Consider the following 109,344-nt stretch of genomic DNA (forward strand, 5'->3'; position numbering starts at 1 on the left):
CGACAGCCGGGCACTCACGCTGACCACAGCCGGGCAATCGACCTCAAGCCGAATCCCTCAACCGACCAGCTCAAGGTCGAGAAAGATCGAGGCTAAAGAGCTACGACGCCCCTCGCTCACCTACCCGAGCCTCCGGCCGAGGGAATCGGAACAACCCGTGCAACCTCCCCAAAGCCTCGAGATCCCCAAAAGCCCTCGCGGCTCCACTCTTGATCGCATCGCCAAGCGTCCCCTGCCCAGCCCCCATGTCCACCAGAACATCGTCATCCATCTCAATAACGACATCCGGCCGCTGAGCGGGCCCATGCATCGTTTCGATCGTCCCGTCGTCGACCCGAGCGTGAAAGACCTCATCGGAAACCCGGAACTCGTACACCGCCCGCAACCCCACCGCCGCCTCCGGCTCGAAGCCGACCCGCAACGCCAGCACCGCCCACCCAGCCTGGAACGCCTCCCCTTCCTTGCGCTCCCCCATCGCCCACTTCATGCCCCATCGCGCCAGAGCCAGCACCGCGGGCCCCAACTCCTCACCGGCTTCGGTCAGGGCATAAGCAGGGGTACGCGCCGGCGCAGGTAGCACGATCTTGCGTACCAGCCCCTCACGCTCGAGATGCTTCATCCGAGCCGCCAGCAGGCCGGTGCCCAGCCCGCGAAGGCTGTGCTGCAGATCTCCGAACCGCTTCGGCCCGGTCAGCAACTCGCGCACGAGCAGCAGCGTCCAGCGCTCGCCAACGATGTCCAAGGTCCGGGCAGTGGCACAGAACTGGTTGTACGATCGCTGATCCACTTCAACATTCTAAGCTTCGGGCTTCCTGTTTCTGAACTTCGTAGTCAGAGGGCTTCCGCCCAGTCTGACTCTGGGCTCTGGCATGCGGAGCCAGACTGCTTCTTCGGCCTGAGCGGCCGGTGCCGGACTGGCGCTTCGGGCTGAGCAGCGGCGGTCGGGAGACGACGAAGACGACCCCCGCCCCCTGCCGACCTGCTCCATACGAACTAGCGAAACACGTGGCCATGGCCATATCCGGCCGACTTTTCCCGAGCACTACGTCGACCCTGAATTGCCGAATACCGAAATTGCTGCGAGGCTCAGAGTGGGCCCGGTGCGAGCGCCGATCGTGTAAAGCTGGGAAGAATTACACTGGTGCGTTGAATCCCTGACATGAGCCCCTGACCTGCGAATTTGATTGTCCTAGTAGCTCTGGACAATGTCCGGACGACTTTACATGTCAGATCGCTTGCCGGAGCCGGGCAGTGGCGGTCAGGGTGATGCCGTTCCCAGTTCCGGGGTTCGTTATCGGCGCCATTGACAGGCGTGCGGATATTCCGCTGAATCGCTGTACGCGGTTGATCGGAGACTCCCGAGTCGGAAAGTGCAGAGGATTTCTTTGAAAGGAGATCCGATGATCGGACGAAAAGGGATTACAGGAGCGGCTCTCGTCGTCGGGCTGACTGCCGGGCTTATGGCGGGGTCGTCAGCGTCGGCGCAGGCGGGGCAGGGGGTCACCGGTGTCTCGGACAGCTCTGCCGTCCTGGCAGCACCAGGCTGGTCGGCCAAGTCGTACCTGGGGATCAGCTACCACGACCGTTGCAAGGGCTGGCAGCGGATAAAGACCCCGTACAGGAGCGGCGCTTACATCACGACCAGCAGGCAGGTCCACTGCGAGAAGGGCGAGTGGGGCCGCCGGGCCGTGGTCAAGACGAGCCTCCAGCAGTATCGCGGACTCGGTTTCTGGCGGACGAAGGCCACCTCGGAGGTGAAGAAGGGAAGGGACGCGTTCACCGTGACGACGACACCTTCGTGGAAGTGCTCCGGCGGTAGCCAGCTCTACCGGAACCAGACGAAGGTGCATCTCTACTCCCTCCTGCGTGGCAGCGAAGTGGCCACCCTGTACAAGCGGTCGCAGGAGCGTCGGATCCGGTGTTGATCCCGGGCTGGGACGGGGACGTAGCTCGGCCGGACTTCCGCCCTTGGCGCTCGCGAGAGCGCCAAGGGCGTCTTCTTCCGAAGGAGTGAGCAGCGGATGGGATCGCGTGAGAGACGGCATGTCCCGGCGTGGCGCGTGATCGTCGGCGGGGTCGTGCCGGCCGTCCTGGCATTCGTGCTGTGGGCGACGGTCTCGGTGGCGGAGGAGAAACCGTACGAGGACGTCAAAAGGCAGTACATCGCCGCCGTAGACGCGGTGTGTGAGGAAGCGTCCCGACAGTCGGATCTCCGCGAGGAGCCACCTGCGAACCTGCGCGAGGAGGTGGACGAACTGCGCCGCGCTTCGGAGTCGATGACCAGCACCATCGCCGCGATAGAAGCGATCACGCCGCCCGGCGGTGACGTCCCGCGGGTGCGGGCGAGGTTCTTCGTGCCCGCCAGGGCGCTGGCCGCGAGCCTGCGCGAACTCAGCGGAAGCGCGCAGACGGCGATGCGCGCGGGCAGGAAGGGCGAGGCGAAGAAGGCGGTGGAACAGTCCCTGGAACCGGACGAGAACGAGAAGGCGCTGCGATCCTTCGCGGCGGAGTACGGCTTCCGGGCATGCGCGGGTGAATGACCGCGGCGCCCCCGAGTAGACCGCAGAATTCCGGACTTATTCGGACAATTCAGGTAATCTCATTTGCTCTCAGGTGTCACAGGCCATGCCAGAGTCGTCGGCACGGCCGGATGACGGCGCCGGACAGGGCAGGTGAAGATGCCGGAATTACCAGGGACATCAGGCTCGCAGGGGGACGAGCCTGGCCCGCTGCGGACAGGCATGGGATCGCGACCTGGGCGAAAGCCGGTCCGGCTGGACCCGGCCGCGGGCCCGGTGGCGGCTCTCGCGTATCGGCTGTGGGAGCTCAAGGCGGAGGCGGGGGACCCGTCCTACGCGGAGATGTCGACCCGCATGGGCGCGGCGGCCTCGAAGTCCTCGCTGGCGGCCGCCGCCCGGGGGCAGGTGCTCCCGACCTGGGAGACGACGTGGGAGTTCGTCCGGGTCCTCGCGGTCGACCGGCTGAAGCAGGACGCCGCGGAGGCCAGGCGCGAGTGGCGAGCTCACTGGGAGCGGGCCGCGAGCGCCGCACTCAGCGAGATCACCGAGGACCGTACGGGTCACGACCAGACCTACGCTGGGCAGGCGGAGCACCTCGAACGCCGAGCCCGGCCTCTCCTTGCCAGAAGGCTGGCCATGATCGCAGCGGTCGCGACCGCCGGTGCCGCCCTCTTCACCTGGCTCGCCCCATTCTCCGGAAAGAACAAGCCCACCACGTCGGCCACCCCGGCTCAAGCTGCCTCCTCCTACGACGATTCCGCCTTCGAGCAGGACGTCACCCATCCGGATGGCACGGTGGTGAAGACGGGGGCGGAGTTCACGAAGATCTGGCGAATCAGGAACACCGGCACCATCCCGTGGCGGGGACGCTATCTCACCCGGCTGAACGACACCCCCTGCCGCGCCCCCAAACGGGTCGAGATCCGCGTGGTCCAGCCGGGCGAGCCCGTCGACATCGCGGTACGCGTCCGCGCATCGGACTCCCCCGGCAGATGCAAGATCTACTGGAAGATGACCGACGAGACCGGGACTCAGCTGCTGTCCGCCAAGAAGCCGATCTTCCTGGACGTGGTCGTCGGCTGATCAGCTCTCGAAGCACGTCTTGGCCGGGTCGAAGGCCCCCTGTCATGGCCTCGGCCGCACGCCACCGTGCGGGTGGGGTGGCTCAAATGCCCCACGGCTTTGCCCCTCCGGGTGATGAGGGTGCTCAAGGGCGAGCGGCGTGGTCGAGTACGTCGTGGGTCAGGGCGACGCTCACACCGGCACGAGCCCTCAGAAGTACGGCAGTGACAGCACCCGGATCGGTGAGCAGCACATCATGTGGCCCGTCCAGCGCGACGGTTCGATAGCCGACCGCCTCGGCGAACCTGTCGAAGGCGAAGGTCTGCGGCCGGCAGTAGACCCCTGTCCCAGGGATCCGCTCGACGGCCCCGGTCAGGCGAGTGCCTTCGGTGAAGGTACGCAGCGGCTGCGGACGCAACCGCTCCTGAAGCCACGCGGCGTCAGCCGGATCGGTGATGCCGAAGAGCGTCGGCGCGGGAGCGGGCACCTGCCAGCCATCGGCCGAAGCCTGAACGAACTTCACGAACCCTTCGGGAGCAAGGCTGAGCAGGCTGTCCCCGTCCGTCCCGGCCCAGCCCTCCACCATGATCACATGGTCAACGCGTTCGGGACGGAGGTCGGCTGCCTGCCGTACCACCAAGCCCCCGTAACTGTGCCCGACCAGCACAACACCGCCACCAGAGCAGACATCGACCACGTGACGGCCCTCGGCCCCGGCCCCAGCACCGCCCTCAGCCCCGGCCTCCGTCTCTGCCCTGGCTCCGGCCCCCTTGGTCTCGACACCCTTGGTCTCGACGCCGGTCTCGGCTTCGAGACCGTCGATCGCGGCGACAACCTGTGCCACATGATCATGAAGACCCACGTCACGGCCATACACGAGGTCAGGAACGACAGTGCGCGCTCCTACGCGTTCGAGCAAGGGAACGACGCGATCCCACGCCCAGGGACCATGCCAAGCACCGGAAACCAGAACAAAGGTGGTCATGGACGGATCTCCACGCGAAGCCGCTGCAACACCCGGCCGGCGAACTCCTCCAACGCCGCGCGATGGTCATCAACGGCGAACCGGATCACCACGTGCCGCACCCCAGCCGAGGTGTACGCGTTCAGCCAATCGACCGCATCGGCCGCAGATCCGGCGAACGTCGCCTGAATGGACTCGATGAACTCGAGCGGCGCGTTGTAGTAGCGCTCAATGCTGGTCCGCAGACGGCCTCGCGCCCGCTCAGGGTCATCATCGAGACAGACCGTCGCGTACAACGCAGGCGTAATCACGCGCGCTCCCTCGCCCGGCACAGAGCCACCCAGGAGCGACGCGTCCCCCGCCACGCGAGCGCCGAGAGTTGCCGCATCGCCATGCATAGGCGCAGAACCGCGCAACCGTGCAGCCTCGCCGGACGCAGGACCGGGCAGATGTGCCGCCTCCCCGGCCCCATGACCGCCCAGATGTGCCACCTCACCAGACCCACGACCGCCCAGACGAGCCACCTCCTGGACCACGCCCCATTCATGGGCGTACGTCTCACTTGTCGGCGGATACGGCAACCACCCATCGGCCAGTCGCCCCACGCGTCGCAGCCCTGACGCGCCACTGCCCGCCAGCCAGATCGGCGGCCCCCCGACCTGCGCGGGCTTGGGTTCCAGCACCACATCTTGGAAGTCGAAATGCGCGCCCTGGTACGACACCGCCCCGCCGCCGGCCCACAGTCGCCGCATCACGTCGATCGACTCTTCGGTACGGCTGACCCGGCGCTTGAACGCGATACCGAGCGCGTCGAACTGTGCCTCGGTGTTCGGATGCGGGAATCCGGCGCCCATCCCGGCAATGAGGCGCCCGTCGGCGATCCGGTCCAGCGTGGCGAGTTGGTGGGCCAGCAGGATCGGATGACGCAAGGCGGGCAGGAGCACGGCCGTGCCGAGCGTCACCCGTTCCGTCATAGCGGCCACCGCGGACAGGAGCATCAGCGGATCCGCGCGGTGACGGGTCACCGGACTGTCGCCCGCCCAGACGGAGTCGAAGCCTAGTTCCTCGGCCAGTCGCGCCTGCTCGACCAGCGCGGACGGCTCCCGATCCCCCAGCACGACCCAGTCACGTGTCGGCAGCAGATAGCCGACCTGAGGCCTCGTCATAGTTCCTCCAGCGAAGTGATCACGGTGGGATCTTAAAGCATTGACTTCCTGTTTTTGAAGTCTAAGATTCACTTTCGAGAAGGCGACGATAAGGACTCCGACATGACGAAACCGCTCTATACCGCGCAGGCACAGGTGACCGGTGGCCGGGCACACGGGCACGGGCGTTCCAGCGACGGGATGCTGGATGTGAACCTGCGCCAGCCGAAAGAACTGGGTGGCGATGGTGATGGGACAAACCCGGAGCAGCTGTTCGCGGTCGGCTATGCCGCCTGCTTCTCCGCCGTCCTGACGATGCTCGGGCAACGGCAGGGATTGGAGGCTGGAGACGCGGCGGTGGACTCCAAGGTCATGCTGATCCCGAACGCCAACGGCACGTTCAAGCTCGGGGTCGAGTTGGACGTGACGCTGCCCTCGATCGAGGACCCGGCGCAGGCCGCCGATCTGGTGCGCACCGCACACCAGGTGTGCCCGTACTCCAACGCCACACGCGGCAACATCGACGTCGCGCTGTCAGTGAACGGCTCCACACTGTGAAGTGAACACCCGCCACGAGTCCAACGTGCCAGCTCAACGCCAGGGTCGCCGAGCAACGAACTCTGGGCTGCCCTGGGTTGGTTGTAGGCTCTGGTGATTTTGCCGGCGAGTAGCAGCAGCGTTTGCTGGCAGTTTCGGACAGGTTGCGGGCTGGACGGGGCCGGGATGTCGGTGCGAAATAGCAGCACCACGGGGAGCGTGGGCTTCTGGACGCCCGCCCCGTCCTGGCCCCGTCGCTCCGGATCAATGCGACCAGACGCAATGCAACTCCGAGTGATCGAGAGCAGGCGTGAACAGCGGCGCCAGGTGACCGCCCGCACCTCCCAGCCACGCCAGGTCGCGTGCCAGGTGAACGTGACGCGCACCTGACAGGGTCGAGCACAGACAGCCGACCGGGCCGCACACCCCACCTCGCACGTCCAGAACCTGGCAATATCCGCAGGATGGAAGATCCCATCGCTCGGACCACCGCCACGTACGACCGCATCGCCCCCGTCTTCGCATCCCGCTCCGAGAACCCCGACGCCGCGTTCCGCGCCTTTCGAGCGCGCTTCGCCGCCGCGCTGCCCGCCGGAGGACGCGTCGCCGACCTGGGATGCGGCCCGGGAAGGGACGCGGCCTGGTTCCGAGAGCAGGGGCTCTCCCCGGTAGGAGTGGACCGCTCGGCCGCCATGGCCGCACTGGCCGCCGACCGCGGCGTTCCCGTGGCTCTGGGCGACCTGCGCCACCCACCGCTGACTCCCGGCTCGCTGGCCGGATTGTGGTCGGTCGCGGCTCTCCTGCACGTACCGGCCGCCGAGACCGTCTCCACGCTGCGCGCCTGGCATGCGGCCCTGCGCCCCGGGGGCGTGCTCGGGCTGAGCACCTCGACCGGCGACGGCGAGGTCTGGGAGCCGGTCCCGCACGACAAAGGGCTCCAGCGCTGGTTCGTACACCGCAAGCCGCGAACGCTGCTCGCGGTCCTCGCCGAGATCGGCTTCGAGGTACGCGAGCACGCCGAGAACGCCACCCACCGCACGTGGCTCAGCGTGCTCGCGATCCGCCGCGAGGTTCGGACCACCCGGGCCTGACAGGGTCTCGCCTGACGCACGGCTCGATCTTTCGGCGGCTGTCGATGTACCGTGTCGTCGACGCTGGGACGGGGTGAGCGGGATGCATGCGGAAGAACGTATCGAGCGGGCCAGGGTGTCATACGAACGCGCTGTCTACGCCGGTGAGACCGCTGGGCTGGCCGGAGCGGAGCGGGAGCTGGACAAGGTCGAGGCTGATCTTGCCTTGGCTCGGGGCCGGATCCTGCACGCGCGGTTTCTCGAAGACCGGCAGGAGGTCACGCATGAGTTGGCCTTGTTCGAGCGTGCGACGCAGCTGTATCGAATGCTCGGCGATCTTCCCGGCCTGGCCGAGTCGCTGTTCTGGGTGGGCTGTTTTCACCAGGTTGTACGGGGTGACACCCCTACGGCCATTCCGCTGTTCGAGCAGTCGTACGAATTGGCGACGCAGGCCGGAGATCGGTTCACCCAGTCCGAGGTGCTTCGGCATCTTGGGATCGCGGAGCATTCTGCCGGTCGGTTGGAGGCCGCGCGGGAGCGGCTGGAGGAATCGATACGGCTGCGCCGTGAGATAGGGCTGTTGGCTGGAGTCGCGGCCAATCAGGTCGGACTGATCTACATCGCTGCCGCGGAAAACCGCAATAGCGACGCGCTGGCGCTGGCGGACGAGGCGTACGCCACCGCGGCGGACTGCGGCGCCGAACGCATCATGCGCCAGGTCGAGGAAGCGCGCACGCAGATCACGATGCCAGCCGCCGATCAGGGCGAGACCCACGCCCAGAGTGGGTCCTGAGCCGCTCAACCTTCGATGGCACAAGATCACGGATCACCAAAGGCGGCGGTCACCGCAGCCGGCGGGCGACCAGCGTGCAGTCACTGCCGTCCGGTCACCACCGTCTGCGGGTCGGCCGCACAGCGGACGCGCCGAACGCCGTGTGATCGTGTGGACGTATCCCGGCGTTCTGGGACGTCCACAGCGGCTCGCGCGGCAGGGCCTAGTGGGACAGCTCCCAGCGAGCCCCGTGCGGCGTGTCCTCCACCGTGATGCCCGCCGCCGTCAACTGGTCCCTGATCGCGTCAGCCGCCTCATAGTCCCTGCGCGCCCGAGCAGCCTTACGCTGCTCCAGCGCCACGGCCACCAGCGCGTCGACCACCGGCTTGAGGTCGGACTTCGCCGAGCGCCACTGCGCCGAGCGCGGATCGAGGCCCAGCACGTCGAGCATGTTCTGGGTCTCGGCCAGCAGGCGTGCCACCGCTTCCTTGTCGCCCCTGGCCAGCGCCACGTTGCCCTCGCGGACCACCTCGTGCACGACGGCGAGGGCCTGTGGGGTGCCCAGGTCGTCGTCGAGCGCGTCGCTGAACGCCTGCGGCAGCGGAGCATCGGCGTCGACGTCGTGGATCACTTCGGCGGCCCGGGTCACGAAGCCCTCGATGCGCTGGTAGGCGGCCGCGGCCTCCCGCAGCGCCTCCTCCGAGTAGTCGATCGACGAGCGGTAGTGCGGTGCCGCGAGGTAGTAGCGCAGCTCCACCGGGCGTACTTTCTGCACCATCTCCGGGATCAGCAGCGAGTTGCCGAGCGACTTGCTCATCTTCTCGGCGCCGATCTTGACCAGGCCGTTGTGCATCCAGTAGTGGGAGAAGTCGTCCCCGGCCGCCTGGGACTGGGCGAGCTCGTTTTCGTGGTGCGGGAAGATCAGGTCGAGGCCGCCGCCGTGGATGTCGAACGCCGGCCCGAGATATTTGGTCGCCATCGCCGAGCACTCCAGGTGCCAGCCGGGGCGGCCGAGGCCCCAGGGGGTCGGCCAGGTCGGCTCGCCGGGCTTGGCGCCCTTCCAGAGGGCGAAGTCGCGCGGGTCGCGCTTGCACGACTCGTCGTCGGTGTCGGCCGCCGCACGCATGTTGGCCAGCTTCTGGTTGGACAGCTTGCCGTAGCGGTCCTCGTAGGAGACGACGTCGAAGTAGACGTCGCCGCCCGACGCGTAGGCGTGGCCGCGGTCGATGAGCCGCTGCATCAGGACGATCATCTCGGGCACGTGACCGGTCGCGCGGGGCTCGACGGTCGGGGGCAGGCAGCCGAGAGTGTCGTACGCCCAAGTGAAGGCGCGCTGGTTGCGCTCGGCGACCGTGAACCAGGGGACGCTCTCTTCGGCGGCCACCCGGATGATCTTGTCGTCGATGTCCGTGACGTTGCGGCAGAACGTCACGTCATAGCCGGAACGCATGAGCCAGCGGCGCAGCACGTCGAAGTTGACGCCCGAGCGGATGTGCCCGACGTGCGGGGGAGCCTGCACGGTCGCCCCACACAGGTAGATCGACGCCCGGCCGGCTTCGACCGGAACGAATTCGCGGATGGCACGTGCGCTGGTGTCGTAGATGTGCAGGCTCACGAATGAAAGGCTAACGCCTAAGCCAACGTCGCAGGTCCTTTAATCACGCACGCATGATGACCTTCTCTGGACTTATGCGGACAATTAGCCGCTCGACTCCTGGCTTGTCCTCCCAGGGCTTACCGGTGTACTTCAGCGAGAGCTCCTGGATGAGGTCGCCCGCGGGGTCCTCCTCCATGCTCACGCGACCACGGACCTCGGCGTAGCGGTAGGGGTTCGCCGGGTCGATGACGAGCAGGCTGGCCCGGGGGTCGCGCTCGAAGTTGCGCGGCTTGCGCCGCCCCTTGGCGGTGGAGAAGAGGACGTCGTCGCCGTCCGTACGCACCCACACGACCGTCGACTGAGGTCCGCCGTCGGGATTGATGCTGGTCACCGTCGCGTAATTGGGCCCGTCGAACAGCTCGCGCACGTCCCCTGAGAGCTCGGTCATGTATCTCCCTTGATCGGTCCTGCCCCCCATTCTTCTGTAGGCTCGAACCGCCATGGACGTGACTCCCCCTTCTACGCTCCGACGCCTGGGCATCGCCCTCGCCGGTCTCGCGGTGGCCGGCCTGACGGCAGTCGCCTGCGTGCTCTCCTTCGACGACCTGCGGGCGCTGGCCATCCGCGGCGAATCCCGACCCGACCTCGCCTTCCTCTATCCGGCCGGCTTCGACGCGCTTCTGGTCGTCGCGCTGATCGGCGTCCTCCTGCTGCGCTCGGCCCGCCTGCTGGTACGCGCCCAGGCGGCGCTCGTGCTGGTCCTGCTCATCGTGGCCGCCGCCGCGTCGAACGCCGCGACGGCGCTCCAGGTCCAGCTCGACGTACGGCCTCTCGCGGTGGGGGTGGCGGTCGCCCCATGGATCATGCTGGCGATCGCCCTCTGGCTGTGGTTGCTGCTCATCAAGCACGTCCAGGCCCGCAGGACGTCCACAGACGACGATGACGACGCTACGGCGGAGCAGGACATCGTGCCCTTCCACCGGAACCGCACCGCCGAGGACCCACCGCCGCTGACCAAGCCGCTGCACCACCCCGTGCTGGAGACCACCCCGGTCATCGGTCCCACGCCCGCCCCGGAAACCCCGCCCATCTCCGCCCGCGTGACCCACTGGCCCACCGCCCCCGCACAGGCTCCGGACGCCGGACCGACAGATCTGCCGCTACGCAGCCCGGAACCGACCACCGAGTGGCCCCGCCAGCCGGAGAGGGCTCAAGAGCCGGCCCCCAGACTCGAGTGGGCCCACCGGTCAGAGCGCGCCCCGGAGTCAGAGTCGGAGGCGGGCCGCCGCATCCACTCGGACGGACGGACGGAGCCAGACGGACGTGGTGAACCAGGCGGACACGCCGAGCTAGATGTACGCGATGAGCCCGGCGGACGCACCGAGCGAGGTACGGGCGCTGAGCCGGGCTTCCACACTGAGCCCGACGAAGGGCCCCAAAACACGGCACCGGCCCCGCCTGTCCTGGCACCCGAGCCGTCCCCAGAGCCCGAGCCAACCTCACCGCCTGAGCCAACCCCGGCTCCGAAGCCCGTGCCGACCTCCGAGCCCGAGCCAGCCTCTGAGTCGAGCGCCGAGCCACAGCCGGCCCCGGAGGCGAGCAACGAGCAGAAGCGTCCGGTGCGTTGGGGTGATCGGGTCAAGCCGACCGACGTCCTCGTCCACCCCCGCACCCCCACTGTCACCGACCGGGACACCGACACCCAACCGGTCCGGGTCTTCAGCGACATCCCAGCCGCACCGCCCCGCGCCAGAGCTGCCAAAGCCGCCGATGTCGCCGACCCCGCCGATGTCGCCGATGTCGCCGAACAGACCGAGGCCAGAGCCGGAGTCGCCGAACAGGCCGAAGCGGGGCACAACCCCGACCCCGACCACGGCCCGGAAGTCGCCGACCCCGCCGAGTCCGCCACCGCCCGTACCCGCACACTGCAGGACCGCGCCCTTGAGGACACCGCCCCTCACCCGGTCGTAGAAGACGACGCCCCCTCGGGCCGGCTCCGCAGCACCCCCCTTCCGCCCGAGGACTGAGCAGACCCACCAGAAGACCTGCCCAGCGCGGCAGAAGCGCAGCAAAAGACCCGCCCGGTGTAAGTACCGGGCGGGTCTTCGCGTACCGTTCCGCGCCGAAGGGGGTTCGGCACAGTCGCGGAACTGCCTAAGCCATCGTCTAGACGCTCTTGCCACTGCCCCGCCGCAGCCCTGCCACGAGCCCGACACCCACAATGGCCAGAACGACCTGCATGACGAGTTCGATCCAGTCGATGCCATTGGTGGTGGCGACGCCGAGCACCTGCGCGATGAGCGTGCCCACAAGGGCGGCGACGATACCGACGACGATGGTGAGGATCCACCCGATGGCCTGCCTGCCGGGAAGCAGCAGACGACCGAGGGCGCCGATCACGGCGCCGATCACGATGGCGCCAAGGATGGACTGGATTGTCATGACCAAACCTCCCAGTGAGAGTGAGCCGTTCACTCTCGAGGGAGATCAGTACCCGGCCACGCGCGAATATGCGTAGGTGCTGGGAAACGCCAGGTCAGATCGGCGTTCCTCCGGTACGACCGGTTTTTCCGGCGCTCACCCTGGCGACGATGAGGACCCCGATGACGGCCAGAGCGAGCTGGATGATGTGCTCCAGCCAGTCGATGCCCCGGGTGTCGGCCCAGCCGAACGCCTGAGCGATGAGCGTGCCGAGCAGAGCCGCCACGATGCCGACGATCAACGTCAGACCGATGGACATGTTCTGCTTACCGGGCACTATCAACCGGGCCAGTGCTCCGACAATGGCGCCGATGACGACTGCGGAAACAATCGCGCCGATCATGTGTAGCTCCCCCCGAAGACGTTCCACATGTCTTCAGAAGGACTTACCCGACATATCGGGAAAGTACCCTCGGGAAGGCGGCGATCCGTACCGCGCCAGTAACGGACCGCCGCCCCCGTTCGCTCGGCGGGCCGGAGGCAGCGCCCGCCGGGATACCCTCAACGGATCCCGTAAGAAGACGCCGCAGTGCCGGTAAAGGTTGACGAACCGCCTTAGACGACGACCAGAGCTAAAGCGACCAGAGCTAAAGCGACCAGAACTAAGCGACAACGAGCGCCGTCGCGATGGCCGCGACCCCTTCGCCCCGCCCGGTCAGCCCCAGCCCGTCCGTAGTGGTCGCGCTGAGGCTCACAGGCGCCCCCAGAGCGGCGCTGAGCGCCTTCTCGGCCTCTGTACGCCGAGGCGCGAGCTTGGGCCGGTTACCGATGATCTGGACCGCGACATTACCGATCTCGAAGCCCGCAGAACGTACCTGGCGCGCGGTCTCCTCCAGCAGCGTGACACCCGAGGCGCCCGCCCAGCGCGGGTCGGCGGTGCCGAACAGGCCACCGAGATCGCCGAGCCCGGCGGCGGACAGCAGCGCGTCGCAGGCCGCGTGCGCGGCGGCGTCGCCGTCGGAGTGGCCCGCGAGCCCGATCTCGCCCGGCCAGTGCAGGCCGGCGAGATGCAGGTCTCGCCCTGAAACGAACGGGTGGACGTCGACTCCGACGCCCACCCGTGGAAGCTTCGTGTTCAGGAGTTGAGAACCTCGTCGAGCAAGGCCTCCGCCTTGTCCTCATTGGTCTTCTCGGCGAGGGCCAGCTCACTCACCAAGATCTGACGGGCCTTGGCGAGCATACGCTTCTCACCGGCGGACAGGCCGCGCTCGCGGTCCCTCCGCCACAGGTCCCGGACCACCTCGGCGACCTTGTTGACATCGCCGGACGCGAGCTTCTCCAGATTGGCCTTATAGCGCCGGGACCAGTTGGTCGGTTCCTCGGTGTGCGGCATCCGAAGAACATCGAAAACCCGCTCTAGGCCTTCCTGGCCGACAACATCGCGCACGCCGACGAGTTCTGCGTTTTCTGCTGGCACCTGGACGGTAAGGTCGCCCTTGTCGACCTTGAGCACCAGGTAGGTCTTTTCCTCACCCTTGATGGATCGCTTCGTGATTGCTTCGATCCGAGCAGCCCCATGGTGGGGGTAGACGACAGTGTCGCCGACCTGGAAAGTCATGTGACAAGTACCCCTTCCGCTGTACTCCAGAGTACCACGCATCCACAGGCTCCCGGAACAGTGAAATCATCATAACTGCAGGTCAAAGCGGCATATTGGGGGTTGACAAGGCGTCAAGTCTATGAATCGCATATGCGCGCATAGCTAATGACCTGCAGGGGTGCGGATATGACCATGGATTCGGGTGGATATGGTGGGCGCTGCCCAACATGCATGTGCAAGACCCTAGGAGAACCCGCTCGTGACCCGCCGTCGCTGGATTGTCGCCGCTGCCGCGTTCCTGGCCGCCCCCGTGCTCGCCGGCTGTTCAGCTGGATTCGACGCAGACACCAACAAGCCGTACGCCCCCAATGAGGCCGGAGTCCTCTTCGATCAGGCCAAGAACTACGGCACGCATGGCATCCAGATCCCCCAGGCGTTCATCCTCGGCCCCGACTCCGGCGCACAGCTCGTCTACGGCGGCTCCGCCCCGGTCTACCTGAACATCCTCAACACCAACGGCGCCCCTGACACGCTCACGGCGGTCAACGCCGGCACCATGGCCACCGCGAAGGTGACCACGCCGATCCAGCTGCCGAGCAACCAGCTCGTCAACACCGGCAAGCCGAGCCCGCAGATCATGCTGGAGGGCATCTCCAAGGGCCTCAGGGGTGGCGAGAGCATCCGCCTGGACCTCCAGTTCGCCAACGCCGGGGTCGTGTCCATGAACGTCCCCGTGGTCACGCGCAGCCGCGAGTTCAAGGACTACCCGCCGGCGCCCAACGCGACCGCCGCGCCGACGCCTACGCCCTCGGCCACCGCCGCGGCCGAGGGGGAGCACTGACCCCATGAGAAAGCCCCGGTCCGGCACGAGAGATACGTGCCGAACCGGGGCTTGACTCTGTCAGCTCTCCAGCGCGTCGAAGTCAGCTCTCCAGCGCGTCGAACTTGTAGCCCAGCCCGCGCACGGTCAGAATGCAGCGCGGGTTGGACGGGTCTGATTCGATCTTGGCGCGCAGCCGCTTGACGTGAACGTCGAGCGTCTTGGTGTCTCCCACATAGTCGGCGCCCCACACCCGGTCGATGAGCTGCCCCCGGGTGAGCACCCGCCCGGCGTTGCGCAGCAGCACCTCCAGGAGCTCGAACTCCTTCAGCGGCAGCTGCACCTGGTCACCGCGTACGGCCACCACATGCCTGTCGACGTCCATGCGCACGGGACCCACCGCCAGCACCGCGGACTCCAGCTCCTCCACCGCGTCGCCCTGGCGGCGCAGTACGGCGCGGATGCGGGCGACGAGCTCGCGCGAGGAGAACGGCTTGGTGACGTAGTCGTCGGCGCCCAGCTCCAGGCCCACGACCTTGTCGATCTCGCTGTCCTTGGCGGTCAGCATGATGACCGGCACCTTGGAGCGCTGCCGCAGCGAGCGGCATACCTCGGTGCCCGGCAGTCCGGGCAGCATCAGGTCGAGCAGCACCAGGTCGGCGCCGCTCCGGTCGAACGTGTCGAGCGCCTCCGGCCCGGTCGCCGCGACGGAGACCTCGAAGCCTTCTTTGCGGAGCATGTACGACAAGGCATCGGAGAACGACTCTTCGTCCTCGACCACGAGAACTCGGGTCATTTTGCGGCCTCCAGGGTGTTCGGGGGTGGTACGACCACCGCGGTGCCGCCGAATGCGGGCAGCCGCAGCGTGAATGTGGAGCCGGAGCCTTCCTTGCTCCAGACGGAGACCTCGCCGGCGTGCGCCGCGGCGACGTGCTTGACGATCGCGAGGCCGAGGCCGGTGCCGCCGGTCGCCCGGGACCTGGCCGCGTCGACGCGGAAGAAGCGTTCGAAGATGCGCTCCAGCGACTCTTCCGGAATGCCGATGCCCTGGTCGCTGACGCTGATCTCGACGGAGTCGCCGGCCGGTCTGACGCTGACGACGACCCGGGTGTGTTCGGGGCTGTAGGCGACGGCGTTGTCGATGAGGTTGCGCAGGGCGGTGACGAGCAGTTCGTCGTCTCCCCAGATGCGCAGACCCTCCGTGCCGCCGGTGACGAGCGTGATGTCCTTGGCGATGGCTCTGGTGTTGCAGTGGTCTATGGCGTCGTGGACGGATTCGTCGATCGAGACCTGGCCGGGGGTGGGGATGGGCTCGGCGCCCTGGATCCGGCTCAACGTGATCAGGTCCTGCACGAGATAGTTGAGCCGGGCGGCCTCGTGCTGCATGCGCCCGGCGAACCTGGTGACGGCCTCGGGATCGTCCGCGGCGTCCTGGATGGTCTCGGCGAGCAGGCTCAGCGCGCCGACGGGGGTCTTGAGCTCGTGGCTGACGTTCGCCACGAAGTCGCGGCGGACGGCCTCGACCCTGCGCCGCTCGGTCTGGTCCTCGGCGAGCACCAGCACCTGGCCGTGCGAGCCGAGCGGGGCCACCCGGACCGCGAAGTTCGTGATCTCCTGGCCGAACTTGTGCCCGGCGACGTCGATCTCGCTCTCGCGGATCTCGCCGTCCCGGCGTACCTGCCTGGCCAGGGCGAGAAGCTCGGCGGCCATCAGCCGGTCGCCCTTGACCAGCCCGAACGCGCGGGCGGCCGAGCTGGCCCGCAGCACGCGATCGTGCGCGTCGAGCACGACGGCGGACGAGGGCAGCACGGCGAGCACCGAGGCGACACCCTGCGGCAAGGCGCCGGCCTCCTGGTCGCCGGCCGTCGCGGCCCTGTTCGAGGACTCGATCTGGTTGCGGTAGAACAGGACCGCCAGCGCTCCCACGACGAACCCCGCCAGGGCCGTCAAGCTCATGGCCATCTCACTCATGCTTTCGATGGTAGGTGGCCTTCTTCAAGCGACAGCCCTTCCACCTGCGGATGAACGGCTCTTTCCAGGAAAGTTCATCTCGCGGTAGGAGTTCGTTCATCAAGAGCGACGTACGGTGACGACATGCGCGACGCGTACCATGAAGAACTCGATTCCCTGACCGACAAGCTGGTCGAGATGACCAGACTGGTCCGCTCGGCCATTTCCAGAGCCACCACGGCCCTGCTCGACTCCGACCTCCAGCTCGCGGAGAGCGTGATCTCCAGAGACGCGGAGGTGAACGCGACGTTCGAGCAGCTCGAGGCGTCCATCTTCGAGCTGATGGCCAGGCAGCAGCCGGTGGCCGTGGACCTGCGGATGGTCATCACGGCCCTGCGGATGGGCACGGACCTGGAGCGCATGGGCGACCTGGCGGTGCACGTGGCCAAGATCGCGCGGCTGCGCCACCCCGAGACGGCCATCCCGGCGGAGGTACGGCCCACGATCGTGCAGATGGGTCAGATCGCCGAGACCCTGGTCACGAAGGCCGGCGGCTGCATCGCCTCGCACGACGTGGAGTCGGCGCTGGAGCTGGAGGCCGACGACGACGCCATGGACAAGCTGCACCGGCGGCTGTTCAGGAACATCCTGGCCAAGGACTGGCCCCACGGTGTGGAGCCGGCGATCGACATCACGCTGATCGGCCGTTACTACGAGCGTTACGCCGACCACGCGGTCAATGTGGCCGGTGACGTCGTCTACCTGGTGACGGGCTCCCGCCCGACGGCCACCTGACCCGAGCTGATGAGCCGATGGCGGCGGGGCGCGCGATGCGCCCCGCCGTCGGTGTTCAGCGGCCCTGGTTGGCGACCGCCTCGATCGCCGCCTTGGCGGCCTCCGGGTCGAGGTATTCGCCGCCGCGCTGGAGCGGCTTGAACTCGGCGTCCAGCTCGTAGCGCAGCGGGATGCCCGTGGGGATGTTGAGCCCGGCGATCTCCTCGTCGGGGATGCCGTCGAGGTGCTTGACCAGCGCCCGCAGCGAGTTGCCGTGCGCCGCCACCAGCACGGTGCGCCCGGCCGCGAGATCCGGGACGATCTCGTCGTACCAGTAGGGCAGCATGCGGTCGACGACGTCCTTGAGGCACTCGGTGCGCGGCATGAGCTCGGGCGGCAGCAGGGCGTAGCGCGGGTCGCCCGCCTGGGAGTATTCGTCGCCGTCGGCGATCGGGGGCGGCGGGACGTCGAAGGAGCGCCGCCAGAGCATGAACTGCTCGTCGCCGAACTCCTCGCGGGTCTGCGCCTTGTTCTTGCCCTGGAGGGCGCCGTAGTGGCGCTCGTTGAGCCGCCACGAGCGCTTGACGGGCAGCCAGAGCAGGTCGGCCTCGCCGAGGGCGAGCTGAGCCGTCTGGATGGCCCTGGTCATCAGGCTGGTGTGCACCACATCGGGCCGGACCCCGGCCTCCACCAGGAGCTTGCCGCCCCGGCGGGCCTCGTCCTCGCCCTTGGCCGAGAGGCTCACGTCCACCCACCCGGTGAACAGGCCTTTCGCGTTCCAGTCACTCTCGCCGTGCCGTAGCAGCACCAAAGTCGCCATGCGGGCAATCCTATGGCGAGCGTCAGTCGCCGGTCCGCGCCGGACCCGGGAAGCCCTCGGGCCCGCCGGACCCGGTCAGCTGTCGGTCCGCGCCGGATCCGCGAAGCGGGCGAACGCCTGGAGGTTGGCCAGCGACTCACCGCGTTTGGCGCGCCATGCCCACTCGCGCCTGATCGACGAGGCGAAGCCGAGCTCCAGGGCTCGGTCGAACCAGTCGTCGGAATAGGTCAGCACGCAGCCGAGCAACCGGTCGATCTCCTCTTCCGTGATCGCCGTGAGCGGCACCCGGCCGACGAGGTAGACGTCGCCGACGCTGTCGACGGAGAAGTGGACCCCATACATGCCGCCGTTCTTGGCGAGCAGCCATTTGTAGAACTCGGTGTGGTTCTCGTCGGGCTGGCGGCAGAAGAACGCCTCGACGTGCAGCGCTTGATCGCCGATGATCAACCACGTCATCGTGGCGAGTTTGTGCTGCCCGGGCAGCTTCACCAGGAACGCCCCCGGCCGCGGCTCGTCAAAGGAGACGTCCGCGGCCTTGAGCGCGGTTTCTACGACTTCGCGCATGTCGTACAGCCTACGGAACAGGCGGCCTATGAGATGACGGCGACCGGCAGCCGGTGCAGGTCGGCGACAGCGTCCGCGTAGACCTCCATCAGCCGCGACGACGTGGCCTGCCAGCCGAACGCCGCCGCGTGCTCACGGGCGCCGATCGACAGGCCGTCACGCCAGGCCGGCGCGGTGACGAAGCGGCGTAGCGCGCGTGCCCACTCGTGCGAGTCGTGGCCGTCCACGAGCACGCCCGACACGCCATCCTGTACGGCCGTGCGCAGCCCGCCCACGGCGGCCGCGGCGACGGGGGTTCCGCATGCCTGTGACTCCAGGGCGACCAGGCCGAACGACTCGCTGTAGGACGGCACGACGGTCACGTCGGCCGCGCGGTACCAGTCGGCCAGCTCGTGCTGCGGCGCGGGCGGCACGAGCCGGACGACGTCGGAGATGCCCAGCTCGGCGGCGAGCTCGGCGAGGAGGGACGGCCTGGCCAGGCCGTTGCCCGACGGTCCGCCTACGCACGCGACGACCAGGCGCTCGCGCAGCGAGGGGTCGTCGATGAGCATCCGCGAGGCGGCGCGCAGCAGCACGTCGGGCGCCTTCAGCGGCTGGATCCGGCCCACGAAGAGCAGGACGTGCGCGTTCTGCGGCAGGCCGAGGCGGCGCCGGGAGGCTCCTTGTGAAGCTGGCTGGAAGACCGTGAGGTTGACACCCGGGTTCACGACCGCGACGCGTTCCTCCTGCGCCCCGTACAGCTCCATGAGCTCGCCGGCCTCGTCGGCGGTGTTGGCCACCAGCCGGTCGGCGATCTCCACGACCTGCTGTTCGCCCACCACCCGGGCCTGCGGCTCGGGCTGGTCGTTCTGGGCCAGCAGCAGGTTCTTCACTTTGGCCATGGTGTGCATGGTGTGCACCAGGGGCACGCCCCAGCGCTCCTTGGCCAGCCAACCGACCTGGCCGGACAGCCAGTAGTGCGAGTGGATGACGTCATAGCGGCCGGGGTCGTACATCGCCTCGGTCCGCAGCACGCCGGACAGGAACGCGCAGAGCTGGCCGGGCAGGTCGGCCCTGGTCAGCTCCTCGTACGGTCCGGCGGTCAGGTGGCGGACCATGACACCGGGGGCGAGGTCGGCTACCGGTGGCAGGTCACGTCCAGTGGCCCGGGTGAAGATCTCCACCTCGACGCCGGACTCGGCCAGTCGCTTCGCCGATTCGACGATGTACACGTTCATCCCACCGGCGTCGCCCGTGCCGGGCTGTTCCAGGGGAGACGTGTGCATGCTGATGGTCGCGACCCGGTTGACCCGTCGTCGCCTCACCCGACACCACCTCCAAACGCAGTACAACTATGCAGAACATCCCGACATTCCCGACAAGCGGGGTGTCATGGGCAGTGCTGGCAAGATGTGTGGCATGAAGAAGACGGCTGTGGTGACGGGCGCGAGCAGCGGGATCGGTGAGGCGACGGCGCGGCGGCTGGCCGCCGAGGGCTACGACGTGGTGGCGGGCGCGCGACGTCAGGACCGGCTGGACAAGTTGGCCGCCGAGGTGCCCGGGATCCGCCCCGTGTCCCTGGACGTGACCTCTCAGGAGTCGGTGGACGCGCTGGCGGCCTCGCTCGACCGGTGCGACGTGCTGGTCAACAACGCCGGTGGCGCGCTCGGCATGGAGCCGGTGGCCGAGGGGCGGCTCGACGACTGGCAGCGGATGTACGACACCAACGTCCTCGGGTCACTGCGGATGACGCAGGCCCTGATGCCCATGCTCGTCGAGTCGGGCGACGGGGTGCTGGTGATGCTCACCTCGACCGCGGCGCTGGTGGCGTACGAGGGCGGGGGCGGCTACGTGGCCGCCAAGCAGGCCCAGCGGTCGATGGCCGAGACACTCAGACTGGAGCTGGTCGGGCAGCCCGTACGCGTCGTGGAGATCGCGCCGGGCATGGTCCAGAGCGAGGGCTTCGCGGTGACCCGCTTCCGCGGCGACGAGGCGGCGGCCGCCCGCGTCTACCAGGGCGTGCCGGATCCGCTGAGCTCCGACGACGTGGCCGACGCGATCGTGTGGTGCGTCACCAGGCCCGCGCACGTCAACATCGACCGCCTGGTCATGCGCCCGCGCGCCCAGGCCGCCCAGCACCGGGTGCACCGCGTCGGTGGCTAGGCCGGTCGGTTCGATCACCCGGGGCACGACCGGGCACAACCGGCTGCGGCGCGCCGACCGGTGGATCGCCGCCGCGCACGGCCGTCTGCTGCGCGGCGCCGTCCGGCCGCTGGCCGTGGACCTCGGTTACGGCGCCTCCCACACCACCACGCTGGAGCTGTTCACCCGCCTGCGGCGGATCAGCCCGGACATCGAGGTGGTGGGCATCGAGATCGACCCCGCGCGGGTCGCCCTGGCCAAGCCGTACGAGCGCGCCGGGCTGAGCTTCGCCCTGGGCGGCTTCGAGCTGCCGGTCTCGCGTCCCCCGCTGCTGATCCGGGCCTTCAACGTCCTCAGGCAGTACGGCGAGGCGGACGCCTGGCGCTACTGGGAGGCGCTGCGCGGCCGGTTGGCCCCCGGCGGCGTCCTGGTGGAGGGCACCTGCTCGGAGAGCGGCCATCGGGCGATCTGGGCCGGTCTGGATCGGGACGGCCCGCGCACGCTCACCCTCTCGGCCAGGTTCGACGCCTTCGACCGCCCTTCGGACCTGGCCGACCGCCTGCCCAAGACCCTCATCCACCGCAACGTCCCCGGTGAGCGCATCCATGCGTTCCTGAGCGACTTCGACCGTGCCTGGGCGAGAACCGCCCCGTACGGCGCCCATGGCCGCCGACAACGCTGGCTGGCCGCCGTGGACCTGCTGGCGAACTCCTGGCCCATCCACCGGCATCCGCCGCTCGGCGGCACGGCCAGATGGCGCCTCGGCGAACTGACCCTCCCCTGGGACTCCGTGGCGCCGCTCTGAAAGCCCTCCCGCCCTGAAAGCCCCCCGCTCTGAAAAGCCCTCCCAAAGAGGCGCGCGCTCTAAAGAGCCGCGGAGAACACCGCGTAAGCGACCGCGTCGAACAGGACGAACCGCACTTCGTCCACAGCTGTGGAAACCTCCCGCACAGTGCGCAGCGCGATGCTGGCGCCGTCGTCCAGCGGCCACCCATAGATGCCGGTCGAGATCGCGGGAAAGGCCACCGACCGGGCCCCCAGCGAGTCGGCCACCCGGAGCGACTCGCGGTAACACGAGGCCAGGACTTTGGAACGGTCATCGCTCCGCGAATAGACCGGCCCGACGGTGTGGATCACCCAGCGGGCGTCGAGCCGCCCGGCGGTCGTGGCCACGGCCTGCCCCGCCGACAGTCCCCTGCCGTAGTGGGACGCCCGCAGCGCCCGGCATTCGGCGAGAATCTCCGGCCCACCCCGCCGGTGGATCGCGCCGTCGACCCCGCCCCCGCCCATCAGCGACGAGTTGGCGGCGTTGACGATCGCGTCAACCATCTGTGCGGTGATGTCCCCCTGTACGAGCGTGACGTCCATCTCACCAGCATCCCGGATATCTGCTCGACGCTTTGTAGTACTACGCTGAAGAGTGTGAAGGGTCTTGGCGAGCTCGAACGCAGCATCATGGACATCATCTGGGCGGGAAGCAGTCCGCTGACGGCCCGTGAGGTCGGCAGGCTCATAGCCGACCGCGATCTGGCCCCGACCACCGTCATGACCGTCCTCGACCGTCTGACCCGCAAGGGGTTCCTCCAGCGGACCCGCGACGGCCGCGCCTGGCGCTACGAGCAGGCGGCGAGCCGCGACGCGTACATCGCTGAGCTTATGCTGGAAGCTCTGGACCTGACGGGCGACCGCTCGGCCGCCCTCACCCGCTTCGCCCAGGCCGTGTCCGGCTCGGAGGCGGAGATCCTGCGCAGGGCTCTCACGGAGCTGGAGCTGGAGGAAGAGTGACCACGGCAGCGACGCTGGCAGCGCTCGCCCTCGCGTGCGGGCTCGGCTCCTGGCGTCTCACGACTGCCCGCTGGACGTCTCGTGCCCCTCGGATCGCCATCATCCTCTGGCAGTCCCTGGGCGTGGCCTGGGGCCTGGCCACGACCGGCGCCATGCTGGCGTACGCCGTGCAGCCCTCGGGGTTGGGCATCCTGCCGGGCATGGCGGCCTTCCTGAGCGGCGAGCGCCCGCGCGGAACCTGGGATCCGCTGCACATGACGGCGATGATCGCCGGGCTGACCTCACTGACCGTTCTCATCGTGGTGCTGATCACCGCCGGCGTGCAGGCGCTGCAGGCGCGCAGGCGGCACCGCGTGCTGCTCGCCCTGATCGCTCGCGACGACCCGGGCGTGCCCGGCGTGCGGGTGCTCGACCATCCGAGCGCGGCGGCCTACTGCGTGCCGGGGCTGCGCTCGCAGGTGGTGGTCAGCGAGGGGGCGCTCAAGCTGCTGTCGCACGACGAGCTCACGGCCGTGCTCGCGCACGAGGCCGCGCACGTACGGGAGCGGCACGACCTGGTGCTGCTGCCGTTCGCCGCCCTGCGCCGGGCCCTGCCCTGGTCCAAGGTGGTCTGCGAGGCGCAGGCGCAGGTCGAGCTGCTCATCGAGATGGCCGCCGACGACCGCGCGCGCCGCTACTGCTCGCCGCGCAGGCTGGCCACCGCCCTGCTCAGGTTCGGTACGGCCGGCGCCATGCCGACCCCGCAGGGGATGCTCGGCGTACGCGCCCAGAACGTCATGGCCCGGGTGGATCGCCTGATCAAGCCGGGTCCCGCGCTGCCCACCACGATGCGCTTCAGCATCCTCGCCCTGTCCGTCACGTTGGTCACCGCCACCCCCTTCCTCTGGACCATCCAGTTTTAACGCTTGCTGGCGTTAGCTTTGCGTTTGCAATTGCAAGCACTCTGGGGCACACTAGAGGCATGGCACTACCGAAGGTCGGCTCGATCGGCGAATACATCCGCGAGCAGCGGCAGCAGGCGAAGATCTCGCTGCGCCAGCTCGCGGCGGCAGCAGGGGTGTCCAACCCCTACCTCAGCCAGATCGAGCGCGGTCTGCGTAAGCCGAGCGCGGAGATTCTCAACCAGATCGCCAAGGGTCTGCACATTTCATCGCAAGCGCTCTATGTGCAGGCGGGCCTGATCGAGGATCGCGAGCCGCCGAGTGATGTCATCACCGCGATTCGCGCCGACGCGAACCTGAGCGGGCGGCAACGCCAGGTGCTCATCGATATCTACGAGTCGTTTCGCAAGGAGAAGCGCGCCGAAGACGAGCAGACCTCCCAGAACGCTCATCTCCGGCACGACTCCGAATCGGACGACGAGCCGCTGCCTGAGGAATATCTCGCCGCGCTTGAGCCTTTCGCGGCGTCCACCGGCAATGGCACCGCCAACCAGGAAACCAAGGAAGGTTAACCCATGACGCTGGCCACTGAGGTCAAGAAGCTCACCGACTCCAAGCCTTTCTACGCCGTGGCGGGTGCGGGCGACTATGCCGTGGAGAAGCTGCGGGAGCTGCCCGAGCAGCTGCTGAAGCTGCAGTCCCGGCGCGCCGAGCTCGCCAAGGACCTGCCCGTGAAGGCCCGCACCTACGCCGACAAGGCCGAGGGCTTCGCCAGGGAGTTCCCCGAGAAGGCGCGCACCTACGCCGACCAGCTGACCGTGCTGGCCACCGAGGTCTACGAGGACTTCGCCACCCGCGGGCGCAAGGTCGTCAGCAAGACGACCGGCGAGGCCGCGCTGGAGCTGGAGGAGGTGTCGGAGGCCGCCGAGCCCGCCGTCGCCACTCCCGTCAAGAAGCCCCGCACCACCAAGGCCAGCACGCCCAAGGCCTGACACCACGCCGAAAGCCCGCCTCCGCACGGAGGTGGGCTTTCCGCTTCGGGGGTGCCCGTTTGTCGGGAGCGCCTACTAGGCTGGGGCCGTTTCATCGCGAGCGTTGGGCGGGACACACATGGAAATTGTCAACGGCGGCTTGAATCTTCTCTTCCTGCTGCTCGCGGTCGGCATCTTCGGCATGTCGATCTATGCGCTGGTGCACGCGGCGCGGGTGCCGGCCAACGCGTTCGTGTCGGCCGGCAAGCTGCAGAAAAACCTCTGGCTGATCATCCTGATCCTGGCCACGCTGTTCTCCGCCGCGGGCGCGTGGTCCTACTTCCAGGCCTTCATGTTCCTTGGGGGCAGCGAGTTCCTCGGGATCGGGCTGGGGTTCTTCTCGATCATCGCCGTCATCGCGGCGACGATCTACGTCGTCGACGTCAAGCCCGCCGTCAAGGGCATGGGCGGGCGCGGTGGCAACAACGGCCCCTACGGACCTTGGTGATCCTTCCCGGGTAGGCGGCCGATGGCGTCGGCCAGCCATTGGGCCAGGTGGAGGTGGCCCTCGGCGGTCGGATGGATGCCGTCGGGGAGCAGCTGGCCGGGCGGGGTGCCGGTGATCCGCTGCTCGGCGAGCGGGTCCAGGAAGGGGACAGCCTCCTGCTGGGCCAGGCCCGACAGCGCGTCACGCAGCCGATATGCCTTGCGTGGGGTGTCGTGCAGCCAGATGGGGCCGATCATGAGGATCCGGGTTCTCGGCCAGTGGGTCCGCGCCTCCGAGATGAGGCTGGCCGCCGCTCGCCGTACGTTCGTCGGCGACCAAGGGCTGTCGTTGTGGCCGCCTGAGATGATCAGCATGTCGGGCGCGGGGCGCCAGGCCAGCTCGGCCTCGAACGACTCCTGGAACGTACGCCCGACGCGGCCCTGGTTGAGATAGCCGGTGCCGCCCGCGCCCGCGATGACCGGCTGCCAGCCGAGCAGGCGGGCCGACTCGGTGGCGTACGTCCGCCAGAGCGGCACCGGGCCGGAACCGACCGTGAAGCTGTCGCCGACGAACATCACGACGGGTGCGGCCGGCCCGCTCCGCGGCAGAGGCGACTCAGAATGAAGCTGCGCCGGGCTCGGCCAAGGTTCACCAGCCCCACCGCCGCATCCCGATATTGCACAACAAATCCCCAATATCGCGACAGCCGGTGCGATCAGGGCTCGATCCAGCAGGCCGCGCATAACCACCTCGGGGATTAAGCTGCCGACATGACTCATGACCTCCACGGGCGGACAGAACGGCTCGAATTGTCGGATCAGGATCTGCGCGACTTCGAGGCCGTCGTCCTTGACTCCACACCCGACGGAATCGTGCTGAGCAAGTCGGCATTCTATCCGGGCGGAGGCGGCCAGCCGGCGGATCACGGAGTTCTGCTTTGGCTGGGGGTGGAAACTCGGATCGTCGGGGTGCGCAAAGGCGATGATCTGCACCTTATTCCGGCAGAGGGCGACCCGGTCCCGCCTGTCGGCACGGTCGTTCAGGGGGCGGTGGCCGACGCGCGGCGTTCCGCCCTGATGCGTACCCACTCGGGGCTGCACGTCCTGTGCGGCGTCGTCTTCCGCGACTACGGCTCGCTGGTGACGGGTGGCAACATGGACGAGCTGAGCGCGCGGATGGACTTCAACCTGCCGGAGCTGCCGCCGGGCTTCAAGGAGGCGGTCGAGGACGCGTGCAACGCCGAGATCGTCGCGGACCGGCGCATCGACGTACGGGTGCTGCCGCGCAAGGAGGCGTTCGACATCCCGGACATCATCCGGACGGCGACCAACCTGGTGCCGGCGCATGTGGAGGACGTCAGGATCGTCGACATCGTCGGACTGGACACCCAGGCCGACGGCGGCACGCATGTCGCCTCGACGAAGCAGATCGGGCGCATCAAGGTCGCCAAGATCGAGAGCAAGGGCCGCGGCTTCCGGCGCCTCCGCATCGCGATCTCGGACTGACGCCTCCGCGTCGCCATCTCCGACTGACGCCTCCGCGTCGCCATCTCCGACTGACGTCTCCGCGTCGCGGTCCCGGACCAGCGTCTCCGCGTCGCGGCCCCCGGCTGATCACCGCCTGGCTTGGCCCGCGGCCTCGATGATCCCGGCCAGGCCGTCGAGCAGCGATCGCAGACCGAACTCGAAGAGCCGGTCGAGGTCGAAGTCGAAGTCGCCCCCCATCCGCCGGATGACGTCGACGAACGTGGGATAGGCGCCCGAGGTGACGACGGCCGTCAGCCGCGCGTCCTGGGCCCGCATCCATTCGTCGTCGGTGAGGCCGGTCTCGGCCTGCGCCTGAGACTCCAGCTCGAAGTTGGCGGCGATCCCCTCGACGTAGCTGTACATCAGGATGTGCACGTGCATCATGCTCTCCGGATCGAGGCCGTGGCCATCGACCGCCGCCAGCGCCCATTCGGCGTGCTTGAGCAGACTGGGTGATGGCAGCGGCCGGCTCAGCGAGGTGATCCGGGTGAGCCACGGGTGCCGCCGGTAGGCCGCCCACTGCACGCGGGCCGCCACCTCCAGCCGGGCCCGCCAGCCGGGCGGCGGCTCGGCGGGGAGCGGGAATTCGCCGAACACCTGGTCGATCATCAGCTCGACCAGGTCATCCTTGCTGCCCACGTGGCGGTAGAGCGACATCGTGGCCACACCGAGCCGACCCGCGACGCCGCGCATGGACAGCGCGGGCAGGCCCTCGGCGTCGGCGATCTCGATGGCGGTCCGCACGACACGCTCCCGCGCCAGATCACGCGCGGAGTCACGGCCCAGGTCACGGCCCAGGTCACGTACCTGACCGCGGCCCAGATCGCGGCCCAGATCGCGGCCGGGGTCGTCGGAGGCGCCGTGCGGACGACGTGGTGACCGGGCCGACGGTCCGGCGACGACCGTGCCGACGCGCGACTCGGCCACGACCACGCCTTCCTGCGCGAGCCGGGCCAGCGCCTTGGCGGCCGTGGCCAGGGCCACATCCCAGTCCCTGGCCAGCTGCCTGGTGGAGGGCACCCGCTCCCCGACCCGCAACTCGCCGTCCGCTATGCGGCGCTTGATGTCGTCGACGATCCGCACGTACGGCGGCGCCGCTTCCGCGACCATCCGGCCTCCTTTGACACTGTACTAGTACAGAGATTAGCAGAACCCCTGTTGCGAACCCTGTCTGTACGCCGTACATTCACCTCGTACAGCGTCAACAACACACAGGGGAGATCAAATGAACGTCCTCATCTCCGGCGCCAGCATCGGCGGACCCGTCCTGGCCTACTGGCTGCGCGAGCACGGCTTCGCCGTGACCGTCGTCGAACGCGCCCCCGCCCCTCGCCGAGGCGGCCAGGCGATCGACATCCGGGGAGCCGCGCTGAAGGTGGCCGAGCGCATGGGCATCCTGGAGCAGGCACGAGCCATGAAGACCGACATGCTCGGCATGTCGATGGTCGACGGCGACGGCAACGAGCTGATGCGCACAACCGAGGAGACGATCAGCGGCGGCCGGCTGGACAGCCCCGACATCGAGATCATGCGCGACGACCTGACCGCGCTCGTCATCGCCGCCTCGGGCAGCGGCGTCGAATACCTCTATGGCGACTCGATCGCGGCGCTCCACCAGGACGGCCAGGGGGTCCAGGTGACGTTCGAGAGCGGCGGGCGGCGGCGCTTCGACTACGTGGTCGGCGCCGACGGTCTGCACTCGAACGTGCGCGGGCTGGTGTTCGGCGAGGAGTCGCAATTCATTCACCACCTGGGCATGTACGTGGCGATCTACAGCGCCGACAACTTCCTCGATCTGGACCGCTGGCAGGTGTGGCACCGCGAGGGCGACGCCGGGTTCGGCCTCTACACCGCCCCCGGCAACGCCTCGATCCGGGTCAACATCGGCTTCGGCGGCGAGGACGTCGCCTACGACTACCGCGACGTCGAGCAGCAGAAGCGGCTCATCGAGGAGCGCTGCTCCGGGCTGGGCTGGGAGACGCCCCGGCTGCTGAAGGCGATGTGGGCGGCCGACGACTTCTACTTCGACGCGATGGCGCAGATCCGGATGGAGCGCTGGTCCGAGGGCCGGGTGACGCTGCTCGGCGACGCCGGCTACTGCGCCTCGCCGCTGTCGGGCCAGGGCACCAGCCTGGCGATGGTGGGCGCGTACGTACTGGCCCAGGAGCTGTCCAGGGACCCGCAGGGCGCGTTCGATCGCTATGAGGCGCGGATGCGGCCGTTCGCCGAGGTCAACCAGGCCCTCGCCCTGGAGAACCCCGGCCAGGGCGCGGCTCCGGAGAACGTCCAGCGGGCCGCCAACGGCATCACGCTCGACTGATCCCGCCTGCCCGCACAAGGTACGAACCGCTACGATGTGCCGCCATGACGGGTATCAGGCGCACGCTGGCCATACTGGGGGCCGTCGCTCTGTCGCTGACCGCCGTCCCCGCCACGGCGGCGGCCGGGATCACCGACGAGGTGACCATGAGCCTCGCCAAGAACGGCACACTGCACGTGGTCGAGAAGATCAGCGGCGGCTCGGGGGAGCTCAAGCGGACGTTCCTCACCAGGACCCGCTTCGACGACGACAATGACCGGCTGTACCAGATCTCGAACGTCAAGGGCGGCACGCTCGCCGGCGACGTGCTGACCATGAAGGGGCCCGGGACCGTCGAGTACGACGTCAAGGGGGCCGTGACGCCCGCGGGCGCCATCGAGGAGCTGCGCTGGTTCGCGGTGAACGGCTGGAGCGAGCCGGTCACCAAGGCGACGGTCAAGGTGAGCGGCCCCGGCCAAGTGCAGAACCTGTCGTGCTTCGCCGGTGGGCTGACCTCGGCCATCGGCTGTACGTCCGCCTCCATGGACCACGGCGCCACCGAGGCCGCCTTCGAGCAGCAGAACGTGGGCCCCGGCCAGGCGCTGACCGTGGTCGTCGGCTACGCCAAGGGCTCCACGAGCGGCGCGCCGATCCTGGAGCGGCGCTTCTCGCTGGCCGGCGCGTTCACGCTGAACGGCGTCACCGGCGGCGCGCTCGCCGCCCTGCTGGTCCTCCTGCTCGGCGGCGTCGGCCTGCTCTACTGGACGCGGGGGCGCGACTCCAGGGCCGCCGGCCACGAGCGCAACTCGGTCGCCCCCGTGCAGAACGGGCACTTCTCCCCGCCAGATGGCGTCCGGCCCGGCCAGATCGGCACACTGGTGGACGAACAGGCCGACGTGGTCGACGTCACCGCGACGATCGTGGACCTCGCGGTCCGCGGCTACCTGCGCATCGACGAGCAGCCACGGCAGACCTACGACGCGCCCGACTGGACGCTGGTCAGGCTGCCGAACGCGCCGGTCAACACGCTGCTGCCGTACGAGCGGGCGCTGTACGACGCCATCTTCGACGGGCGCGACATGGTGCTTCTGTCTCAGATGTCCGGTTCGTTCGCCAGTCACCTGGGCAAGGTCCGCGACGCCCTCTACGCCGACGTGGTGACGCAGGGCTGGTTCGCCCGCCGTCCCGACACCGAGCGGACCCGCTGGACGGTCATCGGCGTGCTGCTCATCGGCGTGGGCCTGCTGGCCACGGTGGCGCTCGCCTGGTTCACCACGTACGGCCTGCTGGGCCTGGCGCTGATCATCGCCGGCGGCGCCCTGGCGGTCGGCGGCCAGTACATGCCCGCCAAGACCGCCAAGGGCTCGGCCGCGCTGGCGCACACGATGGGTTTCCGCGAGTACCTGTTCTCCGGTGACCTCGGCGAGGTGCCCGAACAGCACCGGGTGGAGCTGTTCTCCCGCTATCTCCCGTACGCGGTGATCTTCGATGGCGTGGAGCACTGGTCCCGGGTCGTCGCCTCGGTGACCGGCAACGGGCCCCAGTCCGACAACCTGTACTGGTATCACGGTCCGGCCGAGTGGGACCTGTCCAAGTTCGCCGGGTCGATGCGGACGTTCACCACGACGACCTCGGGCGCCATCTCGGCCAGCCGCCAGTTCCGCACTTTGTAGGGCCCCGGCGGCTCCCCGAACCCACCGTGGCGGGAAGCTGGCCGGCTTTCTTCGGGGCGTGCGGGCTGATCCTGCTGTTCTCGATGTCGATGGAGTGGCTGGCGGCTCTGGTGGGTCTGCTGGCGCGCAGCCCGGAGAGCGTCGTCGGCTGGGCTTCGTGATGATCATCCCGCTGACGTTCGGGAGCGACGTGTTCGTGCCGACGGCCAAGCCGCCCGAATGGCTACAGGTATGGGCGAAGGTCAGCCCGATCACCCGGCTCTCTGACGCCGCTCGGGCGCTCATGCTCGGCCAGCCCGTCGGGGACAGCCCCGAATAAACGGCTGGGGAAATGTCGGTGTCATTTGATACAACCGACCTTGCGGCGTCCTGGGCGGGGAGCGGCATGGCTCGGGGAGGCGCGGGTGACAGTCACAGGAGCGGTTCAACAGGCTGAGTTCTCGGTCGTTGGGGTGACCCACGACCGGCGTGGACCGGCTCGCTGGATCTGGTCCCATCTGCGCCGCCAGCCGCTCTATCTGGGCGTGTTCTTAGTCGGAGCCATCGCGATGGTGGTTCTGAACGCGGCGATACCCGGTCTGGTGGGTGCCGCGTTCGACGCGGTGGCCGGCCACGGTGAGCTGCTCCCCATCGTGGGCGCTCTGCTGGGGATCGTGCTGGCCCGCGGGTTGCTCGACATCGGCGCGCGCCTCAGCAGCGAACTGCTGGCCAGCCGGCTCAACCGGGATACCCGCGATGAGCTCTACGTGAGTCTGCTCGGCAAGAGCCAGACCTTCCACAACCGGCAGCGGGTCGGCGACCTGATGGCCCGAGCGGCCAACGACATCAAACAGCTGCGCATGCTGGTCTCACCCGGTCTCGACATGATCGTCGACTCCGGTTCGCAGGCCTTCATCCCCCTGGTCTTCATCGCGCTGATCGACCTGCGGCTGCTGCTGGTGCCGGCGAGCTTCCTGGTGGTGTTCGGGCTGGCGCTGTGGCAGTACATGCGGCAGCTCAACCCGGTCGCGACCGGGATGCGCGAGCAGTTCGGTTCGCTCAACGCCCACCTGAGCGAGGCCGTCCGGGGCATAGAGGTCATCAAGGTGACCGCGCAGGAACGCCAGGAGCGACTCCGGTTCCGCCGCAACGCGCGGCTCTACCGCGACCTGTCCGTACGCGAGGGCCTGGTCCGGGCCCGCTATCTGCCGACTTTGCTGCTCGCCTTGGCGATGGCCGCCGCCCTTTGGCACGGGATTGCCCTGCACACCGCCGGGGATCTCACACTCGGCCAGCTGATCGCCTTCATGGGTCTGATGACCCTGCTGCACTTCCCCACGAACGTATCGACCTTCACCTTCTCCCTGGTCCAGCTCGGACTGGTCTCCGCCCGCCGGATTCTCGAGATCATGAACGCGGACACCGAGCTCGACCAGCGGGCCGACGGCCATACCGCGGCCATGCGCGGTGAGCTCGTCTTCGACGGCGCGTCGTTCTCCTACGCGGGCTCGCCGGTGCTCAGCGGTGTCTCCTTCACCGTGCGGCAGGGCGAGACGGTGGCCATCGTCGGCGAGACCGGTTCCGGCAAGAGCACCCTGACCAAGCTGGTCCCGCGGATCTTCGACGTCGACTCCGGCCGGGTCCTGGTCGACGGCGTGGACGTACGCGACTGGAACCTCAACTCGCTCCGTTCGCAGATCTCCACCATCGAGCAGGACATCGTGCTGTTCTCCCGGTCGATCGCCGAGAACATCGCCTTCGGGCTGGGTCAGCGGGCCGACCGGGAAGCCGTCGTCCGCGCCGCCGAAGACGCGCAGGCGGCCGAGTTCATCGACGAGCTCGACAACGGCTACGACACCGTGATCGGCGAACGTGGCGTCACCCTCTCCGGCGGCCAGCGGCAGCGCCTGGCCATCGCCCGGGCGCTGCTCACCGACCCGGCCATCCTGATCCTCGACGACTCGACCAGCGCCATCGACTCCGCCACCGAGGACCGCATCCAGCAGGCGATCGAACGCGTCCAGTCCGGCCGGACCACAATGCTGATCACCCACCGGCTGTCCCAGATCCGCTGGGCCGACAAGGTGCTCCTGATCCGGCGGGGCGAGCTGGTCGACTTCGGCACCCACGACGAGTTGCTCGGCCGCAGCCCTCTGTATCGGCGGATCTTCTCGCACTACGACGAAGTGGAGGTGCCGGTCTGATGGGGTTCTTGATGGACGGCCTGGAGGCCGAGGACTACGACCGCACCTACACCGATCGTGAGCTGCTCCGCCGCGTCGTCGGCTACTTCTGGCCGAAACGCTGGACGATGCTCGGCGTCGCGTCGATGATCGTGCTCGGCTCGCTGACCCAGGCGGCGGTCCCGGTGATGATCAGCTGGGGCATCGACCGGATCGTGCACGGCGGCGGCATCTGGACACTGGCCGGGGGCATACTGCTCGCCGGTGGGCTCGGCTGGGTGTTCAACTTCGTCCGGCAGTGGCTCAACGCGAAAGCCACCGGCGACGTGGTCCTCACCCTGCGCGAGGACGCCTTCGACGCCGTTCTCGAACGGGACCTGTCCTTCTACGACGAGAACCCGTCCGGGCGGATCGTCAGCCGGGTCACCTCCGACACCGATGACTTCGCGAGCGTCGTCGGCCTCAGCATGGATCTGCTCAGCCAGGTGCTGGTCGTCGGGTTCGTCACCGCGCTGCTGTTCACCCGGAACGTCCCGCTGGCCCTGCTGACCCTGCTCATCGTGCCCATCGTGGTCGGCTGCGCGCTGCGGTTCCGGAAGATCGCCCGCTCCACCACCCGGCGGGCGCAGCGCTCGATGAGCCGGGTCAACGCCAATCTCACCGAAACCATGGGCGGGATCGCGGTCGCCAAGAACTTCCGCCAGGAGCAGCGGGTCTACGACGAGTTCCGCCCAATCAACGAGCAGAGCTACGCCGTACAACTGCGGCAGGGGTTCACCTTCGCGTCGATCTTCCCGCTGCTGTTCCTCGTCGCCGGGCTGGCCGAGGTCATGCTGGTCCTGGCGGGCGGCAACGCGGTCCGCGGCGGTGGCCTGTCGGCCGGTGACTGGTACCTGTTCTTGCAGGCGGTCGCGTTCTTCTGGTTCCCGTTGACGTCGATCGCCGCGTTCTGGTCGCAGTTCCAGCAGGGGCTGTCGGCGGCCGAGCGGGTCTTCGCACTGATCGACGCCACCCCCAGGGTGGTGCAGACCGATGCCTTGCCGGTCGAGCGGCTGGCTGGGCGGATCGAGTTCCGGGACGTCAACTTCGGCTACTCTACTGAGACCCCGGTCCTCGAGAACTTCAATCTCTCGATCGAGGCCGGGGAGACCGTGGCGCTGGTCGGCCACACCGGGGCGGGGAAGTCGACACTCAGCAAGCTCATCACCCGGTTCTACGAATTCTCCGGCGGCATCCTCCTGATCGACGACCGAGACATCCGGTCTCTGGATCTGGCCGCGTACCGCCGCCAGATCGGGGCGGTGCCGCAAGCGCCGTTCCTGTTCAGCGGCACGGTCGCGGACAACATCCGCTACCCGCGCCCCGAGGCGAGCGACGATGAGGTGCTGGAAGCGGCCATCGGTGTCGGCGGCGGCGACTGGATCGAGGCGCTGCCGGACGGCCTGGCCACCGACGTGGGCGAGCACGGCCGTTCCCTGTCCATGGGACAACGGCAACTCGTCGCCCTGGCCCGGCTGCTCGTCCAGGATCCGGCGGTCGTCGTCCTGGACGAGGCCACCGCCAGCGTCGACCCGCTGACCGAGGCCCAGATCCAGGAGGGGCTGGACGCGGTGCTGGCCGACCGTACCTCCATCGTGATCGCGCACCGGTTGTCCACGATCGAGCACGTGGACCGGATCGTCGTGCTGGACCACGGCCGGATCGTCGAGCAGGGCGACCACACCACCCTGCTCGCCCAGGGCGGCCGCTATTGCGAGGTGTACAACACCTACTTCCGCCACCAGTCACCCGACTATCGCCCCGGCACCGGCTTCGTGGCGGTCACCACGTGAACCCGCTCACTCGATCGAAGATCATCAGCCAGTCGTGATCGTCGACGAACTGGCGCTGATATGGACGCCGAGGACGATCGCCGCACTCAGCGCGAGACAGTGACCACGTGATGGGCAGCGTGACGGGCGATGACCCGCCCGAGCAGGCCATCCACGACGACGGCGAGGACGCTCTCGGCGCGGACATCGCCCAGTTCGCCACCTTGGAGCGCAAAGGCTGCTGGCTTATCTGGTCGCCAGACGGGTTGCTACGGGCCGCCGAGCACGCGCGGGCGGCAATCGACGGCATACGGGGGCAAGTTGCGCGGGCGGGTCACGGTCGGCACGATGCAGGGCGTCTGGGCCGGCCTGCACCGTGCGCTGGCCGGGTTGCGGAAGGAGCATCCCGGCGTGGTGGTCCGCCTGCGGCAGGCGGCGGTGGTCGACATCCGGCAGGCACTCCGGGACGGCGGCGTGGACGTCGCGGTCGTCGCGCTCGACCGCCAGCAGCAGCGAGGTCTGGAGACCCGGTTGTTGTCCCGGGAAGAGATGGTGCTGGTGACCTCGGCCGGGCGCGAGTTCCCTGGGCCGGTGACGCTTGCCAACGCGGCCCGACTGCCGCTGGTGGACTTCTCGCCCGGCTGGGCGATCCGGCACTCGGTCGATCAGGCGTTCCGCGCGGCCCAGGTCGAGCGGCCCACCACGTTCGAGGTGAACGACATCGTGGCGGCGTCCGAGCTCGTCCGCCACGACCTGGGCGTGTGCATCATGCCGGAGTCGATCGCGGCGAGATCCCCGGACCTGACCTCCCACCGCTTTGCCCAGCACGCGCCGAGGTGGAAGGTCATGGTCGTCCGACCCAAGGGGGAGGCGCCGCCGGCGGTCGCGGCGCTGCTCCGGCACATCGCCTGATCCCCCACCGCCGGGCTGTGTTTCAGTGCCGGCGTTCGGTTGCCCAGTAGAGCAGGGCGAGGACGGGAAGCGCGGCGGCCAGGACGGTCACGCCGGTCCAGCCGTAGGCGTGATAGATGATCGAGCCGGTTTGGGAGCCGATGGCCCCTCCGGCGAAGAACGTGGCGATGTAGACGCTGTTGAGCCGTGCCCGCGCACCCGCGTCCAGCCGGTAGATGGTGTGCTGGCCGAGAATGAGGGTGGTCTGCACCGCCATGTCGAGCAGGACGGCGGCGACGGCCAGCAGGATGATGCTGTGCCAGCCGAATCCGGCGAGCGCGGCCGCCAGTGCGGCGGCGGCGAACGCCGCACCGGTCATCGGGCGCACCAGCCCGCGGTCGGCCCAGTGTCCCGCGAACGGCGCCACCGCCGCTCCGGCCGCTCCGACCAGGGCGAACATGCCCACGCCGAAGCCGGAGTAGTGGAAAGCGGGGCCGGTTAGCTCGAACGACACCGTGGTCCAGAACGCGCTGAACGCGCCGAACATCACCGCCTGGTACAAGCCGCGCCGCACCAGCGCCGGGTGGGTGCGCACCAGCCGTGCGGTGGAACGCAGCAGCCGCCCGTACGACACGTTCGTACTGGGGGCGTGACGGGGCAGGGCCGAGCGCAGCGCCAACGCCAGCACGGCCATCAGGACGGCCGAGCCCAGGAAGACGACACGCCATCCGGACCAAGCTGCTCAGGGTGCGGGACAGCAGGATGCCGGTGAGCAGGCCGCTCATCACCCGGCCGACGACGCGGCCGCGGGCGTGGTCGGGGGCGAGACCGGCTGCGAACGGGACGAGGATCTGGGCGACGACCGAGGTTCCTCCGGCGATCAGTGAGGCGGCCAGCAGGACGGGGAAGGCGGTGGCGGTGCCCGCCAACACCAGCGCCGATGCGGTGACCGCCAGCGAGATCACGACCAGCCGGCGCTTCTCGATGCGATCACCGAGCGGAACGAGGAGCAGCATGCCCGCCACATATCCGATCTGGGTCGCGGTGATGAGCCCGCCGGCGGCGGCCGTGCCGATCCCGAAGAACGCGCTCAGCGAGGACAGCAGAGGTTGCGCATAGTACAGGTTGGCGACGGTCATCCCGGAGGCGACGGCCAGGAGCACGACGAGCCGACCCGAGGGCGTGGCCGCCGGCGTCGCGGTCCGCTGGGCGGCCTGGAGTTGAACGGAAGGAGTCACAGCTGCCTCTCAGAGTGGAGCCGTCCGAATGTCTTCGAGGCGTTCCAACGGCGGGCCTGCGCCGGCGCTTCCTCTGTCATAGCGATAATCAGCGATGACTGTCATCTTGATTGGAGATGGGTCAGTTCAGCAGGGCGGCCGGGGCGGTGCGGTCGAAGCGCCCGAAACCCTGGGTCTCCTGGTCGGAAAGCCTTGGCCGAGGAAGAAAACGGGTGGGCCGCCATTCGGGTCGAACATGAATGATCTTCTCAACGCGCTCTTGGCGCAAGGTTTATGCCCTGTTATCCAGGTCTATCCGTTTTAGCGGGGATGGTATAGCCGTGCCGGGCAACGGCGTCAGAGGCATGTTCCCATGATCCGGGGACCTGCGCCCCACAGGACACATTTGAGGAGAATCACATGTCCGATGCCGTCAAGCCTGCTCAGCCGGTCCTGGAACCGGCGGCAGCCGCCTTCGCGGACGCCACTGCCAATCCGCCGTACCTGTTCGACCTACCCCCGGCGGAAGGGCGCAAGGCCGTTGACGAAGTGCAGTCCGGCGAGATCGACAAGCCCGCGATCCACGAGGAGTGGATCACCCTCTCGGGCGGCCCGACGGGCAGCGTCCGCGCCCGTATCGTCAAACCCGCCGGCGCCGAGGGGACCCTGCCGGTGATCCTCTACATCCACGGCGCGGGCTGGGTGTTCGGCAACGCCCACACCCACGACCGCCTGGTACGTGAGCTCGCCGTCGGCGCGGACGCCGCCGTAGTCTTCCCCGAGTACGACCTGTCCCCCGAGGCCCGCTACCCGGTCGCCATCGAGCAGAACTACGCCGTCGCCCAGTGGATCGTCCAGCAGGGCGCGTCCAAGGGCCTGGACGGCTCCCGCCTGGCCGTGGCCGGAGACTCCGTCGGCGGCAACATGACCGCCGCGCTGACCCTGATGGCCAAGGAACGCGGCGACGTCCCGCTGCTCCAGCAGGTCCTGTTCTACCCGGTCACCGACGCGAACTTCGACACCGGCTCCTACCACCAGTTCGCCACCGGCTACTTTCTGCGCCGTGACGGCATGCAGTGGTTCTGGGACCAGTACACCACCGACGAGGCCCAGCGCGCCGAGATCACCGCCTCCCCGCTGCGGGCCACCCCCGAGCAACTCACCGGCCTGCCCCCGGCCCTGGTCATCACCGGCGAGGCCGACGTGCTGCGCGACGAGGGCGAGGCATACGCCAACAAGCTCCGTAAAGCCGGCGTGTCCGTCACCGCCGTGCGCTTCCAGGCCATCATCCACGACTTCGTCATGCTCAACGCCCTGCGCGAGACCCACGCCGCCGAGGCCGCCATCACCATGGCCATCAGCACCCTGCGCGCCGCCCTTCACACCGTCTGAACGCCCTTCACACCGTCTGAACAAGGAGAGAACCCACTATGACTTCCTCTACCCCCACCGTGGTTCTCGTCCATGGCGCGTTCGCGGACGCGGCCAGTTGGGCCGGGGTCATCACCGAGTTGCAGAGCCACGGTATTCCCGTCGTGGCCCCGCCCAACCCGCTGCGCGGACTGGGCTCCGACGCCGCGTATATCGCCTCCGTAGCCGCCCAGATCGACGGTCCCGTCGTGCTGGTCGGCCACTCGTACGGCGGTGCGGTCATCACCGTGGCCGGCATTACGGAGAACGTCGTCGGGCTGGTATACGTGGCTGCCTACGTCCTCGAAGACAGCGAGAGCCTCGGCGAGCTTCAGGGCCGTTTCCCCGCTTCTCCGTTGGTCGCCAACCTGAAGGAGGCGACCTACCCTGTCCAGGGCGCCGATCCCGCAGTAGAGGTCGCCATCACCCACGAAGCGTTCCCCACCATCTTCGCCGCCGACGTGCCGGGGGAAGTCACGAAGGTCCTGGCGGTGACGCAGCGTCCGCTCGCCGCCATGGCCTTCGCGGAGACAGCTTCCGCGGCCGCGTGGAAGACCAAGCCCTCCTGGGCGCTCGTGGCCACCGCGGACCAGGCGATCAACCCCGAGGTCGAGCGCTTCGGCGCGAGGCGGGCCGGAGCGACCATCGTCGAGATCGAGGGCGCCTCGCACGCCGTCGCAGTGTCCCGGCCGAAGGAGGTCGCCGACCTGATCCGCGACGCGGTACGCGCCACGAGCTGACCAGGCGGCACAGGCAACCCCACGGCCCCGCTGTCGAGCCCTCCTGGCCGCATTGTCGGCGACAGCCGGCGTCCGGTCGACACACGCCGTCTGCCGGTGCATCCAACCGGCCCCGCCTGTGGTGGGACCACGACGTGGAGCGCGCTGCCTCCAGTGCCCTCCCCGCGACACGCCGTTCCTTTTCACCGTCCTGGCCGTGCCCGATCCATACTCACGCCGAAGTCGCATCGGCGCTCGGCGACCTCACCCACGTGGCCTACCGTCACCGTCAAGAGCGCCTCGCACGCGGTCGCGGTCTCCCAGCCGGAGGCGGTCACCGACCTCATCAAGCGCGCGGCCCGCGACATCCGCTGAGACACCACTGCCCCGGTCAACCGAGAGGCGGCAGTCGGAGGAGTCGTCGCCCTCCTGGCGCAGCCGGGCCGAGTATCCGCGTTCATGACGTCGAGTCCCGCTGCAGCTGGGCGAGAATCTTGTCGGTGATGGCGGCGAGGGTGTCGAGTTCCTCGTCGGAGAGCGAGTCGAAGACGAGTTTCCGCACGGTGTCCACGTGGGCCGGTGCCGCCTGCTCGATGGCCGTGCGCCCGGCCGGCGTCAGCACAATGAAGGCGCCGCGGCCGTCGTCGGCGCACTCCTCGCGCTCGACGAGGCCGCGGCGTGCCATGCGGGTGACATGGTGCGACAGCCTGCTGCGTTCCCAGTGCAGGGCGCGGGCGAGGTCGGAGACCCGCATCCGGCCGTCGGCCGTGTCGGTGAGCTGGACCAGCACGTCGTAGTCCTGCAGGGACAGGCCGGCGTCCGTCTGCAGCTCACGGTGGAGAGCCGCCTGCAGTCGGGTGTTCAGCGTCAGCCACGTGCGCCAGACGTTCTGCTGATTCTCGGTCAGCCACGGGCTCGGTGCGTCCATGGACGGCGAGCCTACCGGAATAAGAGACACGTCACCTAAGTTGGGACATCATGTACGTGACGCGTCACCTAATGAGTGGCGCCAGACGATGAGGAGCAGAGCCATGACCATCGCCCAGACCGCCCCCGCCACGCTGGCCGACCTGTCCGGCGAATATGTCATCGACCCGGCGCACACCCGGATCGGGTTCGTCGCCCGGCACGCGATGGTGACCAAGGTCCGCGGGGCGTTCAACGAGTTCGAGGGACGTTTCACCGCCGACGGCGCCAATCCGAGCCGGTCCAGCGCGAGCGTGACCATCCAGGCCGCCAGCATCGACACCCGCAACGAGCAGCGTGACGCGCACTTGCGCAGCAACGACTTTCTCGCGATGGACGAGCACCCGCGGATCACCTTCGTCACCAGCGGCGTCCGCCAGGCCGACGAGACGAGCCTGGAGCTGACCGGTGACCTGACCATCAAGGGCGTGACCAACTCGATCACCATCCCGTTCGAGTACCAGGGCGCCTCGACGGACCCATTCGGGAACTTCCGGGTGGGCTTCGAGGGCTCGGTCCCGATCAGCCGCAAGGACTACGGCATCACCTGGAATGCCGCGCTGGAGACCGGCGGCGTCCTGGTTGGCGACAAGATCGTTCTGGAGTTCGAGGTATCGGCGATCAAGGCCGCCTGAAGGCCCGTACAGAGGGGTAAGGCATCATGAACGACATCGTTCTTCCAGCCGGCGTGGACATCCGCCGCGCCGGCGAGCGCTTCACGAGCAGCTTCGGCTGGCTGGACTCCAAGCACTCGTTCTCCTTCGGCCACCACTACGACCACCGCAACACTCACCACGGTGTGCTGCTGGTCAACAACGACGACATCGTCGACGCCGGTACAGGTTTCGACACCCACCCGCACCGGGACATGGAGATCGTCACCTGGGTGCTGGAGGGCTCGCTGGTTCACCAGGACTCCACCGGCCACAACGGCGTGATCTATCCCGGTCTGGCGCAGCGGATGAGCGCCGGCCGCGGCATCCTGCACTCGGAGAAGAACGACTCCTGGCGGCTCGGCGGGGACGTCCACCGCGACCCGGTGCACTTCATCCAGATGTGGGTCGTGCCGGATGAGAACAACATCACGCCCGGCTACGAGCAGCTCGAGATCGAGCACGAACTGCTCTCCGGCGGGCTGGTCCCGGTCGCCTCGGGCATGAGCAAGCACGACGGCGAGACGGCGATCCGCATCAGGAACAAGAATACGGCCCTGTACGCCGCCCGGCTCCAGCCCGGCCAGGCCGTCCACCTTCCCGAGGCCCCGTACCTGCACCTGTTCGCGGCGCGCGGCGCGATCGACCTGGAGGGAGCGGGAGAGCTAGCGGCTGGCGACGCGGTCCGGTTCACCGCCACCGGCGGACAGCGGGTGATCGCCACGGAGCCGGCCGAGATCCTGGTGTGGGAGATGCACGCCACCATCGCGGCCTGAGCAGGCACCCACCCCGGCGGCTTCACCGAGAGACCGACGCACGGTGCCCCTACATCAAGGTGGCGGCCTGCAAGGGGCGGCAACGGTGAGAGCAGTACGGCGCCCAGCAGCAGGGGGCCCGCCGACGGGCGGGTCGGTCCAAGCGCGCTCGCCGTACCCCTTGAGCACGGCAGCGCCGCTCGGGTAGGCGTAGCTCAGCGGAGGCGTAGTTCGCCCACGGCGCGTCCGCCGCCCATCAGCGGCGGGCGGGCCATCGTGTCCAGTTCCGGGGCGTCCAGGCCGAGCGAGCGCAGCGCCGTCACCGTGGCGGGCGTGCGGGCCCGCTGCGCGCCGTCCTCGACCTTGACGGTGCCCGCCCGCCCGTCCTCGAACACGAACGCGTTGAACCCCTCCGCGCCCACCTTGACCATCAACCCCGGCAGGGCCCGCATCAGCTCGGCCTCCGGCCTGATCGTGCCGGACGTCCACTCCGGATGCGCGCGCATGGCGTCGAAGATCCGCCGCTCGTACGAGCCCGCCTCCCCCAGAGCCAGCGCGCGGAAGGCCCGCGTCACGCCCACCATCGAGACGAAGAACAGCGGCGCGCCGCACCCGTCCACCCCCGACGCCGCGACCCGCTCGCCCGTCAACTCCTCCACCGTGCGGCGGATCGCCCGCTGCAGCGGGTGCGCCGGTTCCAAGTAGGTGGCCAGCGGCCAGTCGTTCAGCACACAGGTGGCGAGCATGGCGGCGTGCTTGCCCGAGCAGTTCATGTAGACGCGGCCCAGGTCGGTCGCCGCCCGGTCGAAAGGGTAGTCCTCGGGGCAGAGCAGCGCCGACTCCGTCAGCCCGGCCTCCGCCAGGATCTTCCGCACGCCGTCCACGTGGTACGGCTCACCGGAGTGGGAGGCGCAGGCCAGCGCGAGGAGTTCGCCGTCGAGCGCGAGCCCGGCGCGGAGCATGCCGACCGCCTGGAACGGCTTCATGGCCGAGCGCGGCGAGGCCGGCACGTGCACCGCGCCGTGCGCCGCGACCGGATCGCCCGCGGCGTCCACGGTGAGCATGCGCACGTGATGGGTCGACTCCACGAACCCGGACCGGACAACCTCGACGACCAGCGACATTCGCCTCCCCTTTCGGCGTGAGTCTACGAAGCTTTTGACCTGCGCCAGAATGAGGTCTCATGCGAGCAGTCGTGCAACGAGTCAGCACCGCGTCTGTGGTGGTCGACGGGGTGACCGTCGGAGCGATCGACGAGCCGGGCCTGCTCGTGCTGGTCGGCGTCACGCACTCGGACACCCGCGCCGAGGCGCGCAAGCTCGCCGCCAAGCTCTGGGGGCTGCGCATCCTGCATGGCGAGAAGTCCTGCTCCGACGTGTCGGCGCCGCTCCTGGTGATCAGCCAGTTCACTCTCTACGGCGACGCCCGCAAGGGCAGGCGGCCCACCTGGCAGGCCGCCGCTCCAGGACCGGTCGCCGAGCCGCTGGTGGACGCCGTGGTGGACGAACTCCGGGCGCTGGGAGCCCACGTGGAGACCGGCCGGTTCGGCGCGGACATGAAGGTGTCCCTGGTCAACGACGGGCCGATCACGCTCGTGGTGGACGTGTGAACATAGTCTCCGCCGACGACCTCGAGTCCTTCTACGCGATCGGCAAGAAGGCCGAGCCGGTTCAGCGGAGGCGGCGGCGCATCGCCGGGTCGATGGTGACGTTGCGGCCCGCGTCCGGGGGGACGATGACCTCTTGGGCGGCGGCGACGCCGCCCGCGAGCAGGGGCGCGTCGACCGGCACCGTCCGCTTGACCGTGGCCAGCGCGATCGGGCCCAGCTCGTGGTGGCGGGCGGCGGAGCCGACGACGCCCACCTCCTGGCTCTCGAAGATCACCGGTGCGCCATGCGCCGGCAGCGTGTCGACGCTGCCGTCGAGGTGCAGGAACACCAGCCGCCGCGGCGGATGCCCCAGATTGTGGACGCGGGCGACCGTCTCCTGGCCCCGGTAGCAGCCCTTGGTGAGGTGTACGGCGGTGCCGATCCAGCCCACTTCGTGCGGGATCGTCTTGTGGTCGGTGTCGAAGCCGAGCCGGGGCCGGTGCTCCTCGATGCGGAGCGCCTCGTACGCCCAGAGCCCGGCCAGCGGCTTGCCCAGATGGTCGGGCAGCTCGGCGCGTGGCACCAGGAAGTCCTCGGTCGCGGACGAGAGCACCGCCAGGTCGTCGGCGCGCGAGACCTCGACGCGGAGCATGAACCGCATCCGGTCGAGGTAGGCGACCAGACTGTCGGCGGTGCCCGGCTCGACGTGCGCCAGCACGGCCTCGCCATCGTCGACCAGCGTCAGGTGGTGCAGGACCCGGCCCTGAAGATCGAGGTCGAGCGTCTGCGTCCACTCGTCGGGCGCCAGCGTGTCGAGCTTCTGCGAGGTCAGGTCGTTGAGCCATTTCAGCCGGTCGGCTCCGGAGACGCGGACCACCTCGCGGTTGCTGCGGTCGACCACCGCCTCGCCCTTGATGAGCGCCCGTTGTTCGGCGAACAGGTCACCGTAGTGGGCGGCCACGTCGGAGTCGGGGCCGTCGGCGGGAACGGCACCGGGGAGATCGAGCAGAGGGCTGCGCATGCCTTCCAGGTTATCGGCAGTCGCGACGGCGCCCGAAGACGGTTGCGGAAACGCCCGAAGACGGTGCTATCGGCACTTGCTGCAACGCCCGAAGACGGTCAGGTGGCGTACGTCGGCCACGAAGCCCATCTCGCTGTCCAGCCCCTTGACCAGCCCGTCCGCGAGCTCGGGACGCACTTCGCCGACCTCGCCGCAGCCCCGGCAGACTAGGTGCAGATGGTCGGCGTCCGCCGCCAGGTGGTAGGTGGGGGCGCCGTGGCTCAGATGGGTGTGGGTGACCATGCCGAGCTCTTCGAGCAGCTCCAGCGTGCGGTAGACGGTGGAGATGTTGACGCCGCGGGCCGTCTCGCGCACCTTGACGGAGATCTCTTCGGGCGTGGCGTGCTCAAGCGACTTGACCGCCTCCAGCACGAGCTGTCGCTGAGGGGTCACCCGGTAGCCCTTGGCGCGGAGTTCCTCGTGCCACTGCGTCTCCGTCATGCCCCGAGTCTACGACCGAGTATTAATCGCTTGCCCCCTCCGCGACCGAGCGCATAACTTCTGGGGTACGCGGAAAGGAGGTGGTCCAAACAATGGTGATTCATAGTTGGACTAGCGAGGTGGTTGTCCGCTAACGACGCGGACTGTTGTCTCGCGTCTGCCTAGCGAATTCGAGACAACCACCGGGGCCCCTGGCAGCCGGAGGGCGGGATAGTTGTCCTGTCCATGGTCCATCCGGCCCGCTCGATCACGAGCGGAACGCCGCCCGGGGCCCTTTTTCATACCCTCTTCCCCGCAGCGCGCGGTCAGTGCTCGCCGCGAGCCGGGATGCCCAGCTTGTCGCAGGCGTCGCGATAGAGGCGTACGACCGCCATGCGCACCTGGGGGCGTTCGGTCAGCGTCTCTCCCCACGGCACCCTGACCAGCTCGCCACCGTCGATCGTGAACTCGATCGCCTCGGCGTCGACCCCGCTGGTGGCCGCCGTCGTCGCGGCGGGCCGGTCGCCCAGCCCGCGCACGATGATCAGCGCGTCGTCGGGGTGGTCGTCGTTCATGTGCCGCTTGATCGCCTCGACCGCCTCGGCGGTGAACGGGGTGCTCATATGGATCAAGCTACCTTCTTGAGCTCCGCCGACATGTGCGATGTGAGCGGGTGCCCGACCGCGGCCATGTCATAGGCCCACATGAGGTTGCCCTTGACCAGCCCGTACAGGCGGGTGGCCGCGGTGTATTCCTTGGCCGAGGCGGTGCGCGCGACCACGTCGGTGCGCAGCTCGATCTTGTGGAAGACGACCTCGCCGATGTAGATCTCCACGATGCCGGTCGGATGCGCCAGCAGCACCTCAAGTTGCCGGTCGGGCTGCGGCCGCCAGTAGCCGGACTCGGTGGCGAGCGGCCTGACCCGGTTTCCGTCCTCGTCGAGCAGCCAGGTGCGGCTCACGTACGACAGGAACGGTTTGCCGTTGTGGCTGAACTCGATCTCCTGACCGAAGTTGAAGCTCTCGATCGTCGGATATCCCCCGACACCGGCGCCCTCCCAGCGGCCGATCAGGAACGCGATGTGCTCCAGATCGGGATGCACCGGCACCTGGACCTCAGCATCTTCCATGGCACCAAACTGTACTGGCCGCCCGCGGTGAAGACGTCCGGTGGGAAGGGGTTTAGGGTGACGGACATGGCACGATCTCTGGTGATCAAGGTGACCGCCGGCGCCGAGGCCCCGGAGCGCTGCAACCAGGCGTTCACGGTCGCGGCCGCCGCGCTGGCGAGCGGCGTTCCGGTCTCTCTCTGGCTGACCGGCGAGTCCTCCTGGTTCGCGGTGCCGGGCAGGGCCAAGGAGTTCAACCTGGCTCACGCCGCTCCGCTCACGGACCTGCTGGACGCCGTTCTGGCGGGCGGCCGGGTTACGGTGTGCACCCAGTGCGCGGCCCGGCGAGACCTCACGGTCGACGATCTCATCGACGGCGTCCGCATCGCCGGCGCCTCCACCTTCGTCGAGGAGGCCGTGGCGGAGGGCGCGCAGGCTCTCGTGTACTGACCGCGAAAAACCTCCGGCTCGCGTGTCCGGGGTGGCGCGGTGGTTCCGACGTCTCTGGTGTACGGCACCGGGAGCGGTGCCGGCCGAGAGGAGAGATCGTGAAGTACATGATCATGATGAGCGGCACGCAGCGCGACTACGACAATCTGTCCGGAAAGCCCGGCAACCCGGTCTGGTCCGGGGAGGACGTCGCGGCGCTGCACGCCTTCATGGAGGCGTGGAACCACGCCCTGGTCGAGTCCGGAGAGTTCGTCGATGCCCAGGGACTGAGCGCGCCCGTGCTCGCCAGGAGGGTCGAGCTGAAGGACGGGGTTCCGGTCGTGACCGACGGGCCCTACTCCGAGACGCAGGAGGTCCTGGCCGGTTACACGATCGTCGAGTGCGAGAGCTTCGACCGGGCCACCGAGATCGCCGCGCAACTGGCCGACACTCCCCACCCCGCGAACGCGACCCCGATCCACGACTGGCACGTGGACATACGGCCGATCGTCGGAGGCTACGAGGAGCTGTGACGGCGGCAAGGTCCTGTTGTGACCGGGGGCGAGGCTGAAGGAACCGGTGTGACCGGAGGCGAGGCTGGGGAGCCGATGTGACCGGGGGCGAGATCGAGGACCTGCTGCGCGGGCTGGCGCCGCAGGTTCTCGGCGCGCTGGTACGTCGTTACGGGCACTTCGCCACAGCCGAGGACGCGACGCAGGAGGCACTGCTCGCGGCCGCCCTCCAGTGGCCCGGAGAGGGCCTGCCGGACAATCCGCGCGGCTGGCTGATCACCGTCGCCGCACGCCGGCTGACCGACCTGCTGCGCGGCGAGCAGGCCCGCCGGCACCGCGAGGACACCGTCTCGCGCTGGACGCTGCCCGACCAGTGGCTGGCCCCCGCCGCGGACAGGCCGGCGTCGGAGTCCGACGACACGCTCATCCTGCTGTTCATGTGCTGCCACCCCTCGCTCTCGCCCGCGTCGCAGATCGCGCTCACCCTGCGGGCCGTCGGCGGCCTGACGACAGCGGAGATCGCCAGGGCCTTCCTGGTCCCGGAAGCGACTATGACCCGGCGCATAACCAGGGCCAAACACCGCATCAAGGAGAGCGGCCTCCCCTTCGGCATGCCCTCCGGCCAGGACCGCGCGGAACGGCTCGCCGCGGTCCTGCACGTCCTCTACCTGATCTTCAACGAGGGCTACGCCAGCACCTCGGGCCCGGCCCTCCACCGCACCGAGCTGACCACCGACGCGATCCGCCTGACCCGCCTAGTCAACCGGCTGCTGCCGGACGACTCCGAGGTGGCGGGCCTGCTGGCCCTCATGCTCCTCACCGACGCCCGCAGACCGGCGCGTACGGGCCCGGACGGCTCCCTCATCCCCATGGCCGAACAAGACCGAACCCTCTGGAACCCGGCCTATATCACCGAAGGCATAGCCCTCATCACCGGAGCCCTCCCCCGCGGCCCGACCGGCCCCTACCAGCTCCAGGCGGCGATCGCCGCCCTGCACGACGAGGCGCCGACTGCGGCGGCGACCGACTGGCCCCAGATCAAGGCCCTGTACGAGGTGCTGATGCGCCTGTCCGACAACCCGGTGGTAACGCTCAACCACACCGTCGCGGCCGCCATGGTCGACGGCCCGGAAGCGGGACTGGCCCTGCTCGAAAAGCTGGCACACGACCCCCGGATAGCCGAAGACCACCGGCTGCACGCGGTCCGGGCCCACCTGCTGGAGATGTCCGGCGACCACCGGGCGGCCCGTGAGTCGTACGAGGCGGCCGCACAGCGAACGAACAGCCTCCAGCAGCAGCGCTACCTGCACGCCAAGGCCGGCGCGCTAGAAGGTCAGCTGCCCAGCACGGCGGCCAGACGCTCTCGCCGGAGCTGCTCGTAGCGGGTGTCGTCGAGCGGGGCCAGGTCGCCCGCGCGCCAGGAGAGCAGCAGGTCGGCGAGCGCCGGGTTGCGCGCCAGCGCGGGCCCGTGCAGGTAGGTCCCGACGATGTGCCCCGCGTAACACCCCTCGAAGCCGTCGCCGTTGCCCACTCCCACGGTCGTCCGGGACAGCGCCTTGACGCCGGGCCCCAGGCGGGTGACTCCCATGTGGTTCTCGAAGCCGGTGAGCGTCGGCAGGCCCAGCTCGGCGTCCACCTCGGCGACCAGTTCGCCGACCGCCCGTGCGGGGCCGCGGGAGCTGGCGATGTCGAGCACGCCGATGCCGTCGACCGGCTGCCCCTCCTCGCCGCCGAACGTACTGCCCATGATCTGGTAGCCGGCGCAGACCGCGAGCATCGCCGCGCCCCGCGCGATCGCGCGGTGCAGGCCACCGTCCTTGCGCAGCCGCTCCGCCGCGAGGATCTGCGGGCGGTCCTCGCCGCCGCCGATGAGGTAGATGTCGCCGCTCTCCGGCACCGGGTCGGCCGAGCGCACGTAGATGGTCTCGGTCTCGATTCCCCGGCGCTGGGCGCGCTGCTCCAGGACGAGCACGTTGCCCTGGTCACCGTACGTGCTCAGCAGGTCAGGATAGATCCAGACGATGCGAAGGGCGCTGTCAGACGGCACGACCGAACTCCGATCGGATCTGCTGGAAGGCGGTGTAGTTGGCGATCACGTCGACCCGGCCCGGCGGCTGCATGGATAGGGCTTCGCTGAACGTGCCGCAGATCGAGAACGGCACGTCGGCCACGTCGAGCCGGAGCGCCAGGTCCAGCCGCCGCTCACCGGTGACGAACACCGGGCGACCGCGCAGGATCCGGTAGTCGACGTCCCACAGCCAGGAGGTGTCACGCCCGTCGGGCCCCTGCGCGTTGACCGAGAGGATGATCGGCTGCTGGGGGTCGGAGACGTCGAACGCCTCCAGCCAGCCCGCCGGGTTCTTGGCCAGCAGCAACCGCGCGTGGCGGCCGTCGCGCTCGACCGTGGTGTAGCGGCCCGCGACCGAGGTGACCTCGCGCAGCCGGGGCAGCGCCCGCTCGACCGGCAGCCCGAACGCCTCGGCCACCGCCAGCGCCATCGCGGCGTTGGACCGGTTGGCCAGGCCGGGCAGCTGGATGTCGAGCAGCCACCGCTGCCCGCGCGGATCGACCACCGCGTCGTCGTCGAGAACCCACTGCGGCTCCGGCCGGTGGAACGTGCACTCGCGGCACGCCCAGTCGGCGTCCTTACGATCGAGCGGCCCGCCGCACTCCGGGCAGCACCAGGAGTCTTCCTTCCAGCGCTGACCGCCCGCGACCCAGGTCACCTTGGCCGCGGTCGAGGCGCCCCAGGTGACGAGCGGGTCGTCGCAGTTGGCGATGACGTGCGTCGGCTTGCCGGACAGCGCCCTGCGCCACTTCTGCGCGAGCAGCCAGATCTCGGCCGCGCGGTCCATCTGGTCGCGGCTGAGGTTCATCAGGCAGACGACGCCGGCGCCGGTGGTGTCGAGCACCTCGGGCAGGTATTTCTCGTCGACCTCCAGCACGCCGTAGGGGGCGTCCTTGTGCGTGGAGAGCGCCGAGACGTGCCCCGCGGGCATGTTGGCGCCGAACGCGTTGGTGGCCACCTCCCCCAGCTCCAGCAGCGCCGAGGTGATCAGCCGGGTCGTGGTGGTCTTACCGTTGGTCGCGCTGACCAGGGCCAGCCTGCGGTCACGGGCGAGCTGCCGGAGCAGGTCGGGCTCGAGCATCAGGCCGACCCGACCGCCGATGACCGAGCCGTCGCCGCGCCCGGTCATCCTCGACAGCGTGGCGGCACTGCGGCCCAGGGCGCTCGCGAGCTGAGCCCGCAGTGGAAGCTGGGTCATGGCACAGGATCCTAGTCGGCGTTGGGCTCTACTCTGGTGGGGCACACGAAAACGCGGCCCGGTTCGGTAGCCCGGGCGACGCTTCTCGTATCCGCCCTTCCAGGGATGTCCGGTGTGCCGGAAGCGGCCTCGTCAGGCCGTCGTTCGGCATACCCGCTGGAGGGCAACCATGGTGACGCTGTCGGTCTATCTCGACGGCTCGTTCTGGATCGGCGTGCTGGAGATCGTCGAGGACGGCGAACTGCGGGCCACCCGCTTCACATTCGGCGCCGAGCCGACCGACCCCGAACTGTACGAGCATCTGATGCGGCACGGCCTGGCGCTGCTGGCCCAGGCGTCGGCCGCGCCACCCGTTCCCGCCGGTTCCGGGGGCGGCGGGCGGGTCAATCCCAAGCGGGCCGCCAAACTGGCCGCGCGGGCGGCGGCTCGGGTCTCTTCGAGGAGTACGGCCGCGCAGGAGGCCATGCGGCTGGAGCTGGAGAGCCGCAAGCGGGAGGCCACCGGCGACCGCAAGGACCGCCGCGAGGCCCTGGCCCGGCACAAGCGCGAGGTCTCCCGCCGCAAGCGCATCGAACGCCGGCGCGACCGCTAGGACCTTCGTCCCCATGAGATAATTACTCGTACGGAGCCCTCTCGGCCTCGGGTCCAGCGACCCAGGCGGGAGGGTTTTTTCATGCCCGAAATCGCAGCGACGTCATCCTGCGGCAGGCATTCCCCGATCAAGGAGCATTCGATGAAACTCGGTCTGACCTGCCCTCGCTTCATCTGGCCCGGCGGTGACACCGCCATCGCCGAGAGGTTCGCGGCCGTCGCCCGCGGCGCCGACGAGGCGGGGCTGCACAGCCTGTGGGTGATGGACCATTTCTTCCAGATCCCCAACTTCGGCGCCGTGGAGGACCCGATGCTGGAGGCGTACGGCGCGCTGTCCTATGCCGCCGCCCTCACCCGCCGGGTCACGCTCGGCACCCTCGTCACCGGCGCCGTCTACCGTGCGCCCGGGTTTCTGGTGAAGCAGGTCAGTACGCTCGACGCGCTCTCCGGCGGCCGCGCCGTCCTCGGCATCGGCGCGGGCTGGTACGAGCAGGAGGCCCGAGGTCTCGGCCTCCGCTTCCCTGCCCTTGCCGAGCGGTTCGAGCGGCTGGAGGAGACGCTCCAGATCGCCAAACAGATGTGGAGCGATGAGGACAAGCCGTACGAGGGCACCCACTACCAGCTGGAGCGCACGCTCAACTCCCCGCAGGCCCGCCCCCGGATCCTGATCGGTGGCAGCGGGGAGAAGAAGACCCTCCGTCTCGTCGCCGAATACGCCGACGCCTGCAACTTCCTGCACGGCGCCGATGTACGGCACAAGCTCGGCGTACTGCGCGGCCATTGCGAACGCCTGGGACGGCCGTACGAGGAGATCGAGAAGACCCTCCACATGCGCGTCGCCGACGGCGAGAGCGTCGAAGAGAGCGTCCAGCGCTGCGGCGACCTGGCCGCTCTGGGCATCGACCACGTCATCGTGGCCGTCCCCGACGCCGCCGCCGACTCCTCACTCGCGCACCTGGCGGCGCTCGCCACGCAGATCTCCGCCATCACCCCGGCCGGACGCTGAGGGGGCTGGACCAGGGCGTTCCCGCCCCCGCCCGGACCTCGGTGGGCGATGATGTCCAGGTGCGGAGAGTAATCAAATCACGACGCTCAGTGCTGCTCTGGGTGAGCGGTGCGGCGTTTCTGATCGCCGTGGCCGCAGTGCTCGTGTTCTTTCTCCTTGGTTCGCCCGATCGGCTGGAGAAGGCCGACAAGCTCGCCAGCGTCGGCAGCCTGCTGTTCGGCGCGGTCTCGCTGCTGGTGTCCGTGGCCGCTCTGGGATGGGGTGCCGCCGCACCCCGGGGAGACGGCGCCGTCTCCCCGGCGGACGAGGCTCGGGCGCTGGATCCGTGGGTGGCCCGGCTGGCGGACCGGATTCGCGGCCAGTGGACCGAGGAGGCGGCGATGCGGACGCTGGGCCGGCCCGATCCGCTGCAGTTGCGCTGGTCGTCCTCGGGCCGTCCCGGTGCCTCCCCGATCGCGGTGCTGGGCAAGGGGACGATACCGGGGCGGCCCACGCGTCTGCGGCTGCACGGCAGCCTGAGCGACGTGGTGGCGGCGTTCCGGAAGCTCCCGCGCAAGCAGCTGATGGTCCTGGGAGAGCACGCGGCCGGCAAGACCGTACTGGCGCTGCTGTTCACCCTCGGCATGCTCCGAACCCGCGAGCCGGCCGAGCCGGTGCCCGTCCTGCTGACCGCGTCCTCATGGGACCCGGCCCGGGAACGGCTCGACGTCTGGTTCGCCAGGCGGCTGCGTGAGGAGTACCCGTTTCTGGCGGACCGGGACGTCCATGGCACCGACGTGGCATGGCGGCTGGTCCACAACGCGCGGGTGATGCTCGTCCTCGACGGTTTGGACGAGATGCCGGGCGGGCTGCACCCGACGGCGATCAAAGCGATCAATCGAGCCGTCCTCGACGAGCGCCCGCTGGTGATCACCTGTCGCGGCGCGGAGTACGCCGCCGCGGTCGCGGCGGAGGGCCAGCCACTCGCCCACGCGGCGGTCGTGGAGATCGAACCGGTCAAACCCGAGGACGCCGTCGACCACCTGCGCGCCGCCCTTCCCACCGGCGACGATCGCTGGGGGCCGATGTTCGATCATCTCCTGGCCTGCCCCGACGGTCCGCTGGCCCGATCGCTGTCGTCTCCGCTGATGGTCTCCCTCACGCGCTCGGCGTACGCGCCTCCCGGCACCGACCCGTCCGACCTGCTCGACCTCGGCAGGTTCCCGGACCGCTCCGCGATCGAACACCACCTGCTCGACGCGTTCCTTCCCACGGTCTATCCGGCGCGTTCGCTGCCGCCGCCGGACCGTCCCGGATCCCCCGCGACGCCCATCCGCGCGTACGAGCACGACCAGGCTCGGGCCTGGCTCGCGCACCTCGCCCGGCATCTGAGAGCCCTCGGCACCCGTGATCTCGGCTGGTGGGAGCTGCACCGGACCCTCCCCCGGGGCGGTTTCGAGCTCATGGCCGGCCTGGCGGCCGGACTGACGGCGGGACCGGTGATGGGGCTGGTGGCGGGGCTCGTGTTCGGGCGATCGTTCCTGACCGTCGCCGGGTGCGGGACCGGGCTCGGTGTCGGCGTCGGGGCGGCGCTGGTGTCCGGGTTCGGGAGAAGGCCGTCGCCTTCCCGGGTCCGGCTCCCGATCAAGGGCCGCCGCCGCCAGGTCCTCCGGGGAGTCCTCGTGGGGGTGGCCGTCGGGGTGTTCTCCGGCCTGGTGTTCGGGGTGGTCTTCTGGTTCATGACGGGCGGCTCGGGCATCGGGCTCATGGCCGGCGTGGTGGCCGGAGTCACCGGAGGGATCGGTGTCGGGCTGGGCGCGGGCCTGACCGCGCCGGTCGGGCCCGAGGAGAACATCAGCCCCCGCTCGCTCCTCGACCTGGACCGCGCCACCGCGCTGACCCAGGCGTTCGGCGGCGGGCTCGGCGCGGGGCTGATGGTCGGCGTCGCGGCGGCCCTGCTCGCCCATCCCGCGGCCAGGCTGGGCGCCGCGCTGGTGGCCGGCGCCGGGGTGGGCATCGGGGTCACTCTGATCGCGGTGAGCAGCACCGCGTGGGGGCGGTGGATGCTGATCCGCGCCTGGCTGGTGTTCAGGAGGAAACTGCCCTGGCGGGTGATGGATTTCCTGGACCATGCCCACCGTCACGGCGTGCTCCGGCAGGTGGGCGGCAGTTATCAGTTCCGCCACGCCCGTCTGCAAGATCACCTGATCGACTGCCCGGCGATCGGCGGAGACCGGGATTTCGCGGCCGGTCTCCGCTCGACGGGCATCGATCCATGCCCCGGTTGATCAGCTCCGCGTGCCGGTTCAGCGGCAGACCGTGCCGGGCGCGGGGAGCGTCCCGGAGACCAGGTAGCGGTCGATGCTCGCGGTCGCGCACGCGTTGCGCAGATACGCGGTGTGCCCGTCGCCGTCGGAGGTCAGCACCCGCGACCCCTTGATGCCCTTGGCCAGGCTCTCGGCCCAGGCGAGCGGCGTCGCGGGATCATGCGTGTTCCCGACCAGTAGCACGGGCGGCGCCTTGGTGATGCGCACCGGCCGCTGCGGATTAGCCGGCGAGGCGGGCCATCCCACGCATCCGGTCGTCATGTCCCAGAACTCCGACGTACCGCGCATGTGCGGGGCCCGCCGCGCGATGTCTCGGGCCCGCGCCCTGAGCTCCAGGAAGCCACTGATCTCCGGCTTGATGTCCTGGCAGAGGATCGCCCGATAGGCCGAGGTCGTCGCGGGGTTGTCCAGAGCCTCGGCCCGGATCTGCCCGAAGGTGACCGCGTCGCCCCGCTCCGCCTCGATGATGCCCCTGGCCAGACCGCCGTAGAAGTCGGGGGCGATCGTGAGCATCGCGTACGCGCTGTAACGCAGCTCCTCCGCCGTCAGAGGACGCCCACCGGCCACCGGAATCGGCGTCTTCTCCGCCCCGCGCACCAGCGCGTCCCACACCTGCGCCACGGGTCGGCCGTGCAGCGCGCATTCCGTCGTCCGCTCGCACCACCCGGCGAACCTCTCGAACGCGTCCTCCACCGCCGACGCGGCATCCCGCACCATCTCGCGCGAGCTCATCCCATGATCGACGACCCCGTCCAGAGCCATCGCCCGCACCCGGCCGGGGAACCGCCGCGCGTACTCCGTCCCCAGCATGCTCCCGTACGACCGGCCCAGGTAACTGACCCGCTCCTCGCCCAGCGCGGCCCGTACCGCGTCGAAGTCGCGCGCCACACTCCCGGTGTCCACGTACTGGATCATCGGCCCGCAGCTCTCGCCCACGGCCTGGTTGTGCGCGACGAGCCGGTCGTACTCCGCCCGCGTCGCCGGGAACTGCGTGACCGACGGATCATGCACCGCCTTCCCGCACTGGAGTTGCCCGCTGCCCCCGACCCCGCGCGGGTCGATCCCGACCACGTCGAAGCGTTCGCGCAACTCCGGCGAGAAGAACTGCGGCGCCCAGTCCCGCACCAGATCGGCCGCGCCCGTCCCGGGACCGCCTGGGTTGTAGAACAGCACCCCGATCCGTTCGCCGGTGGCCTTCCGCCGCGTCACGTTCAGCGAGATCGCCGGCCCGTCCGGCTTCGCCCAGTCCATCGGCACGGCAACCGTGCCGCACTCGGCCCCGGGCTCGGTTCCGCAGGCCCGCCAGGCGATCGTGCCCGTACCGCTCACGCCGGCTGCTCCGATCGTGCCCGTACCGCTCAGGCCGGCTGCTCCGATCGTGCTGGCCGCAGCGGCAGGAACCGCTGGAGCTACTGCCGCGATCAGCACCAGGCTCGTGATGAGGGGTGTCCATTTCATGATCGAGATCGTCCTCGGATCACCCGACGCTGCCATCGGCCTTTCGGGCACGCCGCATCCGCCGAACGGCCTTTGTTACCGCGGCTTCCGGGCCGACGCCCTGACGTCGTGCCGCAGGCCCTGCCCAACAGGTCGCGCAGCGTCCTGAACAGCCACGTGCGCTGATCGTCGATGACCGCGCGGACCGCTTCGCGCGGTGACTTGTCACCCCGTGCCCGCTCGACCGCGTCCTTGATCCCCTCGGCGGTGGCCTTGAGGTAGGCGACGACCAGGTCATCCTTGCCGGGGAAGTGGCGGTAGAAGGTGGCGCGTGTGACCGAGGCCTCGGTGATGAGGCGCTCGACGCCCACGGCGCGGATGCCCTCGGCGTAGAACAGGCGGGACGCGGTGCGCAGGAGCCGGTCCTTGGGGTGGAGGTCCTGGGCGATCGTCATCTCCCCATGCCCGAGCACTTCCGGGACGTCATCGCCGGGGGCTTGCCCGAAGCGACCACGAATGTCCTGGCAGTCACCCAGCGCCCGGTGCTCCAGAAGGCACTGACCGCCGAGCTGTCCGGCCAGCCCGCGTGGCGCACCCTGCCATCGTGGACGTTGATCGCGACACAGGACAACGCCATCCCGGCCCAGGCGCAGGAATTCATGGCCGAACGCGCCGGGTCACACGTGGTGCGCGTACAGGCGTCCCACTCACCGTCGATCTCACAGCCGGACGCGGTGGCCGACCTGATCATGGAGGCCGCCGAAGCGCGGCAGGGCCTGCCCCTTGAGTGAGTCCGAAGACGCATCAGGAGCGGCTGATCTCCTCATTCCTCATCAGGGGTCCAGCCGGCGTAAGCGACAAGTTCCGCTCCGGCGTCATACAGCAGCTCAAGACATTCGTATACCTCGGGCGCATCGGTCTTCGACATACTGACAGTCATGTCGAAGACGATGTCCGCAGGGCTGTATTCCTCGTTGGGGAACGTGCACTGCGCTCCGTCGGCCAGCAGCAGTCTGACCATGCCCAGCAGCGATGCGCGTATGCCATCGATGTGATCGATGCTGTAAAGGTTACGCAGCGCAAAATGCAGGGGAGTATTACCCTTATCGCGAGAGAAGGACAACAGCGGATCGATATCCGATCGCCGGCCACGGTACTTTTCAAAATAGGTGGAAAAAATGTCGAGCGGAGCCGTTTCATCGGCAAGTGCCGTGTTGGGATCGGCGTCGGCGTCGAGGAGGATTCGTACGGTTTCCACCGAGCCTGAGAACGTAGCCAGATGGAGCGGCGTAAGGCCGGACTGCTCCAATGGCCCCGTACCGATACCGCCCTCCAGAGCCGCCCGTACGGCCTCCACATCGCCCCATGCGCACGCCCGGCCGAACTCGATGGCGGCCGTTGATCGTTTGAGCTCGGAGAGCCTGTTGGAGAGCCAGACGCCGACCGGCGCCGATTGGCATCCCTCATGGTCGACGCGGTAGGTCAGCGGGTCGATCGCCGTCGCGGCCTCGGCCAGGTCGACGAGCAAGAACCATTGCCCCGAGTCCTCACCGACCGTGTACCAGGCGCGGTCCTCAACCACGAGACCAGGCTCGGTTTCCGAACCTTCGCCACCGTAGTAGAGGAGGGTCTCCCACTCGAATTCGTCATTCGTCCGCAGGCGTTGCTCTGCGGGCCAGACCACGGCCAGTAGCGCCTGGACAGACGGCGGAACCGGATATTCGCCCACGGGCGTGGTCACGATCCACTCGCGTGGCTCGAAGTCCTCGGGGATGTGGCCATGTAGCCGCTTGAGCTGGGCAAGAACTCCTGAAGACAGGTATTCGACCGGGGAGCCGGCATCGCCCGACATCGCTCGCCTTTCACAGGGGAAGATCAACTGGGGTTGCAGGCTAGCAGCGGGCAACGACAAGGGGCCGCGTTTCCAGGCTTGCTCTTGATCAACGATGCCGCCATCCCGATTCGTACCGGGCGACGACACCTTCAGCCGCAACACGCCGTCCGGCGCCCACCGGCCCTGGACGCACACGGCGTGGGGATGGCTCGCGCGTTGTTCGAGGTGACGGGTGACGGGTGACGGGTGACGGGTGACGGGTGACGGGTGACGGGTGACGGCGGCAAGGTCCACGCGACGCAGCCAGATCTGTGAAGTTGCTCGACTGGGGCCGTGCCTGTGACGTCCGTCACTCTTCCGCCGGGGTCGAGAACCTTGCCATGGGGTGCGGGAGACAGCAGGGTGACCGACCGACCTTAAGGAGGGCCGTTGACCGTTGAGACGGCCGAGAGCGACGACGCCGAGCTGATCAGGCGATCCGTCGGTGACCCGGAGCAGTTCGCCACGCTGTTCGACCGGTACGCACGGCAGATCCACCTGTACGCCGCGCGGCGCATCGGCACGCAGGCCGCCGACGACATCGTGGCCGAGACATTCCTGGCCGCGTTCCGGCGGCGCGGCTCGTACGACACATCTTTTCCGCTGGCACGCCCCTGGCTGTACGGCATCGCCACGACGCTCGTCGCCAGACACAGGCGGCAGGAGGAGCGAATGCTGCGAGCGCTGGCGCGTACCGGCCTGGATCCCTTACCCGAACCGATTGCCGACGCCGTGGTGCGGCGGGTCGCCGCGCGGGGCAAGGAGCGCGAGCTGGCGGGGGCGCTGGCGTCGCTGTCGCGCGGTGACCGCGACGTGCTGCTGCTGGTGGCGTGGGAGGGCCTCAGCTACGAGGAGGTGGCCCAGGCGCTCGGCATCCCGCCTGGGACCGTCCGGTCGCGGCTGCACCGGGCCAGGAAGAAGGCACGGGCCGTATTGGGAGATGAGGAGCTGTGATGAGCACGATCAAGGACTTCCGGCGGGACACCCCACCAATGACGGCACAGGCGGCGAGCGCCGCCCGAGCCCGGCTTCTTGCCGCGGCGCGTGAGCACGAGCCTCACCGTGAACCTCGGCGCGGGCCGCGGCTCGGCCGACGGCTGGTGCTCGCGGGCGCGCTGGCCGTGGCGGTCGGCGTGAGCGTGGTGGTGGCGAATGACCATCCGCGCGCGGTTCCGGTGGTGAGCGTGCGGGAACTGAGCGAGCGGGCCGCTCAGGCCGTCTACGACGACCGCGGACAGGCGCCGAACCCCGGCCAGTGGCTGTACATCAAGCAGCTCCAGGCCCCGCAGTCCGCGGACGGCGGCTATGGCGTCGACCTGTCCAGACGCGAGGTACGGGAGGAGTGGAACAGCGTGGACGGCCTGCAGATGGCGTCTCTGTTCCCCAACGGCAAGCTGCTGGTACAGGGCAACCACCCGGGGCTGAGCGCGGACGAGCTGGCCCGCCAACCAGTCACTCCCGAGGGGCTACTCGCGAAGATCCGCCAGAAGCTTGCGGACATGCACATCACGTCGGCGGGAACCGATGCGCCGCCCTCGATGGATGAGCGGTTGTTCCAGGCCGTCTACCAGATCATGGGCACCCAGGCGCTACCGCCGCAGGTGCGGGCGGCACTGTTCCGCGGCCTCGCCACCATCCCCGGGGTGACCGTCAACCAGAACGCCGTGGACGCCGACGGCCGGCAGGGCGTCGCGTTCAGCTACACCGGCGGATGGACCCGCTACGACCTCATTCTGGATCCCGTCGATTTCCGCTTTCTCGGCACATACGGAGTGACCGTGCAGGACCGGACCACGGACTATACCGACGGCCCTAATTACGTCGTCAAGGCCGGCACACCGCTTACCCTGACGGCCCTATTGGAGGCCAAGGTGGTGGACGGCCCCGGCCAGAAATGAGCCGCATCGGGCGTCGTGCCATCGTGCCTGGGCGGCGTACAGCGTGTCGGGGGTCAGCTGATCAGCGGGCCCTGCTTCGCACACTAGAACGAGGGCGGACGTGGGTTTCACCGAACCCCGATCCTTGCCGGCGGATCTCGTTCGGGATCACTTACCCGGGGTTACCAGCTCTCGCCCATACGAACACTTAGCTGCCAAGTGTTCGTATGGGCGGTACGACTGCCTCCCAAATCCGGCCATCCGGTCAGCCGAGGGTGACGCCGTACACCGCTTTGATGATCTTGATGGGGATGTCCAAGTTCTTCGGCTCGATGTTGGTGTGGACGGCGACGCCCTGCCGGCCGTCGTCGGCGCTCAGCGCGAGGGTGAAGGATCCGGGCAGGGTGCCGCTCACGCCTCTCAGCGTCAGGCCGTTGGTCCCCGCGCTGTCGAACTCGATCACGCCGAGGCCATAGCCGGCGTGCGGCAGCCAGACGGCGCTGCCGGAGGAGACCATGGTCCACATCTCATGGTGCTGGGCCGGTGGCAGCAGGCTGCCGGTCGCGATCGCCTTGAGGAAGCGGCTCAGGTCGCCGGTGGTGGAGACGATGCCGCCGGCCGCCCATCCCCATGAGGTGTTGAGCGCGGTGCAGTCGATGGGCGACAGGCCGGAGTCCTCCAGGGAGGCATAGTCCTCCGGGGTGAGCGATGCCGGGTCGACACCCTCCTTGAGCATATTGGCGACGTACGCCTGGGGGTGCGGGTCCGGGTAGCTGGTGTCGGTGATGGGCCGTACGTAGGTGCTGGTCAGGCCGAGCGGCCGGATGACTGTACGTTCGACCTCGGCGGCGTAGCTGTTGCCGGTGACCTTCTCGATGATCGCGCCGGCCAGGTAGTAGCCGCCGTTGGCGTAGACGAAGTCTTCGCCCGGCTCGCCGACCGGCGGCTGGGAAACCGCGAGGTTCAGCAGGTCGGAGGTGGTCCAGACGCGGGCCGGCTGGGTGACGATGCTGTGCTGTAGTTCTGGTGCGAGGCCGGTGAGAAACAGGCCGCTGGTGTGGTTGAGCAGCTGTCGAATGGTGATCTTGTTGCCGTCGTAGCCGCCCGCGTCCATGACACCGGCCAGCCATTTGTTCACCGGATCCTCGAGGCTCAACCTGCCTTCGGCCACCAAGGCCAGCATCGCGGCGGCGGTGAAGGCCTTGCCGGAGCTGCCGATGTGCAGGTATTCCCCCGGCTGACGGCGGCGTCCGGTGGCGAGGTCGGCCACGCCCGCAGTGCCGAACCACGTTCCGCCGGCGTCATGGACTTCGGCGACGATGCCGGGGATGCCGTCCTCGGCCACAGCCGAGTCCAGGATCTGCTGCACCTTTTCGTAGGTGTTGTCGGTCATTTTGCTGCCTTTCCGGCGGAGAGCGATTAAGCAGAGAACAAGGCGGCGTTCAGCGTCCTCTACGCATGTAGGCGCGCAGCGACAGCGGGACGAACACCGCCAGAAGGACGGCCGACCAGAGCAGGACGGTGGTCACCGGATGCACGAGCGGCCAGGCCACGTCGCCGGAGGGGGCGCCCGGGTTGCCGAACAGCTCACGGGAGGCGGCGGTGAGCGCGCTGACCGGGTTCCAGTCGGCCAGGAAACGCAGCCACCCGGGCATGCCGTCGGTCGGGACGAACGAGTTGGAGAGCATGGTGAACGGCAGGAACAGCGGCACCACCACCTGGGCGACGATCTGTTCGCTCTTCACCACCAGGCCCACAAAGACGCCCACCCAGCTCAGCGCGTACCGCAGCAGGAGCATCAGCCCGAACGCCTCGGCCGTGGGGATCAGGCCATGGTGCGGTTGCCAGCCCACCAGCAGGCCGGTGCCCACCATGATGGCCAGGAGTGGCAGGCCGACCAGGGAGTCGGCGCCGGTCTGCCCGAACGGCACCGCCAGCCGGGCCATCGGCATGGAGCGGAAGCGCTCCATCACGCCGCGGGAGGCGTCGGCGGCCGTGCGCGCCATGACTCCTTGCAGGGCGGTGAAGGTCACCATCGAGAACAGGCCGGGCATGAGGTATTCGCGGTAGTCACCGCCGCCCGGCACCTGGATCGCGCTGCCGAGCACGTACCCGAACAGCACCACCACGATGGCCGGGAAGAGCAGCGCACCGACGATCTCGCCGGGCTCCTGGCGCACTCGGCCCAGCTCGCGGCCGACCAGAGTGAGCCCGTCGATGAACGTCCAGCGCAGGCGGCGGCCCATCGGCGGGGCGAGGGCGGTCATCGGACGGTCTTCTTCTGGTTGGTGCGAGCGGTCATCAGATGGCTGGTCTGGGCGGTCATCGGACGATCTCCTTGCGGTCGGTGAGGCGCAGGAACACCTCGTCGAGGGTGGGGCGGCGCAGGCTCACGTCGAGCGCGGCGACCCCGGCGCGGTCGAGCTCGCGCACGATGTCGGCGAGCCGGAACCCGCCGCCGGGCAGGGCGACGCTGAGCCGGTCGGCGCCCGTCACCGTGGGTTCGGCTCCGGCCATGGCATTCAGCGCGGTCGCCGCCGGGCGCAGTGCGGCGGGGTTTTCGACGACGACGTCGAGGCGGTCCCCGATGGTGGCCTTCAGCTCGTCGGGAGTGCCCGTGGCGATCACCTGGCCGTGGTCGATGACGGCGATGTCGTCGGCCAGCCGGTCGGCCTCGTCCAGGTACTGCGTGGTGAGCAGCACCGTGGTGCCGTCCGCCACCAGCTCGCGGACGCTGTCCCAGATCTCGCCGCGGCTGCGCGGGTCCAGGCCGGTGGTCGGCTCGTCCAGGAAGAGCACCTCTGGGCGCAGGATGAGGCTGGTGATCAGGTCGAGGCGGCGCCGCATGCCGCCGGAGTAGCCGGCGACCTGGCGATCGGCGGCGTCCATCAGGCCGAAGCGTTCGAGCAGCTCGTCGGCCCGCCGGTGCGCCGCACGCCGGGACAGGTGGGAAAGGCGTCCGAACATGCGCAGGTTGCCGCGCCCGGTGAGCTTCTCGTCCACGGCGGCGTACTGGCCCGCGAGCCCGATCTTCTCCCGCACCTTGCCGGCCTCGCGGACGACGTCGTATCCGGCGATGCGGGCGTGCCCGGCATCGGGATCGGACAAGGTCGCCAGGATGCGCACCGCCGTCGTCTTCCCGGCGCCGTTGGGCCCCAGTACGCCGCAGACAGTGCCTTTCGGGACGCTCAGGTCGAGGCCGCGCAGTGCGTGGGTGTCGCCGAAGGACTTGTGCAGCCCTTCGGCGACCACGATCGGATCCATGATCCCCTCCATTGGGTACTTCGTACGCAGTTGCGGTGGCCAGAGTAAATTACTGGGTACCGCGTACGCAACTGGAGGGTTCAGCGGTGACCTGAATGCGGCCCGAGCGCCTGGCTCGCTGGCCGAAGCTGGCCTAGGTCCTCAACTGCATCGCCGCAGCCCTGCCGCCAACGGCCGAGTCTCCGACACCGGCGCACCGAGAGGGGCGGCAAGAACAGGACGGGCCGCCCGGGTCATAGTCGGTCACCAGCAGCGCACATCGCTCTACGGGACGGCACCTGTTGACTGGATCACCACCATGCAGATCGACGGTTCGGGGGGCGCCGGACCGTCGCGTCCTGGCGATCAGTACCCCCAGGCTGGCTAATCGTGAGCCTCGAGAACTCAGACCCCTCCGACGACCTCAACGAGCTGCTCAATGGGTTCCAAAAGGTGCACCTACCAGACCAGGCCGACGTCACGCTCATTTCGTTCAGCGAATCATGTATCGCACGATACATCTATGGCGTATCGTGCGATACATGGATGATGTTGAACCGGCTCTCGCCTTCGATGATCCACACCAAGCCAAGATCCTTCTTCGCGCCTATGTCGAAACTCAGCGCGACCTCGACGACCGCCGCGACCCCTTGGTGCGGGGCGCTTTGGCCTCCGGGGTTGACCCCTCCGAAGTACATGAGATCACCGGAATGTCCCGCTCCACCATCGACCGCATCCTGGAGCCCATGGCGCGCCGCGCCTATCGGCAAGGCGACCGTGACGCCGTTCTGGTCGCGGACCCCTTCCCGCCGGCCAACGAATACGCCTTCATCCTGCGCGCTCGTGCCGCGCAACTCTGGGACACATCGCCGCAGCAGCCCGCATCTCCCAACCCAGGCTCACTGATCGACGATGAACTCGCCGGGCGTGCCATGATCTACCGCGGCGCCGCCAAGATGCTGGAAGACGCCCCTCCACCCAACCTGACCGAGGACGCCTGGCTGCAATTAATGGCCGCCCGTTTCCGCCGAGCAGCGACCTCAAACCGCACCATGGCATCCCCATCCGCTCGCGGCCAGGCCGAGGGACGGACTTACCGGGAGACATATCTCCAGATGGTCCGTGAAATCACTGCAATTCGTCGCTACGGCCAAGCCGCGCTCGATCCCGCCACCGGCGTGTTCAGCGCGGAGGAGATCGCCGCCGGCCGCGACCTAAGCCACCCAAAGTGACGCCGGCTGAAGCTGAGGCGGGTTACGCCGGCCTTGTTCAACACCCGTCCTCAGCCACCGTCCAAGAGCGTCCACGCCAGCGCAAAAGGTTGCAAGCGCAGCTCTGCGTCCTGTCCGCCGCCGAGGAAAGCGGGCGCGGCCCGCGCCACTGCGGCTGCGGCTGCCAACGGCAATCCCCACAAACTGGGCTTCGGTGACCGTCCGCAGGAGCAGTACGGCCGGGCAGTCAAGCTCGATCAACCGGCAGCGCGAACTCAGTCAACGAGAAGACTCCTTTGGGTTCTGAAGTCGTCCCGTCTCTTCCCAATGCGATCTCCCTCCAACAGCTATCCTCACGGTATGAGTGCTCAGCCCCTCCGCCCGCACGTTCCTGGCGAGCCCAGGGTGCCGCGTACCGTCGATGGGATCGCCGCAGCTCTCCAAGGCGGCCGACGGATGGAGTTCTACCGCGAGCTCGGCACGGCACCGCTGGACCAGGCCGAGGCGGTCCTGCGCCGTTGGTGGTGCGAGGCGATGCTCGACACTGATCCTGAGGCCGATCAGATTCGCAAGGCCGCGCTGGAAGGCACCCTGCCTGTCGTCACCCTCGCAGACATCCTTGCCCACCGAGAGCAGCAGGGCCTGCCCCTTGAGTGATTCCGAAAAGGAGGGATGGCCCTGCCATTTCTCCGACGGGGTAGCGGAACTCCTGGCGGACCCTCAGATCAGCCCGACGTTGTTCTCGGCAATCGTCGCGTTGTCCGTTGAAATCAACGAGACGAGAGGCGACGTCTCCGGACAGACCACCTCCGCCCAGTGGCCACAACAGCGCAGAGTTCCACTCGGCAAGAACGGGATCTTGGGCGTGGCCGAGTACATCGTCGTTGCAGACGCAGCTGAGCCGCACTGCGTCATTACCCGCATCCAGCTGTACTAGCTGGCGGCGTAGCGCTCGCCCCCGCGGCGCGGCAGCTTACGGATGGTGCACGGTCATCTGCCGGATCGGCTCCCCACCTGCGATCTTCTCGCAGATGCGCAACATGTCCAGATTTCCCGGGTTGCGCAGCCGCAGATAGCCCTGCGGCGGATGCCACGAGCCGAGAAGTTCGCGCAACTCCTCCGCCGATAGGCCCTCGAACTCGCGCACCTGCAGGATCGGAATCGCGTACGCCTGCTCCAAGTCCTGGACGTACTCCAGGACACTGGCCCCGTTGCCGGGCCGCACCTGCTCAGCGATCGCGGCGATCTCCTGCGGGCTGCCCACGATTGCCGGACCCAGGTCGATGACTGCCGTCAGCCGGGAGACGGGCGCGTTCCGCATCAGGCGTAACCTCCGCGCGGATTCCGAGAGGACTCCCAGAGAGGGCCGCGCCTGGGATCAGCCGATGTACGCCAGCAGGAGTGTCTAATTAACGGCGGATCTGATGATCAAGGAGCTTCCTTCTGATGACGGAGACCGCCGTGGAGATCGAGCATGCCGGCCAGCCGATAGAGAAGTCGACTGTTGCAACCTCGGATGACCAGCTGATCGCGATGCTGGTTGATCGGGCTCGGAACCAAGGGCTGCAGCTGACCGGTGAGGGCGGGCTGTTGCAGCAGCTGACCAAGCGAGTGCTGGAGTCCGCGCTGGAGGGCGAGATCACCGACCATGTCGGCTACGACAAGCACGATGTGGCGGGGAAGAACAGCGGCAACAGCCGCAACGGCACCCGGGCCAAGACCGTGCTAACCGATGTCGGACCGGTCGAGGTCAGGGGTGCCGTGTGACACCGCCGGCACCTTCGAGCCGCAGATCGTCAAAAAGCGGCAGCGCCGCCTGACCGGCGTCGATGAGATGGTGTTGTCGCTGTCGGCGAAGGGCCTCACGCACGGGGAGATCTCGGCGCATCTGGCCGAGGTGTACGGCGCCGAGGTGTCCAAGCAGACCATCTCCACCATCACCGACAAGGTCATGGATGGCATGGCCGAATGGCAGAACCGGCCGCTGGACCGCGTCTACCCGGTCTTGTTCGTGGATGCCATCAACGTCAAGATCAGGGACGGGCAGGTCGCGAACCGTCCGATCTACGTGGTGATGGCGGTGACCGTGGAGGGCACCCGCGACATCCTCGGCATCTGGGCCAGCGACGGGGGTGAGGGCGCGAAGTATTGGCTGCATGTGTTCACGGAGCTGAAGAACCGCGGTCTGGACGATGTGCTGATGCTGGTTTGCGACGGGCTCAAGGGCCTTCCCGAGGCCGTGGAGACCGTCTGGCCTCGCACAATTGTCCAAACGTGTGTGGTTCACCTGCTGCGCAACTCGTTCCGATACGCCGCCCGCCAGGACTGGGATAAGGTCGCCAGGGCACAAGCCCGTCTACACCGCTCCCAGCGAGGACGCGGCGACAGAGCGGTTCCTGGAGTTCCAGGAGTCCTGGGGCCCGGAAGTATCCGGCGATCGTGAAGTTGTGGTCGGACGCCTGGGCCGAGTTCGTCCCCTTCCTCTCTTTCGACGTCGAGATACGTAAGGTCATTTGCAGCACGAACGCCATCGAGAGCGTCAACGCGCGCATCCGCAAGGCCGTCCGCGCCCGTGGCCACTTCCCGAACGAGGCCGCCGCGTTGAAATGCGTCTACATGGCGCTGGTGAGCCTAGACCCCACGGGGAAGGGCCGTAAGCGGTGGACCATGCGCTGGAAGGCGCCCCTGAACGCCTTCCAGATCGCCTTCGAGGGCCGCCTGACCCCGAGCAACAACTGACCAATCACCAGCCAAGATCAGCCGTTATTTGACACACCCGCGCCAGCATGCCGGTTAGTCGTTCGACCGTGTGCGTGGAGGCGCGGTCCATGCCTCGATCTCGCAGCAACCGGCGGGCCTCCTCAACACGGGGAGCACTCGTGATCGCGAGCAGGAGCCTCCGCCTGCGGTCGGTCGACCGGAATGCCCTGCCACGACAGGGTGATGCTCTCAGGCACAAGCGTTTGGTTTCGTTCGTGGGAACTGACCGCACTCTTGGTGGCTGTGGGTCTGCGGGCCGTGGTCGTCCTGGTGCGGGGTGAGCGGAACCGTACTCCCGCCAGGTCGCGGACGCCCGGGCATAGCCGGACAACGTGGGGAGCGCGGTGAGCGGTTGGCGCTTCTGCATCGGAGGTAGCGGGGGGGTGGCTAGTCGGACATGATGTGACGAATGACCACTATGCGCATGATTGCGGATCAAGAACCCGTCGAGATCGTCATTGCGGATGAGACCGATCTCCCCGGGATCGTCGACATCTTGAACAACGTGGCGGCAACCTCGATCGCAACCTTCGATACCCGGCCGACCAGCGTGGCCGAGCGGCACGCCTGGTTCAAGCAGTTCTCTCCGACAGGCCCCTACCGGCTGCTGGTCGCTCGGCGTCACGGTCGGACAATCGGCTACGCCTGTAGTCAGCCCTATCGGAACCACGAGGCGTTCCGGGACACTGTTGAGCTCAGCGTTTCTCTCGACGCTGGATGCCGAAGCGGGGGCGTGGGAACGTCGCTGTATCGAGCCCTATTCGAAAGCATCGCCGACGAGCCGATCCACGCCGTCGTCGTGGGAATCGCCATGCCAAACGACGCGTCGGTCGCCCTCCATCGCAAGTTCGGCTTCACAGAAGTCGGTACCTTCCGCGAGTACGCCACCAAGAACGGCCAGTACATCAGCTCGCTGTGGATGCAGCGACTCTTGTGACTGTCGGCTGCCCGCGCCGGACGCGGGCGGCGCCTGTCGCGTATCACCCAGAGGGCTGGCGAGTGCTCGCTCGAATCCGGTGAGGGCGTTGATGAGGTCGGGTGCCTCGAATGCGCGGTTGCGTCTTCCGATGGTGGTCTGTCGGAGTATGCCCACTGCTGCCATCTGATTGACAGCGTCATTGGCTCGCTGACTGGATCTTCCGATCAGGTCGGCGGCAGTGGCCACCGTGAGCACAGGAGCGGAGGGAAGCACCCGCGGCAAGAGATCGACAGAAGATCCCGAGCGGACGCTCCCCAGTTTTTGTCGCCGGTCCGTTTCCAGAGCGTCGAGGTCCGCACCGAAGCGATCCGTATCGACGATGGCGCGGGCGGTGTCCACGGTGAATCGATCCATGCACACGCCCATGGACTCCTGGGCCTCTGGGGAGTCAGCGGCTCCTTCATACCGATGCCTCCTCCAGACGGAGGACTACGCCCGAGCCCTACATCGAGCCAAGCAGCGCAGAACCGATGACGAGATTGAGCAGATGGTTGCCGTGCGTACAGCTCGGCAGGCGTTGCTCACACAAGCAGAAGCGCCGCAGTTCTGGACGGTGATCAACGAAGCGGTCATTCGCCGCGTGGTGGGGGGACCGGAGATCATGAGTGCGCAGCTCGCGCGACTCGTGGAGGCTACCAAGCTTCCCAACGTAACCCTTCAGGTACTTCCCTTCACCGCTGGAGCGCACGCAGCGATGGGCGGCGGATTCCATGCCCTCAGCTTTCCGCCGCCAGCGGGCGCAGTCGTATACATCGAGTATCAGACAGGTAGTCTGTATCTGGAAAAAAGCCCTGAAATAGACTCCTACATGGTGGCCTTCGACCACCTACGTGCATCAGCTCTACCAGCCGAAGCTTCCCGCGCCTTCATCGCGCAAGTGGCGAAAGAGATCAAATAGTTGGGCGCACCAGAGAGAAGGTCCATCAGGATGAACCCTAAGACGCAAGCTCCTATAGACTTATCTCGTGCCGAATGGCGTAAGAGCAGCCTCAGTAATGGCGATGGTGGAGCCTGCGTGGAGGTTGCCACCAACCTGAGCCAGGTCGTGGCCGTTCGTGATAGCAAGGACCGCCAGGGACCGGTACTCATCTTCACGCCTGCTGAGTGGCGGGCTTTCATCGGCGGTGCCCAACTTGGTCAATTCGACCTGGATGATTAAGCACGCACATAGTCCAGCCTTCAGAGGAAGCGCCCGGTCGCCTGCGTGGCGATCGGGCGTTCTCCTGTGCTGGCGGAGACGCAGCGAATTTTGATCATGGCTCCGGCGGCGGCTCCGCTCCGGAATGACCAGGCCAGGTGAGTAGTGGGAAGCCCCGGACAGCGCCCTTACAAGCCGATGAGCCGGAACAGCCGACGGCCGCCAGCGCGACGACTGTTATTACGATCATGCGTGAGCTGTTTTCATCCTCGGCAGAGGCCGGTGATCACAGCATGATCGCGAGTCGAGCATTCGTCTGAAAGCGTGGATCTCGAATTAACGCGGGCCGTTAGTACCAGGACATCGTCATACCCGCGTCCGCGCGAACGGCCGCGCTGTACGCCTTCTTGAGGTCGGCGAAGTACAGCGCGAAGTACTCCTCGTCGTCGACCTTGACGTTCTCGGTCGTCCGTAGGCCCGTCATGAACTGCTCGACAGTGACGGGCGAGAGGCGTTCCCAGAAGGCCTTGACCTGCTCGGAGGTGAGTCGGCCCACGAATCCTTCCTCCGACTCCTCGGCGTCAGCGCCGTCCGGACCTCCCTCTCCGTGAACGATCTCGTCGCCGTCGAGCCCCAGGGCATCCAGCCCCACGCGGAGATAGTGCGCGCTCGTGTCGAGGTCGTAGCTGCCAAGTTTCTTTCCGTCTCTGACGACGTCGATGTAGACGCAGACCCCCACGGTCGCCTCCCGTATACCGTGACCTGGCCTTCGGCGGCCGACATATATGTGCGTAGATCTTCGGGGTGATCGTAGCGCGGCACGGCCGCGCAATTGGAACATTGAACCTCCTTCATCCTCAGGCGGCCTGAGCAACGCGGTGGTTCTGAAGGACGGCAATGGCCTTGCAGAGGTGGTCGGCTTTGGAGGGGCTGCAGCGTAGCTTGCGCAGGATCTTCCAACTCTTCAACTGGGCGTTCGCGCGTTCGCCGGGCCCGCGCAGCTTGACGTGGGCGCGGTTGGCCCGCTTCTGGGAGTCGGGCTTGTTCTTGCCCTTGTACGGGGCGCGGACCGGCCCCTCGGCTACCTGATAGGCCTTGTCGGCCAGAGTGATGATCCCGGCCTGCTCCAACGCGCGCAAGATACCCCAGATGCGGGCGGCGCTCAGATCGTGGGCCTTGCCGGGCAGAGCTCCAGAGGTGGTGGAGCTGTCGGGCCGCCAAGGGCGATCGGAGGCGGCCCGACAGTCGCTAAGGTCTAGTCGGCGATCCTGGCGTATTGGTAGCGGGTCTGGCCGATTTCGTCTCCGGAGTGCTGGCGGCCGACCATGACTTCGTAGTCGCCCGCCTTGGAATGGCTGCTGCTTTCCCTCTGTCCGGGAGCCCAGCGGTAGGAGGTCAGTTCGACGGTCCTCCCCCACGCGCTCATGCTGGCGGTGGCGTAGCGCGTGGGCCCATGCTCATCGCCGGAATGTTGCCGGCCGACCAGGACTTCATTCCGCGGAGCCGCGAAGAACGAGTTGCTCTCTCGCTGGGCGTCGCTCCAGGACGGTGCGCCGATCTTGACGCGTTGCCCGTCAATAAGGATCAGGCCGCAGTAGTAGGTGGTCTCGCCGTTCTCGTCCCCGAAGTGGGCGCGGCCGAGCAGGACCTGATCGGTCGGGCAGGCGACGGGGATGCGGGCCGATTCCCTCACCGTCTTGGTGTAGCCGTCGATGATGACGATCTCCGCCGCGTGGGCGGCGGTCGCTTGTGAGACCCCGGCGATAGCCAGGGTGAGGAGTGTGCCAGTGAGGGCGGCGAGGGCTGTGCGGATCTGTCGCATGGGGGGACTCCATGATCGGTCACATATAGTAACTGGATAATTACAGCACCCCCAATCGTCGAGCGTGCCCAGGCAGCACACGTCGCACGTTTGCGCCCCATGGTCTGGCCGTGGCGGAGCGTGGGAGCGCGAGGGCCTGCCCTCGCATAGGAGGGGCCGAAGGCCCCGGGCAGCACGCCGAGCCCATGGGCGCGAAGCGCCGATCGGCGAGCCCTTGCAGTGCGCGACAAGCGCCAAAGGAAGAACGTCGAGCTTCCAAATGCGCGAAGCGCCGACTGCGAGCCCTTTGTGACGAGCGCCAAAGGAAGAACGCTTTGTAAAGCTCAGCCTGGCTCGGCGAAAGAGAGTTCCGGGGCGCCGTCCCGGTCGAACGGCAGCACGAACCGGCGCGGCCAAGACAGCACCCCCTCCAACCACCCAGCCCCCATCGTCTGCCCCACGTGCCGCAACCGGGACGACGGGTCGACGCCGATCGCGACCGTGCTGATGTCCCGCTGGACGCCCTCGCTCTCGTCGTCGCCCAAAATGACCCGCCAAGCCAGCGCCCTGTTGTGGTCGACCTCCATCGACAGCGGGTGGTGGCGCAGTGCCTTGGCTCGGTGGCCGAGCAGCTCCGATTGCAGCAGTTCGGCCGAGCTGCCGTTGGGCGCGTTGCGGAACAGGGCGTACTCCATCGGCGGTGCCGGGCTGCGCAGGTTCGGGGCCGGCTGGCCGTACGGGAAGAGTCTGTCGACCTCGTGCAGCCAGCGCACCTGCGGGATGACCCATGAGGCGCCGGGGCGTTCGCCGCCGCTGTCCACGGCGGCGAGGAGGCGGGTGGCCGTCTCGGCGGCCTTCTCGGTGAGCAGGGCCGGGTCGAACCAGCTGCGCAGCGACCAGGCCCGGCGCTGTACCGAGCGTTCGATCAGGGTGGCCAGCAGGCACTCCCGGCGCCTGGCGGGCAGTTCGGACCAGGCGGCCGTCAGCGCGCGAGGGACGCCGGGCAGGGGCCGGTTGCTCACGAAGGCCAGGACGACCGTGTCGCACCAGATGCGCAGCCAGGCCCAGTCGGGCGCGTCGGCGAGGACGTCGGCCTCGCGGAGTTCGACCAGGGTGCACGCCTGGCCGGTGCGGCACTGGCTGCCGCAGGCCGCCGATCTTCGGCCCCGGATCGGCGGGGCGGGGCTGGCCAGCAGCTTCTCGCGGGACTCGCCGAGCGGCACCCGGACGCGCAGCGGGCGGTCCATCCCGTCGGCGAACACCGCGGCTGAGCCCGGTTGCAGGGAGACGACGTGGCGGGACTGTTCCTCGCTGAGGTTCATGGCCGCGCCGACGAGTTGCCGGTCGTCCTCGGCGGGCAGCCGGTGGACGACCTTCAGCGCGGTGTTCTTGACCACGTCGGTGACGAGCTTGGTGGGGATCTGCTCGGCCACCACGATGCCCTCGCCGTACGCCCGGATCTCGGCGAGCATGCCGGCCAGCAGTTCGACCGCGTGGGTGGAGGCGCGGCCGGCGCCGCGGTCGCGCAGCAGCCGGTGGGCCTCCTCGATGACGATGACGTGGCGCAGGCCGGTGGACTTCTCCTGCCGGGCCCGCATCCGCAGGTGCTCGACGATGCGGATGATCAGCGTGCCCATCAGGAACGCCTTGTCCTCGTCGTTGGCCACGTCCTCGATCGCCAGCACCACGTTGCGTTCCAGCAGGCCGCCGATGTCGGCCGGGTGGCCGCCCTCGAAGAAGCGGCCGGCCGAGCCGACGCGGAGCGAGCGCAGCCGCAGCGAGATGAAGCCCTCCACATCGGCCTGGACCTCGCGGCCGTAGCCGATCTCCCGGATGACGTCCATGGCGTGCTGCTGGAGCAGTTCGAGGGTCGGCACGCTGGGCGGCACCTTGGAGCCCGGTACGGCGCCGCCGGTGACCACGTCCCAGCCGGTGGCCTCATAGACACGCTGCAGGGCCAGCGACATGATCTGCGGGAACGGCTCCTCGGCGTCGAAGGCCGCCATGAACAGCGCCCTGACCATGTCGATGTGGGCCTGGACCGGGTAGCCGGGCTCGGGTTCCAGCGGGTTGATGCTGAACGGCACGCCCGCGGGGGCCGACGGGTTGATCACAGTGACCGTGCCGGGCTCGATGCGGCCGGCCATCGCGGCGTACTCGGACTTGGCGGGTTCGATCGCCAGCCACGGGATGCCGGCCCTGCTGAGCTGCTCCAGCAGGTGCCTGACCGTCTGCGACTTGCCCGAGCCGGTGGCCCCGGTGACGAAGGCGTGCCGGTTGAGCGTGCTCAGCGGCACCCGGAAGGAGCCGACGCACCGGTCCTGCCCGTCGAGGATCTCCCCCAGGTCCAGCTCGCCCTCCTCGGCCTCGGAGGTCACGTCGAAGAACCCGGAGTCGAGCACCCGTACGCCAGGCACCTCGCGCCTGGGCAGCCCGGCCAGCGCCGCGAGGGCCCCGGCGGTCGCGGCGAAGGGCGCGGCGGCGCCGTCGGCCGGGTCCTGCATCGTCAGGGCGAGCGCCTCCGACAGGCCGTAGACGGCGCCCTGGGCGCTGCGCAGCCGGTAGGGGTGGTGGCTCATCTCGACGGAGCCGACCAGGACCGGCGCGATCTGCCGGAGCTCCTCGGCCGTGGCGCCGCCGGCGAGCACGCGTACGTTCCAGAGCCCCGCCTCGCGGAAGGCGTCGAGCTCCTGCATGCGGCGTTCGGCCCGCTCGGCGTCGAACCTGCTGCGCTCGGAGGCGTCGCCGTACTGCCTGAGCACGTTGAGCTGCGTACGCAGGTGCGCGACCTCGGCGTCGAGCAGGTCGGTCGGTTCGGCCACCACCAGCCACGCGAACGGCCTCGACATGAGCGTGACCAGCGTCGCCTCGAACAGCGTCGGCCGCTTCAGCTCGTCGGGTTCGAGCCCGCCGAACTCGCGGCGGCCGCCCAGCGGCGGCGCCTGCCGTCCCGGGCACGGCGTCCACACCAGGTCGGCGAGGTCGGCCAGGTACTCCTCGTCGAGCTGCACCCCGCGCGCCCCGCCGGGGAACAGCAGCGGCTGCGGCCCGGCCGGCGCCCCCGGCGCGTCGGTGGCGCGGCGCGGCTGGCGCGGCGGCGACAGCGGCCCGGCGTTGGTGATGAGTTCGAGCGGCGCCCCGGAGCCACGGGAGAGCCACCCGATGACGAACGGCCGGTCACGTTGGGCGGCGGACAGCACGGCGGGCAGCACGGTGACGAAGTCCCACTCCGCCGACGAGCTTCGCGAGGGTGCCGCGATCGACTGGATTCGGTACCAGGGCCCGCTCAGCGAGACACTCGACTGCATTTCATTCCCCCACAGACGGTTGCTAGTAAAATCCGCCTACCGTCAGCGCGCCACGTTGACATTGACCATGTCATTGCCTGTCCTTGCGCCAGTCCAGGCGTGGCGGCGGCGGGCCGAGGTTCGGAGGCGGCTCTCCGTCGCCGTCTGCGCCCTTGCCGTCGATCGCGAGTACGGCCTCGCGGACGTCGTCCAGCTCGCCGAGCGTGGTCTTGGGAAATGTGAGGATGGCCGGGTTCGCGTCGGCCAGGCGGACCCGGCGGCCCTGCGCTGTCGCGTCGGTGACGATCACGGACGTCGTGGGCAGCTGCTGGAGCTGGTGCGGCTCGACGAGGAACTCGCGCGAGCGCTGCAGCACCCGCTCCTTCTCGGAGATCTTGTCGGCCGTCCTGCCCCACTCCGTCGACTCCACGAGGTCCTCCGCGAGGTCCGTACGGTTGTCGCCACGCTCCTCCGTGGCATCCTCGACCTGGGAGATCGTGGAGGTGTAGCCGCCGTCGAGGCCGGGGATCGAGTCGCTGATCGTCTCGGTGAGCTGGGCCAGCTCCAGCCGGTGCTCGGTGCCGACGTGCTCACTGGCCACCCGGGCGTCCTCGGCGTTGCCGAGCCGCATGAACGCCACCGCCGCGTGGCCCCTGCCGAGCCGCTCCCGCACGGTCGGGGTCAGACTCCGGTACGTCAGCACCAGGCCGGTCCTGGACGTCTCACAGGCGTCCATGAGCCGGTCCAGCACGTCGCCACGGAGCTTGTCGGCCCCCGCCACGATGATCGTGTGATACCAGGGCCGGTCGGCGGCAGGCGACTGGCGCAGGATGTGGGTGAGCGCGGTGGCCACGTAGGTGCCGAGCACCCGGTTGCCGAACACCCCGGCCTGCCGGTCCATGCTCACCACCCGCAACCTGGCCGGCGGCAGCCGTACGGCCTCCGTGCCGAGTGTCTCCAGCTTGCGCAGCTGGGACTCCAGCGCCCAGGCCCGCTCGATCACCACGCGGTCGCTGACGCCCCGCCCGAACAGCGTGCCGATCCGTTCGAGCTGCGACGCCGTGATCAGCCCGAACCTCAGGTCGTCGCGCGGGTCGCCGACCTGGGCGAGGGCCCGCAGGGCGGCGGTGACCTGATTGATCGTGGCGTTCTCGCCGAGCACCTCCAGCACCCGCTCCAGGATCGCGTTGTCGAAGCTGAGGTCGCGCGTGGTGCGGTGTTCCTCGCTCACGCTGACCACGTGGGCGAGCACGTCGGCGAACGCCTCGGGCTTCAGCGTCGCGCCCAGGTCCAGCCGGGGCAGGTCCGTCGGCAGCACCCAGACCAGCGGGTCGTCGCCGCCCCGGCGGGCCAGCTCGATCAGGTCCTTGGCGATCGCCCCCTCGGACAGGTCGAGCACGGTGAGGTGGCCGCCGCTGTAGAGGCGGGTGGCGCCGAGCAGGGTGATCAGCGCCGACCAGCCGGGCAGCGTGCCGCCGGCCACGTCGATGCGGTCGATCTCGTCGGGGACGGCGACGGCGTACCAGGTGAGCTGGCGGTCGTGGCGTTCCTTGACCTCCTGCCACTCGCGGTAGCGCTGGGCGTGCTCCTCCTGCGCGCGGAACAGCTCTTTGTCACGTTCCCGTCGCTGCCGGTCGTCACGGGCCTGCTGCTCGCTCACCCGGTAGCGGACCGCCCGGTCACCCTGTACGAGCGCGTAGCTGCAGATGATCGCCACGCCGCCGGCCGCGACCAGACCGAGCAGCGCGAACGACCACTGCAGGTAACCGGCGACGGCCAGCCCGAGTATCAGCACGGTGAGGATGACCATGAACACCCTGAACACCCGCACGGGCCGGTTGAGCAGGTCTTGCTGGAAGCGTTCGCGGCGCAGCAACTCCTGGTCGGCCTCCGCGGAGGCGGCCTCCCCTTCGCCGGGCGAGGGGCGCTTGGGCGGCGGTCCCGGGTCGGGGTGCAGCAAGATGTACTGCCAGCCCAGGTAGATGCGGTCCGCCTGGAGCTGCGCATGCTCGGGATGCACGTCCGCCACGTGACCCTCCGGCCGCGATATGTCGTTAGTGGGGGCTGACCCTCCGCTCCGTGACAGCGTATGAGCTAGACCCCCTGCTGCGGCAGGGTTCTCGGCAATTAGACCAGCCAGATGGGAGGCTAGCGGCAGATGGGGCAAGCGTGACCTATTACCATCCTTACCCATGACGGAACCCTCCGGCGGCAGCAACAAGCCCAAACGCCCGGTAGCGGTGCCGGCAGTGGCCCTGGTGGCAGTCACCGCCCTCGGCATCACCGCCCTGCTCGGCGGTTTCGCCGAGGTTCCCGATCCGGCTCCACCCCAATACGGGGAGGGGGCGGTGCTCGACCAGGGGCAGTTCAGTACGCAGTTCGTGACGGCCAAACTGGCCACGCAGAAGGCCAAGGCCGACTGGGACACCGACAAACGCTTCGTGGAGCTGACCTTCAAGGTGACGAACCAGGGCAAGGCCACGGCCATGGTCGGCCTTCCGCCCAGCAAGCCGGAGGGCTCGATCTCAGCGACGAGCTTCGCCGGGTCGCTGGTCAAGGTGACCCCGCAGGTCCAGGCGAAGGGTGTGCCGACGGTCTACAGCCTGTCGAAGAACGCGCAGAGCGGCCAGCTTCAGCCGGGCGTCCCGACCACGGTCGTCCTCCGCTACGACCTGGACGGCGCGGCCAAGCCGCCGCAGAAGGTGACGCTGGACGTGGCGGGCTTCGAATACGAGCCGGGCTTCAACGACCCGTCCTTCCACTGGGGCCTGATCTCCGAAGAGACCGACTCGGAAGAGTCCGGCTCGGGAGTGCCCGGCAACGGACGGCGCCCCGTCATCCAGGCCCAGGTGACGCTCCCGGTGCACGGCGCGGAGGCGACATGACCGCCACCGCGTCCCGCCGCCCGCCCGGCCGCCGCTCCCGCGCCCGCCGGCAAGGTGGCTCGCGCGTGCTCGGCGCCCTCGTCGGCCTGGTGCTGCTGGGCGGCGCCGTCGGCCTTCAGACGCGCAACCTGACCCCGAACGAGATGGACGCCCCCATCACCACCGTCGGCGCGAAGGGCCAGGAGGTGAACACGGGCAGGTTCGCGGTCCGCGTCAACTCGGTCGCCGTGGCGCGGGCCGTGCAGGGCGCGAGCGGGAAGGTGGAGACCGAGCAGCTCTTCCTGATCGTCCAGGCGTCCGCGACCTCCGCCACCAAGCCCATACACCTGGGCACCCCCGCGCTGCTGACCCCGGACGGCGTCAGCTACGACGCCACGGACAAGATCGAGGCATCCGAGACGCTGGCCAACCCCTGGGTACAGCCGGGCTTCTGGGTCAGCGGCAACTTCGTCTTCGAGATCCCCGATTCGGCGCTCGAAGGCGCGCGGGTCGTGTTCAAGCTGCCCGGATCGGCACTGGTCGAGCCGTTCGAGCCGGAGGCCGAGGTCGATCTGGGCATCGACGGCCCGGCGGCGGCCCAGCTCAAGTCCGCGCCCAGCGACGTCTACATCCTGAAGAAGAGCTGATGAGCACAGACGACCGCGGCTGGTTCTCCCCTCCGGCCGGCCAGAACACGGACCAGCCCCAGCCCCAGGCGTCGCCTCCGTCCCAGCCGCAACCGCGATCTCAGAGGCCGCGGCCGCGGCGGCGCCGTTCGGCCGCGACGCGGGTGGTCCCTCCCGATCAGCAGGTGTGGCCGCCCAAGCGGACGGAACCCTCGGTGGACACCTCCACCCAGCCGATCCCGGCCATCCCCAGCGCCGGGCCACTTCCCCGGCCGTCCGTCCCGCCCCTCCCCGTCGTCCCACCCCTCCCCGCCGTCCCGCCCCCTCCCGAGGAACCGGCGGTTCCGGTCGTCGCCGAGGTGCCGGTCGCCGTGACTCCGCCGCCGCGCCGCCGCCGGCCCATGCTGACGGCGCTCGGAGCCGTGGCCGCGCTGGTCGTGGCGGTCGGGGCGACGACGTACGACCGCTATCACGTCTATCTGGTCAGGTCTGGGCAGCTTCCGGCGAAGCAGGAGCAGGTCGTACCGGCGGGGCAGTCCGTCACGGTCAAGCACGTCAGCTGGAAGTCCACGATGGAGACCGTGCCGCAGGTCCCCGGCAGCAAGCCCCAGCCGGGATCGGCCTACATCAAGATCGACATCACCCGGTCGGCCGTCGACGCGGACGGAGCGGTCAAGACGGCCAAGCCCAAGGACCTGTTCGTGACGGATCGACAGGGCCGTACGTGGGTGGCCCTGGTCGGTAACGACACGACACCGGCCGAGAAGATGGAGATCGGCGAGTCGTACCAGATGACGGCCTACGCCCGCGTGCCGCCCGCACAGGCGGCCGAGGTCGAGCTGCTGCTCACGCCGAGCAACTACCGCTCGGACATCCCCACGGCCCAGCTCATGACCGCGAAGACGGAACCGGAGCTGGACGTGCTGCGCTTCAAGCGCTGACGCCCGTCCGGCCATCTCGTACGGCGGGCGGTTCCGGCGCTTCGGGCGCCGGCGCCATCCGCCGGCCCCGCGTGGCCGCGATGTCGAACGCGGCGGCCAGCAGAGCCATGGTCAGGACCGTGACGAGCAGGTTCTTGACGAAGTCGACGGGGGCGCCGACGAGCATCCAGAGCCACTCCACCTTCGACCCGATCAGCGTCCGCACGCCGCGCATCGCGTACTCCGCGCCGACGTGCAGCGACACGTAGCACAGGCACATCATCCCGAACAGCGCCACGCCGCCCGTCAGCGTCTGCCTGAAGGAGTTGGCCAGGGGGACCCAGCGCTCCTGGAAGCCGCCGGTGATCCGCTCGACCGACTTCTGCGTGATCGAGTGGGTCGAGTAGAGCTTGTCGATGCCCTTCTCGAAGCGGGTGTCGCGGAGCATCGTGCGGGCGTCGTCCGCGTACGTACCGAAGACGAGCACCGCCACCGTCAGCCAGGTGAGCGGGATGAAGACACCGTCCACGATGTACGGCCAGACTTCACCGACCGCTCCCCAGAACGCCTCCCAGCCGGGGATGCTCTGCTCGGCCTGGGTCACGAGCTCGCCCGAGGCGGAGATGGCGAGGCGGTGCGAGACCCAGTCGGAGCGCGCGTTGGCCAGCACGAAGGTGGCGTTCAGGCCGAAGAACACGAAGGCGAACTCGGACAGGGCGGTGCCCAGCCCCGAGATCTTCCCGTCGCCCCGCTCCACCATTTTGCTGAACAGCGCGCGCAGCAGGAACGCCACGGCCATCAGGCCGAGCGAGATCCGCCAGTCGAGGTCGATGAGCCCCCGCCCGACCGTGCTGCTCCTGCCGAGGAAGCTGTCGCTGAAGAAGTCGTCGATGTTGTGCAGGTAGTCCGTCTGTACGAAGTCCCGGGCGTCCTCGACATGGAACCCCCAGGTCAGGTAGATGACCGCGAAGGCGGGGGCGACGCGGTTCATGGAGACCCAGTAGCGCTCGTCCTCATCACCGCCCGCCCGCCGGGCGTTGATCTCCCAGAGCGCGCCGCGTAGCGACCACAGCATGCCCGCGGTGATCGTCATCGACGCCATGACGATGAGCGTCAGCACCGCGATGGTCGCGACCAGGCGGAGCTGCCGGGCGTCCCCATGAGAGATCTCCGTACCGAGGTACAGCAACCCGAAGCGCACTGCCTGACCGGCCGAGAACCAGGCGATCAGCGGTAGCGCGCACTTCCCGGCGATGCGTAGCGCGTGCAGGGGCAGAGAGAACGGCGACGGCATCGGTCCCGGAACGGACACGGGCCGGGACGGGGCCATCACTCCTGACATCGCGGACACCCACGGGATCCTACCGACATGTCGAGACATGCGACTACCAGGCGTGATGATCGCCAAGCATTCATGGCGAACCGCCGGGAGATAGCGACAACAGACCAGGACGCCCGGCGCAATCCGGCGAGATGTGGGGGAACATGGCGACATGGAGGGACGGCCTGCGCTGGACACAGATCCGGTCATCGTCGGGCGACGGGTGCGGCTGCTGCGCCAGGCGGCAGGCGTCTCGCTGTCCGAGCTGGCCAGGCGCGCCGACATCGACCGGGAGACGCTGTCCGAGGTCGAGGACGGCCTGCTCAAGCCGACGGCGGAGATGCTCTGGGCCATCACCGCGCAGCTCGGCGTGCCGATCGGCGCGATACTCGACACACCGCCATCGCCGCAGGTCGTGCGCGGCACGGCGATCGAGGCCGCGTTGCTGGAGGTGTTCGAGGACGAGCGGGTGACCTATGAGTTCTATCGGCTGCGCATCCCGCCCGGCATCATCCAGACCTCCGCCGCGCATCTCGAAGGGGTGACCGAGCACCTCACGGTCTACGCCGGCACACTGATCGCGGGACCGTTGGACGCGCCGCTGACGGCGGGCCCCGGCCACCACATCTCGTGGCGCTCGGACGTCCCGCACGGCTACCGCGCGGTCCCGCCGGACGAGGTCAGAGCCTCACTGCTGATGCGCTACCCGACGGACACCCAGACCTGACGGACACCCGCATCCGACCGGACACCCGTACCTGACGGGCGCTCAGGACGCGCCCCCAGGACGGGCGCTCACGGCGGCGGCCTCAGGACGGGCGCCTCAGGCGGCCAAAGCGGGCCGGCAGGTGCGGCAGGGCCGGTAACCGGCCTCCTGGGCCTGGGCGATGCTGCGGAAGCCGTGCCGGTGCGCGGCGGTGATGCGCCGCGCGTTGTGGCAGGTCGGGAAGCACACCACGCCGGTGGTGTCGCTGGCCAGGTAGAACACCCGTGCCCGCGCCAGCCGCCGCACCGCGTCCAGATCCACGCCCTCGGCCACCAGCAGCCGCTCCTTGGCCGCCGCCCCGAACACGTAGTCGCCCGCCACCCCATCGGATCTGGTCACCCGGTGGCACGGGACGAGCAGCGGCACCGGGTTCGCGCCCAGCGCCGCGCCCACCGCGCGTACCGCCTTGGGCCTGCCGATCTGAGCCGCGATCCAGGCGTAGGGCCGTACCTCGCCCCTGGGGATCGTCCGGGCGGCCAGCAGGACGTCGCGCTGGAAGTCGCTCAGCCCCCGCAGGTCGAGCGCGACCCCCGAGGAGCGGCCGGTGCGCAGCGCGGGCAGCAGTCCGGCAGGCGGCCGGTCGGCGGGCAGCAGCGGGCGTCCGGCCCGCGCTCTGAAGGCGGCGGCGAACCCGTCGCCCTGATGGACGTAGGCGATGCCCTGGCCGGTGAACGCGACGGACAGCTCCCCGAGCGGGCTCGGCGCCGTCACCCAGCGCGCGGCGATCCGCTCGAGCAGCCCGTCGGGCGCGTCCGTGGCGAGTGCCGCGAGTCCGGCGAGCAGCGGATCCCGGGTCAGGTCCTGGGTCATCGGACACCTCCAAGTGTGCGCAGTCGCCGCAGACCCCGTGACACATGCGATTTGACCGTGCCCTGCGGAATCCTGAGGACTGTGGCGATCTCACTGACCGGTAGATCGACGACATGCCTGAGCACAACGGCCACCCGCTGATCCTCCGGCAGCATGCCGAGCATTTCGGCGAGTTCGTCACCGGTCTCGTGCCGCACCGCCGCGTCCTCGACGCTCTCGCGTGGATCAACGGTATCGACCGGCTCCTCGCGCAGATCGGGTGGCGGCTTCCGGGACTTGGTACGGGCGCAGTTGCGCCAGATGTTCAGCAGGATCGTCAGGAGCCAGGCCCGCGGTTGCAGGGCGGCGATCCGTTCTCGGTCATAGCCGGCGACGGCACGGTAGGCACGCAAGAACGTCTCAGCGGTGAGGTCCTCGGCATCGGCCCACCGCCCGCTCAGCCGCAGGGCGGTCGAGAAGACCACGCCGCGATACGCGCCGAACAGCTCGGCGAACCCTCCGTCGAGGTCGTCGAGCAGCGCCTTTCGCACCGGGTCGAGGCAGTCGATGTCACTCACACCAGGTACAACACCGCCGGGCCGTAATCCGTTGCACCCTTGACCGGCCATGGTCTCACCGTCTCGTCACGGCGCCCGGCCCCGTGCGGGTCAGAGGCCGTATTCCTGGACGCCACAGACCCCGTGCGGCGGGTGGCGGCCAGCCAGGCCGTGCCGTAACAGAAAGTAGCCTTTCTGTTACGTAGAGAAGGCGCTCCGTCTTCTCCCGCCCCCGGAGGGGGATCCCTCCCAAAGGGCCCCCAGCCACCACGGACCGGCTGCTTCCTCTCCCCCCGGAGGGGGTATCCCCCAAAGGCTCCCAACCACCACGGACCGGCTTCTCCCGCTCCCCCCGAAGGGGGGATCCCTCCAAAGGGCACCAGCCACCACAGACCCGGAAAGCAGAAGACCCGCGTCCGAGATCGGACGCGAGCCTTCTGCTAGATATTGCGGTGGGTCAGACGGCGACGGCCAGCTGAGCCACTTCGCCCAGCTTCGCCTGGACCTTGACGTCACGCGTGACGCCGCCGCCGGCGATGATGCGCACCGTCCAGTCGCCAGGCGCGGCGAAGAAGCGGAACACGCCCTCGTCGGACACGACGACCTCGCCGGTGAACTCGCCGGAGTGGTCGAGCAGCCGCGCGTAGGCGGTGCCGGCGCCCGTCACGACGCCCTGGATCACGGACTGGGTGGACAGGTCGATCCCCGCGGGCAGCGCGATGGTCTGCTCCGGAGCTCCGCAACCCGGTGCGGTCTGTACGTTCTGGGCAGTCTGAGTGGTGGTCATCAGCGGGCCTCCCCCAACTCGATCGGCACGCCCACGAGCGAGCCGTATTCGGTCCACGAACCGTCGTAGTTCTTCACGTTCGCCTGGTCGAGCAGCTCGTGCAGGACGAACCAGGTGTGCGCGGAACGCTCGCCGATGCGGCAGTAGGCGATCGTGTCCTTGTCGAAATTGACCCCCGCCTCGCCGTAGAGCGTGCGCAGGTCTTCGTCGGTCTTGAACGTGCCGTCGTCGTTGGCCGCCTTGGACCACGGGATGCTGCGAGCGGTGGGCACGTGGCCCGCGCGCTGCGCCTGCTCCTGCGGCAGGTGGGCCGGGGCGAGCAGCTTGCCGGTGAACTCGTCGGGAGAGCGGACGTCGACCAGGTTGAGCTTGCCGATCGCGGCGACCACGTCGTCACGGAAGGCGCGGATGGACGTGTCCTGCTCCTGGGCCACGTAGGAGGTCTTGGCGCGCTGCGGCACGTCCTTGACCAGCTCGCGCGAGTCGAGCTCCCACTTCTTACGCCCGCCGTCGAGCAGCTTGACGTTGTCGTGGCCGTAGAGCTTGAAGTACCAGTAGGCGTAGGCGGCGAACCAGTTGTTGTTTCCGCCATAGAGCACGATGGTGTCGTCGTTGGAGATGCCGCGCTCGGACAGCAGTGTCTCGAAGCCGGTCTTGTCCACGAAGTCACGACGGACCGGGTCCTGAAGGTCCTTCTGCCAATCGACCTTCACGGCGCCACGGATGTGGCCCTTGTCATAGGCGCTGGCGTCTTCGTCAACCTCGACGAGAACGACGCCGGGGGTGTCGAGGTTGGCCTCGACCCATTCGGCATCCACCAGGACGGCGGAGCGGCTCATTGGGGAACCTCCAATTTGGCGGCGGGCAGTAGTCGGCGAATCAGCAGGTACGTCTCGCAGCCGAGGCAGAATCCGAAGGCTGCGTTGAGGAAGGCGGCGAGGAGTGCCGCGGCCGTGGCCACGAGGGCGAGCGGCGTGATCCCGGCGAGGTATCCGACCAGACCCACGACCGCGAAGCCGAGCCCGACACCCTGCGCGAAGCGGGGTGGGCGGGCGTCCTCCGTCTCCCTGGGAGCGCTCTTGACGAGCGCCTTGAAGAGCACCACGTAAGGCGAGCGCCCTGCCACGCCGAGTGCGAAGACCACCGCCTGGGCGGCCAGCAGCACTTGGGCAGCCAACGGCCAAGCGCTCCCCGTCACCAGGACGATGGCGAGGATCGCAGTCGTGATGGCCGCGCTGAAACGCAACGCTCTAGGGTCGGCACGCATCGAAGGATGCTCCTGAAGGGGGTCGGGTTGGGGCGGATCGGAAGTCCGCGCGAGACCGTCCTCAGGCAGCGCGACAGAGCGCGGTGGCTACGCGGCAGAAATCAACCGCGCGCCGCTTCGTCAGCAGCTCTGTCGATGGGTTCATGGCAAGGACACTACTCGCCGTCTCGGCATCTGTCACATCTCGTCCGCGTTCTGAGACGAAACGTGGGACACTGCCCCGGCCAAGGCGGCGAGTACGTCCGCTTTGCGCGGCTGGCCAGACGCCTTTTTCACGATATTTCCGGCGCTGTCGAGGATCAGGACCGTCGGCGTACGCATGATGTCGAGCCGCCGGACGAGATCAAGCCGCGACTCGGCGTCGATCTCGACATGCGCCACCCCGGGCACGAGCCCGCTGACGTCGGCCAGCACCCGCCGGGTCGCCCGGCACGGCTGGCAGAAGGCGGTCGAGAACTGTACGAGCGTCGCCCGCTCCCCCAGGTCAGCGCCCAGGTCGGCGGTGGCCAGGCGGTCGTCCGCCCGAGCCGTGTCGCGCACCCTGCCGTCGCGGCGCAGTCGTACCACCCCGATCACCGAGCCGAGCGCCAGCGTCGCCAGCGCCACCCACAGTCCTGTCATCTCGTGGTGCAACCCCGGAGGGGACGCTTTACTTCCCCTTCGGGGCCGGGATCTTGACGAGCACCTTTCCGGCCGAGTCGACGACCTCGAACCTGGCGATGTCGTTCATCAGGATCCGCGTCTGGCGCGGGAAGACGGCCTTGTTCTCGTAGGTCTCCCGGCTGACCTTCCAGCTCGTGGTGGAGTCGTACGCGCCGTTCTTGGCGAACACCACCAGCCGGCACGTCGTACCGAGCGGCAGGCCGCTGACCCGCACCGACAGTTTCGTCACGTCGCCGCCGGGGAAGGCCGTCACGCTCGCGTGATAGCCCTTGGCCGCGTTCTCGCCGGGGAATTCACGGCCGGGCGCCGTCTGGCTCGCCGACGGCCGCGGAGTCGGCCGCGCCTCGGACTTCTTGAGCCGCGCGTCATTCGGCGCGGTGTCCTGCGCCGCGTACGGCGCGACCGCCTTGGACTCGACCTCCCCGGAGGTGGCGGCGGGCTGGGCGGCCGACTGGGTGTGGTTCGCCTGTTGCGAGCCCATCCACACCGTGACGCCGACCGCCATCACCGCGACGGAGGCGGCCACGGTCAGCAGCGCGCGTCCTCTCCGGTGGCGCCGGGCACGGGCGTTCAGCAGCCGGTCGAGCACCTGACGCGGGGGGCTGGAGACCAGCTCGACGTCGCGCTCCGACACCTTGCCGAGGAACGACGCGACGCCCTCCAGGTCGAGCAGCTCGGCACCGCACGCCTCGCAGGTCGCCAGGTGGGTGTCGATCTCCATCGCCTCGTCGGGGTCCAGCGCGCCGAGCGCGTGCGCGCCCAGTGCCAGCCGCACCTCCTCACACGTCATCACGGCGCCAGCCCTCGCTCCTCGAGCGCGAGCCGCAGCGCGCGCAGCGCGTAGTAGGTGCGTGACTTGACCGTGCCCGGCGGGATGCCCAGCGTGGCCGACGCCTCCTTCACCGATCTCCCCCGGTAGTAGACCTCCATCAGCACCTCACGGTGCTCGGGCCGCAGCGCGGCCAGCGCCTCGGCCACGGCCCATGACTCGACCGCCCGCTCCAGCTCGTCGTCAGCAGGCAGCACGGCGAGCGCCTCGTCGCCGGTCTCCTGCGGGCGCGCCTTGCGGGCGCGGTGCTGGTCCACGACGAGATTACGGGCGACGGTGAACAGCCAGGCACGTATCGGGCGGCCGGTGAGGGCGTCAGGATGCCGCCAAGCCCGCAGCAGCGTTTCCTGCACGACATCCTCCGCTCGTCCCGAATCGCCCGTGAGTCGCAACACGTATCCGTAGAGTGGCCCAGCGTGCTCGTCGAAGAGGGTCCTGACCAGTTCCTCGTCGGCGGTGTCGGCTGCAGTCACACCCTCATCACGTACGGCGGGACCGACCGGTTCGATGTCATCCACGGAGTGGCACGTCAGACGCTTCGGCCGCGAACTCCAACCCGTCGGCCACGCTCTTCACTCCGGTCACCTTCACATCGAACGGGAGCTTCCCCTTGAACGGGATCGTGTAGGTCACGAACTTCGCGAGCGCGTCGGGCACACCTTGGATCTTCTCCGCCTGGAGCTTGATGCCGCCGTCGGCCACCTGGACGCGCATCTCCGCGTTGAACTTCACCTTGTTCACCCCTACCGTCACCTCACCCGACGCGACGAGCCGCTGGCCGTTCCCGGAGATCTTGACGCCCTGCGGTGCGTACTTGTCGATCGTCGCCCTGGTCAGAGTGCCGTGGACGGTCAGGCGCCCGGCCCGGACGTTGGCTCTGTTCTGGAGCACGTCGGCCAGCGGGGCGGTCACGTCGTAGGCGACGCCCTGCAGGTCCTTCACCGGAACTCCCCCGTAGGTGAGAGTGCCGAGATTGAACCGTACCTCTGGATAGCGGCCGGAGACCGCCTGTGTGAGAAATGGGATGCCCTCGATGGTCACCGTCGGCTGGTTGTTGAGGTCGGCCGCGGCGGAGATCCTGTTGGCCAGGTCGCGCTGCACTCCGGTGACCGCCACCCGGTCGACGACAGCGAGGAGAACGACCAGCACGATCAAGAAAACGATCAGTTTGCGCATCGGACATCCTGTCTCACGGGGGATCATGAGCTTATCGACTGGAATGCCTCATTCCCTGGCCGACCGCTCGATCACCCCCCGGCGAAGGGCGGCAGCACCTCGACCGTCGCTCCGTCGCCGAGGATCACCTCCTCGTGTGCCCGTTTGCCCACCGGCGAGCCGTCGACCAGGAACGACGAACGGCTGACCACGCGGGCCAGTTCGGCACGATTTTGTGTGATTTTTGTCATGAGTTCGCCAAGTGTGGCCGCGTCGAACGGCTCCTCGGCGACTCCGGCCGCCTCTTTCGCGGCGGCCCAATAACGTACCTTTCCCGTGGCCATGGCCACCTCACATTCTTCTCGGCTCCATTGTGCGACCGCGTTAACATCGGCGTTCCAGGGTTTGCGCTGTTCATCTGGTGGACGCGCAATGGACGCGAACGCCGCGTGAGATATCCTCGCCTACAGGACCTGGGCGACGAAGCCCCCGGGTCCTTGTGTGTTTGAGGAGGCCGATATGAGCAACCTGCTCCTGCTGACCAACGCCCTTGAGCCGTCGGCCGAGGTGCTTCCGGCGCTGGGGTTGCTGCTCCACTCGGTCCGCGTCTCGCCCGCCGAGGCGTCCGCGCTGATCGACACGCCGCCCGCCGACGCCGTTCTGGTCGATGCCCGAAAGGAGCTGGTGCAGGCCAAAAGCCTGTGCCGGCTGATCCGCACGACGGGCATCGACTGCCCGCTGCTGGTGGTCGTCACCGAGGGCGGGCTGGCGGCCATGACCGCCGAGTGGGGGGTCGACGACGTGCTGCTCGAGAGCGCGGGGCCGGCTGAGGTGGAGGCGCGGCTGCGAATGGCCGTCGGCCGTACGACTCAGGCCGAGGATGTTCCGGACGAGATCCGTAGCGGTGATCTGTCCATTGATGAGGCGACATATACGGCGCGGCTGCGGGGGCGGGTGCTCGATCTGACGTTCAAGGAGTTCGAGCTGCTGAAATACCTCGCCCAGCATCCGGGCCGCGTGTTCACCCGCGCCCAGCTGCTGCAGGAGGTGTGGGGTTACGACTACTTCGGGGGCACCCGGACCGTCGACGTGCACGTCCGGAGGCTGCGCGCGAAGCTGGGCACGGAGTACGAGTCGCTGATCGGCACGGTCCGCAACGTGGGCTACCGCTTCGTCCCCGACCGCACCGACCCGGCCCACGTCTGATCCTCCACGGTTGACATGTGACGCACCCAGGGTTCCACTGATGTGACAGGGCGGCCCTCAGCCGTCGTATCGCTGTCATGTCGTTCGGTCGTGGACACCGCCGTCCCGAGAGGGGTGGTGTCGGGGTGGGGATCTTCCGGTCGCTGGTCGAAGAAGGCGCGCGGCCCCGAATCTTTCGGCGTAACGAGAGCATTTGTTCGGCATTTCGGCCGAGCAACCGAGTATTTGTGATCGATTATGGCTATGCGCGGGAGTATTTAGCGGGCGGCGAGCGCGACGGCATTCACGATCTGCGGGCCGGCGGCGATCTCGTCGGGGAATTGGCGTTCTGGAGTCCTGGCGAACGGGTGCGGATCGACGCGCTGACCGAGGTACGCGCCTGGTCCATCGACGTACGGACATTGCGCGAGCACGCCGCGGCCAATACGGCGGTGGCCATGGCGCTGGTGCAGGAACTGTTCGCCAGAGACGTCGCCGCTCGCCGCCATGAGGCGCTGGCCCGGGCGCCCGTCGCCGCGCGGCTGGCCGTGTGGTTGCTGCACCTGGACGAGCGCTACGGGCTCGCCGGCGAGTCGGCGCCGCCCCTGTCCATGGAGACGCTGGCCGATCTGGTGGGCAGCGCGCCCGATGTGGTGCAGCGGCAGCTCACCCGGTGGGTACGGCAGGGGTGGCTGGTCCGGCCCGGCTATCGGCGGCTGCGGATCGCCGACGCGGCGGCGTTGCGGGGCGTCGCCGGGGCCTGGGAGCACTTGTCCGCTCCCTGGGAGGGGCGGGTCACCCAGTTCCTGACCCGGCCGGGCGCGTCGGCTGAGCCGTTGCCCGCCGGAGAGGTGCCCCGGCCCGCTCAGCTGCCCGCCGACGTGTCCGACTTCACCGGGCGGCAGCAGAGCCTCGATCTGCTCACCTCATGGCTGGACCGGCCACGCCGCCCGAACACGATGGTCGTACAGGGGCTTCCCGGCGTGGGGAAGACGGCGCTCGTCACGCGCTGGGCGCACCAGCAGGCGGCCCGGTTCCCCGACGGGCAGATCGTGATCGACCTGCGCGGGCAGTCCCCCAGCCAGCCACCCATGACCCCGGCCGAGGCGCTCGGGCAGATCCTGCGCTCGCTCGGCGTCGGCGAGCACATGCCCGCCGCCGACGAGGCCGAGTTGATGCTGCTCTATCGCAGCCGGCTGGCCGGGCGGAAGCTGCTGCTCATCATGGACAACGCCGCCGACCCGGCCCAGGTGCGGGCGCTGCTGCCCGGCAGCAAGGACTGCGTGGTGCTGGTGACCAGCAGGACCAGGATGGCGCCGCTGCGCGCGACCGGGCACGCCGACCTGATGGACCTGTCCGTCCTCGATCCGGGCAACGCCGTCGCGCTGCTGGTCGCGGTGCTCGGCGAGGAGTCGCCACGGGCCGCCGACCGCGACGCGCTGGCCGAGCTGGCCAGGGTCTGCTCGTATCACCCGTTCGCGCTGCGCATCTCGGCGGCCAAGCTCGCCGAGGACCCCGGGCTGAGCGTCGAGTCGCGCGTACATGAGCTGCGCGGTCCCGACCAGCGGCAGCCGCTGTCCGGCGATCCGGAGGACGCCTTCCGTTCCGCGCTCGACCTGGCCTACGAGTCGCTGTCTCCGCCGCAGCGGCGCGCGTTCCGGCACGTCGGGCTGCTGCCCGGCCGGGACTTCACGCCCGAGGTGCTGGCCGCCGCGCTGGGCGGCTCCGTCAGCGAGGCGGTGATCGCGGTCGAGGGGCTGCACCGGGCGTACCTGGTGGAGCCGATGGCCGAGACACGCTATCGCGTGCACGACCTGGTCAAGCGGCTGGCCAGGGAGCTGGGCCGGCACGCGGAGGCGGGCGTGCGCGAGGCCAGGGTCCGCCTGCTCGACCACTACCTGGGCATGGCGACCGATCCGGCCACGCCGCGCGCGTGGTTCGAGGCCGAGCGCCGTTCGCTGGTCTCGGTCGTACGGCTGGCGGAGGAGACCGGCGCGCACCACGCCGCCTGGCGGCTGGCCGAGGCGGTGTTCGAGCCGTTCAGGCGGCTGCGGTACTACCAGAACGACCTGGAGATCCAGCAGATCGGGCTCGACTCGGCGGCGCGGATCGGCGACCGGCGGGCGATCGCGCTGATGCGCAGCCATCTCGGCTCGATCTACCGCGACATCGGCCCTTCCACTCAGGCCGCCCGCTACATCGGCGAGGCGCTGTCCGACTTCACCTCGCTCGGCGACCGCGAGGGCCGGGCCCGCGCCCTGAACGACCTGGCCGAGGTACACGGCATCGCCGGCAACAGCGGCGACGCGCTCAAGTGCGCGGGCGAGGCCCTGGAGCTCTACCAGGAGATCGGCGACCTGGCCGGGGTCGCCGACTGCCTGCACTCGCTGTCGCGGCTGCACCTGTCCCAGGAACGGCACGAACTCGCGCTGCACCACGCCGGGCGGGCGCTGGAGGTACGCGAGCAGCTCGGCGACCCGCACGGCACCGCGCAGAGCCTGATCATCCTGGCCCGCGTACAGCACCACCTGGGCGAGCCGAACGCGGCCCTGTCGGAGGGGCTGGAGGCGCTGGCGATCTGCCACGACCTGGGCGATGAGCACAGCGAGGCCGAGACGCTGCTCTGCCTGGCCGAGATCTACGACTCGCTCCGGCTGCCGCACGACGCGCAGCGCGACGCCGAGCGGGCCCTGGCCGGGTACACGGCCACCGGCGACCAGCACGGCTGCGGCCGGGCCCTGTGCACGCTGGGGCGCATCGCGCGCAACGGCTCCCGTTACGACGAGGCCCTCGAACACTACGAGCAGGCGCTGGCCGTACAGCGGGAGCTCCATCACGAGCAGGGGCGGGCGGAGACGCTCGGCGACATCGGGCTGGTGCACTGGCGGCTGGCCGACTACCTGCGCGCCGACGACTACCTCAACCAGGCGCTCGCGATCAGCCGGGAGATCCACGACCTGCCGGTCGAGGCGCGGATGCTCAACCGGCTGGCGCGGGTACGGCGCCGCCAGGGGTTGCCGCAGGTGGCGTTCGTCCACGCGCTGGAGGCACTGGACCTGGTCCAGGGCATGGGCAACCGCCGGGCCGAGGCGGACGTCCAGGAGACGCTGGCCTACACGTACCTGTCGCTGGACCGGCACCAGGACGCGCTGCGCGCCGCCAAGGCGTCGCTGGCGATCAGGGAGGAGCTGCGCGACAACAAGGCCAGCTCGCTGCTGTCGATCGCGCAGGCCATGCACGTCGCGGGCAAGCCGGCCGCCGCGCTCGGGTACGCCAGGGAGACGGTCGAGCTGCAGAACGAGAGCGGCACCCGGGACCGCTGGGCGGCGGCGCTCACCACGCTGGCCATGATCCTGCTGGACCTGGACCGGCCGGTGGAGGCGCTGACGTTCGCGTCGCAGGCCAGGGACGTGCATCTCGACTCCGGCACCCGGCGCGACCTGGGCTGTGCGCTGCGGGCCATCGGCCTGATCGCCCACCGGGTCGGGGACCGCGCGGAAGCCGTGGCCCACCTGAGGGAGGCGGTACGCATCCTGGAAGAGGTGGGCGACGTCTTCGAGCTCAAGAAGGCCACCGCAGAACTCCGCCAAATGTCGTAAATTTCGCGACCTGAGGTCGCAGATCTTGACCGGCTCCCTGCCGTTAGCTGGTGCTACCAGCTACTCCAACGGAGGTGAACCGGATGCTCAGAAACCAGCCGCGTCGAGACCTGCGCTGGCTCAGTCGGGACCTGCACTGGCTCAAGCGACAAGGACGCAAAGACCGGCGGATCACGCTCTCCGTGCTAGCCGGAGTGCTCGCCGCCTGGATCCGCCAACTCTCCCCCACCGACCCGATGCCCGGGTCGGGCCCCCTGCTGGCCATCTCGCTGGGGCTGGTGACCGCGTCGGGGGCGGCCTGGCTGGTGGCGGCGGGCTTCCTCGCCATCACGGCTCGGCCGCGGCGGGAGCCGGCCGAGGCGTTGCGGTGGGTGTCGCATATCGCACGGGCCAAGGAGTGGGCGTTCTGCTCGCTCAGCGCTTATGTGGCGTGGCACCTGCTGCAGTTCGTCACCGCGCTGCTGGTGAGGTAGCCGCCGGGGGTCCTGGGCCGCACGGTCTTGGGCCGCGCGGTCCTTGGGCGACGGTGGGGGTTGTGCGTTGGTGGGGGCGGGGGGCGTCGACGCGGCGCGGGGCCGTACTGACGCCCCCTCAGAGCTCGGCCGACTCCAGCGTGTCGAGCCGCACCCCGGTCCCTGTGAAGACAGCCTGGACGATCTCGGCCGCGGTGAGCTCCGCGAGGCCGATCGGCAGGTCGGCCCGCTCGTCGCACCACCCGACGATCGCCTCGGCCGTCGTCACGGACACGGGCTCGGCGAAGTGGACGAGGCTGACGTACCAGCGATCACGCACCCGGCCACGCTCGAAGTCGCGCACCCCACGAGCGGCCAGCCCGTGCGCGAACCGCTTCTGGAGGGTGACCAGCGCGTCGTCGACCGGGTAACCACAGGCGAGCACCCCACCCGCGTGCGGACTCACGCCCCGCAGCACCACCCGGACCGGCGGCAACCCCGCGACCGCCTCACGCAGAGCGTCGGCCCAGGCACGCCGTAGCGGATCGTCCATGCGGATGACCGACCGGTAATGCTCCAGGGACCGCAGTGTGACGTGCAGGCAGTCCGCGCCGTGCGCCCAGTGCCCGGGCCCGGCGACCGTACTCGCCTCACGGGCCAGCTCCACCAGCCGGTCGAGCACCGTACCGGCGGGCCGCAGGACCGCGGCGGCTCCCCAGCGCGCGCCACCCTGCACCATCGGCCGGTCGTGGACGGCGCGCCCCGACAGGAGGGCGTCGCGTCCGGCGGCAAAGAAGGCAGCGAAGTCGGACATCCGGGCAGTATGCCAGTCAGGACTGCCGTCCGCCGCGGCCACCGGGGTCGGGCAGCACGTGCGGGGCCTCCGTCTTGACCGCCTCCAGCAGCTGATCCTTCGACGGGTTCACCATCGTCTTTCCGGCCACCGTCACGGTCGGCACGGTCTCGTTCCCGTTCGCCACCGAGCGGACGAACGCCGCCGCCTCAGGGTCTCGCCAGATGTTCACCTCGGCGTGCCGCAGCCGGGTGAAGCGCAGACGCGCGCGGAGCCTCATGCAGTACCTGCAGCCGGGCCGCCAGTAGACGACCACGCCCGTTCTATCCGCCAGCGCGTGCGACGTCGCCCGATCCCGGCGGGGCAGGTTCGCGATGATCATCCACGCCGCATAGAGGACGAGGAAGGAGATCGCGATCACAGAGAGCGCACTGGAGATCACGGAGGACATATGGGAAGTATCTCAAGCGAGTCTGACGATGACAGTGGCGGGCGGGACGCTGACAGAGATCTGGCAGTACGGACAGGCATGGTCGCACCATGACCGAGAAGACGAACGTACTCATCGTCGGCGGCGGCCCGACCGGGCTCACTCTCGCCGTGGATCTGGCCAGGCGCGGCGTCGGCTGCCGCATCGTGGAGCAGGCGCCGGAGCCCTTGGGCGGCTCCAAGGGCAAGGGGCTACAGCCCCGGACACAGGAGGTCTTCGATGATCTGGGGGTGATCGACCGGGTCCTGGCGGCTACGACGCTCTATCCGCCGCTTCGGGGGAGGATCGGCAGGGTGCCGGTGTACCAGGGCCGCATGCACAAGCTCGTCACTCCCACCGACGCGGTGCCGTACCCCATGGTGATGATGCACCCGCAGTGGCGCACCGAGGCGGTGCTGCGCGAGCGGCTCACCGAGCTGGGCGGAAAGGTGGAGCAGGGCACCGGGTTGACCGGTTTCGAGCAGGACGCGCGCGGCGTGACGGCCAGGCTGAGCGCGGGGGTGACCCTGCGGGCGGACTACCTGGTCGCGGCGGACGGCGGCAAGAGCTTCGTACGCAAGGCGCTCGGCATCGGTTTCGCCGGGGAGACCCGCGAGGAGGAGCGGATGGCCCTCGGCGACGTACGGGTCGAGGGGCTCGGCCGAGACCACATCCATGTCTGGTATCGGCCGGGCAAGGGAATGGTGGTGCTCTTCCCGATGGCCGGCACCGACACCTTCCAGATGCTCGCCCCGCTGAAGCCGGGCGTGGTGCCGGACCAGACGCTCGCCGGCTTCCAGCGGCTCTTCGGGGAACGGTCGATGCTGGGCGGGGTTCGGATCACCGAGCTGCTGTGGTCGTCCCTGTACCGGGTGAACATCCGCCTGGCCGACAGCTACCGGACCGGCCGGATCTTCCTCGCCGGGGACGCCGCCCACGTGCACTCGCCCGCCGGCGGGCAGGGGCTCAACACCGGCGTACAGGACGCCTACAACCTGGGCTGGAAGCTCGCCAGGGTGCTGGCCGGGGCGCCGGAGGCGCTGCTCGACACGTACGAGGAGGAGCGGCGGCCCGTCGCCGCCCGCGTACTCGGCCTCAGCACCGACCTGCTCGACAAGAAGACCCACAAACGCGACGAGGAGACCCACCAGCTGATGGTGAGCTATCGGGGCGGCTCGCTGGCCCGGCGGGGCGGGGACCGCGTGCCGGATGGTCGGGTGCGGCTGGCCGACGGGTCTCAGGTCCGGATGTTCGACCTGTTGCGGGGGACGCACTTCACGCTGCTGTCGCCCGATCCGGCGCCGCGCGTGGTCGGCGGGCCGGAGGTGCGGGCGTACGAGCTGGCCGAGCCGTACGGCGCCGAGCGCCACACGCTGATCCGGCCGGATGGATATGTCGGGATCTCGACCTCGTCAGCGGAGGAGCTCGCCGCTTATCTGGCCATGGTGTGACTGAGCCTTGTCGTGATCAGCGCGACGAGGCGCTTGGCGGCCGGCTGGCCCAGCAGGATGCCGGAGAGCACCAGGATCAGCCCGCAGACCTGTTGCGCGGTGAGCGTCTCGCCGGCGAGCACGGTGCCGAGCAGTACGCCGGTCACCGGGTTGAGCAGCCCGATCAGACCGACGGTCGCGGCGCTCAGGTGCCGCAGCCCCGCGAACCAGGCGGCGAACGCCAGCGCGGTCGCGACGACCGTGACATAGCCGAAGCCGAACAGCGCCGGGCCGTCCAGCGACGGCGGCGCGCCCTCCACGGCGACGGCGACGGGTAGCACCGCGATCCCGCCGGCGATGAGCTGCCAGGAGGTCAGCGAGAAGACGTCGACCCCCGCGCTCCACCGTTTGGCCAGCACATAGCCGGCCGAGGACATGACCATGGCCAGGACGGAGGCCAGTACGCCGGAGGCGTCGACCGACGCCGTACCGTCGAGCAGCAGCAGGCAGACGCCCGCGATCCCGATCCCGGCCCCGGTCAGGTGCGCCATCCTTGGGCGCTCGGCCAGCGCCGCCCAGGCGAACAGCATCATCATCACCGGGGAGGTCGCCATGATCGTCGATGCCATGCTCGTCGGCAGCTTCTGGGCGGCCAGGTAGACCAGCGCGAAGAACGCCCCCATGTTGAGCGTGCCGAGCACCAGCGAACGCCACCACCACGCTCCCCGGGGGAGCCTCCGGGCGAGCAGCAGGAGGAGTAACCCGGCCGGCAGGGCCCGGATCACCGCCCCGTACAGCGGATGATCGGGTGGCAGAAATCGGTGGGTGACCAGATAGGTGGAGCCCCAGGCGATCGGCGCGAGCGCGGTCACAGCCGCCCACCGAAAAGTACCTTCCATGGAAGCAATATAGCTTCCGTGGAAGCTATATTGGAATCGTGACGAACGACTTCGACCACGTCGCCCGCATCCAGCAGGCGTGGGCCCGCGAACGGCCCGACCTGGACGTGAGCCCACTGGGCGTGATCGGACGGCTGCACCGCCTCGCCGGTCACCTGACCGAGCGGCTGTGCGTGGTCTACCGCCAGTACGGGCTGGGCGAGGGAGACTTCGACGTGCTCGCCGCCCTCCGGCGCGCTGGAGCGCCCTACGAACGCGCGCCCGGCGAGCTGGCCGCGCACACCATGGTCACCACGGGCGCCATGACCAAGCGCATCGACCGGCTCGAACGCGCCGGTCTGGTCACCCGCCAGCGCAGCGCGAGCGACGGGCGCGGCCGGGTCGTCGCGCTCACCCGAGCCGGCCGGCAACTGTTCGACCAGGCGTTCACCGAGCACGTGGCGAACGAGCGCCGCCTGCTCGACGGCCTGACACCCGAACAGGCCGCCCAGCTGGAGTCGCTGCTCACCACCTGGCTCGCCTGCTTCGAGGCGCCGCGGCCCGCGAAGCTCGATGATCAGGCCTGAGGCGATCTATTGGGTCATGACGGGCCGAGGCCGGTTCCTACTCTGACCTCACGTGACCGGCCGATACGCGCGACCAGCCGCCTCTATGTGCGCCTTGGCCGCGCGCCGGGCGGTCTCCGGGTCTCCGGCGCGGATTCCGGCGACGATGGCGCGGTGCTGTTCGGTGATCGCACCGGCCCAGTGGGGGTCATCCAGGTTCGCCACGGTGGTGACCGCGATTCGATCCCACACACGGTGCAGGGCGTCTTCGAGGAAAGCGTTGCCCGCCGCGGCTCCGATGGCGCGGTGCAAGGCCAGGTTGGCCTGCGCGGAAGCGCGCGCGTCCTGCGCCTTCACCGCGATCTCGACCTGGTCCACGGCTCGATCGAGGGCATCGACCTCGATGGGGGCGAGCTCGCCATGCGCCTGCCGCTTGGCCGCCAGCTCCGCGGCCAGCGCCTCGAGATCGGCGCGCAGTACGAACAGCTGTTGCGCCTCTCTTGAGGTCAGCGCCGCGACGGCGACCCCTCGCGCCGCCGGGATGACCAGCCCTTCGGCCAGCAACCTGCCGATCGCCTCGCGCACCGGCGTCCGGCTGACCCCCAGGTCCGCGGCCAAAGCGGTCTCGGTGAGCCGCTGACCAGGCGCGAATTCGCCATCCGAGAATCTGTGGCGCAGTGCGACGTACACCGCGTGGGCGCTACCGGGCTGGGAGTCCGAGGAGATCGCCATTCGCTCAGTATACGCTGCATGCAAATCAGTCGACCTTGTGAACGCCGAATGAATCCTTGACATGCATTGCATGCAGTGGATACTTAGTACCCAGACATTCGAGACAAGGAGCGCCGTGCTGGACCCCCTGCGATTGACCGTTCTCGCCGTTGCGGGCTTCCTGGCCGGTGCCGTGAACGGGGTCGCCGGCGGCGGCTCGTTGATCTCGTTTCCCACACTGCTGGCCATGGGCTACTCACCCGTGGCGGCCAACGTCACCAGCGCGCTGGCCACCCTGCCCGGCTATGTGGGCGGGCTGGTCGGATACCGTGACGAACTGGGCACGGTCCGCCCGAAGGTCCGGCAACTCGCCGCGGTGAGTGTCGCCGGCGCGGCGTGCGGATCGGCGATCCTGCTCGGCGCGCCGGCGGAGCAGTTCCGATCCATCGTCCCGGTTCTGGTCCTCGTGTCGGTCATCGCCCTGGCCTTGCAAGGCATGGTGGCGGGACGTCTCGACAAAGCGAGAGCCGCCGGCGGCGGGCGCGGGCTGCTGATCGGCCAGTTCGCGGTCTCGATGTACGGCGGCTACTTCGCCGCGGGGCTCGGCGTGATGATGCTCGCCGTCCTCGGCGCCTTCGTGGCCGCGGACCTGCACCGGCTCAACGCCCTCAAGGGCGCCCTGTCACTGCTCGTCGGCTCGGTCTCCGCGCTGTGCTTCACCATGTTCGGGCCGGTGGAATGGATCCCGGTAGCCGTCATGTCGCTCACCGGCCTCGCCGGTGGCCGAAGCGGAGTGGTCCTCGCCCGGCGCGTGCCACCCCGATACCTTCGCTGGCTCATCGTCGGCGCCGGTCTCGTCCTGTCCGTCGCACTCTTCATAAGGTAACCATGCGTCAACGACACAACCTGCTCATCGCGGGCACGCACGTGATCTCGATGGATCCCGCCATCGGGGACGTTCCATCCGCCGACATCCTCATCCGCGCCGGTCAGATCATCGACGTCGGCCCGCACGACCCGGACCGAGAGGCCGGCGACGCGCAGATCATCGACGCGGCCGGAACAGTCACCCTTCCCGGCTTCGTCGACACCCACTGGCACCTGTGGAACTCGCTCCTGCGCGGCACGGTCGGCGACCGGCCCGGAACGGACTACTTCACGGTCAAGCGTGCGCTCGCGCCGCATTTCGAGCTGGACGACTTCTACTGGGCGGCCCGTCTCGGGCTGGCCGAGGCGATCAGCGGCGGCATCACCACGGTGCACAATTTCGACCACAACGTTCGCGGGCCTCGCGACGCCGACGCCAACATCCAGGCGCATCTGGACTCCGGCCTGCGCGGACGCTTCTCCTACGGTCCCCCCGACTCGGCCGCCCCAAGCAGCACGAACGACCTGGACGACCTGGCCGCGCTGCGGGCGCGCTGGTCCAGTGACCGTCTCGACGGCCGACTGGACTTCGGCGTCGCCCTGCGTGGCCCTTACCGCACCCCTCCAGAGGTGTACGAGCGCGAGTGGGCGGCGGCGCGGTCACTCGGCCTGCCGATCACCATGCACTGCGATCGATGCCTGCGTGAGGAAGGCTGCCGCAGCTGTGGCCTGGTCCGCCTCGAAGAGCTCGGACTGCTGGGTGAGGACGTACAGATCGTCCACGCCGTCCATGCCAGCGAGCAGGACATCCACGCGCTTGCCCGTACTCGGACCCGGGTGTCGCTGAGCCCGATCACGGAGATGCGGACCATGGGGTTCCCGTTGCTCACGGAACTCCTCGAAGCCGGCGTGCGGGTATCGCTCTCCCTGGACACGCTCGCCATGCCGACCAGCGCCGACATACTCGGGCACCTGCGCACGATCATTTCGGTTGAGGCCGCCCGTACCGGCTCCGGTACGGTCACACCGCGCAGGCTGCTCCAGTTCGCGACGATCGACGGTGCCAAGGATCTCGGACTGCAGGAGATCGTCGGTTCGGTCACCCCCGGCAAGCGCGCGGACCTCGTGATCCTGCGCTCGTCCGACATCAACCTGGTCCCCTCCGGCGACCCGGTCGAGGCGCTGGTCTACACGGGCCAGGTCGACAACATCGACACCGTCATCGCCGATGGCCGGATTCTCAAGCGACACGGACGGCTTGAGCCCACCGACGACGCGGACAACCCCGTCCTCGTGGCCGCCGCCCGCCGCGACGCGCTGCTGCGCAGGGCCGCGGCGGCCGGCGACTGGCCGGCCCACGGCGCCGGCACCCCGTCCCAGCCCATCTCGGATCCCCCAACGATCGCGGATGAAGGAAGACCACGATGAACGCCACCCCCCACTCCATCCTGCCCTCGCCAAGGGAAAGCCTGGCTCCCAGAGCCGCGGTCGCGATGTTCGGCCTGCTGCTGCTGGCCTACGCCGTCAACGCCATGGACCGCATGGTCTTTCCGATCCTGCTCGTCGAGGTGCGTGGCGAGTACGGCTTCAGTCTCGAGGCGGCCGGGTTGCAGGCCACCGTGTTCGCCATCGGGATGGGGCTGGCGGGCCTACCCGCCGGACGGCTCCAGCGAATGCTCGGACGCAAACGGACGATCGTGGCCGGCACCGTCGTGTTCTCGCTCGCGACCGCCCTGACCACGGCCTCGTTCGGGTTCACGGACATGGTGCTGTGGCGCGTGCTGTCCGGAGTCGGTGAGGCGCTGCAGCTCGCGATGATCATCGCTGTGGCTTCGACCGCGTTCCCGGCCCGTCGCGGCGTGGCCATCGGCAGCGTCAACGTGGCCTTCGCCGCCGGGTCGGTCATCGGCCCGTCACTCGGCAGCGGCCTGCTCGAGAGTCACGGCACCTGGCGGGCACCGATGCTCGTGTTCGCCGCCATCGGCATTGCCCTCGCGCTGGCCATCGTGGTGCTGGTGTCGCCACGATTCACAGAGGTGGACTCGTCGGCGAGCCAGTCCCCGCACATCGGTGGCGCGGACACGCTCCTCTCGCGTAACCCGCTCGTACTCGCCGCCATCGTCGCGCTCTTCGGTCTTGCCGATTTCGCGTTCATCGGCCTTTACGCCAGCTATCTCCGTGAGCAACTGGACTTCACCCCCGGCGGGGCCGGGTTCGTCATCGGGCTGTCAGGACTGGCGGCGTTCGCCTCACCACTCGGCGGCCATCTGGTCGACCGGTGGAGTCCGCGGATCGTGCTGCCGGCGCTCAACCTCGGTGTCGCGGCGTCCGGCTGTGCCCTGTTCCTCGGGCCCGGCTCGACGTCCTGGCAGGCGACCTTCTCGTTCCTGTTCGGGCTCTTCGCGAGCAGCGGTGTGTACGTGGCCGCGGCCGGCTACCTCATCAAGTCCGTCAACAGCGAGAACGTCAGCCGCGCGGCCGGACTGTTCGTCACCTGTATCTATGTCGCCGCCGGCGTCGCCGGTCTGCTGTTCAGCCGCCTGGTCTCGGCCACCGACTGGATCACGGCGGGCATGGTGCAGATCGTCGGCTTCTCGGTGCTCGGCGCCGTCCTCGCTCTCACCCTGCACCCGCACCTGTTCAGCAAAACCACTACGACTCAGGATCACTGACCCATGACCGCACCTGTGCTCTGGCAACTCGCCCAGACCACCCTGCCCGTTGTCGGAAGGCCGAAGTCCTTCCCGGTCCGTCGCGTCTACTGTGTCGGGCGGAACTATCTCGACCACATCCAGGAGATGCGGGAGGGCAGCGAACGCGACAAACCATTCTTCTTCCAGAAGCCGACGGACGCTGTCGTCCCCGACGGCTCCGCCATCCCCTACCCGCCTCAAACGGAGGATCTTCAGTTCGAAGGGGAACTGGTCGTCGCCATCGGCGCGGCCGGGTCCGGCATCAGCCCGCAGGACGCGCCGGGGCACATCTTCGGCCTCGCCGCCGGCATCGACCTGACCCGGCGCGACCGGCAGCGTGACTGCCGCGACATGGCCCGTCCCTGGGAGGCCGGCAAGTCCTTCGACCACTCGGCGCCCTGCGGCTCGATCCTCCCCATCGAGAAGGCCGTCTCGACCTTGTCCGGCGAACTGCGGCTGAGCGTCAACAACCGCCAACGGCAGCACACCAGCCTGGACCTGATGATCTGGAACGTTCCGGAGATCATCAGCCAGCTGTCCCACTCCTACCGCCTGATGCCCGGCGACCTGATCTACACCGGAACTCCCGCCGGCGTCGCCGCCGTACGCCCCGGTGACCAGATTCGCGTCGAGATCACCGGCCTGCCCGCCCTGACCGTGACCATCAGCGAAGGAGACGCCCATGCGTCCCAGTGAACGGCTCGAGTACGACCCCATCGAAGGCCGCTCCACACTCGCCTTGCCCGATGGCAAGCGAATGGTGGTCTGGGTCATCGTCAACGTCGAGACCTGGTCCGACACCGATCCCATGCCCCGGACCGTCCTGACCCCTCCGGCCGGTGGCATCCCGGCACCCGACGTGCCCAACTGGGCCTGGCACGAGTACGGCAACCGGGTCGGCTTCTGGCGCATGCTCCGGTCCCTGGACCGCCAGGGCGTACGAGCGTCGTTGGCGATCAACGGCCAGTCCGTCGAGGACTACCCGCAGATCGCGCAGGCGGCGCGAGATCGTGGATGGGAGTTTCTCGGCCACGGGTTCACCCAGAAGAACATGCAGAAGGTCGAGGACGAGCGAGCCGACATCCAGGCCACCACGTGGGCGATCGAGTCCGTGACCGGTGCCCGGCCACGGGGCTGGCTGGGCCCCGGACTGACCGAGACCTGGGAGACGCCGGACATCCTGGTCGAGGAGGGATATGAGTACGTATGCGACTGGGTGCTGGACGACCAACCCGTGGAGCTGGCCACCCGGACCTCGCCCATCGTCAACATTCCCTACACCCAGGAGTGCAACGACGTCGCGATGATGCTGATCCAGCACCATCCGGCTCGTGAGTACTTCCAGCGGGCGGTCGACCAGTTCGACCAGCTGTACAAGGACTCTGCCGAGTCTGCCCGGGTCATGGCTCTGGTCGTACACCCCTACATCATGGGCGCACCGCACCGCCTGAGGTACTTCGAGCAGGCCCTGCAGCACATCCGCGCCCACCAGGACGTCGAGTTCTGGACCGGTGAGCAGATTCTCGACTGGTACCGCCAAGCCCGCTCCGCCCCACAGCCATCACCGGAGCACGACTCCTTGGTCGCGCGCTAGCGAGCCTCGTTGTGGCCATCGCACTCCCGGTCAGAGGCCGAAGGCTCCGCCTTGGACGAGGATGAGCAGGCCGATCCCGATCAGGACGATGGGCAGGAGAATGTGCCCCCACCGGCTGAGAGCCTTGGCGATGACGGGTCGGGTGGCGAAGAACCTGCCCGCCAGGCACCAGACGGCGACCAGGACGAGGAAGACGACGGCATAGACGCTCATGCCGCCGAGACCAGCGGTGGCGAAGACAGGGACGTAGACGCCGATGTTGTCGCCGCCGTTGGCGAAGGTGACCGCGGCGACCTCCAACGCCTTGGGTCCACCCGAAGCGGCCTGCTCGTTGTCGGCGTCCTCGCCGTTGACGTGGTCGCGCCACGCCTGCCAGCCGGCCTTGAGACCCAAGGCCAGCGGTAGCAGGCCGAGGTACGGGATGACGGGCTCGGGCAGGAAGGTAGCGCCGAAAGCGGCGGCGATGGCGACGACGAGGATGGCGGCGAACCCGAGGTATTGCCCCAGAATGATCCGCGAGGTGGCGCCGCGGTGCCCGGCCCCCTGGGCGAAGAACAGCGCCAGGATCACGATGTCGTCGATGTTGGTGACGGCGAACAGGCCGGCGGCTTGCCCGAAGATGCCGACGTTCACGAGGGGCGTGGTTCCTCTCCAAGAGGCGGGAGTACCTGAGGAACGTATCGGGCTTGGTCTCAGGACGCCGACTCAGCGTCTAGCGTGAAGCCCGCGAGTATGCCGCGCCGCCGGGAGTCCTCACGTGATCCAATCCAGCAAGGTCCTCTACATCATCGTGTGCGCCGCGGGCGCCGCCGCCGACGTCGGCCGCCTGGTCACCGACGCCCAGGACGAGGGCTGGACGGTCCAGATAGTCGCCACCCCGTCCGCCCTGGACTTCATCGACGTTCCCGAACTGGAGCGGCAGACCGGCCGCCCCGTCCGCAGCCAGTACCGCAAGCCGCACGAGCCGAAACCCCCCAGAGCCGACGCGATCATCGTTGCTCCCGCGACCTACAACACCATCAACAAGTTCGCCCAGGGCATCGCCGACACCTACGCTCTCGGCCTCCTCGCCGAGGCGCCCGGCCTGGGCATTCCCGTCGTCGTCCTGCCCTTCGTCAGCAGCGCTTTAGCCTCCCGCTACCCCTTTCTCCGAAGCGTCGAAAGCCTGCGCGCCGAAGGCGTCCCCGTCCTCCTCGGCCCCGGCCAATTCGAGCCACCTCCCGCTGAGACCGGAGGAGAGAATCTGGACACTTATCCCTGGGCATTGGCGCTCGAGGAGATTGGGCGGCACTATCCCCGCTAATGATGTGGAAATCCCGCTCCAATCAGCTGGTCCCGGGCGAAGCGGAGGGCCTTACTCATGATTTCTCAGTGTTGGGATCGGTGAACGCTCGTAGACGCAGCCGCGCTGCTACGTTGCCGGCGAACCAAGCGAAGAAGTCGCTGTCCGGGTCATGGGCCGCGCGAACCGTCTCGCACCAGTCCTCCCGGTCGAGCACTGCCAGGTACCGGCGTACGAGGCGGTCTCGCTGTTCGGGGGTGTAACCGAGTCTTTCCGCCGGTTTCTGGGCCAGGTGGTCGGCAATCATGGCGGCGTCGACATACCTGTTCAGGGTCGCTGTCTGGCGGCTGAGATGACCGACGTACGCGTCCAGGACGATGCGTGCCAGCGGATAGCGCTCCAGGGTCAGACCCATGCCGCCGCAGTCGGCCATGGTCTTCAGTAGTCGGCCGGTGTGATCGATCAGGTCGTCGTCGACATCGGGCCCGGTGGTCGCTTCGTGGAGGTGAGCGGAGGTGGCGACCTGGCCGGCGAAGTAGCCGTTGAGGAAGTCGCCGTCGCAGGAGTGACGCAGCAGCCATGGGCGCGCCTTGGACGACGCGCTCCCCCGGCAGAGTTCCTCAATGACGTAGACCCGTCCCCATCCGACGACCCTTTGAGCGAGCCACATCAGTGCCTCCTGGCCACCACGATGGCGTCGTCGCAGGGCATCGGCGGCCAACGGACCGAACCAGTTCGACAGCAGCCCAATCGTCCGGATCAGCGGGATGTCCTCTTCCGCCCAATCGGCGGCGAGCAACGCCAGCCCCACGACGGCGGAGCGCCGATCGCCGCTGTGGCGTACGAGCCATCACCCGGTCTGCTGAACACGCTGTGCGTCCGCCCGCAGCGCTGCGGCGGCGATGTGCTCGTTGCGATGGATCGGGACGTCAACGTCGTGGAAGGCATCGGCGAGTTCGCTGGGCGGTGCATCGGCTCTGGCGAAGTGCCCGTCCGGGATCACGGCGACATCCACGCCGACCAGCCGTTGATCTTCTGGCATATCTCGTCGCGATCGTCGGCGGTACTGCTCCTCGTCGGGGTACGGGTCGCCGTCACGCGGCAGAGGAGAGTTCGGATCTAGCTGGTGCAGGCTCAGCGCGTACTCGAACAGGCTGATCCGGGGTCCGAGCGGTCCAGGCTCGGTCATCGCGCTCACCGGCGGACGAAGGACTCGATTCTCTCGATCATGTTCGGCATGATGCCAGCCCAAACCGCCCAGAGGCAAGGAGTGGCGTCACCCGAAGAATCTAGGCCGATCTCCTCAACGCGCAGGAAGCCTCCGATCTGGCTCTTCATCTGAATGGTGACGCGGAGACCCGGTCCTTCAGGGGCGGGAGGAAGCGCCACCCTTCCTTTCGAAAACAGTATGGAAACTATCGGTCACGTTCGGTAATGTGTGCGGTGAGTGAGGACGCTGTGACAGGAGGTGCGCGATGGCGATCCGCCGCTCCGCCACCAAACGCCACGGCCTGCCCACCGTCGTGCAATTGCGGCTCACACCCGCACCGGTTCAGGGCGATGCGCTGGCGGCGGCGGTGCTGCTGTGCAATCAGGCGGCCACCGTCGTGTCCCGGCTGGCCTGGCAGCACCGCGTCTTCGCCGTGGTGGAGTTGCATCGGCTGGCCTATTACGAGGTGCGCGGGCAGGTGGCTGGGCTGGGTGCGCAAGCGGCCGTGCGGGCGATCGCCCGGGTCGCCGGCGCCTACGCCAACCGGCGCGCCAGCAAGAAACGCGCCCACATCTTCCGCCCGCACGGCGCGGTCCCCTACGACGCCCGGCTGATGAGCTTCAACCGTGACGCCCGCACCGTGTCCCTGTGGACCCCCACCGGCCGCGTCACCCTCCCCTACACCGGCCGGCCAGAAGACCTCAAAGCCATCGACACGCTGCCTCTCGGCGAGGCCGACCTGATCTACCGGCGCGGCGTGTGGCTGCTGCAGGTCGCCGTCACCCTGCCCAAGCCGGTGGTGCGTGAGCCGGTCGGCGGCTTTGTCGGGGTTGATCAAGGGGTGGTGAACCTGGCGGTCACCTCCGATGGTGCGGTGCTGCCCGGCCCGGCCCTGCCTGGGCCGGTCGGCGGTAACGGCCACGTCCGCACCCTGCGCGAGCGGCGGCACCGTCAGCGCCGACGGCTGCAGAAGAAGGGCACGTCTGCGGCGCGGCGGGTGCTGCGCCGTCTGTCCGGTCGTGAGCACCGGATGATGACCGACCTCAACCACCAAATCTCGAAGTTTGTGGTGCGTGAAGCCGAACGCACCGGCCGCGGCATCGCCCTGGAAGACCTGCAGGGCATCCGCAGCCGGGTAAGGGCTCACCGGCTCCAGCGGCGCACCCTGCACACCTGGGCCTTCGCCCAGCAGATCACCTTCACCCGCTACAAAGCCGCCCGCGCCGGAGTCGCCTTCCTGCTGGTCGACCCCGCCTACACCTCCCAGGCCTGCCCGGAATGCGGGCACGTCAGCAGGGCGAACCGGCCGGCGCGGGGCCGGTTCGTCTGCACAAGGTGCGGCCTCGCTGGGCACGCCGACCACATCGCAGCCCGCAACATCGCCACACGCGGCATAGCGGGCTGGGCTGCCATCAACCAGCCACACGCTACCGTCCTCCCTTCAGCCAGACGGGACCGCGAGAGCAAACCACCAGCTTCAAACGGTGGTAGTTGATTAGCGTTTTCAGCACCGCGTCCCTCATGATCGAAAGAGATCCGCATGGCCCCCGCCCGTAAGACATTCCTCACCGGTCTGACCGTCTTCGCCGCCGGGTTGGCGCTGTGGTTGTTCGGGCTCGACACCGAGATCTTCGTGTTCACACCGACGAAGGTCGGGCTGGTTCTGATGGTCCTCGGCGGTCTGGAGGCTCTGTACGGGCTCTACAAGATCGTACGCGGCGACGGCGCGGAGCCGCGCTGACGCTGTGACCGGCGGTGGCGACTATGTAACCTGCCAATGATCAGCCAGGAAACCTCTTCCAGGCGCGTCGCCCCCCTGAGCGAGATGCCGTCCTGGCTAGAACAGGACCCTCATTACGGAATACGGGGGTTCGATGCTGAGACGTCAGACGAGACAGGCGGCAGGGGACCGCCGCAGGCCACCATCTGGCAGACGAGATCGGCCGGTGCGGCCGTCCCGGGTCTGGGTGTTGGCGGCGGGGGTTGTCGTCGCAGCGGGGTTGGCGGTGCCCATGGCCGAATCCGCGCCGGCGACCGCCGGCCCACGACTGACCCAGTCCGCGGCGGCGGCCACAGAGCCACAACTGACCAAGTCCGCCGATCCACAGCTTCAGGACTTCCTCTACGTGGCCAACAGCGGTTCCGACAACGTGTCGCTGGTCGACACGTTCTACAAGACCGTCACGCCCGTCGGTGTCGGCAGAGCTCCCAGCCAGGTGGCGATCAACCTGGCCGGTACCCGCCTCTACGTCACCAACAGCACCTCGGCCAACGTGTCGGTGGTCGACACCGAGACCAAGGCCGTCACCACGATCGACGTCGGTCGTTCGCCGAGTGGTGTGGCGGTCAACCCGGACGGCACCCGCGTCTACGTCGCCAACAGCGGCTCGGACAACGTGTCAGTGATCGACACCACCGCCACCCCGCCCTCTGTCACCACGATCGCCGTCGGTCGTTTTCCGACCGGTGTGGCGATCAACCCAGACGGCACCCGCGTTTACGTCACCAACTACGGGTCGAGCAGCCTGTCGGTCATCGACACCGCCACCAGCAATGTCACCACCATAGGCGTCAAGTCCTGGCCCAAGAGTGTGGCCGTTACGCCCGGCGGCACCCGCGCCTACGTGACGCACTATGGGGCGGCCAACCCCAATCTCGTGTCGGTGATCGACACCACCACCAGCAAGGTCACTGACACCATCCGCGCCGGCGACCATCCGATCGCGGTGGCGATCGACCCTGCGGGCACCTTCGCCTACGTCGCCAACCACTTCTCGGGCACCATTTCGGTAATCGACACCGCCACCAACAAGGAGACCAGCACCATCCAGGTCGGTCAGTCACCGAGTGGTGTGGCGATCAACACCGCGGGCACGCGCGCCTTCGTCACCAACAACCGGTCGGACAGCGTGTCAGTGATCAACACCGCCACCAAAGAGCAGGTCACCACCATCAACGTCGGCCGGTCTCCGATCGGTGTGGCCGTTCTCGACAGACCTGTGGACCGGACCGCCGTCGTCTCCCTCGGTGACAGCTACATCTCCGGTGAGGCCGGCCGTTGGAAGGGCAATGCCGTACCGGCGAGCAACCGGGGTGACCGCTGGGGGACCGACCGCGCCGCCTACAACTGCACCGCGATCGGTTTGCGGTGCGGTCACAACGGCCGGCGCGTCTACGGTGAGTCCTTCGACAACGGCTGCAACCGCTCGGACTCGGCCGAGATCCAGAGCGCGGCCATCAACGTGCTGCGCCGGATCAACCTCGCCTGCTCCGGCGCCAGAACCGTCAACGTGATCGGGGCCGACGCGGGCGGGAAATCCTTCAAGGGCGAGCCTCCCCAGGCCGACCAGCTCCGCCGGGCCGCCAAGCGGTACAAGGTCGAGTTGGTGGTCCTGTCCATCGGCGGCAACGACCTCGGCTTCGCCTCCGTCCTTGAGAAATGCGTCAAGAGATGGCAGAAGCAGCATGGGATCGAGCACTGCCACGTGGACCAGGAGCCCGTCTTCCGTGACGGCCTGGCAAAGACGAAGCCCAAGGTCGAGCAGGCCGTCCAGGAAATCAAGCGGGCCATGACCGATGCCCACTACGCCGATGGCTCCTACCGGCTCGTCCTGCAGTCCTACCCGTCTCCCGTTCCGCTGGGCGACCAGAACCGCTACCACGAGTTCAGCGACTCGCGCTTCACCGTGGGCGGCTGCCCGATGTTCAACGACGACTCCGACTGGGCCCATAACACCGTCATTCCCGCGATCTCCGACATGCTCAAGGACGTCGCCCGCACCCAGAACGTGGAATTCCTCGACCTGCGCAACCTGTTCGACGGCCACGAGGTCTGCGCCAACCGTGCGCAGCAAGCCACCGCCGCCAACTCTCTTGAGAACCCGCTGCCCGGCGACATCAGCGAATGGACTCGTTTCCTCGTCGTCCTGGAATCCCAGGGCCAGAGTCAGGAATCCATTCACCCCAATTACTACGGCCAGCGGGCCCTCGGCACCTGCCTGACCAAACTTCGGGACCACTCGGGAACCGAGAAGAACCACGTCTGCACCGGCACCCCCGGCCGCGCCCCGGAGGAGGTGAGCCTCACCAGTAGCGACTGGTGAGCCGGGCGGGCGGGATCGGCACAGCCGATCCCGCCCGGCTCGCCTTCCGGGCGGCGGACGCCGGTGGAGGCAGGCTCGCGCTGTCTGCACAATGGTCGCCATGGACGAGAACAGCCTGGACGAGAACATCCGGGACGAAGCATGGTGGAGGCGGCAAGCCGCCGCACAAGGAGAATGGTGGCGAAAACGGGCGGCAGCCCATCAGGAGCAGACCCTGCGGCAGAACAACCTGATGTACGGCGGCTTGATCGCCATCGGAGTGGTCTTGGTGCAGCCGTTCCTGACCCCCGGAGGCGCTGCCCTTGATCTGTCCGCCCAGATCTGCGTGGTCGCTTTCTCCTTAGCCATCCCCCTCTTGTCCGCTCTTATCGTGTTGAACCAGCATGAGACCTTCCGTCGGCGCTCGACGAGCTCCGTTTTCGTGCTGGTGGCGCAGCAGGCCGCGCTCGGGCTCGGGTACGCCGGGGTGGTCGCCGGTTTCTGGCACATCATGACGATCGCCGGGATCGCGATCCTGGTTGCCACGGTCTTGGGCGTGGCCGTGCATTCCGCGGGTTATGTGCAGGTGGAGGAAGAAGACGCCAAAGCCACGCCAGGTGCGGAGCAACCACCCGAAAGTCATGATGACTACATGAGCGAAGTCCTGAGATATGCCGCTTTCACCACTACTCCCGCCGGCGGCAACCCCGCCGGAGTGGTCCTGGATGCCCGGGCGTTGTCAGACGCGGCGATGCTCGCCATCGCCGCCGAACTCGGCTACTCCGAGACGGCCTTCCTGCACCCCACGGACGAGCGCCAGTACCGGATCCAGTACTTCAGCCCACTCGCCGAGGTCGCCTTCTGCGGCCACGCGACGATCGCCGCCTCGGTCGCGCTCGGCGAGCGGATCGGCCCCGGAACCGTGAACCTCACCACCCAGGCGGGCCCGGTCCCGGTGGACATCGCCGCGGATCCGACCGGGGAGATCACCGCCACCCTGACCAGCCCGCCGACCTCCACCCGCCAAGCCTCCGAAGAGGAGGTACGGCCCGTGCTCGCCGCACTGGGCTGGTCGGCCGATGACCTGGACCCCGCCTACCCGGCGCACGTCGCCAACGCCGGCAACGACCATCTCGTCCTGGCCGCGGCCAGCCGGAGCCGCCTGGCCGATCTCGACTACGACTTCGAGGCCCTGGGCAAGATCATGGCCGACTTGGGATGGACCACCGTCCACCTCTTCTGGCCCGAGTCCCCCACCGTCTTCCACGCCCGCGACCCGTTCCCACCTGGCGGCGTCGTCGAGGACCCGGCCACCGGCGCCGCGGCCGCCGCCTTCACCGGCTACCTGCGTACGCTGGGACGCCTCGAAGACGGCACCGTTCTCACCATTCACCAGGGCGTCGACATGGGGCGGCCCAGCCTCCTGACCTGTAGCACCATTCCCGGCGACTCCCGCGTCAAGGTCTCCGGCACCGCGGTGCCCATCCAATAACCGACTGATCACTCGGGATCTGAGCCGGCCGTCCCGAGTTCCCGGCGCAGCCTGGCCGGGTCGACCTCGGTCACGGCTGTCTTCCCGTCCAGCTCCCAGCCCTTCCCGTACGCCGTGGCGAAGGCTTCCTCCCCCAACACGGCCCGCGCACGGCGAGTGAGCTCGCGAACCTGCTGGTCGGTGCGGTCGTGCGTGCCGCGCAGCCGGGAGGCGACGCCGAGCAGGACGGCAGACTCGTGATGCCGCCCGTGCGCCTGGGCGAGCGCGGCCGCGTTCACCGCCCCCAGCGACAGGATCGGCAGGTCCCGGGCGTCCAGCGCCGCCGCGTACGCCTTCGCCAGCATCTTCTCCGCGCCGGCCAGGTCGCCCAACTCCAGACAGAGCGCGGCCCGTACGCTGCCGGCCAGCGCCCGCGCGTGGTCACCGGGGAACCTGGTGTCGCCGTGCAGAGCTCGTTCGGCCTCGTCGAGCAGCTCCCGCGCCCGGTCCAGGTCGCCGAGCCGCACCCGGAAGGCGGCCTCCCACGCGTCGACCAGGGCCGACAGCTCCGGCGAGGCCGCGCGCAGTGCCAGCTCCCGGGCCGAGCCGACCATCGCGATCGTCGAGTCGGTGTCGCCACGCCGCAGGTGCAGGTCGATCCAGCGCAGGTGGAGAAACACCTCG

The 109,344-nt window shown here is 68.8% G+C and carries 120 protein-coding genes and 3 pseudogenes (1 of these 123 only partly in view); 64 read left to right on the forward strand and 59 right to left on the reverse strand.

Annotation, left to right across the window (positions count from 1 at the left end; all coding sequences use genetic code 11):
- Positions 1-100: 100 nt before the first annotated feature.
- On the reverse strand, positions 101-787 hold the full coding sequence (locus AB0J16_RS45885) for a winged helix-turn-helix transcriptional regulator (protein WP_358551985.1): 687 nt from the start codon (positions 785-787) through the stop codon (positions 101-103).
- A gap of 613 nt (positions 788-1,400) precedes the next feature.
- On the opposite strand from AB0J16_RS45885, the gene AB0J16_RS45890 reads away from it, so the two are divergent.
- The 3 genes from AB0J16_RS45890 (at position 1,401) to AB0J16_RS45900 (ending at position 3,602) form a co-directional block, all read left to right on the forward strand.
- Positions 1,401-1,925, forward strand: coding sequence for a hypothetical protein (locus tag AB0J16_RS45890; protein ID WP_358551987.1), 525 nt, complete (start codon positions 1,401-1,403; stop codon positions 1,923-1,925).
- 96 nt (positions 1,926-2,021) lie between these two features.
- The gene (locus AB0J16_RS45895; protein WP_358551989.1) at positions 2,022-2,540 is read left to right on the forward strand and encodes a hypothetical protein; all 519 of its coding nucleotides are present in this window, start codon (positions 2,022-2,024) and stop codon (positions 2,538-2,540) included.
- Between the two features lie 201 nt (positions 2,541-2,741).
- The gene (locus AB0J16_RS45900; protein WP_358551991.1) at positions 2,742-3,602 is read left to right on the forward strand and encodes an NBR1-Ig-like domain-containing protein; all 861 of its coding nucleotides are present in this window, start codon (positions 2,742-2,744) and stop codon (positions 3,600-3,602) included.
- A 124-nt stretch (positions 3,603-3,726) separates the two neighbouring features.
- On the opposite strand, the gene AB0J16_RS45905 is transcribed toward AB0J16_RS45900, so the two are convergent.
- Positions 3,727-4,566 carry an alpha/beta fold hydrolase gene (locus AB0J16_RS45905; RefSeq protein ID WP_358551993.1) on the reverse strand — a complete coding sequence of 280 codons (840 nt, stop codon included), beginning with the start codon at positions 4,564-4,566 and terminating at the stop codon, positions 3,727-3,729.
- Positions 4,563-5,783: an LLM class flavin-dependent oxidoreductase gene (locus tag AB0J16_RS45910; RefSeq protein ID WP_358551995.1), complete on the reverse strand. Its 1,221-nt coding sequence runs from the start codon at positions 5,781-5,783 to the stop codon at positions 4,563-4,565. The genes AB0J16_RS45905 and AB0J16_RS45910 overlap by 4 nt, the downstream gene beginning before the upstream one ends.
- Before the next feature lie 30 nt (positions 5,784-5,813).
- On the opposite strand from AB0J16_RS45910, the gene AB0J16_RS45915 reads away from it, so the two are divergent.
- The 3 genes from AB0J16_RS45915 to AB0J16_RS45925 all read left to right on the forward strand — a co-directional run bounded on the left by AB0J16_RS45915 (position 5,814) and on the right by AB0J16_RS45925 (position 8,090).
- Positions 5,814-6,248, forward strand: a complete 435-nt coding sequence (locus AB0J16_RS45915; protein ID WP_358551997.1) for an organic hydroperoxide resistance protein — start codon at positions 5,814-5,816, stop codon at positions 6,246-6,248.
- A gap of 443 nt (positions 6,249-6,691) precedes the next feature.
- Positions 6,692-7,318, forward strand: a complete 627-nt coding sequence (locus AB0J16_RS45920) for a class I SAM-dependent methyltransferase (protein ID WP_358551999.1) — start codon at positions 6,692-6,694, stop codon at positions 7,316-7,318.
- Positions 7,319-7,400: 82 nt separating this feature from the next.
- Complete coding sequence (locus tag AB0J16_RS45925) at positions 7,401-8,090, forward strand: tetratricopeptide repeat protein (RefSeq protein WP_358552001.1); 690 nt, start codon at positions 7,401-7,403, stop codon at positions 8,088-8,090.
- Positions 8,091-8,292: 202 nt separating this feature from the next.
- On the opposite strand, the gene cysS is transcribed toward AB0J16_RS45925, so the two are convergent.
- Both cysS and AB0J16_RS45935 read right to left on the reverse strand, forming a co-directional pair.
- Positions 8,293-9,684, reverse strand: a complete 1,392-nt coding sequence (gene cysS / locus AB0J16_RS45930; protein ID WP_358552003.1) for a cysteine--tRNA ligase — start codon at positions 9,682-9,684, stop codon at positions 8,293-8,295.
- A gap of 43 nt (positions 9,685-9,727) precedes the next feature.
- Complete coding sequence (locus AB0J16_RS45935) at positions 9,728-10,114, reverse strand: PPOX class F420-dependent oxidoreductase (protein ID WP_358552005.1); 387 nt, start codon at positions 10,112-10,114, stop codon at positions 9,728-9,730.
- Between the two features lie 52 nt (positions 10,115-10,166).
- On the opposite strand from AB0J16_RS45935, the gene AB0J16_RS45940 reads away from it, so the two are divergent.
- A complete protein-coding gene (locus AB0J16_RS45940; protein WP_358552007.1) occupies positions 10,167-11,693 on the forward strand; it encodes a DUF2637 domain-containing protein in 1,527 nt (508 codons plus the stop codon).
- A gap of 139 nt (positions 11,694-11,832) precedes the next feature.
- Here the strand turns inward: AB0J16_RS45940 and AB0J16_RS45945 are convergent, their stop codons facing one another.
- The 4 genes from AB0J16_RS45945 to AB0J16_RS45960 all read right to left on the reverse strand — a co-directional run bounded on the left by AB0J16_RS45945 (position 11,833) and on the right by AB0J16_RS45960 (position 13,705).
- Positions 11,833-12,108: a GlsB/YeaQ/YmgE family stress response membrane protein gene (locus AB0J16_RS45945; protein WP_358552008.1), complete on the reverse strand. Its 276-nt coding sequence runs from the start codon at positions 12,106-12,108 to the stop codon at positions 11,833-11,835.
- A 94-nt stretch (positions 12,109-12,202) separates the two neighbouring features.
- On the reverse strand, positions 12,203-12,490 hold the full coding sequence (locus tag AB0J16_RS45950; protein WP_357958053.1) for a GlsB/YeaQ/YmgE family stress response membrane protein: 288 nt from the start codon (positions 12,488-12,490) through the stop codon (positions 12,203-12,205).
- 259 nt (positions 12,491-12,749) lie between these two features.
- Complete coding sequence (ispF, locus tag AB0J16_RS45955) at positions 12,750-13,205, reverse strand: 2-C-methyl-D-erythritol 2,4-cyclodiphosphate synthase (RefSeq protein WP_358552009.1); 456 nt, start codon at positions 13,203-13,205, stop codon at positions 12,750-12,752.
- A gap of 17 nt (positions 13,206-13,222) precedes the next feature.
- Positions 13,223-13,705 (reverse strand): CarD family transcriptional regulator, encoded by a 483-nt coding sequence (locus AB0J16_RS45960; protein ID WP_043624891.1) that lies wholly within the window; start codon positions 13,703-13,705, stop codon positions 13,223-13,225.
- 241 nt (positions 13,706-13,946) lie between these two features.
- On the opposite strand from AB0J16_RS45960, the gene AB0J16_RS45965 reads away from it, so the two are divergent.
- A complete protein-coding gene (locus tag AB0J16_RS45965) occupies positions 13,947-14,528 on the forward strand; it encodes a copper chaperone PCu(A)C (RefSeq protein WP_358432093.1) in 582 nt (193 codons plus the stop codon).
- An 82-nt stretch (positions 14,529-14,610) separates the two neighbouring features.
- Here the strand turns inward: AB0J16_RS45965 and AB0J16_RS45970 are convergent, their stop codons facing one another.
- Positions 14,611-15,303: a response regulator transcription factor gene (locus AB0J16_RS45970; RefSeq protein ID WP_225294233.1), complete on the reverse strand. Its 693-nt coding sequence runs from the start codon at positions 15,301-15,303 to the stop codon at positions 14,611-14,613.
- Positions 15,300-16,469 (reverse strand): ATP-binding protein, encoded by a 1,170-nt coding sequence (locus AB0J16_RS45975; protein ID WP_358552226.1) that lies wholly within the window; start codon positions 16,467-16,469, stop codon positions 15,300-15,302. The genes AB0J16_RS45970 and AB0J16_RS45975 overlap by 4 nt, the downstream gene beginning before the upstream one ends.
- 132 nt (positions 16,470-16,601) lie before the next feature.
- Here AB0J16_RS45975 and phoU point away from each other — a divergent pair, with 132 nt between their 5' ends.
- Positions 16,602-17,252, forward strand: coding sequence for a phosphate signaling complex protein PhoU (gene phoU / locus AB0J16_RS45980; protein ID WP_358552011.1), 651 nt, complete (start codon positions 16,602-16,604; stop codon positions 17,250-17,252).
- Positions 17,253-17,307: 55 nt separating this feature from the next.
- On the opposite strand, the gene AB0J16_RS45985 is transcribed toward phoU, so the two are convergent.
- The 3 genes from AB0J16_RS45985 to mshA all read right to left on the reverse strand — a co-directional run bounded on the left by AB0J16_RS45985 (position 17,308) and on the right by mshA (position 19,880).
- Positions 17,308-18,051: a phosphoglyceromutase gene (locus tag AB0J16_RS45985; RefSeq protein WP_358552013.1), complete on the reverse strand. Its 744-nt coding sequence runs from the start codon at positions 18,049-18,051 to the stop codon at positions 17,308-17,310.
- 75 nt (positions 18,052-18,126) lie between these two features.
- On the reverse strand, positions 18,127-18,615 hold the full coding sequence (locus AB0J16_RS45990) for a YbjN domain-containing protein (protein WP_225294241.1): 489 nt from the start codon (positions 18,613-18,615) through the stop codon (positions 18,127-18,129).
- A 26-nt stretch (positions 18,616-18,641) separates the two neighbouring features.
- Positions 18,642-19,880 (reverse strand): D-inositol-3-phosphate glycosyltransferase, encoded by a 1,239-nt coding sequence (gene mshA, locus AB0J16_RS45995; protein WP_358552228.1) that lies wholly within the window; start codon positions 19,878-19,880, stop codon positions 18,642-18,644.
- 133 nt (positions 19,881-20,013) lie between these two features.
- Between mshA and AB0J16_RS46000 the strand changes: the two genes are divergently transcribed.
- Together AB0J16_RS46000 and AB0J16_RS46005 are read left to right on the forward strand one after the other, a co-directional pair.
- Complete coding sequence (locus AB0J16_RS46000) at positions 20,014-20,757, forward strand: SDR family NAD(P)-dependent oxidoreductase (protein ID WP_358552015.1); 744 nt, start codon at positions 20,014-20,016, stop codon at positions 20,755-20,757.
- Complete coding sequence (locus AB0J16_RS46005; protein ID WP_358552016.1) at positions 20,750-21,541, forward strand: class I SAM-dependent methyltransferase; 792 nt, start codon at positions 20,750-20,752, stop codon at positions 21,539-21,541. Before AB0J16_RS46000 ends, AB0J16_RS46005 begins: the two co-directional genes overlap by 8 nt.
- Before the next feature lie 59 nt (positions 21,542-21,600).
- Here the strand turns inward: AB0J16_RS46005 and AB0J16_RS46010 are convergent, their stop codons facing one another.
- Positions 21,601-22,104, reverse strand: coding sequence for an O-acetyl-ADP-ribose deacetylase (locus tag AB0J16_RS46010; protein WP_358552017.1), 504 nt, complete (start codon positions 22,102-22,104; stop codon positions 21,601-21,603).
- 54 nt (positions 22,105-22,158) lie between these two features.
- On the opposite strand from AB0J16_RS46010, the gene AB0J16_RS46015 reads away from it, so the two are divergent.
- The 5 genes from AB0J16_RS46015 (at position 22,159) to AB0J16_RS46035 (ending at position 24,881) form a co-directional block, all read left to right on the forward strand.
- A complete protein-coding gene (locus AB0J16_RS46015; RefSeq protein WP_225294249.1) occupies positions 22,159-22,521 on the forward strand; it encodes a BlaI/MecI/CopY family transcriptional regulator in 363 nt (120 codons plus the stop codon).
- Positions 22,518-23,423: a M56 family metallopeptidase gene (locus tag AB0J16_RS46020; RefSeq protein WP_357958074.1), complete on the forward strand. Its 906-nt coding sequence runs from the start codon at positions 22,518-22,520 to the stop codon at positions 23,421-23,423. Before AB0J16_RS46015 ends, AB0J16_RS46020 begins: the two co-directional genes overlap by 4 nt.
- A 59-nt stretch (positions 23,424-23,482) precedes the next feature.
- The gene (locus tag AB0J16_RS46025) at positions 23,483-23,974 is read left to right on the forward strand and encodes a helix-turn-helix domain-containing protein (protein WP_358205386.1); all 492 of its coding nucleotides are present in this window, start codon (positions 23,483-23,485) and stop codon (positions 23,972-23,974) included.
- 3 nt (positions 23,975-23,977) lie between these two features.
- A complete protein-coding gene (locus tag AB0J16_RS46030) occupies positions 23,978-24,394 on the forward strand; it encodes a hypothetical protein (RefSeq protein WP_358552019.1) in 417 nt (138 codons plus the stop codon).
- 118 nt (positions 24,395-24,512) lie between these two features.
- Positions 24,513-24,881 carry a DUF2516 family protein gene (locus AB0J16_RS46035; RefSeq protein ID WP_358552021.1) on the forward strand — a complete coding sequence of 123 codons (369 nt, stop codon included), beginning with the start codon at positions 24,513-24,515 and terminating at the stop codon, positions 24,879-24,881.
- Here AB0J16_RS46035 and AB0J16_RS46040 read toward each other — a convergent pair.
- Positions 24,866-25,435: an SGNH/GDSL hydrolase family protein gene (locus tag AB0J16_RS46040; RefSeq protein ID WP_358552230.1), complete on the reverse strand. Its 570-nt coding sequence runs from the start codon at positions 25,433-25,435 to the stop codon at positions 24,866-24,868. The genes AB0J16_RS46035 and AB0J16_RS46040 overlap by 16 nt on opposite strands.
- A 195-nt stretch (positions 25,436-25,630) precedes the next feature.
- Here AB0J16_RS46040 and AB0J16_RS46045 point away from each other — a divergent pair, with 195 nt between their 5' ends.
- On the forward strand, positions 25,631-26,365 hold the full coding sequence (locus tag AB0J16_RS46045; RefSeq protein WP_358552023.1) for an alanyl-tRNA editing protein: 735 nt from the start codon (positions 25,631-25,633) through the stop codon (positions 26,363-26,365).
- Positions 26,366-26,473: 108 nt separating this feature from the next.
- Here the strand turns inward: AB0J16_RS46045 and AB0J16_RS46050 are convergent, their stop codons facing one another.
- A complete protein-coding gene (locus AB0J16_RS46050) occupies positions 26,474-27,496 on the reverse strand; it encodes a TetR/AcrR family transcriptional regulator C-terminal domain-containing protein (protein WP_358552025.1) in 1,023 nt (340 codons plus the stop codon).
- 115 nt (positions 27,497-27,611) lie between these two features.
- On the opposite strand from AB0J16_RS46050, the gene AB0J16_RS46055 reads away from it, so the two are divergent.
- From AB0J16_RS46055 to AB0J16_RS46085, 7 genes are all read left to right on the forward strand, one after another.
- Complete coding sequence (locus AB0J16_RS46055) at positions 27,612-28,706, forward strand: FAD-dependent monooxygenase (protein ID WP_358552027.1); 1,095 nt, start codon at positions 27,612-27,614, stop codon at positions 28,704-28,706.
- A gap of 44 nt (positions 28,707-28,750) precedes the next feature.
- Entirely contained in the window at positions 28,751-30,358 is a 1,608-nt protein-coding gene (locus tag AB0J16_RS46060) for a DUF2207 domain-containing protein (RefSeq protein ID WP_358552029.1), read from the forward strand.
- A 26-nt stretch (positions 30,359-30,384) separates the two neighbouring features.
- Positions 30,385-30,519 carry a hypothetical protein gene (locus AB0J16_RS46065; RefSeq protein ID WP_358552031.1) on the forward strand — a complete coding sequence of 45 codons (135 nt, stop codon included), beginning with the start codon at positions 30,385-30,387 and terminating at the stop codon, positions 30,517-30,519.
- Positions 30,516-30,677, forward strand: coding sequence for an ABC transporter permease (locus tag AB0J16_RS46070; RefSeq protein WP_358552033.1), 162 nt, complete (start codon positions 30,516-30,518; stop codon positions 30,675-30,677). The genes AB0J16_RS46065 and AB0J16_RS46070 overlap by 4 nt, the downstream gene beginning before the upstream one ends.
- A gap of 205 nt (positions 30,678-30,882) precedes the next feature.
- Positions 30,883-32,541, forward strand: a complete 1,659-nt coding sequence (locus AB0J16_RS46075; RefSeq protein WP_358552035.1) for an ABC transporter ATP-binding protein — start codon at positions 30,883-30,885, stop codon at positions 32,539-32,541.
- Positions 32,541-34,352: an ABC transporter ATP-binding protein gene (locus AB0J16_RS46080; RefSeq protein WP_358552037.1), complete on the forward strand. Its 1,812-nt coding sequence runs from the start codon at positions 32,541-32,543 to the stop codon at positions 34,350-34,352. The genes AB0J16_RS46075 and AB0J16_RS46080 overlap by 1 nt, the downstream gene beginning before the upstream one ends.
- A gap of 129 nt (positions 34,353-34,481) precedes the next feature.
- Complete coding sequence (locus AB0J16_RS46085) at positions 34,482-35,243, forward strand: LysR substrate-binding domain-containing protein (protein WP_358552039.1); 762 nt, start codon at positions 34,482-34,484, stop codon at positions 35,241-35,243.
- Between the two features lie 22 nt (positions 35,244-35,265).
- On the opposite strand, the gene AB0J16_RS46090 is transcribed toward AB0J16_RS46085, so the two are convergent.
- Together AB0J16_RS46090 and AB0J16_RS46095 are read right to left on the reverse strand one after the other, a co-directional pair.
- Positions 35,266-35,910 carry an MFS transporter gene (locus AB0J16_RS46090; RefSeq protein ID WP_358552041.1) on the reverse strand — a complete coding sequence of 215 codons (645 nt, stop codon included), beginning with the start codon at positions 35,908-35,910 and terminating at the stop codon, positions 35,266-35,268.
- Positions 35,911-36,016: 106 nt separating this feature from the next.
- Positions 36,017-36,361, reverse strand: a pseudogene (locus tag AB0J16_RS46095) (MFS transporter); the annotation flags it as partial.
- A 498-nt stretch (positions 36,362-36,859) separates the two neighbouring features.
- Here AB0J16_RS46095 and AB0J16_RS46100 point away from each other — a divergent pair.
- Together AB0J16_RS46100 and AB0J16_RS46105 are read left to right on the forward strand one after the other, a co-directional pair.
- Positions 36,860-37,831 (forward strand): alpha/beta hydrolase, encoded by a 972-nt coding sequence (locus tag AB0J16_RS46100; RefSeq protein WP_358552043.1) that lies wholly within the window; start codon positions 36,860-36,862, stop codon positions 37,829-37,831.
- A 38-nt stretch (positions 37,832-37,869) separates the two neighbouring features.
- On the forward strand, positions 37,870-38,589 hold the full coding sequence (locus tag AB0J16_RS46105; RefSeq protein ID WP_358552045.1) for an alpha/beta hydrolase: 720 nt from the start codon (positions 37,870-37,872) through the stop codon (positions 38,587-38,589).
- 436 nt (positions 38,590-39,025) lie between these two features.
- On the opposite strand, the gene AB0J16_RS46110 is transcribed toward AB0J16_RS46105, so the two are convergent.
- Positions 39,026-39,496: a MarR family transcriptional regulator gene (locus AB0J16_RS46110; RefSeq protein ID WP_358552047.1), complete on the reverse strand. Its 471-nt coding sequence runs from the start codon at positions 39,494-39,496 to the stop codon at positions 39,026-39,028.
- 103 nt (positions 39,497-39,599) lie between these two features.
- On the opposite strand from AB0J16_RS46110, the gene AB0J16_RS46115 reads away from it, so the two are divergent.
- On the forward strand, positions 39,600-40,169 hold the full coding sequence (locus tag AB0J16_RS46115; protein WP_358552049.1) for a YceI family protein: 570 nt from the start codon (positions 39,600-39,602) through the stop codon (positions 40,167-40,169).
- A gap of 26 nt (positions 40,170-40,195) precedes the next feature.
- Complete coding sequence (locus tag AB0J16_RS46120) at positions 40,196-40,963, forward strand: pirin family protein (RefSeq protein WP_358552051.1); 768 nt, start codon at positions 40,196-40,198, stop codon at positions 40,961-40,963.
- A gap of 194 nt (positions 40,964-41,157) precedes the next feature.
- On the opposite strand, the gene AB0J16_RS46125 is transcribed toward AB0J16_RS46120, so the two are convergent.
- Positions 41,158-42,066 carry an asparaginase gene (locus AB0J16_RS46125; RefSeq protein ID WP_358552053.1) on the reverse strand — a complete coding sequence of 303 codons (909 nt, stop codon included), beginning with the start codon at positions 42,064-42,066 and terminating at the stop codon, positions 41,158-41,160.
- 59 nt (positions 42,067-42,125) lie between these two features.
- Here AB0J16_RS46125 and dtd point away from each other — a divergent pair, with 59 nt between their 5' ends.
- On the forward strand, positions 42,126-42,551 hold the full coding sequence (dtd, locus tag AB0J16_RS46130; RefSeq protein ID WP_358552055.1) for a D-aminoacyl-tRNA deacylase: 426 nt from the start codon (positions 42,126-42,128) through the stop codon (positions 42,549-42,551).
- A gap of 61 nt (positions 42,552-42,612) precedes the next feature.
- On the opposite strand, the gene AB0J16_RS46135 is transcribed toward dtd, so the two are convergent.
- The 4 genes from AB0J16_RS46135 to AB0J16_RS46150 all read right to left on the reverse strand — a co-directional run bounded on the left by AB0J16_RS46135 (position 42,613) and on the right by AB0J16_RS46150 (position 45,139).
- Positions 42,613-43,551: a folate-binding protein gene (locus tag AB0J16_RS46135; protein WP_358552057.1), complete on the reverse strand. Its 939-nt coding sequence runs from the start codon at positions 43,549-43,551 to the stop codon at positions 42,613-42,615.
- A gap of 66 nt (positions 43,552-43,617) precedes the next feature.
- Complete coding sequence (locus AB0J16_RS46140) at positions 43,618-44,031, reverse strand: Fur family transcriptional regulator (protein WP_357958094.1); 414 nt, start codon at positions 44,029-44,031, stop codon at positions 43,618-43,620.
- A 305-nt stretch (positions 44,032-44,336) separates the two neighbouring features.
- Positions 44,337-44,633: a DUF2470 domain-containing protein gene (locus AB0J16_RS46145; RefSeq protein WP_358552059.1), complete on the reverse strand. Its 297-nt coding sequence runs from the start codon at positions 44,631-44,633 to the stop codon at positions 44,337-44,339.
- 5 nt (positions 44,634-44,638) lie between these two features.
- A complete protein-coding gene (locus tag AB0J16_RS46150; protein WP_357958097.1) occupies positions 44,639-45,139 on the reverse strand; it encodes an FABP family protein in 501 nt (166 codons plus the stop codon).
- Between the two features lie 66 nt (positions 45,140-45,205).
- Between AB0J16_RS46150 and AB0J16_RS46155 the strand changes: the two genes are divergently transcribed.
- The 3 genes from AB0J16_RS46155 (at position 45,206) to AB0J16_RS46165 (ending at position 47,441) form a co-directional block, all read left to right on the forward strand.
- The gene (locus AB0J16_RS46155; protein ID WP_358552061.1) at positions 45,206-45,568 is read left to right on the forward strand and encodes a DsrE family protein; all 363 of its coding nucleotides are present in this window, start codon (positions 45,206-45,208) and stop codon (positions 45,566-45,568) included.
- Positions 45,569-45,675: 107 nt separating this feature from the next.
- A complete protein-coding gene (locus AB0J16_RS46160; RefSeq protein ID WP_358552232.1) occupies positions 45,676-46,080 on the forward strand; it encodes a YciI family protein in 405 nt (134 codons plus the stop codon).
- Between the two features lie 77 nt (positions 46,081-46,157).
- On the forward strand, positions 46,158-47,441 hold the full coding sequence (locus AB0J16_RS46165; RefSeq protein ID WP_358552063.1) for a DUF6596 domain-containing protein: 1,284 nt from the start codon (positions 46,158-46,160) through the stop codon (positions 47,439-47,441).
- Here AB0J16_RS46165 and AB0J16_RS46170 read toward each other — a convergent pair.
- Together AB0J16_RS46170 and AB0J16_RS46175 are read right to left on the reverse strand one after the other, a co-directional pair.
- A complete protein-coding gene (locus AB0J16_RS46170) occupies positions 47,393-48,106 on the reverse strand; it encodes a glutamine amidotransferase (RefSeq protein WP_225294286.1) in 714 nt (237 codons plus the stop codon). The genes AB0J16_RS46165 and AB0J16_RS46170 overlap by 49 nt on opposite strands.
- The gene (locus tag AB0J16_RS46175) at positions 48,096-49,325 is read right to left on the reverse strand and encodes a MurT ligase domain-containing protein (RefSeq protein WP_358552065.1); all 1,230 of its coding nucleotides are present in this window, start codon (positions 49,323-49,325) and stop codon (positions 48,096-48,098) included. The genes AB0J16_RS46170 and AB0J16_RS46175 overlap by 11 nt, the downstream gene beginning before the upstream one ends.
- A 169-nt stretch (positions 49,326-49,494) precedes the next feature.
- Between AB0J16_RS46175 and AB0J16_RS46180 the strand changes: the two genes are divergently transcribed.
- The 3 genes from AB0J16_RS46180 (at position 49,495) to AB0J16_RS46190 (ending at position 53,189) form a co-directional block, all read left to right on the forward strand.
- Positions 49,495-49,917, forward strand: a complete 423-nt coding sequence (locus tag AB0J16_RS46180) for a YjdF family protein (protein ID WP_358552067.1) — start codon at positions 49,495-49,497, stop codon at positions 49,915-49,917.
- A gap of 141 nt (positions 49,918-50,058) precedes the next feature.
- Positions 50,059-50,922: an LLM class F420-dependent oxidoreductase gene (locus AB0J16_RS46185; protein ID WP_358552069.1), complete on the forward strand. Its 864-nt coding sequence runs from the start codon at positions 50,059-50,061 to the stop codon at positions 50,920-50,922.
- A 59-nt stretch (positions 50,923-50,981) separates the two neighbouring features.
- Entirely contained in the window at positions 50,982-53,189 is a 2,208-nt protein-coding gene (locus AB0J16_RS46190; protein ID WP_358552071.1) for a hypothetical protein, read from the forward strand.
- 18 nt (positions 53,190-53,207) lie between these two features.
- On the opposite strand, the gene AB0J16_RS46195 is transcribed toward AB0J16_RS46190, so the two are convergent.
- Together AB0J16_RS46195 and AB0J16_RS46200 are read right to left on the reverse strand one after the other, a co-directional pair.
- Positions 53,208-54,686, reverse strand: coding sequence for an alpha/beta hydrolase (locus tag AB0J16_RS46195; RefSeq protein ID WP_358552073.1), 1,479 nt, complete (start codon positions 54,684-54,686; stop codon positions 53,208-53,210).
- On the reverse strand, positions 54,683-55,081 hold the full coding sequence (locus AB0J16_RS46200) for a helix-turn-helix domain-containing protein (RefSeq protein ID WP_358552234.1): 399 nt from the start codon (positions 55,079-55,081) through the stop codon (positions 54,683-54,685). Before AB0J16_RS46200 ends, AB0J16_RS46195 begins: the two co-directional genes overlap by 4 nt.
- Here AB0J16_RS46200 and AB0J16_RS46205 point away from each other — a divergent pair.
- Complete coding sequence (locus AB0J16_RS46205; RefSeq protein WP_358552075.1) at positions 54,977-55,456, forward strand: alpha/beta hydrolase; 480 nt, start codon at positions 54,977-54,979, stop codon at positions 55,454-55,456. The genes AB0J16_RS46200 and AB0J16_RS46205 overlap by 105 nt on opposite strands.
- Before the next feature lie 32 nt (positions 55,457-55,488).
- Here the strand turns inward: AB0J16_RS46205 and AB0J16_RS46210 are convergent, their stop codons facing one another.
- Entirely contained in the window at positions 55,489-56,793 is a 1,305-nt protein-coding gene (locus tag AB0J16_RS46210; RefSeq protein ID WP_358552077.1) for an ankyrin repeat domain-containing protein, read from the reverse strand.
- Positions 56,794-56,928: 135 nt separating this feature from the next.
- On the opposite strand from AB0J16_RS46210, the gene AB0J16_RS46215 reads away from it, so the two are divergent.
- Positions 56,929-57,492, forward strand: coding sequence for an RNA polymerase sigma factor (locus tag AB0J16_RS46215; RefSeq protein WP_358552078.1), 564 nt, complete (start codon positions 56,929-56,931; stop codon positions 57,490-57,492).
- Positions 57,492-58,436, forward strand: coding sequence for a CU044_5270 family protein (locus tag AB0J16_RS46220; RefSeq protein ID WP_358552080.1), 945 nt, complete (start codon positions 57,492-57,494; stop codon positions 58,434-58,436). The genes AB0J16_RS46215 and AB0J16_RS46220 overlap by 1 nt, the downstream gene beginning before the upstream one ends.
- Positions 58,437-58,680: 244 nt before the next feature.
- On the opposite strand, the gene AB0J16_RS46225 is transcribed toward AB0J16_RS46220, so the two are convergent.
- The 3 genes from AB0J16_RS46225 to AB0J16_RS46235 are packed head-to-tail and all read right to left on the reverse strand — an operon-like array spanning position 58,681 to position 61,679.
- Positions 58,681-59,808, reverse strand: a complete 1,128-nt coding sequence (locus AB0J16_RS46225) for a serine hydrolase domain-containing protein (protein ID WP_358552082.1) — start codon at positions 59,806-59,808, stop codon at positions 58,681-58,683.
- Positions 59,809-59,857: 49 nt separating this feature from the next.
- The gene (locus AB0J16_RS46230) at positions 59,858-60,682 is read right to left on the reverse strand and encodes an ABC transporter permease (RefSeq protein ID WP_358552084.1); all 825 of its coding nucleotides are present in this window, start codon (positions 60,680-60,682) and stop codon (positions 59,858-59,860) included.
- Positions 60,683-60,737: 55 nt separating this feature from the next.
- Positions 60,738-61,679, reverse strand: a complete 942-nt coding sequence (locus tag AB0J16_RS46235) for an ATP-binding cassette domain-containing protein (protein WP_358552086.1) — start codon at positions 61,677-61,679, stop codon at positions 60,738-60,740.
- Between the two features lie 521 nt (positions 61,680-62,200).
- Between AB0J16_RS46235 and AB0J16_RS46240 the strand changes: the two genes are divergently transcribed.
- The 3 genes from AB0J16_RS46240 to AB0J16_RS46250 all read left to right on the forward strand — a co-directional run bounded on the left by AB0J16_RS46240 (position 62,201) and on the right by AB0J16_RS46250 (position 63,806).
- Positions 62,201-62,890, forward strand: a complete 690-nt coding sequence (locus AB0J16_RS46240) for a hypothetical protein (protein ID WP_358552088.1) — start codon at positions 62,201-62,203, stop codon at positions 62,888-62,890.
- A 339-nt stretch (positions 62,891-63,229) separates the two neighbouring features.
- Positions 63,230-63,526: a hypothetical protein gene (locus tag AB0J16_RS46245; protein ID WP_358552090.1), complete on the forward strand. Its 297-nt coding sequence runs from the start codon at positions 63,230-63,232 to the stop codon at positions 63,524-63,526.
- On the forward strand, positions 63,519-63,806 hold the full coding sequence (locus AB0J16_RS46250) for a hypothetical protein (RefSeq protein WP_358552092.1): 288 nt from the start codon (positions 63,519-63,521) through the stop codon (positions 63,804-63,806). The genes AB0J16_RS46245 and AB0J16_RS46250 overlap by 8 nt, the downstream gene beginning before the upstream one ends.
- Positions 63,807-63,842: 36 nt before the next feature.
- On the opposite strand, the gene AB0J16_RS46255 is transcribed toward AB0J16_RS46250, so the two are convergent.
- Positions 63,843-64,190 (reverse strand): hypothetical protein, encoded by a 348-nt coding sequence (locus AB0J16_RS46255; RefSeq protein ID WP_358552094.1) that lies wholly within the window; start codon positions 64,188-64,190, stop codon positions 63,843-63,845.
- 212 nt (positions 64,191-64,402) lie between these two features.
- Between AB0J16_RS46255 and AB0J16_RS46260 the strand changes: the two are divergent.
- The 4 genes and pseudogenes from AB0J16_RS46260 to AB0J16_RS46275 all read left to right on the forward strand — a co-directional run bounded on the left by AB0J16_RS46260 (position 64,403) and on the right by AB0J16_RS46275 (position 67,767).
- Positions 64,403-65,608 (forward strand): annotated as a pseudogene (locus AB0J16_RS46260) (IS256 family transposase).
- A gap of 430 nt (positions 65,609-66,038) precedes the next feature.
- Complete coding sequence (locus AB0J16_RS46265; RefSeq protein ID WP_358552096.1) at positions 66,039-66,566, forward strand: N-acetyltransferase family protein; 528 nt, start codon at positions 66,039-66,041, stop codon at positions 66,564-66,566.
- A 406-nt stretch (positions 66,567-66,972) separates the two neighbouring features.
- Positions 66,973-67,506 (forward strand): DUF5753 domain-containing protein, encoded by a 534-nt coding sequence (locus AB0J16_RS46270; RefSeq protein WP_358552098.1) that lies wholly within the window; start codon positions 66,973-66,975, stop codon positions 67,504-67,506.
- 30 nt (positions 67,507-67,536) lie between these two features.
- Entirely contained in the window at positions 67,537-67,767 is a 231-nt protein-coding gene (locus tag AB0J16_RS46275) for a DUF397 domain-containing protein (RefSeq protein WP_358552100.1), read from the forward strand.
- A gap of 328 nt (positions 67,768-68,095) precedes the next feature.
- On the opposite strand, the gene AB0J16_RS46280 is transcribed toward AB0J16_RS46275, so the two are convergent.
- The 5 genes and pseudogenes from AB0J16_RS46280 to AB0J16_RS46300 form a co-directional block, all read right to left on the reverse strand.
- Positions 68,096-68,485 carry a DUF1877 family protein gene (locus AB0J16_RS46280; RefSeq protein ID WP_358552102.1) on the reverse strand — a complete coding sequence of 130 codons (390 nt, stop codon included), beginning with the start codon at positions 68,483-68,485 and terminating at the stop codon, positions 68,096-68,098.
- 118 nt (positions 68,486-68,603) lie between these two features.
- Positions 68,604-68,942: pseudogene (locus tag AB0J16_RS46285) on the reverse strand (transposase family protein); the annotation flags it as partial.
- 59 nt (positions 68,943-69,001) lie between these two features.
- Positions 69,002-69,568, reverse strand: coding sequence for a hypothetical protein (locus AB0J16_RS46290; protein WP_358552242.1), 567 nt, complete (start codon positions 69,566-69,568; stop codon positions 69,002-69,004).
- A 323-nt stretch (positions 69,569-69,891) separates the two neighbouring features.
- Positions 69,892-72,855: an ATP-binding protein gene (locus AB0J16_RS46295; RefSeq protein ID WP_358552104.1), complete on the reverse strand. Its 2,964-nt coding sequence runs from the start codon at positions 72,853-72,855 to the stop codon at positions 69,892-69,894.
- 70 nt (positions 72,856-72,925) lie between these two features.
- Positions 72,926-74,863 (reverse strand): hypothetical protein, encoded by a 1,938-nt coding sequence (locus AB0J16_RS46300; RefSeq protein WP_358552106.1) that lies wholly within the window; start codon positions 74,861-74,863, stop codon positions 72,926-72,928.
- Positions 74,864-75,026: 163 nt separating this feature from the next.
- On the opposite strand from AB0J16_RS46300, the gene AB0J16_RS46305 reads away from it, so the two are divergent.
- The 3 genes from AB0J16_RS46305 to AB0J16_RS46315 all read left to right on the forward strand — a co-directional run bounded on the left by AB0J16_RS46305 (position 75,027) and on the right by AB0J16_RS46315 (position 77,265).
- Positions 75,027-75,719, forward strand: coding sequence for a hypothetical protein (locus AB0J16_RS46305; protein ID WP_358552108.1), 693 nt, complete (start codon positions 75,027-75,029; stop codon positions 75,717-75,719).
- Positions 75,716-76,345, forward strand: coding sequence for a hypothetical protein (locus tag AB0J16_RS46310; protein ID WP_358552110.1), 630 nt, complete (start codon positions 75,716-75,718; stop codon positions 76,343-76,345). Before AB0J16_RS46305 ends, AB0J16_RS46310 begins: the two co-directional genes overlap by 4 nt.
- A 194-nt stretch (positions 76,346-76,539) precedes the next feature.
- Positions 76,540-77,265: a hypothetical protein gene (locus AB0J16_RS46315; protein ID WP_358552112.1), complete on the forward strand. Its 726-nt coding sequence runs from the start codon at positions 76,540-76,542 to the stop codon at positions 77,263-77,265.
- Here AB0J16_RS46315 and AB0J16_RS46320 read toward each other — a convergent pair.
- Entirely contained in the window at positions 77,255-78,595 is a 1,341-nt protein-coding gene (locus AB0J16_RS46320; protein WP_358552114.1) for a hypothetical protein, read from the reverse strand. The two genes, AB0J16_RS46315 and AB0J16_RS46320, sit on opposite strands and share 11 nt — an antisense overlap.
- A 142-nt stretch (positions 78,596-78,737) precedes the next feature.
- Between AB0J16_RS46320 and AB0J16_RS46325 the strand changes: the two genes are divergently transcribed.
- Entirely contained in the window at positions 78,738-79,292 is a 555-nt protein-coding gene (locus AB0J16_RS46325) for an XRE family transcriptional regulator (protein ID WP_358552116.1), read from the forward strand.
- 96 nt (positions 79,293-79,388) lie between these two features.
- Here the strand turns inward: AB0J16_RS46325 and AB0J16_RS46330 are convergent, their stop codons facing one another.
- The 11 genes from AB0J16_RS46330 to AB0J16_RS46380 all read right to left on the reverse strand — a co-directional run bounded on the left by AB0J16_RS46330 (position 79,389) and on the right by AB0J16_RS46380 (position 85,722).
- Positions 79,389-80,141: a methylated-DNA--[protein]-cysteine S-methyltransferase gene (locus AB0J16_RS46330; RefSeq protein WP_358552118.1), complete on the reverse strand. Its 753-nt coding sequence runs from the start codon at positions 80,139-80,141 to the stop codon at positions 79,389-79,391.
- Entirely contained in the window at positions 80,138-80,698 is a 561-nt protein-coding gene (locus tag AB0J16_RS46335) for an RNA polymerase sigma factor (RefSeq protein ID WP_358552120.1), read from the reverse strand. The genes AB0J16_RS46330 and AB0J16_RS46335 overlap by 4 nt, the downstream gene beginning before the upstream one ends.
- Positions 80,699-81,134: 436 nt before the next feature.
- On the reverse strand, positions 81,135-81,464 hold the full coding sequence (locus AB0J16_RS46340; protein WP_357958161.1) for a DUF1416 domain-containing protein: 330 nt from the start codon (positions 81,462-81,464) through the stop codon (positions 81,135-81,137).
- Entirely contained in the window at positions 81,464-82,303 is an 840-nt protein-coding gene (locus AB0J16_RS46345) for a sulfurtransferase (protein ID WP_357958163.1), read from the reverse strand. Before AB0J16_RS46345 ends, AB0J16_RS46340 begins: the two co-directional genes overlap by 1 nt.
- Positions 82,300-82,731: a DUF4395 domain-containing protein gene (locus AB0J16_RS46350; RefSeq protein ID WP_358552122.1), complete on the reverse strand. Its 432-nt coding sequence runs from the start codon at positions 82,729-82,731 to the stop codon at positions 82,300-82,302. Before AB0J16_RS46350 ends, AB0J16_RS46345 begins: the two co-directional genes overlap by 4 nt.
- Before the next feature lie 61 nt (positions 82,732-82,792).
- Complete coding sequence (locus AB0J16_RS46355) at positions 82,793-82,876, reverse strand: putative leader peptide (RefSeq protein ID WP_350668905.1); 84 nt, start codon at positions 82,874-82,876, stop codon at positions 82,793-82,795.
- 32 nt (positions 82,877-82,908) lie between these two features.
- A complete protein-coding gene (locus AB0J16_RS46360; RefSeq protein WP_357958167.1) occupies positions 82,909-83,352 on the reverse strand; it encodes a thioredoxin family protein in 444 nt (147 codons plus the stop codon).
- 28 nt (positions 83,353-83,380) lie between these two features.
- Positions 83,381-84,184 (reverse strand): zf-HC2 domain-containing protein, encoded by an 804-nt coding sequence (locus AB0J16_RS46365; RefSeq protein WP_358552236.1) that lies wholly within the window; start codon positions 84,182-84,184, stop codon positions 83,381-83,383.
- Entirely contained in the window at positions 84,184-84,696 is a 513-nt protein-coding gene (locus tag AB0J16_RS46370; protein WP_358552124.1) for a sigma-70 family RNA polymerase sigma factor, read from the reverse strand. The genes AB0J16_RS46365 and AB0J16_RS46370 overlap by 1 nt, the downstream gene beginning before the upstream one ends.
- Positions 84,697-84,733: 37 nt before the next feature.
- Positions 84,734-85,399, reverse strand: a complete 666-nt coding sequence (locus AB0J16_RS46375) for a DUF2993 domain-containing protein (RefSeq protein WP_358552126.1) — start codon at positions 85,397-85,399, stop codon at positions 84,734-84,736.
- A gap of 71 nt (positions 85,400-85,470) precedes the next feature.
- Positions 85,471-85,722, reverse strand: coding sequence for a MoaD/ThiS family protein (locus AB0J16_RS46380; protein ID WP_357958303.1), 252 nt, complete (start codon positions 85,720-85,722; stop codon positions 85,471-85,473).
- Between the two features lie 175 nt (positions 85,723-85,897).
- Between AB0J16_RS46380 and AB0J16_RS46385 the strand changes: the two genes are divergently transcribed.
- From AB0J16_RS46385 to AB0J16_RS46395, 3 genes are all read left to right on the forward strand, one after another.
- Positions 85,898-86,584 (forward strand): response regulator transcription factor, encoded by a 687-nt coding sequence (locus AB0J16_RS46385; RefSeq protein ID WP_357958170.1) that lies wholly within the window; start codon positions 85,898-85,900, stop codon positions 86,582-86,584.
- 227 nt (positions 86,585-86,811) lie between these two features.
- Entirely contained in the window at positions 86,812-90,162 is a 3,351-nt protein-coding gene (locus tag AB0J16_RS46390; RefSeq protein WP_358552128.1) for a tetratricopeptide repeat protein, read from the forward strand.
- 83 nt (positions 90,163-90,245) lie between these two features.
- Complete coding sequence (locus tag AB0J16_RS46395; protein WP_358552130.1) at positions 90,246-90,635, forward strand: hypothetical protein; 390 nt, start codon at positions 90,246-90,248, stop codon at positions 90,633-90,635.
- Between the two features lie 118 nt (positions 90,636-90,753).
- Here the strand turns inward: AB0J16_RS46395 and AB0J16_RS46400 are convergent, their stop codons facing one another.
- Positions 90,754-91,428 carry a hypothetical protein gene (locus AB0J16_RS46400; RefSeq protein WP_358552132.1) on the reverse strand — a complete coding sequence of 225 codons (675 nt, stop codon included), beginning with the start codon at positions 91,426-91,428 and terminating at the stop codon, positions 90,754-90,756.
- 16 nt (positions 91,429-91,444) lie between these two features.
- Positions 91,445-91,858, reverse strand: coding sequence for a glutaredoxin domain-containing protein (locus AB0J16_RS46405; protein WP_358552134.1), 414 nt, complete (start codon positions 91,856-91,858; stop codon positions 91,445-91,447).
- A gap of 89 nt (positions 91,859-91,947) precedes the next feature.
- Between AB0J16_RS46405 and AB0J16_RS46410 the strand changes: the two genes are divergently transcribed.
- A complete protein-coding gene (locus AB0J16_RS46410) occupies positions 91,948-93,327 on the forward strand; it encodes an FAD-dependent monooxygenase (RefSeq protein WP_358552136.1) in 1,380 nt (459 codons plus the stop codon).
- Here the strand turns inward: AB0J16_RS46410 and AB0J16_RS46415 are convergent.
- Entirely contained in the window at positions 93,309-94,205 is an 897-nt protein-coding gene (locus AB0J16_RS46415; protein WP_358552138.1) for a DMT family transporter, read from the reverse strand. The two genes, AB0J16_RS46410 and AB0J16_RS46415, sit on opposite strands and share 19 nt — an antisense overlap.
- Positions 94,206-94,243: 38 nt before the next feature.
- Here AB0J16_RS46415 and AB0J16_RS46420 point away from each other — a divergent pair, with 38 nt between their 5' ends.
- Positions 94,244-94,771 carry a MarR family transcriptional regulator gene (locus tag AB0J16_RS46420; protein ID WP_358552140.1) on the forward strand — a complete coding sequence of 176 codons (528 nt, stop codon included), beginning with the start codon at positions 94,244-94,246 and terminating at the stop codon, positions 94,769-94,771.
- A 48-nt stretch (positions 94,772-94,819) separates the two neighbouring features.
- Here AB0J16_RS46420 and AB0J16_RS46425 read toward each other — a convergent pair whose 3' ends face one another.
- Positions 94,820-95,482, reverse strand: a complete 663-nt coding sequence (locus tag AB0J16_RS46425) for a GntR family transcriptional regulator (protein ID WP_358552142.1) — start codon at positions 95,480-95,482, stop codon at positions 94,820-94,822.
- A 115-nt stretch (positions 95,483-95,597) separates the two neighbouring features.
- Between AB0J16_RS46425 and AB0J16_RS46430 the strand changes: the two genes are divergently transcribed.
- Genes AB0J16_RS46430 through AB0J16_RS46450 form a run of 5 tightly spaced genes read left to right on the forward strand, consistent with a single transcriptional unit; the run spans position 95,598 to position 100,615 of the window.
- Positions 95,598-96,347, forward strand: coding sequence for a sulfite exporter TauE/SafE family protein (locus AB0J16_RS46430; RefSeq protein ID WP_358552144.1), 750 nt, complete (start codon positions 95,598-95,600; stop codon positions 96,345-96,347).
- A 2-nt stretch (positions 96,348-96,349) separates the two neighbouring features.
- A complete protein-coding gene (locus AB0J16_RS46435) occupies positions 96,350-97,756 on the forward strand; it encodes an amidohydrolase family protein (protein ID WP_358552146.1) in 1,407 nt (468 codons plus the stop codon).
- Positions 97,753-99,000 carry an MFS transporter gene (locus AB0J16_RS46440; RefSeq protein WP_358552148.1) on the forward strand — a complete coding sequence of 416 codons (1,248 nt, stop codon included), beginning with the start codon at positions 97,753-97,755 and terminating at the stop codon, positions 98,998-99,000. The genes AB0J16_RS46435 and AB0J16_RS46440 overlap by 4 nt, the downstream gene beginning before the upstream one ends.
- A gap of 3 nt (positions 99,001-99,003) precedes the next feature.
- Positions 99,004-99,717 (forward strand): fumarylacetoacetate hydrolase family protein, encoded by a 714-nt coding sequence (locus tag AB0J16_RS46445; RefSeq protein WP_358552150.1) that lies wholly within the window; start codon positions 99,004-99,006, stop codon positions 99,715-99,717.
- Positions 99,704-100,615, forward strand: a complete 912-nt coding sequence (locus AB0J16_RS46450; RefSeq protein WP_358552152.1) for a polysaccharide deacetylase family protein — start codon at positions 99,704-99,706, stop codon at positions 100,613-100,615. The genes AB0J16_RS46445 and AB0J16_RS46450 overlap by 14 nt, the downstream gene beginning before the upstream one ends.
- A 30-nt stretch (positions 100,616-100,645) precedes the next feature.
- Here the strand turns inward: AB0J16_RS46450 and AB0J16_RS46455 are convergent, their stop codons facing one another.
- Entirely contained in the window at positions 100,646-101,248 is a 603-nt protein-coding gene (locus AB0J16_RS46455) for a cadmium resistance transporter (RefSeq protein WP_358552154.1), read from the reverse strand.
- Between the two features lie 124 nt (positions 101,249-101,372).
- On the opposite strand from AB0J16_RS46455, the gene AB0J16_RS46460 reads away from it, so the two are divergent.
- The gene (locus AB0J16_RS46460; protein ID WP_358552156.1) at positions 101,373-101,918 is read left to right on the forward strand and encodes a flavoprotein; all 546 of its coding nucleotides are present in this window, start codon (positions 101,373-101,375) and stop codon (positions 101,916-101,918) included.
- Positions 101,919-101,973: 55 nt separating this feature from the next.
- Here the strand turns inward: AB0J16_RS46460 and AB0J16_RS46465 are convergent, their stop codons facing one another.
- Together AB0J16_RS46465 and AB0J16_RS46470 are read right to left on the reverse strand one after the other, a co-directional pair.
- Entirely contained in the window at positions 101,974-102,708 is a 735-nt protein-coding gene (locus tag AB0J16_RS46465; RefSeq protein ID WP_358552158.1) for a hypothetical protein, read from the reverse strand.
- A 39-nt stretch (positions 102,709-102,747) separates the two neighbouring features.
- Complete coding sequence (locus tag AB0J16_RS46470) at positions 102,748-103,095, reverse strand: hypothetical protein (RefSeq protein WP_358552160.1); 348 nt, start codon at positions 103,093-103,095, stop codon at positions 102,748-102,750.
- A gap of 277 nt (positions 103,096-103,372) precedes the next feature.
- On the opposite strand from AB0J16_RS46470, the gene AB0J16_RS46475 reads away from it, so the two are divergent.
- From AB0J16_RS46475 to AB0J16_RS46490, 4 genes are all read left to right on the forward strand, one after another.
- Entirely contained in the window at positions 103,373-104,602 is a 1,230-nt protein-coding gene (locus tag AB0J16_RS46475) for a transposase (protein WP_358552162.1), read from the forward strand.
- Positions 104,603-104,647: 45 nt separating this feature from the next.
- A complete protein-coding gene (locus AB0J16_RS46480; RefSeq protein ID WP_358552164.1) occupies positions 104,648-104,848 on the forward strand; it encodes a DUF5708 family protein in 201 nt (66 codons plus the stop codon).
- A gap of 271 nt (positions 104,849-105,119) precedes the next feature.
- Positions 105,120-107,210, forward strand: a complete 2,091-nt coding sequence (locus AB0J16_RS46485) for a beta-propeller fold lactonase family protein (RefSeq protein WP_358552166.1) — start codon at positions 105,120-105,122, stop codon at positions 107,208-107,210.
- Positions 107,211-107,310: 100 nt separating this feature from the next.
- Positions 107,311-108,681 (forward strand): PhzF family phenazine biosynthesis isomerase, encoded by a 1,371-nt coding sequence (locus AB0J16_RS46490; RefSeq protein ID WP_358552168.1) that lies wholly within the window; start codon positions 107,311-107,313, stop codon positions 108,679-108,681.
- Positions 108,682-108,689: 8 nt separating this feature from the next.
- Here AB0J16_RS46490 and AB0J16_RS46495 read toward each other — a convergent pair whose 3' ends face one another.
- On the reverse strand, positions 108,690-109,344 hold the 3' portion of the coding sequence (locus AB0J16_RS46495; protein ID WP_358552170.1) for a BTAD domain-containing putative transcriptional regulator. It continues 2,759 nt past the right edge of the window; only the last 655 of its 3,414 coding nucleotides appear in the window; its start codon lies beyond the right edge, outside the window; the stop codon is at positions 108,690-108,692.

Origin of the sequence: Nonomuraea sp. NPDC049750 (assembly GCF_040659625.1) — a bacterium.
In the GTDB taxonomy this organism is placed as follows: Bacteria; Actinomycetota; Actinomycetes; order Streptosporangiales; family Streptosporangiaceae; genus Nonomuraea.

Excerpts from the sequence above, each read along its gene's own strand:
- AB0J16_RS46305 (WP_358552108.1), top strand. The coding sequence starts at position 75,027 with ATGACGGAACCCTCCGGCGGCAGCAACAAGCCCAAACGCCCGGTAGCG.
- AB0J16_RS46195 (WP_358552073.1), bottom strand. The coding sequence starts at position 54,686 with ATGAAATGGACACCCCTCATCACGAGCCTGGTGCTGATCGCGGCAGTA.
- AB0J16_RS46035 (WP_358552021.1), top strand. The coding sequence starts at position 24,513 with ATGGAAATTGTCAACGGCGGCTTGAATCTTCTCTTCCTGCTGCTCGCG.
- AB0J16_RS46105 (WP_358552045.1), top strand. The coding sequence starts at position 37,870 with ATGACTTCCTCTACCCCCACCGTGGTTCTCGTCCATGGCGCGTTCGCG.
- AB0J16_RS46115 (WP_358552049.1), top strand. The coding sequence starts at position 39,600 with ATGACCATCGCCCAGACCGCCCCCGCCACGCTGGCCGACCTGTCCGGC.
- AB0J16_RS46270 (WP_358552098.1), top strand. The coding sequence starts at position 66,973 with ATGGACTCCTGGGCCTCTGGGGAGTCAGCGGCTCCTTCATACCGATGC.
- AB0J16_RS46120 (WP_358552051.1), top strand. The coding sequence starts at position 40,196 with ATGAACGACATCGTTCTTCCAGCCGGCGTGGACATCCGCCGCGCCGGC.
- AB0J16_RS46160 (WP_358552232.1), top strand. The coding sequence starts at position 45,676 with ATGATCATGATGAGCGGCACGCAGCGCGACTACGACAATCTGTCCGGA.
- AB0J16_RS45915 (WP_358551997.1), top strand. The coding sequence starts at position 5,814 with ATGACGAAACCGCTCTATACCGCGCAGGCACAGGTGACCGGTGGCCGG.
- AB0J16_RS46405 (WP_358552134.1), bottom strand. The coding sequence starts at position 91,858 with ATGTCCTCCGTGATCTCCAGTGCGCTCTCTGTGATCGCGATCTCCTTC.
- AB0J16_RS46330 (WP_358552118.1), bottom strand. The coding sequence starts at position 80,141 with ATGACCCAGGACCTGACCCGGGATCCGCTGCTCGCCGGACTCGCGGCA.
- AB0J16_RS46180 (WP_358552067.1), top strand. The coding sequence starts at position 49,495 with ATGGTGACGCTGTCGGTCTATCTCGACGGCTCGTTCTGGATCGGCGTG.
- AB0J16_RS46055 (WP_358552027.1), top strand. The coding sequence starts at position 27,612 with ATGAACGTCCTCATCTCCGGCGCCAGCATCGGCGGACCCGTCCTGGCC.
- AB0J16_RS46485 (WP_358552166.1), top strand. The coding sequence starts at position 105,120 with ATGGCCGAATCCGCGCCGGCGACCGCCGGCCCACGACTGACCCAGTCC.
- AB0J16_RS45890 (WP_358551987.1), top strand. The coding sequence starts at position 1,401 with ATGATCGGACGAAAAGGGATTACAGGAGCGGCTCTCGTCGTCGGGCTG.
- AB0J16_RS46475 (WP_358552162.1), top strand. The coding sequence starts at position 103,373 with ATGGCGATCCGCCGCTCCGCCACCAAACGCCACGGCCTGCCCACCGTC.
- AB0J16_RS46175 (WP_358552065.1), bottom strand. The coding sequence starts at position 49,325 with ATGACCCAGCTTCCACTGCGGGCTCAGCTCGCGAGCGCCCTGGGCCGC.
- AB0J16_RS46110 (WP_358552047.1), bottom strand. The coding sequence starts at position 39,496 with ATGGACGCACCGAGCCCGTGGCTGACCGAGAATCAGCAGAACGTCTGG.
- AB0J16_RS46395 (WP_358552130.1), top strand. The coding sequence starts at position 90,246 with ATGCTCAGAAACCAGCCGCGTCGAGACCTGCGCTGGCTCAGTCGGGAC.
- AB0J16_RS46125 (WP_358552053.1), bottom strand. The coding sequence starts at position 42,066 with ATGTCGCTGGTCGTCGAGGTTGTCCGGTCCGGGTTCGTGGAGTCGACC.
- AB0J16_RS46435 (WP_358552146.1), top strand. The coding sequence starts at position 96,350 with ATGCGTCAACGACACAACCTGCTCATCGCGGGCACGCACGTGATCTCG.
- AB0J16_RS46025 (WP_358205386.1), top strand. The coding sequence starts at position 23,483 with ATGGCACTACCGAAGGTCGGCTCGATCGGCGAATACATCCGCGAGCAG.
- AB0J16_RS46450 (WP_358552152.1), top strand. The coding sequence starts at position 99,704 with ATGCGTCCCAGTGAACGGCTCGAGTACGACCCCATCGAAGGCCGCTCC.
- AB0J16_RS46235 (WP_358552086.1), bottom strand. The coding sequence starts at position 61,679 with ATGGATCCGATCGTGGTCGCCGAAGGGCTGCACAAGTCCTTCGGCGAC.
- AB0J16_RS46265 (WP_358552096.1), top strand. The coding sequence starts at position 66,039 with ATGACCACTATGCGCATGATTGCGGATCAAGAACCCGTCGAGATCGTC.
- AB0J16_RS46145 (WP_358552059.1), bottom strand. The coding sequence starts at position 44,633 with ATGAGCACCCCGTTCACCGCCGAGGCGGTCGAGGCGATCAAGCGGCAC.
- AB0J16_RS46085 (WP_358552039.1), top strand. The coding sequence starts at position 34,482 with ATGACCCGCCCGAGCAGGCCATCCACGACGACGGCGAGGACGCTCTCG.
- AB0J16_RS46295 (WP_358552104.1), bottom strand. The coding sequence starts at position 72,855 with ATGCAGTCGAGTGTCTCGCTGAGCGGGCCCTGGTACCGAATCCAGTCG.
- AB0J16_RS46185 (WP_358552069.1), top strand. The coding sequence starts at position 50,059 with ATGAAACTCGGTCTGACCTGCCCTCGCTTCATCTGGCCCGGCGGTGAC.
- AB0J16_RS46155 (WP_358552061.1), top strand. The coding sequence starts at position 45,206 with ATGGCACGATCTCTGGTGATCAAGGTGACCGCCGGCGCCGAGGCCCCG.
- AB0J16_RS46445 (WP_358552150.1), top strand. The coding sequence starts at position 99,004 with ATGACCGCACCTGTGCTCTGGCAACTCGCCCAGACCACCCTGCCCGTT.
- AB0J16_RS45945 (WP_358552008.1), bottom strand. The coding sequence starts at position 12,108 with ATGACAATCCAGTCCATCCTTGGCGCCATCGTGATCGGCGCCGTGATC.
- AB0J16_RS45990 (WP_225294241.1), bottom strand. The coding sequence starts at position 18,615 with ATGCGCGAAGTCGTAGAAACCGCGCTCAAGGCCGCGGACGTCTCCTTT.
- AB0J16_RS46340 (WP_357958161.1), bottom strand. The coding sequence starts at position 81,464 with ATGACCACCACTCAGACTGCCCAGAACGTACAGACCGCACCGGGTTGC.
- AB0J16_RS46240 (WP_358552088.1), top strand. The coding sequence starts at position 62,201 with ATGGATGATGTTGAACCGGCTCTCGCCTTCGATGATCCACACCAAGCC.
- AB0J16_RS46010 (WP_358552017.1), bottom strand. The coding sequence starts at position 22,104 with ATGGACGTCACGCTCGTACAGGGGGACATCACCGCACAGATGGTTGAC.
- AB0J16_RS46080 (WP_358552037.1), top strand. The coding sequence starts at position 32,541 with ATGGGGTTCTTGATGGACGGCCTGGAGGCCGAGGACTACGACCGCACC.
- AB0J16_RS46050 (WP_358552025.1), bottom strand. The coding sequence starts at position 27,496 with ATGGTCGCGGAAGCGGCGCCGCCGTACGTGCGGATCGTCGACGACATC.
- AB0J16_RS46325 (WP_358552116.1), top strand. The coding sequence starts at position 78,738 with ATGGAGGGACGGCCTGCGCTGGACACAGATCCGGTCATCGTCGGGCGA.
- AB0J16_RS45970 (WP_225294233.1), bottom strand. The coding sequence starts at position 15,303 with ATGACCCGAGTTCTCGTGGTCGAGGACGAAGAGTCGTTCTCCGATGCC.
- AB0J16_RS46030 (WP_358552019.1), top strand. The coding sequence starts at position 23,978 with ATGACGCTGGCCACTGAGGTCAAGAAGCTCACCGACTCCAAGCCTTTC.
- AB0J16_RS45925 (WP_358552001.1), top strand. The coding sequence starts at position 7,401 with ATGCATGCGGAAGAACGTATCGAGCGGGCCAGGGTGTCATACGAACGC.
- AB0J16_RS46375 (WP_358552126.1), bottom strand. The coding sequence starts at position 85,399 with ATGCGCAAACTGATCGTTTTCTTGATCGTGCTGGTCGTTCTCCTCGCT.
- AB0J16_RS45920 (WP_358551999.1), top strand. The coding sequence starts at position 6,692 with ATGGAAGATCCCATCGCTCGGACCACCGCCACGTACGACCGCATCGCC.
- AB0J16_RS46290 (WP_358552242.1), bottom strand. The coding sequence starts at position 69,568 with ATGCGACAGATCCGCACAGCCCTCGCCGCCCTCACTGGCACACTCCTC.
- AB0J16_RS46220 (WP_358552080.1), top strand. The coding sequence starts at position 57,492 with ATGAGCACGATCAAGGACTTCCGGCGGGACACCCCACCAATGACGGCA.
- AB0J16_RS46245 (WP_358552090.1), top strand. The coding sequence starts at position 63,230 with ATGAGTGCTCAGCCCCTCCGCCCGCACGTTCCTGGCGAGCCCAGGGTG.
- AB0J16_RS46045 (WP_358552023.1), top strand. The coding sequence starts at position 25,631 with ATGACTCATGACCTCCACGGGCGGACAGAACGGCTCGAATTGTCGGAT.
- AB0J16_RS45895 (WP_358551989.1), top strand. The coding sequence starts at position 2,022 with ATGGGATCGCGTGAGAGACGGCATGTCCCGGCGTGGCGCGTGATCGTC.
- AB0J16_RS46385 (WP_357958170.1), top strand. The coding sequence starts at position 85,898 with ATGAGCAACCTGCTCCTGCTGACCAACGCCCTTGAGCCGTCGGCCGAG.
- AB0J16_RS46345 (WP_357958163.1), bottom strand. The coding sequence starts at position 82,303 with ATGAGCCGCTCCGCCGTCCTGGTGGATGCCGAATGGGTCGAGGCCAAC.
- dtd (WP_358552055.1), top strand. The coding sequence starts at position 42,126 with ATGCGAGCAGTCGTGCAACGAGTCAGCACCGCGTCTGTGGTGGTCGAC.
- AB0J16_RS46000 (WP_358552015.1), top strand. The coding sequence starts at position 20,014 with ATGAAGAAGACGGCTGTGGTGACGGGCGCGAGCAGCGGGATCGGTGAG.
- AB0J16_RS46410 (WP_358552136.1), top strand. The coding sequence starts at position 91,948 with ATGACCGAGAAGACGAACGTACTCATCGTCGGCGGCGGCCCGACCGGG.
- phoU (WP_358552011.1), top strand. The coding sequence starts at position 16,602 with ATGCGCGACGCGTACCATGAAGAACTCGATTCCCTGACCGACAAGCTG.
- mshA (WP_358552228.1), bottom strand. The coding sequence starts at position 19,880 with ATGCACACGTCTCCCCTGGAACAGCCCGGCACGGGCGACGCCGGTGGG.
- AB0J16_RS45905 (WP_358551993.1), bottom strand. The coding sequence starts at position 4,566 with ATGACCACCTTTGTTCTGGTTTCCGGTGCTTGGCATGGTCCCTGGGCG.
- AB0J16_RS46040 (WP_358552230.1), bottom strand. The coding sequence starts at position 25,435 with ATGTTCGTCGGCGACAGCTTCACGGTCGGTTCCGGCCCGGTGCCGCTC.
- AB0J16_RS46225 (WP_358552082.1), bottom strand. The coding sequence starts at position 59,808 with ATGACCGACAACACCTACGAAAAGGTGCAGCAGATCCTGGACTCGGCT.
- AB0J16_RS45940 (WP_358552007.1), top strand. The coding sequence starts at position 10,167 with ATGGACGTGACTCCCCCTTCTACGCTCCGACGCCTGGGCATCGCCCTC.
- AB0J16_RS46255 (WP_358552094.1), bottom strand. The coding sequence starts at position 64,190 with ATGCGGAACGCGCCCGTCTCCCGGCTGACGGCAGTCATCGACCTGGGT.
- AB0J16_RS46100 (WP_358552043.1), top strand. The coding sequence starts at position 36,860 with ATGTCCGATGCCGTCAAGCCTGCTCAGCCGGTCCTGGAACCGGCGGCA.
- AB0J16_RS45975 (WP_358552226.1), bottom strand. The coding sequence starts at position 16,469 with ATGGCCATGAGCTTGACGGCCCTGGCGGGGTTCGTCGTGGGAGCGCTG.
- AB0J16_RS46440 (WP_358552148.1), top strand. The coding sequence starts at position 97,753 with ATGAACGCCACCCCCCACTCCATCCTGCCCTCGCCAAGGGAAAGCCTG.
- AB0J16_RS45985 (WP_358552013.1), bottom strand. The coding sequence starts at position 18,051 with ATGGCGACTTTGGTGCTGCTACGGCACGGCGAGAGTGACTGGAACGCG.
- AB0J16_RS45960 (WP_043624891.1), bottom strand. The coding sequence starts at position 13,705 with ATGACTTTCCAGGTCGGCGACACTGTCGTCTACCCCCACCATGGGGCT.
- AB0J16_RS46310 (WP_358552110.1), top strand. The coding sequence starts at position 75,716 with ATGACCGCCACCGCGTCCCGCCGCCCGCCCGGCCGCCGCTCCCGCGCC.
- AB0J16_RS46365 (WP_358552236.1), bottom strand. The coding sequence starts at position 84,184 with ATGACGTGTGAGGAGGTGCGGCTGGCACTGGGCGCGCACGCGCTCGGC.
- AB0J16_RS46490 (WP_358552168.1), top strand. The coding sequence starts at position 107,311 with ATGGACGAGAACAGCCTGGACGAGAACATCCGGGACGAAGCATGGTGG.
- AB0J16_RS46355 (WP_350668905.1), bottom strand. The coding sequence starts at position 82,876 with ATGAACCCATCGACAGAGCTGCTGACGAAGCGGCGCGCGGTTGATTTC.
- AB0J16_RS46350 (WP_358552122.1), bottom strand. The coding sequence starts at position 82,731 with ATGCGTGCCGACCCTAGAGCGTTGCGTTTCAGCGCGGCCATCACGACT.
- AB0J16_RS45950 (WP_357958053.1), bottom strand. The coding sequence starts at position 12,490 with ATGATCGGCGCGATTGTTTCCGCAGTCGTCATCGGCGCCATTGTCGGA.
- AB0J16_RS46380 (WP_357958303.1), bottom strand. The coding sequence starts at position 85,722 with ATGGCCACGGGAAAGGTACGTTATTGGGCCGCCGCGAAAGAGGCGGCC.
- AB0J16_RS45935 (WP_358552005.1), bottom strand. The coding sequence starts at position 10,114 with ATGACCGAGCTCTCAGGGGACGTGCGCGAGCTGTTCGACGGGCCCAAT.
- AB0J16_RS46480 (WP_358552164.1), top strand. The coding sequence starts at position 104,648 with ATGGCCCCCGCCCGTAAGACATTCCTCACCGGTCTGACCGTCTTCGCC.
- AB0J16_RS46060 (WP_358552029.1), top strand. The coding sequence starts at position 28,751 with ATGACGGGTATCAGGCGCACGCTGGCCATACTGGGGGCCGTCGCTCTG.
- AB0J16_RS46400 (WP_358552132.1), bottom strand. The coding sequence starts at position 91,428 with ATGTCCGACTTCGCTGCCTTCTTTGCCGCCGGACGCGACGCCCTCCTG.
- AB0J16_RS45900 (WP_358551991.1), top strand. The coding sequence starts at position 2,742 with ATGGGATCGCGACCTGGGCGAAAGCCGGTCCGGCTGGACCCGGCCGCG.
- AB0J16_RS46415 (WP_358552138.1), bottom strand. The coding sequence starts at position 94,205 with ATGGAAGGTACTTTTCGGTGGGCGGCTGTGACCGCGCTCGCGCCGATC.
- AB0J16_RS46150 (WP_357958097.1), bottom strand. The coding sequence starts at position 45,139 with ATGGAAGATGCTGAGGTCCAGGTGCCGGTGCATCCCGATCTGGAGCAC.
- AB0J16_RS46140 (WP_357958094.1), bottom strand. The coding sequence starts at position 44,031 with ATGACGGAGACGCAGTGGCACGAGGAACTCCGCGCCAAGGGCTACCGG.
- AB0J16_RS46135 (WP_358552057.1), bottom strand. The coding sequence starts at position 43,551 with ATGCGCAGCCCTCTGCTCGATCTCCCCGGTGCCGTTCCCGCCGACGGC.
- AB0J16_RS46360 (WP_357958167.1), bottom strand. The coding sequence starts at position 83,352 with ATGACAGGACTGTGGGTGGCGCTGGCGACGCTGGCGCTCGGCTCGGTG.
- AB0J16_RS46425 (WP_358552142.1), bottom strand. The coding sequence starts at position 95,482 with ATGGCGATCTCCTCGGACTCCCAGCCCGGTAGCGCCCACGCGGTGTAC.
- AB0J16_RS46230 (WP_358552084.1), bottom strand. The coding sequence starts at position 60,682 with ATGACCGCCCTCGCCCCGCCGATGGGCCGCCGCCTGCGCTGGACGTTC.
- AB0J16_RS46275 (WP_358552100.1), top strand. The coding sequence starts at position 67,537 with ATGAACCCTAAGACGCAAGCTCCTATAGACTTATCTCGTGCCGAATGG.